98 protein-coding genes, 1 other RNA gene and 3 pseudogenes (1 of these 102 only partly in view) are annotated in these 113,684 nt (G+C 62.5%); 54 read left to right on the forward strand and 48 right to left on the reverse strand.

Features of this window, described 5'->3' with window-relative positions; genetic code table 11:
* Window positions 1-634: 634 nt before the first annotated feature.
* A complete protein-coding gene (locus AACY13_RS10900) occupies window positions 635-1,462 on the reverse strand; it encodes an NYN domain-containing protein (protein ID WP_339461417.1) in 828 nt (275 codons plus the stop codon).
* 269 nt (window positions 1,463-1,731) lie between these two features.
* On the opposite strand from AACY13_RS10900, the pseudogene AACY13_RS22705 reads away from it, so the two are divergent.
* Both AACY13_RS22705 and AACY13_RS22710 read left to right on the forward strand, forming a co-directional pair.
* Window positions 1,732-2,835, forward strand: a pseudogene (locus AACY13_RS22705) (HAMP domain-containing protein); the annotation flags it as partial.
* Between the two features lie 93 nt (window positions 2,836-2,928).
* A complete protein-coding gene (locus tag AACY13_RS22710) occupies window positions 2,929-3,699 on the forward strand; it encodes a methyl-accepting chemotaxis protein (protein ID WP_445262572.1) in 771 nt (256 codons plus the stop codon).
* 190 nt (window positions 3,700-3,889) lie between these two features.
* Here AACY13_RS22710 and AACY13_RS10910 read toward each other — a convergent pair whose 3' ends face one another.
* The gene (locus AACY13_RS10910) at window positions 3,890-4,288 is read right to left on the reverse strand and encodes a hypothetical protein (protein WP_339461419.1); all 399 of its coding nucleotides are present in this window, start codon (window positions 4,286-4,288) and stop codon (window positions 3,890-3,892) included.
* A 222-nt stretch (window positions 4,289-4,510) separates the two neighbouring features.
* On the opposite strand from AACY13_RS10910, the gene AACY13_RS10915 reads away from it, so the two are divergent.
* Window positions 4,511-4,927 carry a CBS domain-containing protein gene (locus tag AACY13_RS10915; RefSeq protein ID WP_339461421.1) on the forward strand — a complete coding sequence of 139 codons (417 nt, stop codon included), beginning with the start codon at window positions 4,511-4,513 and terminating at the stop codon, window positions 4,925-4,927.
* Between the two features lie 100 nt (window positions 4,928-5,027).
* Here AACY13_RS10915 and AACY13_RS10920 read toward each other — a convergent pair whose 3' ends face one another.
* A complete protein-coding gene (locus tag AACY13_RS10920) occupies window positions 5,028-5,609 on the reverse strand; it encodes a DUF1415 domain-containing protein (protein WP_339461422.1) in 582 nt (193 codons plus the stop codon).
* A gap of 101 nt (window positions 5,610-5,710) precedes the next feature.
* Window positions 5,711-6,439: an endonuclease gene (locus tag AACY13_RS10925; protein WP_339461423.1), complete on the reverse strand. Its 729-nt coding sequence runs from the start codon at window positions 6,437-6,439 to the stop codon at window positions 5,711-5,713.
* Window positions 6,440-6,653: 214 nt separating this feature from the next.
* Between AACY13_RS10925 and AACY13_RS10930 the strand changes: the two genes are divergently transcribed.
* Window positions 6,654-7,436, forward strand: coding sequence for a hypothetical protein (locus AACY13_RS10930; protein ID WP_339461424.1), 783 nt, complete (start codon window positions 6,654-6,656; stop codon window positions 7,434-7,436).
* Between the two features lie 194 nt (window positions 7,437-7,630).
* Here AACY13_RS10930 and AACY13_RS10935 read toward each other — a convergent pair whose 3' ends face one another.
* The 12 genes from AACY13_RS10935 to AACY13_RS10990 form a co-directional block, all read right to left on the reverse strand.
* The gene (locus tag AACY13_RS10935; RefSeq protein WP_339461425.1) at window positions 7,631-7,825 is read right to left on the reverse strand and encodes a hypothetical protein; all 195 of its coding nucleotides are present in this window, start codon (window positions 7,823-7,825) and stop codon (window positions 7,631-7,633) included.
* A 64-nt stretch (window positions 7,826-7,889) separates the two neighbouring features.
* Entirely contained in the window at window positions 7,890-8,612 is a 723-nt protein-coding gene (locus AACY13_RS10940; protein WP_339461426.1) for a substrate-binding periplasmic protein, read from the reverse strand.
* A gap of 561 nt (window positions 8,613-9,173) precedes the next feature.
* Window positions 9,174-9,515 (reverse strand): zinc ribbon domain-containing protein YjdM, encoded by a 342-nt coding sequence (locus tag AACY13_RS10945; protein ID WP_339461428.1) that lies wholly within the window; start codon window positions 9,513-9,515, stop codon window positions 9,174-9,176.
* A 160-nt stretch (window positions 9,516-9,675) separates the two neighbouring features.
* Window positions 9,676-10,011, reverse strand: a complete 336-nt coding sequence (locus tag AACY13_RS10950) for a hypothetical protein (RefSeq protein WP_339461430.1) — start codon at window positions 10,009-10,011, stop codon at window positions 9,676-9,678.
* 196 nt (window positions 10,012-10,207) lie between these two features.
* Entirely contained in the window at window positions 10,208-10,687 is a 480-nt protein-coding gene (locus tag AACY13_RS10955) for an LEA type 2 family protein (RefSeq protein ID WP_339461431.1), read from the reverse strand.
* A 282-nt stretch (window positions 10,688-10,969) separates the two neighbouring features.
* Window positions 10,970-11,764, reverse strand: a complete 795-nt coding sequence (locus AACY13_RS10960) for an outer membrane protein OmpK (RefSeq protein ID WP_339461433.1) — start codon at window positions 11,762-11,764, stop codon at window positions 10,970-10,972.
* Window positions 11,765-12,003: 239 nt separating this feature from the next.
* Window positions 12,004-12,951 carry a MurR/RpiR family transcriptional regulator gene (locus AACY13_RS10965; protein ID WP_339461435.1) on the reverse strand — a complete coding sequence of 316 codons (948 nt, stop codon included), beginning with the start codon at window positions 12,949-12,951 and terminating at the stop codon, window positions 12,004-12,006.
* A gap of 132 nt (window positions 12,952-13,083) precedes the next feature.
* The gene (locus AACY13_RS10970) at window positions 13,084-13,851 is read right to left on the reverse strand and encodes an ABC transporter ATP-binding protein (protein ID WP_339461436.1); all 768 of its coding nucleotides are present in this window, start codon (window positions 13,849-13,851) and stop codon (window positions 13,084-13,086) included.
* 20 nt (window positions 13,852-13,871) lie between these two features.
* Window positions 13,872-14,984, reverse strand: coding sequence for a succinylglutamate desuccinylase/aspartoacylase family protein (locus AACY13_RS10975; protein ID WP_339461437.1), 1,113 nt, complete (start codon window positions 14,982-14,984; stop codon window positions 13,872-13,874).
* A 9-nt stretch (window positions 14,985-14,993) separates the two neighbouring features.
* Window positions 14,994-15,689, reverse strand: coding sequence for an ABC transporter permease (locus tag AACY13_RS10980; RefSeq protein ID WP_339461439.1), 696 nt, complete (start codon window positions 15,687-15,689; stop codon window positions 14,994-14,996).
* A 15-nt stretch (window positions 15,690-15,704) separates the two neighbouring features.
* Window positions 15,705-16,394 carry an ABC transporter permease gene (locus AACY13_RS10985; RefSeq protein WP_339461440.1) on the reverse strand — a complete coding sequence of 230 codons (690 nt, stop codon included), beginning with the start codon at window positions 16,392-16,394 and terminating at the stop codon, window positions 15,705-15,707.
* 92 nt (window positions 16,395-16,486) lie between these two features.
* Window positions 16,487-17,263, reverse strand: coding sequence for an ABC transporter substrate-binding protein (locus AACY13_RS10990; RefSeq protein ID WP_339461442.1), 777 nt, complete (start codon window positions 17,261-17,263; stop codon window positions 16,487-16,489).
* A gap of 451 nt (window positions 17,264-17,714) precedes the next feature.
* Between AACY13_RS10990 and AACY13_RS10995 the strand changes: the two genes are divergently transcribed.
* The 5 genes from AACY13_RS10995 to AACY13_RS11015 all read left to right on the forward strand — a co-directional run bounded on the left by AACY13_RS10995 (window position 17,715) and on the right by AACY13_RS11015 (window position 23,513).
* Entirely contained in the window at window positions 17,715-19,481 is a 1,767-nt protein-coding gene (locus tag AACY13_RS10995) for a cyanophycinase (RefSeq protein WP_339461443.1), read from the forward strand.
* A gap of 72 nt (window positions 19,482-19,553) precedes the next feature.
* Window positions 19,554-19,877: a hypothetical protein gene (locus AACY13_RS11000; protein WP_339461444.1), complete on the forward strand. Its 324-nt coding sequence runs from the start codon at window positions 19,554-19,556 to the stop codon at window positions 19,875-19,877.
* A 78-nt stretch (window positions 19,878-19,955) separates the two neighbouring features.
* Window positions 19,956-21,236 carry an OprD family porin gene (locus tag AACY13_RS11005; protein WP_339461446.1) on the forward strand — a complete coding sequence of 427 codons (1,281 nt, stop codon included), beginning with the start codon at window positions 19,956-19,958 and terminating at the stop codon, window positions 21,234-21,236.
* Window positions 21,237-21,386: 150 nt separating this feature from the next.
* The gene (locus AACY13_RS11010) at window positions 21,387-22,148 is read left to right on the forward strand and encodes a transporter substrate-binding domain-containing protein (RefSeq protein ID WP_339461447.1); all 762 of its coding nucleotides are present in this window, start codon (window positions 21,387-21,389) and stop codon (window positions 22,146-22,148) included.
* Window positions 22,149-22,250: 102 nt separating this feature from the next.
* Window positions 22,251-23,513, forward strand: a complete 1,263-nt coding sequence (locus tag AACY13_RS11015; protein ID WP_339461449.1) for a cyanophycinase — start codon at window positions 22,251-22,253, stop codon at window positions 23,511-23,513.
* A 28-nt stretch (window positions 23,514-23,541) separates the two neighbouring features.
* Here the strand turns inward: AACY13_RS11015 and mapR are convergent, their stop codons facing one another.
* The 3 genes and pseudogenes from mapR to AACY13_RS11030 all read right to left on the reverse strand — a co-directional run.
* Window positions 23,542-24,951 (reverse strand): GntR family transcriptional regulator MpaR, encoded by a 1,410-nt coding sequence (gene mapR, locus AACY13_RS11020; protein ID WP_339461451.1) that lies wholly within the window; start codon window positions 24,949-24,951, stop codon window positions 23,542-23,544.
* A gap of 64 nt (window positions 24,952-25,015) precedes the next feature.
* The gene (gene ccoG, locus AACY13_RS11025) at window positions 25,016-26,431 is read right to left on the reverse strand and encodes a cytochrome c oxidase accessory protein CcoG (protein ID WP_339461452.1); all 1,416 of its coding nucleotides are present in this window, start codon (window positions 26,429-26,431) and stop codon (window positions 25,016-25,018) included.
* A 213-nt stretch (window positions 26,432-26,644) separates the two neighbouring features.
* Window positions 26,645-26,821, reverse strand: a pseudogene (locus AACY13_RS11030) (integrase); the annotation flags it as partial.
* Between the two features lie 336 nt (window positions 26,822-27,157).
* On the opposite strand from AACY13_RS11030, the gene AACY13_RS11035 reads away from it, so the two are divergent.
* From AACY13_RS11035 to AACY13_RS11065, 7 genes are all read left to right on the forward strand, one after another.
* The gene (locus AACY13_RS11035) at window positions 27,158-28,453 is read left to right on the forward strand and encodes an OmpP1/FadL family transporter (protein WP_339461453.1); all 1,296 of its coding nucleotides are present in this window, start codon (window positions 27,158-27,160) and stop codon (window positions 28,451-28,453) included.
* 69 nt (window positions 28,454-28,522) lie between these two features.
* On the forward strand, window positions 28,523-29,326 hold the full coding sequence (locus AACY13_RS11040) for a transporter (protein WP_339461454.1): 804 nt from the start codon (window positions 28,523-28,525) through the stop codon (window positions 29,324-29,326).
* 95 nt (window positions 29,327-29,421) lie between these two features.
* On the forward strand, window positions 29,422-30,081 hold the full coding sequence (locus AACY13_RS11045; RefSeq protein WP_339461456.1) for a DUF3313 domain-containing protein: 660 nt from the start codon (window positions 29,422-29,424) through the stop codon (window positions 30,079-30,081).
* Window positions 30,082-30,313: 232 nt separating this feature from the next.
* Complete coding sequence (locus AACY13_RS11050) at window positions 30,314-31,837, forward strand: DUF1254 domain-containing protein (protein ID WP_339461458.1); 1,524 nt, start codon at window positions 30,314-30,316, stop codon at window positions 31,835-31,837.
* Between the two features lie 94 nt (window positions 31,838-31,931).
* Window positions 31,932-33,395, forward strand: coding sequence for a DUF1254 domain-containing protein (locus tag AACY13_RS11055; RefSeq protein WP_339461460.1), 1,464 nt, complete (start codon window positions 31,932-31,934; stop codon window positions 33,393-33,395).
* A gap of 348 nt (window positions 33,396-33,743) precedes the next feature.
* Window positions 33,744-35,264, forward strand: coding sequence for a DUF1254 domain-containing protein (locus tag AACY13_RS11060; protein ID WP_339461462.1), 1,521 nt, complete (start codon window positions 33,744-33,746; stop codon window positions 35,262-35,264).
* 137 nt (window positions 35,265-35,401) lie between these two features.
* Complete coding sequence (locus tag AACY13_RS11065; protein WP_339461464.1) at window positions 35,402-36,424, forward strand: HAD family hydrolase; 1,023 nt, start codon at window positions 35,402-35,404, stop codon at window positions 36,422-36,424.
* Between the two features lie 352 nt (window positions 36,425-36,776).
* Here the strand turns inward: AACY13_RS11065 and AACY13_RS11070 are convergent, their stop codons facing one another.
* Both AACY13_RS11070 and AACY13_RS11075 read right to left on the reverse strand, forming a co-directional pair.
* Window positions 36,777-38,282, reverse strand: a complete 1,506-nt coding sequence (locus AACY13_RS11070; RefSeq protein ID WP_339461465.1) for a DUF1254 domain-containing protein — start codon at window positions 38,280-38,282, stop codon at window positions 36,777-36,779.
* Window positions 38,283-38,473: 191 nt separating this feature from the next.
* Window positions 38,474-38,791, reverse strand: a complete 318-nt coding sequence (locus AACY13_RS11075; protein ID WP_339461467.1) for a hypothetical protein — start codon at window positions 38,789-38,791, stop codon at window positions 38,474-38,476.
* Window position 38,792: 1 nt separating this feature from the next.
* On the opposite strand from AACY13_RS11075, the gene AACY13_RS11080 reads away from it, so the two are divergent.
* From AACY13_RS11080 to AACY13_RS11095, 4 genes are all read left to right on the forward strand, one after another.
* Window positions 38,793-39,476 carry a DUF1214 domain-containing protein gene (locus AACY13_RS11080; RefSeq protein WP_339461468.1) on the forward strand — a complete coding sequence of 228 codons (684 nt, stop codon included), beginning with the start codon at window positions 38,793-38,795 and terminating at the stop codon, window positions 39,474-39,476.
* A 503-nt stretch (window positions 39,477-39,979) separates the two neighbouring features.
* Window positions 39,980-40,477, forward strand: a complete 498-nt coding sequence (locus tag AACY13_RS11085) for a hypothetical protein (protein ID WP_339461470.1) — start codon at window positions 39,980-39,982, stop codon at window positions 40,475-40,477.
* A 109-nt stretch (window positions 40,478-40,586) separates the two neighbouring features.
* A complete protein-coding gene (locus AACY13_RS11090) occupies window positions 40,587-42,257 on the forward strand; it encodes a nitrite/sulfite reductase (RefSeq protein ID WP_339461472.1) in 1,671 nt (556 codons plus the stop codon).
* The gene (locus AACY13_RS11095) at window positions 42,254-42,778 is read left to right on the forward strand and encodes a DUF934 domain-containing protein (RefSeq protein ID WP_339461474.1); all 525 of its coding nucleotides are present in this window, start codon (window positions 42,254-42,256) and stop codon (window positions 42,776-42,778) included. Before AACY13_RS11090 ends, AACY13_RS11095 begins: the two co-directional genes overlap by 4 nt.
* 23 nt (window positions 42,779-42,801) lie before the next feature.
* Here AACY13_RS11095 and AACY13_RS11100 read toward each other — a convergent pair whose 3' ends face one another.
* The gene (locus tag AACY13_RS11100) at window positions 42,802-43,650 is read right to left on the reverse strand and encodes a nitrate- and nitrite sensing domain-containing protein (RefSeq protein ID WP_339461475.1); all 849 of its coding nucleotides are present in this window, start codon (window positions 43,648-43,650) and stop codon (window positions 42,802-42,804) included.
* 5 nt (window positions 43,651-43,655) lie between these two features.
* The gene (locus tag AACY13_RS11105) at window positions 43,656-44,930 is read right to left on the reverse strand and encodes a methyl-accepting chemotaxis protein (RefSeq protein ID WP_445262566.1); all 1,275 of its coding nucleotides are present in this window, start codon (window positions 44,928-44,930) and stop codon (window positions 43,656-43,658) included.
* Between the two features lie 210 nt (window positions 44,931-45,140).
* On the opposite strand from AACY13_RS11105, the gene AACY13_RS11110 reads away from it, so the two are divergent.
* Together AACY13_RS11110 and AACY13_RS11115 are read left to right on the forward strand one after the other, a co-directional pair.
* On the forward strand, window positions 45,141-45,698 hold the full coding sequence (locus tag AACY13_RS11110; RefSeq protein WP_445262567.1) for a Tll0287-like domain-containing protein: 558 nt from the start codon (window positions 45,141-45,143) through the stop codon (window positions 45,696-45,698).
* A complete protein-coding gene (locus tag AACY13_RS11115) occupies window positions 45,691-45,960 on the forward strand; it encodes a metal-sensing transcriptional repressor (RefSeq protein WP_339461479.1) in 270 nt (89 codons plus the stop codon). Before AACY13_RS11110 ends, AACY13_RS11115 begins: the two co-directional genes overlap by 8 nt.
* Before the next feature lie 185 nt (window positions 45,961-46,145).
* Here AACY13_RS11115 and AACY13_RS11120 read toward each other — a convergent pair whose 3' ends face one another.
* From AACY13_RS11120 to pobA, 4 genes are all read right to left on the reverse strand, one after another.
* Window positions 46,146-47,927, reverse strand: coding sequence for a SulP family inorganic anion transporter (locus AACY13_RS11120; protein WP_339461480.1), 1,782 nt, complete (start codon window positions 47,925-47,927; stop codon window positions 46,146-46,148).
* On the reverse strand, window positions 47,924-49,666 hold the full coding sequence (locus AACY13_RS11125) for a TIGR01244 family sulfur transferase (protein ID WP_339461482.1): 1,743 nt from the start codon (window positions 49,664-49,666) through the stop codon (window positions 47,924-47,926). Before AACY13_RS11125 ends, AACY13_RS11120 begins: the two co-directional genes overlap by 4 nt.
* 9 nt (window positions 49,667-49,675) lie before the next feature.
* Window positions 49,676-50,539: an MBL fold metallo-hydrolase gene (locus AACY13_RS11130; RefSeq protein WP_339461484.1), complete on the reverse strand. Its 864-nt coding sequence runs from the start codon at window positions 50,537-50,539 to the stop codon at window positions 49,676-49,678.
* A gap of 224 nt (window positions 50,540-50,763) precedes the next feature.
* Complete coding sequence (gene pobA / locus AACY13_RS11135; RefSeq protein WP_339461486.1) at window positions 50,764-51,948, reverse strand: 4-hydroxybenzoate 3-monooxygenase; 1,185 nt, start codon at window positions 51,946-51,948, stop codon at window positions 50,764-50,766.
* Window positions 51,949-52,067: 119 nt separating this feature from the next.
* On the opposite strand from pobA, the gene AACY13_RS11140 reads away from it, so the two are divergent.
* From AACY13_RS11140 to AACY13_RS11185, 10 genes are all read left to right on the forward strand, one after another.
* Complete coding sequence (locus tag AACY13_RS11140; protein ID WP_339461487.1) at window positions 52,068-52,937, forward strand: helix-turn-helix domain-containing protein; 870 nt, start codon at window positions 52,068-52,070, stop codon at window positions 52,935-52,937.
* Between the two features lie 13 nt (window positions 52,938-52,950).
* Window positions 52,951-53,883: a pca operon transcription factor PcaQ gene (gene pcaQ / locus AACY13_RS11145; RefSeq protein ID WP_339461489.1), complete on the forward strand. Its 933-nt coding sequence runs from the start codon at window positions 52,951-52,953 to the stop codon at window positions 53,881-53,883.
* Between the two features lie 250 nt (window positions 53,884-54,133).
* Complete coding sequence (gene pcaH / locus AACY13_RS11150) at window positions 54,134-54,853, forward strand: protocatechuate 3,4-dioxygenase subunit beta (RefSeq protein WP_339461491.1); 720 nt, start codon at window positions 54,134-54,136, stop codon at window positions 54,851-54,853.
* Between the two features lie 182 nt (window positions 54,854-55,035).
* Window positions 55,036-55,644 (forward strand): protocatechuate 3,4-dioxygenase subunit alpha, encoded by a 609-nt coding sequence (gene pcaG, locus AACY13_RS11155; protein ID WP_339461493.1) that lies wholly within the window; start codon window positions 55,036-55,038, stop codon window positions 55,642-55,644.
* 46 nt (window positions 55,645-55,690) lie between these two features.
* The gene (locus AACY13_RS11160) at window positions 55,691-57,043 is read left to right on the forward strand and encodes a 3-carboxy-cis,cis-muconate cycloisomerase (RefSeq protein WP_445262568.1); all 1,353 of its coding nucleotides are present in this window, start codon (window positions 55,691-55,693) and stop codon (window positions 57,041-57,043) included.
* Window positions 57,044-57,173: 130 nt separating this feature from the next.
* On the forward strand, window positions 57,174-57,569 hold the full coding sequence (pcaC, locus tag AACY13_RS11165; RefSeq protein ID WP_339461495.1) for a 4-carboxymuconolactone decarboxylase: 396 nt from the start codon (window positions 57,174-57,176) through the stop codon (window positions 57,567-57,569).
* A 508-nt stretch (window positions 57,570-58,077) separates the two neighbouring features.
* On the forward strand, window positions 58,078-58,908 hold the full coding sequence (locus tag AACY13_RS11170) for a p-hydroxycinnamoyl CoA hydratase/lyase (RefSeq protein ID WP_339461497.1): 831 nt from the start codon (window positions 58,078-58,080) through the stop codon (window positions 58,906-58,908).
* Window positions 58,909-59,084: 176 nt separating this feature from the next.
* The gene (locus AACY13_RS11175) at window positions 59,085-60,533 is read left to right on the forward strand and encodes an aldehyde dehydrogenase (protein ID WP_339461498.1); all 1,449 of its coding nucleotides are present in this window, start codon (window positions 59,085-59,087) and stop codon (window positions 60,531-60,533) included.
* A gap of 120 nt (window positions 60,534-60,653) precedes the next feature.
* A complete protein-coding gene (locus AACY13_RS11180; protein ID WP_339461500.1) occupies window positions 60,654-62,516 on the forward strand; it encodes a feruloyl-CoA synthase in 1,863 nt (620 codons plus the stop codon).
* 2 nt (window positions 62,517-62,518) lie between these two features.
* Window positions 62,519-63,763: a thiolase family protein gene (locus tag AACY13_RS11185; RefSeq protein WP_445262569.1), complete on the forward strand. Its 1,245-nt coding sequence runs from the start codon at window positions 62,519-62,521 to the stop codon at window positions 63,761-63,763.
* Window positions 63,764-63,966: 203 nt separating this feature from the next.
* Here AACY13_RS11185 and AACY13_RS11190 read toward each other — a convergent pair whose 3' ends face one another.
* Window positions 63,967-64,458, reverse strand: a complete 492-nt coding sequence (locus AACY13_RS11190; protein ID WP_339461501.1) for a MarR family winged helix-turn-helix transcriptional regulator — start codon at window positions 64,456-64,458, stop codon at window positions 63,967-63,969.
* 337 nt (window positions 64,459-64,795) lie between these two features.
* Between AACY13_RS11190 and AACY13_RS11195 the strand changes: the two genes are divergently transcribed.
* The 4 genes from AACY13_RS11195 to AACY13_RS11210 all read left to right on the forward strand — a co-directional run bounded on the left by AACY13_RS11195 (window position 64,796) and on the right by AACY13_RS11210 (window position 68,882).
* Entirely contained in the window at window positions 64,796-66,238 is a 1,443-nt protein-coding gene (locus AACY13_RS11195) for a coniferyl aldehyde dehydrogenase (protein ID WP_339461502.1), read from the forward strand.
* Window positions 66,239-66,257: 19 nt separating this feature from the next.
* Window positions 66,258-67,196 carry an alpha/beta hydrolase gene (locus AACY13_RS11200; RefSeq protein ID WP_339461503.1) on the forward strand — a complete coding sequence of 313 codons (939 nt, stop codon included), beginning with the start codon at window positions 66,258-66,260 and terminating at the stop codon, window positions 67,194-67,196.
* 231 nt (window positions 67,197-67,427) lie between these two features.
* Complete coding sequence (locus AACY13_RS11205; RefSeq protein ID WP_339461505.1) at window positions 67,428-68,087, forward strand: TetR/AcrR family transcriptional regulator; 660 nt, start codon at window positions 67,428-67,430, stop codon at window positions 68,085-68,087.
* A 54-nt stretch (window positions 68,088-68,141) separates the two neighbouring features.
* On the forward strand, window positions 68,142-68,882 hold the full coding sequence (locus tag AACY13_RS11210) for a GntR family transcriptional regulator (RefSeq protein ID WP_339461507.1): 741 nt from the start codon (window positions 68,142-68,144) through the stop codon (window positions 68,880-68,882).
* A gap of 218 nt (window positions 68,883-69,100) precedes the next feature.
* On the opposite strand, the gene AACY13_RS11215 is transcribed toward AACY13_RS11210, so the two are convergent.
* The 3 genes from AACY13_RS11215 to AACY13_RS11225 all read right to left on the reverse strand — a co-directional run bounded on the left by AACY13_RS11215 (window position 69,101) and on the right by AACY13_RS11225 (window position 73,244).
* The gene (locus AACY13_RS11215; protein ID WP_339461508.1) at window positions 69,101-70,054 is read right to left on the reverse strand and encodes a PDR/VanB family oxidoreductase; all 954 of its coding nucleotides are present in this window, start codon (window positions 70,052-70,054) and stop codon (window positions 69,101-69,103) included.
* On the reverse strand, window positions 70,051-71,133 hold the full coding sequence (locus AACY13_RS11220) for an aromatic ring-hydroxylating dioxygenase subunit alpha (RefSeq protein WP_339461509.1): 1,083 nt from the start codon (window positions 71,131-71,133) through the stop codon (window positions 70,051-70,053). The genes AACY13_RS11215 and AACY13_RS11220 overlap by 4 nt, the downstream gene beginning before the upstream one ends.
* A 272-nt stretch (window positions 71,134-71,405) precedes the next feature.
* A complete protein-coding gene (locus AACY13_RS11225; RefSeq protein ID WP_339461511.1) occupies window positions 71,406-73,244 on the reverse strand; it encodes a sigma-54-dependent Fis family transcriptional regulator in 1,839 nt (612 codons plus the stop codon).
* A gap of 280 nt (window positions 73,245-73,524) precedes the next feature.
* Between AACY13_RS11225 and AACY13_RS11230 the strand changes: the two genes are divergently transcribed.
* The 8 genes and pseudogenes from AACY13_RS11230 to AACY13_RS22720 all read left to right on the forward strand — a co-directional run bounded on the left by AACY13_RS11230 (window position 73,525) and on the right by AACY13_RS22720 (window position 83,938).
* Complete coding sequence (locus AACY13_RS11230; RefSeq protein ID WP_339461512.1) at window positions 73,525-74,292, forward strand: coniferyl-alcohol dehydrogenase; 768 nt, start codon at window positions 73,525-73,527, stop codon at window positions 74,290-74,292.
* A gap of 204 nt (window positions 74,293-74,496) precedes the next feature.
* On the forward strand, window positions 74,497-76,113 hold the full coding sequence (locus AACY13_RS11235) for a DUF1302 domain-containing protein (RefSeq protein WP_339461513.1): 1,617 nt from the start codon (window positions 74,497-74,499) through the stop codon (window positions 76,111-76,113).
* Between the two features lie 18 nt (window positions 76,114-76,131).
* Window positions 76,132-77,493: a DUF1329 domain-containing protein gene (locus tag AACY13_RS11240; protein ID WP_339461514.1), complete on the forward strand. Its 1,362-nt coding sequence runs from the start codon at window positions 76,132-76,134 to the stop codon at window positions 77,491-77,493.
* A 95-nt stretch (window positions 77,494-77,588) separates the two neighbouring features.
* The gene (locus tag AACY13_RS11245; RefSeq protein ID WP_339461515.1) at window positions 77,589-78,662 is read left to right on the forward strand and encodes a WD40/YVTN/BNR-like repeat-containing protein; all 1,074 of its coding nucleotides are present in this window, start codon (window positions 77,589-77,591) and stop codon (window positions 78,660-78,662) included.
* A gap of 69 nt (window positions 78,663-78,731) precedes the next feature.
* Complete coding sequence (locus tag AACY13_RS11250) at window positions 78,732-81,140, forward strand: efflux RND transporter permease subunit (protein ID WP_339461817.1); 2,409 nt, start codon at window positions 78,732-78,734, stop codon at window positions 81,138-81,140.
* Entirely contained in the window at window positions 81,141-81,878 is a 738-nt protein-coding gene (locus tag AACY13_RS11255) for a hypothetical protein (protein ID WP_339461516.1), read from the forward strand. It begins immediately after the preceding gene.
* Between the two features lie 992 nt (window positions 81,879-82,870).
* A pseudogene (locus AACY13_RS22715) lies at window positions 82,871-83,080 on the forward strand (HAMP domain-containing protein); the annotation flags it as partial.
* Entirely contained in the window at window positions 83,075-83,938 is an 864-nt protein-coding gene (locus AACY13_RS22720; RefSeq protein ID WP_445262573.1) for a methyl-accepting chemotaxis protein, read from the forward strand. The pseudogene AACY13_RS22715 and the gene AACY13_RS22720, both read left to right, overlap by 6 nt.
* 492 nt (window positions 83,939-84,430) lie before the next feature.
* On the opposite strand, the gene AACY13_RS11265 is transcribed toward AACY13_RS22720, so the two are convergent.
* On the reverse strand, window positions 84,431-85,585 hold the full coding sequence (locus AACY13_RS11265) for a Fic family protein (RefSeq protein WP_339461519.1): 1,155 nt from the start codon (window positions 85,583-85,585) through the stop codon (window positions 84,431-84,433).
* Between the two features lie 560 nt (window positions 85,586-86,145).
* Here AACY13_RS11265 and AACY13_RS11270 point away from each other — a divergent pair.
* On the forward strand, window positions 86,146-86,970 hold the full coding sequence (locus AACY13_RS11270) for a phage integrase (protein ID WP_445262574.1): 825 nt from the start codon (window positions 86,146-86,148) through the stop codon (window positions 86,968-86,970).
* Here AACY13_RS11270 and AACY13_RS11275 read toward each other — a convergent pair.
* Both AACY13_RS11275 and ssrA read right to left on the reverse strand, forming a co-directional pair.
* Window positions 86,935-87,795 (reverse strand): hypothetical protein, encoded by an 861-nt coding sequence (locus AACY13_RS11275; RefSeq protein WP_339461523.1) that lies wholly within the window; start codon window positions 87,793-87,795, stop codon window positions 86,935-86,937. The genes AACY13_RS11270 and AACY13_RS11275 overlap by 36 nt on opposite strands.
* Window positions 87,796-87,927: 132 nt before the next feature.
* Window positions 87,928-88,319: a transfer-messenger RNA gene (ssrA, locus tag AACY13_RS11280) on the reverse strand.
* A 146-nt stretch (window positions 88,320-88,465) separates the two neighbouring features.
* On the opposite strand from ssrA, the gene AACY13_RS11285 reads away from it, so the two are divergent.
* On the forward strand, window positions 88,466-91,381 hold the full coding sequence (locus AACY13_RS11285; protein WP_339461525.1) for a hybrid sensor histidine kinase/response regulator: 2,916 nt from the start codon (window positions 88,466-88,468) through the stop codon (window positions 91,379-91,381).
* A 63-nt stretch (window positions 91,382-91,444) separates the two neighbouring features.
* Here the strand turns inward: AACY13_RS11285 and AACY13_RS11290 are convergent, their stop codons facing one another.
* The 4 genes from AACY13_RS11290 to AACY13_RS11305 form a co-directional block, all read right to left on the reverse strand.
* Window positions 91,445-91,690 (reverse strand): hypothetical protein, encoded by a 246-nt coding sequence (locus tag AACY13_RS11290; protein WP_339461527.1) that lies wholly within the window; start codon window positions 91,688-91,690, stop codon window positions 91,445-91,447.
* A gap of 81 nt (window positions 91,691-91,771) precedes the next feature.
* Complete coding sequence (locus tag AACY13_RS11295) at window positions 91,772-94,579, reverse strand: FAD-binding and (Fe-S)-binding domain-containing protein (RefSeq protein WP_339461529.1); 2,808 nt, start codon at window positions 94,577-94,579, stop codon at window positions 91,772-91,774.
* 128 nt (window positions 94,580-94,707) lie between these two features.
* The gene (lldD, locus tag AACY13_RS11300; RefSeq protein ID WP_339461531.1) at window positions 94,708-95,853 is read right to left on the reverse strand and encodes an FMN-dependent L-lactate dehydrogenase LldD; all 1,146 of its coding nucleotides are present in this window, start codon (window positions 95,851-95,853) and stop codon (window positions 94,708-94,710) included.
* 79 nt (window positions 95,854-95,932) lie between these two features.
* Window positions 95,933-97,627, reverse strand: coding sequence for an L-lactate permease (locus AACY13_RS11305; protein WP_339461533.1), 1,695 nt, complete (start codon window positions 97,625-97,627; stop codon window positions 95,933-95,935).
* A 315-nt stretch (window positions 97,628-97,942) separates the two neighbouring features.
* On the opposite strand from AACY13_RS11305, the gene AACY13_RS11310 reads away from it, so the two are divergent.
* Window positions 97,943-98,719: an FCD domain-containing protein gene (locus AACY13_RS11310; protein WP_339461535.1), complete on the forward strand. Its 777-nt coding sequence runs from the start codon at window positions 97,943-97,945 to the stop codon at window positions 98,717-98,719.
* A 42-nt stretch (window positions 98,720-98,761) separates the two neighbouring features.
* Here AACY13_RS11310 and AACY13_RS11315 read toward each other — a convergent pair whose 3' ends face one another.
* Genes AACY13_RS11315 through AACY13_RS11345 form a run of 7 tightly spaced genes read right to left on the reverse strand, consistent with a single transcriptional unit; the run spans window position 98,762 to window position 105,206 of the window.
* The gene (locus AACY13_RS11315; protein WP_339461537.1) at window positions 98,762-100,228 is read right to left on the reverse strand and encodes an ATP-binding protein; all 1,467 of its coding nucleotides are present in this window, start codon (window positions 100,226-100,228) and stop codon (window positions 98,762-98,764) included.
* Window positions 100,228-100,887 (reverse strand): response regulator transcription factor, encoded by a 660-nt coding sequence (locus AACY13_RS11320; RefSeq protein ID WP_339461539.1) that lies wholly within the window; start codon window positions 100,885-100,887, stop codon window positions 100,228-100,230. Before AACY13_RS11320 ends, AACY13_RS11315 begins: the two co-directional genes overlap by 1 nt.
* A 44-nt stretch (window positions 100,888-100,931) precedes the next feature.
* The gene (locus AACY13_RS11325; protein WP_339461541.1) at window positions 100,932-101,582 is read right to left on the reverse strand and encodes a hypothetical protein; all 651 of its coding nucleotides are present in this window, start codon (window positions 101,580-101,582) and stop codon (window positions 100,932-100,934) included.
* 13 nt (window positions 101,583-101,595) lie between these two features.
* A complete protein-coding gene (locus AACY13_RS11330; protein ID WP_339461543.1) occupies window positions 101,596-102,387 on the reverse strand; it encodes an SDR family oxidoreductase in 792 nt (263 codons plus the stop codon).
* Window positions 102,384-103,049: a TenA family transcriptional regulator gene (locus tag AACY13_RS11335; RefSeq protein ID WP_339461544.1), complete on the reverse strand. Its 666-nt coding sequence runs from the start codon at window positions 103,047-103,049 to the stop codon at window positions 102,384-102,386. The genes AACY13_RS11330 and AACY13_RS11335 overlap by 4 nt, the downstream gene beginning before the upstream one ends.
* A complete protein-coding gene (locus AACY13_RS11340) occupies window positions 103,049-104,533 on the reverse strand; it encodes an AMP-binding protein (protein ID WP_339461545.1) in 1,485 nt (494 codons plus the stop codon). Before AACY13_RS11340 ends, AACY13_RS11335 begins: the two co-directional genes overlap by 1 nt.
* Window positions 104,517-105,206: a thermostable hemolysin gene (locus AACY13_RS11345; RefSeq protein WP_339461546.1), complete on the reverse strand. Its 690-nt coding sequence runs from the start codon at window positions 105,204-105,206 to the stop codon at window positions 104,517-104,519. Before AACY13_RS11345 ends, AACY13_RS11340 begins: the two co-directional genes overlap by 17 nt.
* Window positions 105,207-105,418: 212 nt before the next feature.
* Between AACY13_RS11345 and AACY13_RS11350 the strand changes: the two genes are divergently transcribed.
* The 3 genes from AACY13_RS11350 to AACY13_RS11360 all read left to right on the forward strand — a co-directional run bounded on the left by AACY13_RS11350 (window position 105,419) and on the right by AACY13_RS11360 (window position 106,945).
* Window positions 105,419-105,832 carry a hypothetical protein gene (locus AACY13_RS11350; protein ID WP_339461547.1) on the forward strand — a complete coding sequence of 138 codons (414 nt, stop codon included), beginning with the start codon at window positions 105,419-105,421 and terminating at the stop codon, window positions 105,830-105,832.
* A gap of 183 nt (window positions 105,833-106,015) precedes the next feature.
* Window positions 106,016-106,597, forward strand: coding sequence for a DJ-1/PfpI family protein (locus tag AACY13_RS11355; protein ID WP_339461548.1), 582 nt, complete (start codon window positions 106,016-106,018; stop codon window positions 106,595-106,597).
* A 45-nt stretch (window positions 106,598-106,642) separates the two neighbouring features.
* A complete protein-coding gene (locus AACY13_RS11360; protein WP_339461549.1) occupies window positions 106,643-106,945 on the forward strand; it encodes a ribbon-helix-helix domain-containing protein in 303 nt (100 codons plus the stop codon).
* A 3-nt stretch (window positions 106,946-106,948) separates the two neighbouring features.
* Here the strand turns inward: AACY13_RS11360 and AACY13_RS11365 are convergent, their stop codons facing one another.
* The gene (locus AACY13_RS11365) at window positions 106,949-107,962 is read right to left on the reverse strand and encodes a DUF4917 family protein (protein WP_339461551.1); all 1,014 of its coding nucleotides are present in this window, start codon (window positions 107,960-107,962) and stop codon (window positions 106,949-106,951) included.
* Window positions 107,963-107,994: 32 nt separating this feature from the next.
* Window positions 107,995-108,933: an EamA family transporter gene (locus tag AACY13_RS11370; RefSeq protein WP_339461553.1), complete on the reverse strand. Its 939-nt coding sequence runs from the start codon at window positions 108,931-108,933 to the stop codon at window positions 107,995-107,997.
* Window positions 108,934-109,015: 82 nt separating this feature from the next.
* Between AACY13_RS11370 and AACY13_RS11375 the strand changes: the two genes are divergently transcribed.
* The 3 genes from AACY13_RS11375 to AACY13_RS11385 all read left to right on the forward strand — a co-directional run bounded on the left by AACY13_RS11375 (window position 109,016) and on the right by AACY13_RS11385 (window position 110,562).
* On the forward strand, window positions 109,016-109,528 hold the full coding sequence (locus tag AACY13_RS11375; RefSeq protein WP_339461555.1) for a MarR family winged helix-turn-helix transcriptional regulator: 513 nt from the start codon (window positions 109,016-109,018) through the stop codon (window positions 109,526-109,528).
* Window positions 109,529-109,576: 48 nt separating this feature from the next.
* Entirely contained in the window at window positions 109,577-109,918 is a 342-nt protein-coding gene (locus tag AACY13_RS11380) for an FKBP-type peptidyl-prolyl cis-trans isomerase (protein WP_339461557.1), read from the forward strand.
* Between the two features lie 188 nt (window positions 109,919-110,106).
* A complete protein-coding gene (locus AACY13_RS11385; RefSeq protein WP_339461558.1) occupies window positions 110,107-110,562 on the forward strand; it encodes a GNAT family N-acetyltransferase in 456 nt (151 codons plus the stop codon).
* A gap of 219 nt (window positions 110,563-110,781) precedes the next feature.
* Here the strand turns inward: AACY13_RS11385 and AACY13_RS11390 are convergent, their stop codons facing one another.
* Window positions 110,782-112,305 (reverse strand): fumarate hydratase, encoded by a 1,524-nt coding sequence (locus AACY13_RS11390; RefSeq protein WP_339461559.1) that lies wholly within the window; start codon window positions 112,303-112,305, stop codon window positions 110,782-110,784.
* Between the two features lie 330 nt (window positions 112,306-112,635).
* Between AACY13_RS11390 and AACY13_RS11395 the strand changes: the two genes are divergently transcribed.
* Window positions 112,636-113,684 carry the 5' portion of a GGDEF domain-containing protein gene (locus tag AACY13_RS11395; protein WP_339461561.1) on the forward strand. The gene runs 79 nt beyond the window's last position, so the window shows 1,049 of its 1,128 coding nt (coding positions 1-1,049); the start codon lies at window positions 112,636-112,638; the stop codon falls past the right edge of the window.

The raw sequence follows: 113,684 nt of genomic DNA on the forward strand, positions 1-113,684 counted from the left end.
CGTGAGGTTGGGTGATGGGTATCGCGTTGCTCAACCCATCCTACGGGGTGTTGCTTGGCGGTTGGCGTGTACTCGCAGCTTGTGTGTTGGCCGGCTTAACGGTTCCGCCCTTACGGCGGCTCACTTTTGGCAGTCGCCCCAAAAGTAAGCAAAAGGTCTTGCCCCTTGCATCCGGGTCTCGCTGCGCTCGACTTCCCTCGTTCCATCATTGCTCCAGGGGCACGCCGCGAAGGGCCATCCCTGGCCCATCGCGGCTCTCGCGGCATCCATGCCGCTCAACCCCTTGCGCAACGATTCCACTCGGCCTCCTGATGGGGCGTTTGGCGTCGTCTGTGAGATTGGTATTTTTAGAAGCAAAGCAAACTGTAGGAGCGGGCTTGCCCGCGATGCTTTTGCTTTTGCTTTTTGCTTTTTCCGTCCACAAATCGCCTAGGCGACGCGGTCCCCGAACCCGTCAGGAGGCTGAAACGTAGCGCAGCGGAGTAACAGCCGCAGGCTGGTCCGAAGGGTGAGCGCAGCGAATAAAGTGGCTCGGCGTAAAGCCGAAACCAATAAGTCGGGACGATTAATCGGCGGCGGATTTACCGTGATAGTCATGCAGTCAGCTTCAATCCTGCCTGTGCATATAGACGGACTATTTGCTTGGCTTTCGATTTCGTACGGCAAGTGCCTGGCCACCTGTAGCGGTGGAGCCCAGTATTTGCAGTTCAAAACGGCCGCTTTGCGCTTTGATCAGATCACTCAGCTTTTTGAACCCATACATGCGTGAGTCAAAGTCCGAACGCAGCTTGCTGATATTGGTGCCCAGCGCGCCCAAATGGCACCAACCATCCTCGTCCGAACTGTCATCGATCACCTTGGCAATAAAGTCCACCGGCACTTTCTGCGGCTTGGCCTTGGCCGGTGCGGGCTGCGCGGCGGGTTTGCTTTCCGCTGTAGTTGCAGGTGCGGGTGTGCTGGCTGATGTACCGTTGCTGGGGCTTTCCGGCTCGCTGGGTTCGGCGTCGTCGCGCAGCAGTTCGGTGTAGATAAATTTGTCGCAGGCTTTCACAAACGGCTTGGGTGTTTTCTCTTCGCCAAAGCCGATCACTTCCAGGCCCTCTTCACGCAGGCGGGCGGCCAGGCGGGTGAAGTCGCTGTCGCTGGAGACCAGGCAGAAGCCATCGAAGCGCCGGGTATAGAGCAGGTCCATGGCGTCGATGATCAGGGTGCTGTCGGTGGCGTTTTTGCCGGTGGTGTAGGCGAACTGCTGCATGGGCTGAATCGAGTGTTCCAGCAGTACCTTCTTCCAGCCGCCCAGTTGTGGGCTGGTCCAGTCGCCGTAGATGCGTTTGACGCTGGCGACGCCGTACTTGGCAATTTCCTCGAACAGGCCTTCGACAATCGCGGCGGAGGCGTTGTCGGCGTCGATCAGCACGGCGAGGTGCTTCTGCTGCCGAGGTGCGCTGGATTTGGCGGCCATGTTTCTTCCTTGAGTAGGGTTGGCTCGACCTTACTGCGAATAGGTGGCGATGCGCCATAGATTGCGCAGTGGCTTTTGCTCTTGGTGTGTGTCCGCCGCTTGTGTTTTGCCCGGTCTAACGGTGACTCGCCGCAGGGCGGCACCATCAATTGGCCTCACCGCAGCAGCTGATGTCGTTGGCAGACCCATGCGGGCGCGGTGATTAGGCTTAACTATTCTCGACAAGCGCCGATAAGGCGTAATACGAAACTGCGAGAAGGCGACTTTCCATGAGTATCAAGTCCAAACTGCTGGTGAGCTTTCTGGTTGCTACCCTGATTCCGGTGCTGATTGTGGCGCTGCTGACGATTCGCAATGTCACGGAGCAGGCCAGGGAGAATTTCCAGGTCTCCAGCAGCCTGGATATGAAATTGGTGAACAGCAGTTTCGCCACCTTCTTTGATTCGGTGGGCTATACCGTTTCGGCCTTGGCGGAATATCCCGCCGTGAGGGATACCGAGAGTGGTGAGCTGACCACCTATTTTGGTGAGGCGCGCAAGCCTGGTCAGGTCGCCACCGCCAATGGTGGGCGCGAGAAGCAGATTTTCGATTACTTCTCCAGCATCGGGAATAACAACCCCACCTTCGGCTACGTCTATATGAGCGATACCGAGGGCGGCTATGTGGAGTGGCCGGGCACCGGTGATTACGGCGACTGGGACCCGCGCAAGCGCGAGTGGTACCCCATTGGTCGAGACGCCAATTTCACCCTGGCCCGCCGCGATGGTTATTACTGGGAGCCGGATGACGCGGTCTATGTGTCGGTACTCAAGGGCTTCAAGGACAACGCCGGGCAGTTTGCCGGGGTGGTGGCGGCGGATGTGTCGCTCAAAGCGCTGACCGATATGGCGCAGAAGGTGCGTTTCGGCGAAACCGGCTTTCTGATGCTGGTGGAGAGTAGCGGCACCCTGCTGGTGGATGGCCTGCAGCCGGGCAATAACTTCAAGAAGGTCAGCGAGCTGCCCGGCGAGCACTTTGCAACCATCGGTCAGACCCAGAATGGCCTGGTCGAGGTGGCGATCGACGGGGTGGCCTATATGGCCAATGTGTACACCTCGCCCGAGCTGGGCTGGAAGTTCGTTGGCTTCAAGCAGGCCGACGAGATCTATGCGAGCGCCCGCGAGCTGACCTGGATAACCCTGGTGGTCTGTGTGGTGTTGGTGCTGGTATTCGGCATCGCCGGGGTGATTATCGCCAACCGTATCGTCAATCCGATCAACCTGGTGAAGGAAGGGCTGCGCACCATCGCGCAAGGTGAGGGCGATCTGACCCGTCGCCTGCACCTGCTGGGCAAGGATGAAACCGGCGAGCTGGCCAAGTGGTTCAATCAGTTTATCGAGTCAACCCAGGGCATGATCAAGGTGATCAAGGAGAGCGCCATCAGCATGCATGGGGTGTCCAGCGACACCAACGAGCGCACCACGGCGATGTCGGCCACGCTGCAGCGGCAGTTGGGGGCGGTGGAGCAGATCGTTACGGCCGTGACCGAGATGTCTTCGGCTGCCAACGAAGTGGCCAAGACCTGCGTGCAGACCGCCGATGTGTCGGAGCAGGGGCTGTTGGCCACGCGCAACGGCAAAGAGGTGATTGCCCGCAGTACGTCCGGGGTCAACAAGCTGGGGGCCAGCATTCAGGACTCCAGCAAGGTGATTCAGGAGCTGGAGAAGGAAACGGTCAATATCAACAATATCCTCTCGACCATTCAGCAGATCGCCGAGCAGACCAACCTGCTGGCCCTCAACGCGGCCATCGAGGCGGCCCGCGCGGGCGAGCAGGGCCGTGGTTTTGCCGTGGTGGCCGATGAAGTGCGCAATCTGGCCAGGCGCACCCAGGATTCCACCGAGCAGATCAACAAGATCCTCAACCTGCTGGTCAGCCGCATCAAGGAAGTGACGGTGAGCATGGATCAAAGCCTGGTCGAGTCGGGCAAGGCCATCGTTCTTTCCGAAGAGGTCATGGCCGCTTTCGAGAGTATCGAAAGCAAGGTGCATATGATCCGCGACATGACCATGCAGATCGCCACTGCCACCGAAGAACAGCACCTGGTGACCGAGGAAATCAATCAGAACATCGTCGCCATCAACGACGGGGTGACGCAGATTTCTGCCCAGGCATCGGAAGTGGAAGGCTATGCCCGCGAGCAAAGCGATCTGAGCAGTGAGCTGAAACAGCTGGTGATACGTTTCCGTACGGAGTGAGGTGCGGACCGGGAAGCGTTGGGCCGGCGCACCGCCTAAGCCTGGAGCGAGTCGCCTGGTCAGCTATCGATAGGCCGGTGGGTTACTGCCCGGTTACAACTCCAAACCCAGAAAAATGCCGCTTGCCCTGTTAGAGGGAAGTGGCATTTTTATTTAGTGAACGGCATGGCCGCTGATCTGGGCCTGTCGTTTAGCGGCGGTTGCCATATTGGCCCTGCTGACCCTGCTGACCCTGCTGACCCTGGTAGCCGTTATGGCCGTTATGGCCGTAATGGCTGGCGTGGCGACGGTGCTGCTTGTGCCAGCGCTGGTGCTTGTGCGGCTTGCCCTTGTAGTAGGCCGGGGCCGGTTGGTAGTAGTAAACCGGGCGGGGCTGGTAATAGGCCACCCGTGGCTGATGGTAGACCGGTGGTGGCGCGTAATGGTGCACCTGCACCTGGCGGGTCTGGCTGGCGATAACGCCGCCGACTACGGCACCGATGACCACGCCGGCAATTGCGGCATCGCGGTTACCAGCGTGGGCGGGGGCTTGGGCGATCAGCGCGAGGCTGGCCACCAGGCCGGCGATAAGCGAAATAGATAAGCGCATGAGCGGAACTCCTCTTGGGCACCGGTTTGTCCGGTTAGTAAGTTCGACTGCGCCATGGCGCTGGCATTGCGTAAGCGAAGGTAAAGCCTGTGTAAACAGTTTGTGGTCATCGTGGAGGGATTTGGGCGGTTCTGCGGGAAATGGGTGTGGAACTTGCTAAGACTAGTGGGCCCGGACGCAGAGCCGGAGACCCATGACGCCATTTTTTGCGGAGCCCGTTTGATGATCACTGCCTCTATCGCCGATTGCATGAGCAAGGAATTCGCCCGTATTCACCCGCAGATGCCGGTGGTGCAAGCCGCCAATCTGCTGATCCGCCATGCCGCGCTGGGCGGGCCGGTGGTCGATGCCGATGGCCTGTTGCTGGGCTGGCTGTCCGAGCAGGATTGCCTGCGGGTGGCGGTACAGGTGGCCTACTACAACCAGCGCGTGGCCACGGTGCGCGACATCATGCGCAGCGATGTGCTCAGCGTGCGCGGCGATATGGACCCCATGGCCCTGGCTCAGCAGATGCTCGGCGACAAGCCCAAGAGCTACCCGGTGGTGGATGGTGCCGGCAAGGTGCTGGGGGTGATCAGCCGTCGCCATCTGCTACAGCAGCTGGACCGGGTGCTGGGTCAGCTGTCTGCTTCGGCCTAAACCCGGCTGCGCACCGCTGCGGTGCATGGGTGCGGCGAATAGCGGCGGCCTGCACCAAAATGCGCTGGCGGGCGCTTGTGCCCGCCTAGGCGGCGCGCCCTCAGCTGTCCTGGGCATCCTCGCGGCACTGCGCCTGCAGGGCGGCCCAGCCGTCTGCGCCGAGTGCTTCCAGGGTCTGGATATTGGCGTCGAAGATCGCCTCCGGCTCGGGAAAGGCGGCCACGGCGCGGTCGATGCTGGCTTCGCGAAGGATATGCAGGGTCGGGTAGGGCGAGCGGTTGGTGGCGTTGCCCATATCCGCAGGCGCGGTGTCGGCGAACTGGAACTGCGGGTGGAAGCTGGCCACCTGCAGGATGCCGCTGTAGCCGAGGTCGTCGAGGCTGTCGTCGACCACGGCGAGGAAGTCGTTGAAGTCGAGAAAGTCGCCAAGGGCTGCGGGGTGGATCAGCAGGGTGGTGTCGGTTTCCTGCGCCGGGCAGTTGGCCAGGTGGTGCAGTTCGTCGATCAGTGCGGCGAGCAGGACGGCGGGTTCGGCGCTGGCGCAGACCACATAGCGGACCTGCCCCTTGACCTGTACCGCCTTGGCGAACGGGCAGAGGTTCAGGCCGATCACGGCGCGCTCGACCCAGGCGCGGGTTTCGGCGATGGCGCGGGCGGCGCTCGGGGTGGCGGTGCTGGGCATAGGGCGAACGACTCGGGCTGGCTGGTGGGCGTCAAGTTTAGCGCCAATAGCGGCGCGCCGGGCTTTTGCGCTATTGCCGGGCGCGGCAACCCCCGAGGGGCTTAGCCGCTATTGCGTTGCGGGTTGCCGGCACGGCGCAGCGGGCTGCAGCGCGCCGGGTCGATGACCCCGATATAGGGATTGCCGTGACCCATCACGCAGCCGACCTTCTGGTTGCGCCAGCGCTCCCATTCGCTGACCGGGTACTGGCGGTTCCAGGCTTCGTAGGTGCGCCGGTCGAGCTTGGACAGGCGCAGCTGGTAGTGGTCGGCCATATACAGATAGATGCGCGCCGCGGCACCGCGTACCGGCTGCGGCGGCATGGCGGTTTTCGCCTTGAAGTTGACCACCATGGGGCAGGCCCCGTACTGCGTGGGTTTGTCGCCGAGCATGCCGAGGGCGTAGTTGGAGCGGTCGCCGTTGACCTCGCCGATGCTCGGCACCAGGTTGTGCAGGTCGGCTTCGGCGGCCTTGAACCTGGCGTCGGTGCGGGTGCAGTTCTTGCGCCCGCCGTTCTGCCAGCACTGGCGCTGATGGCCGATCACCCAGGCCGGTACCACATGCTCCCATTCCACCCGGGCGGCGCGCCGCTGCTGCTTGCGCACGTTGTAGCCGCAGCTGTCGAGGTCGACCTGGTTGCCTTGGTAGGCGCAGGCGCAATAGAAGGTGCTGGGTCGTTCGGCATACAGCCGCCAGGCGATTTTCTTGGCGGCGGCGAAGTTTTGTGGGGCGTCGGGGTAAACCGCTGGGGCGACCAGCAGCAGGCAGAGCAGGGCAAACAGGCGGGACATGAGCGACTCGGGGCAAAAAGCCGCGCATCATAACCGCAGCGACCCGCTGGCGGGAGGGCTTTCTGCCTGACAGCGCAATCTGCTGTGGTGCTTTAAGTTGCGCAGCTAGGTGCTTGATTGCGTTACGAGTCATAAAATTTTGTACAAAAAACGCACAGGACGGATTTTGTTGCTAGTTTTACCCCATCGGATCGCTGCAAATGGATTGCCACTGATGGGATTTGGTTACCGCTGGACACGGCCGCATGGCCCTCTGAACGCCTGGCTCGGGCTACCGCTGGGGCGCGCTTGGCGGGTCGTGGCGCTGGCGCTGCTGGGGTTCGGCCTGGCGGGGTGCGCCGCTCAGGATCATCAGTCGATTGTCGGCAACCGCAGCCCGATCAAGGCCAGCGAGCTGCTGCAGAGCAGCGCCGACCGCATGGCCACCCTGAGCATGCGCAACAACCTCAACAGCCTCTATCGGCTGATGGACAAACTCTACGCGCGCAACCCGCAGGAGTGGCGCAAGGGCGGGTTTGCCGACCTGCCGGCGGCCAAGCGTGCGGTGCATGTCGCGGTGGAGCAGAACCAGCCGCTGACGGAACTGGGCGGGCGCACCGATGTGGCGGCCCTGGGCTATGCGCTGAGTGGGCAGTATCAGGGCGACCGGGTCGCGGCCTTTATCTATTCCATGGCCAGCATGCTGATCACCGCCCACGGCGGGCGGACCCAGTACTACCTGACCGATTCGCTGGATGCGCAGTTTATCCACAACGCCGCGCGCAATATCGAGAAGGCCCAGTGGATGCTCGCCAACCGCCGCGACAGCCAGGGCCGGCCCTGGCTGCTGTCCAACGAGATCTCGGCCGAGGGCTATAACCTCAGCTACGCCGTGGAGTTCGGCAAGATGGTCGCGCGCCTGGATCTGCTGACCGATGTGCTGGATGAGCGTTACCGGCGGATCGGGGTCAACTACGCCCACGGCCTGCTGTTCCTCAACTTTCTGCCGGTGCAGTAGCGGGGCTTAGCAGGCTGTTGAAAAACTACCTGCGTTGGCAATCCTGCGTTAAAAACGGCCCGGGACGCGGCGTCTCAAAATGCTCATTTACAGCTCGTAAACTCGCGTGCGAGCCCAGTCCGTTTTTCGGCCGTTTTTGTGGGGCCGCCATCGGTATTGTCTTGCCTGTCTCGCCTACGTTTTTCAACGGCCTGTTAGTAGGTCTCTTCGAGGCGCTTGTTGTTGTACTGGTTGGCCTGCTCGATCTGTTGCTTGAGCTGCTCCATTTGCTGCTGCGCCTGTGCTGCCTTTTTCGCCTGCAGATCGGCGACGACCGCGGTTTCACCTGCGCCGCAGGCCCCGAGGGCTAGCGTGGCGGTGATTAGCAGCGGGTAGCGAAATTGGCGCATGTTGGGCTCCGGGCAGAGTGGCTGGGCGTGATCGCGCCCTAGAAGGGCTTATGGCGACGGCCGATTATTGCCAGCGCTGGTAGATCAGGTCCAGCTCGCCGTTCTGCCGCAGGCGCTCCAGGGCCGCGGCAAACTGCCCGGCGCGGACGCTGTCGCCCTTGGCGAAGGCCACATAGCGCGGCATTTCCACCAGCGCTTTGGGCAGGATGCGTACGTGCTGTTCGGCACGCTGCTCGCGGACGAAATACATCAGCTGCACCCGGTCGCCGATGATGATGTCGATGCGTCCGGCCAGCAGCATGGAAACCAGTTGCCGCGGGTTCTGTGCGCTGGTGTCGCGGGCCAGGACGGCTTTGTCGAAGTCTGCCTGGTAGGCATAGCCCCGGACCTGGCCAATCACGTAGGGCGACAGATCTTCCAGTTGCACCCAGTCATCGATGGCGGTTTTGCCGGTGGTCATAAAGACCGTGGAACCGGCACGCAGGGGGCCAACCAGTTCATATTTTTGCATGCGCTCCGGGGTACCGGCGAACTGGAAGGCCATGGTCGCCGTGCCGCGGTCGAGCATGCGCTTGACCCGCTCCCAGGGGTAGAGACGCAGTATGTAAGGCAGCCCGGCCTCGGCCAGCACCGCTTCCACCAGTTCGACATCCAGCCCGAGCGGGGTGTCGTTCTCGAGGGCGACATAGCTGTAAGGGGCGAACTGCTCGTCGCCGACCACCCGCCAGGGCTCGGCCTGCACGGCGGATGTGAGCAGCAGCAACAGACACAGGGCAACACTGGGCATGGTGGCCTCCTTCCGGCACTGCGCGATCCCGGGCGCAGTGCACTAATGATGCTAGCCAATGGTGGGGAAAATGCGGCGTCGTCGCGCGATTGCCTGGGCGTGGGGAAGACCCCGCGGCCACGCCGGTGCGCACGGCGCACCCTACCCAGCGCATGCAGTCCCGTTAGCTGTGCATGCAGCAGTTCCTTGTAGGCGCGGGCGGGGCGCGCAGTCCCATGCCCGCGAACCACGCGAGGCCAGACACTTTCGCGGTCATGGACCGCTCCTACAGATGGCACCGATTAGTCCCCTCGCCCCTCCGGGGAGAGGGTTGGGGAGAGGGGAGCATTCGCCGCGTGGCCGCGACTCTTGCGGGAGATCGCGATGCAACGGTTAGGGCTATGTCCCCGTTACCTGTTGCCTGCAGCAATTCCTACAGATGGCGCGGTTTGCTCCCTTCTCCCACCGGGGGAATCTGAGCCGCGCCACGCACCACAGACCTGGGGCATCGCCACAGTCAACGGCCGCACCGCCACAAAAAAGCCCCGGCTGCTGGGCCGGGGCTTGGTTGCAGCAGGCCTGTCAGACCTTGCGCACAAACTCGGACTTCAGCTTCATCGCGCCGATGCCGTCGATCTTGCAGTCGATATCGTGGTCGCCATCGCACAGGCGGATGCCCTTGACCTTGGTGCCGACCTTGACCACCAGCGAGGAGCCCTTGACCTTGAGGTCCTTGATCACGGTGATGGTGTCGCCGTCCTGCAGCACATTGCCGACCGAATCCTTGATCACCTTGGCATCGTCCGCGGCCTCCGCACTGGCGTTGGCCGACCACTCGTGGGCGCACTCCGGGCAGATCAGCAGCTCGCCGTCTGCATAGGTGTATTCGGAATTGCATTTGGGGCAGGCTGGCAACGTGCTCACGCGAGGTCCTCGGCTTGGGAATAATCAAAGCCGCATAGTGTATAGGGTTTTATCGGGTTTTTGGCGGCGCGGATGGTCGCAGACCCGCCATCCGTGGCTCTGCCGCTGAGGGCGGGCGGCCCGCTGCCGCCCGTTGGCCCGCGCGGTGAGGGCGGGGGGCCTACCAGCGGTAGTAGGCCCGGTCGTGGCGATGGTGCTTGCGGTAATGCCGGTGGTGCTTGTGATGACGCGGTTTGTAATAGCGGTGTTCGACCACCACCGGGTAGGGCTCGTAGTACGGGCGGGGCTCGTAATAGACGACCCGGGGTGGTGGCGGTGCCACCTCGACATAGACCGGCGGGGCATGTCGGCTGCTGGCGATCACGCCGCCGACCACGGCCCCGACTACGGCCCCGGTAATCAGCGCGTCGCTGCGCGAGCCATGGTCGGCTGCCGCCTGACCGGCAAAGGCCAGGCTGCCAACAAGCACCGCGATTAAGGGAATGCGGCCAATCATGAGTGAAAATCCTCCAGGGGGTCGGCACGCGCCGGTTAGAACTTTTGACCCTGTGTCCGGAAAAAATTCCACTGGAGATTGTGTAAAGCTTTTGTAAAGAGAATGGCCGGCCGACCAGCGGCGATATCCCTTCGCTGGATAGGGCCGGCCCCGTAGGGTGAGCCGTGCGCACCCTACGGGGCGGCTGCCGAAGCCGTTAGCGCGGTGCCGGCTCGGGCCAATTGAGGGTGCCGCTGTCGCTGAAGCGGCGGGTTCCCAGCAGGCCGCCGGCCAGTTTGCCGCGCAGTTCATAGGGCAGGCCCTTGGCCCCCTGATAGCCCGCCGCGCCCCAGGCCTGACGCATGGCCGAGTAGGCGGAAATGCTCACCGGAATGCTGATGACGGTCTCGCCAAAGCGCGGTACCTGGCCGCTCTGGTTGCTGACGCCGCTGGCCAGCGGCTGCTTGTTGATATCCAGCTGCACGGCCACGCCGTTGAAGTCGATGGGGGTTTCATTGGGGTTCTGCACCCGCAGCTTGAGGGCGAAGCGCACTTCCAGGCCCTGGCCGGGCAAGGGTTCCAGGCCGACCAGGTCGATATGCAGCGGGTCGCGCGGGGCCAGGGTGCTGCAGGCGCTGAGGCCGAGCAGCAGGGCCAGGCCCAGGGGGCGCAGGCACTTGATCAGGGTGTCGGGCATGCTCGGGTTTTCCGTTATGGAGGTCAGGACAGGATAGTAGACCCTGCGTGGCGGCTTTTGCTCACGGCAGCGCCGCCTGATCTGGCGTTACGGGCGGCCTGAGGCCGAGGAGCAGACGGCGATTGCCGCCCGCTGCAAGGGTTGCCCTTGCCGGTGGTGGCCGGGCCAAGCGGTGGCAGCAGGGGGGCGGTGGTGTGTCGAGTGCACGCTGGCAGAACGCCCTGAAGGGGGGGCTGGTGCTGTGCGCTCGGCCCGGGGTTGCCCGGGCCGAGTCGCGGCGAATCAGAAGTGCGCTTTTACCAGCAGGCTGGCGGTGTTCTGATCGGTCGAACCGACGAAGTTGTCGCTGACAAAACCGCCGTCCTGGATGCCGTACTTGTCCTTCCAGTAGTCGTATTCGATGCCGACATACAACTGCTTCTCGCCCCAGTTCATGGCCTTGCCCAGATCGTACTTGATCTGCGGGTTGAAGTGCAGGTTGGCGTGGTAGCTCTCGTCGTTGTCCACCACCCAATCCATGAAGCCGTCGATGACAATGTCGGACTTGCCCACCGGGATGGTGTAGCTCCACACCGGGGTGATCTGCCAGACGTTATCGCCGTCGCGCTTGCCATCCGTCGTCCGGTTGTAGAAGTTCAGCGAGAAATAGTCGAAGCCGGGGATCGCCAGATCGAAGCCCGGGCCAATCAGGTAGGACTCGACATCGTCTTCGCCGAACTCGTAGGTGGCGGCCAGCAGCACGTCCTTGATCGGGCCGAATTCCAGCTTGCTGTCGAACAGCTTGCCGAACGACAGGCGCGGCGAGAACTCGCCGTAGAAGGTGTGGCCGTCGCCCGCGCCATTGGTGGCGTCGGTGTTGTACTTGATGGTGTCGACGAAGAAGAACAGGTCGCCGATAGCCCAGCCGCTGGCGTGTTCGAAGGTGATGGTCTGCTGGATTTCCGGGTCGATCTTGAAATCCTGGCCATAGAGGTAGGTCAGGCTGTTGTTCTGCCAGTGCATCAGGTCGCCGGCGATAGCCTGGCCGCCCGCCAGCAAACCGCCGGCCAGGACCAGGGAGGAAAGGGTACGGTTCATCGAGTGGTGCTCCCCAAAGTGCTGAATTATGGTTTTAAACCTGTCTAAGTGGTCAGGCTGTCGGAGCTTGAGCAAGAACAAGGCCAAGTCCTGCTTCTGTCCACAACACCGCCACGCAGAGCGCTGCGGGCGCGCACTCTAGTGGTTTGCCGGGGAATGTAAATACGCTCATGCACTGATAACTGACCGAATGGACAGTTTCAGCCTTAAGTTGGTGCGCACTGCCCGAGTGCTGGCGGTCAGCTCTGCCGCGGCGTGGTGCCGGCGCGGCGTTTGATCGGCTTGCGCACCGGCTTGTCGCTGCCCGCTACATGCAGGTAGGACATCACGCTTTCGGTCAGTTTGGCGGCCAGTTGCACCGCTTCCTTGTTGCGCGCCATTACCCCAGCGACCAGGCCTTCGATCAAGGCCAGCACCGAGGTATTGGAGCTGATCAGTACCGGGTGATCAGCTGGGGCAAACAGCGCATGTTTGGCGATGGTGGTCAGCGGCGAGGCGGGCGAGTCGGTGATCGCCAGCACGGTCGCGCCGCGTTCGCTGGCAAAGCGCGACAGCTGCAGCGTATCGAGGGAGTAGCGCGGCAGGGAAATCGACAGCAGCACGTCTTGTTCGGTGATGGCGGCCAGGCGGTAGGCGGCGTTTTCGTTGCCGCCTTCCATGCTCACTGCCGTGGCATCGGCGCAGAACGGCACCAGGTTGGCCGCTGCCAGACCGGCCATATAGGCGCTGTTGCCGAAGCCGAGGATGTAGATCTTGCGCGCCTGGATCAGGCAGCTGACAAAGGCTTCGAAAGTGTCCGCGCTGTTATTGGCTCCGGCGGTGGCCAGGTTGCTGCTGGCGATCTGCACCTGCTCGTGCAGGCCGAAGGCACCGTCCGGGCGATGCGCCAGTTCATTGCGCAGTTTGTCTACCGGCGACACCATCTGTTGCAGGGTGCTCACCAGTTCGGCTTTCAGCCCGGTATAACCGCCCAGATCGACGGCTTTTGCCAGACGGTTGACGGCGGCCGCCGAGGTGGCGGTTTCCACCGCCATTTCCTCGATGGTCAGGGTCGCGGCTTTCAGCGGGTGGCGCAGGATAAAGTCGGCCACCTTGCGCAGCGACGGCTGCAAGTGCGGGGCGATTTCCGCCAGTTTGCGCATCACCGGGGCGGCGTAGACAGTTACGTTCTTGGCAGAAGTCGGCATGGATGGGCTTTCAGCACGTTGAAGGATTGGGCGTGCGCGCCGGGTCGGGCGGGCCTGGGTCGTTGCGGCTGAAGTGTATCCGAAGCCGACCGCGGCTGTGGCATTGCACGCGGTCGGCACTGCGGGTGCAGCTTATTTCAGGTTGCCGGCGAGAAACTGCTGCAAACGCTCGGATTTCGGCTGAGCCAGCACTTCGCGCGGGCAGCCGCTTTCTTCGACGCGGCCCTGATGAAGGAACAGCAACTGGTTGGACACCTCGCGGGCAAAGCCCATTTCGTGGGTGACCACCACCATGGTGCGGCCTTCCTGGGCGAGGTCCTGCATGACCTTGAGTACCTCGCCGACCAGTTCCGGGTCCAGCGCCGAGGTCGGCTCGTCGAACAGCATCACCTCAGGCTCCATGGCCAGGGCGCGGGCAATCGCCACACGCTGCTGCTCGCCGCCACTCATATGCGCCGGGTAGGCATCTTTACGATGAGCCACTCCGACCTTGTTCAGGTAGTGTTCGGCCTTTTCCAGAGCGTCCTTCTTGCTCATGCCCAGTACATGCACAGGCGCTTCAATGACGTTGTCCAGGGCGCTCATATGCGACCACAGGTTGAAGTGCTGGAAGACCATCGACAGGCGCGAACGCATGCGTTGCAGCTGTTTGGGGTCGCTGGCCTTGAGCGCGCCACTCGCCTTATGCGACTGCAACTTGAGTTCTTCGTTATTAAGCAGGATGCGCCCGCTGTGCGGTTGCTCCAGCAGGTTGATGCAACGCAGGAAGGTGCTCTTGCCCGAGCCGCTGGAGCCGATGATGCTGGTGACATCGCCAGCCTTGGCGGTCAGGGACACGCCCTTGAGCACTTCATGGGTGCCATAGCGTTTGTGCAGGTTGTCGATTTCCAAGGTGTACATGGCGGCGGATTCTCTTGTTGTTAGTCGGTAAGCAGGCGGCCCTGGCGAATCGGTTGCTGGCCGGCGACCTTGGCCAGCCACAGGCCAGGCTGGGCATAACGCAGACGTTCGCGGGCGTAGAGGATTCCTGAGGTGGTGGCGTGCACCACGGTGTGCTGATCGCTTAGCGGGTCGATCACCTCGAATAGCGTGTCACCGACTATTACCCGTGCGCCCAGCGGTTGCAGAAAACTCACCACGCCAGGGTGCGGCGCGTAGGCGTACTGCGCGCCGGCAAAGGGCGTGGCTTCGCAACAGGAGAAAGGCGCGGCGGGCCAGTCGCCGCTGATCAGCCCTTGGTCTGCGAGAAAGCCGAGAATGTCGTCGGCACTGTGCTGCGCCTGCGTGCGATCGGTGTCGGCCATGCCGCGCAGCTCGATGGTGGTCGCCATACAGGCCAGCGGAATGTTGGCATCCGAATAGCGCTCGGCCAGGCGCAGCCAGGGTACGGCGCAGGCTTCATCGAAGGAATTGCCGCCACTGTCCTCGGCCAGCAGTACCGCACCGGCATGCAGGCGCGCGGCCAGTGGTTTCAGGCTTGGCCAGTGCTGCGGTAAGGCGTAGAGCAGCATGATCGATTCGAAATCGCAGTGCAGGTCGAGTACCACATCGGCGTCGCAGGCTTGTCGCAGCAGCAGGCGGCGCAGGCCTTCCAGCTCCGATCTTGCGGCCGGCAGCTCGGCAATGGCTTGGCGCATCAGGCGGCGAATCAGCTTCACGTTGGCTTGCCCGTCATCACCCAGGCAGCCTTCAAGTTGCGGCACGATCAGCTCGGCCAGCGCGGGAAAGTCGCGGTTGAAGTTCTGCCCGCTGGCCAGATCGAAGCGGCCCTGGTGGGTGGCCTGAAACATCTGCCCGAGGCCAATCGGGTTGGCCACCGGCACCAGTTCGATCACCCCATTGAGCCGGCCTTGTTGTTCCAGTTCGAGTAGCCGCTGTTTGAGTTCCACCGCCACGCGCATACCCGGCAGCTCATCGGCATGCAACGAGGCCTGGATATAAGCTTTGCGCGGGCCGCTGCCAAAACGAAATACCGAGAGCCGGCGTTCTGTTCCCGCTGTGCTCCAGGGCAGCTGGTGCTGAATATGTTCCATGGGTTTCCCTTAGTTCTTGCGCGGGGCCAGGTGGGATAGCCAGCGGCCTTCGGCCAGCTTGAACAGGCGCACCAGGATAAAAGTCAGCACCAGGTAGAACAGCCCGGCGGTGATAAAGGCCTCGAATGGCATGTAGTAGCGCGAGCTGACGGTGCGCGCCGCGCCGGTGATATCGATCAGGGTGACGATCGACGCCAGCGAGGTGGTGTGCAGCATCATGATCACTTCATTGCTGTACTGCGGCAGCGCCCGGCGCAGCGCCGAGGGCAGCAGGATGCGGCGGTACAGGGTGAAGCGCGACATGCCCACGGCTCTAGCTGCTTCGATCTCGCCATGGGGTGTGGCCTTGAGGCTGCCCGCGAGAATTTCCGCCGAGTAGGCGCTGGTATTGATGGCAAATGCCAGGCAGGCGCAGAAGGTGGCGCTGGAGAAATACGGCCACAGCAGGCTCTCACGCACGGCCTCGAATTGCGCCAGGCCGTAATAGATAAGAAACAGCTGCACCAGCATCGGCGTGCCGCGGATTACATAGGTGTAGAGCCAGGCCGGGCCGTTGAGCCAGGGCGTGCGCGCGACGCGCAGCAGTGCCAATGGAATGGCCAGCGTCAGGCCCAGCGCGAGGGCGATAAACAGCAGTTTGAAGGTTACCAACACGCCGCCGCTATACAGCGGCAGGCTGTCGGCAATCACATGGAAATCAAGCACGGTAGAAAGTCTCGCTTAGAGTTCGGCCAGTCGGGTGCCCACGGAGTGGCGTTTCTCCAGCAGGCGCAGGGCCAGCAGGGACACCGTGGTGAGCAACAGGTACAGCGCGGCAACCGCGAGGAAAAAGGTGAACGGTTCGCGGGTGGCGTCGGCGGCGTTCTTGGCCTTGAACATCATGTCCTGCAAGCCCACCACGGAAATCAGCGCGGTGGCCTTGGTCAGCACCAGCCAGTTATTGGTAAAGCCGGGGATGGCGAAGCGGATCATCTGCGGCACCAGAATCCGCCAGAACACCTGCATGCCACTCATGCCGTAGGCCGCACCGGCTTCGGCCTGACCTTTGGCGATGGCCATAAAGGCACCGCGAAAGGTTTCCGAGAGGTAGGCACCGAAGATAAAGCCCATGGTGCAGACCCCCGCGATAAAGGGGTTGATGTCGATGTACTGGTGGTAACCGAACAGCGGTGCCGCGCGGTTCACCAGGTCCTGGCCGCCGTAGAAGATCAGCAGAATCAGTACCAGGTCAGGAATACCGCGAATAATCGTGGCGTAGCCTTCGCCGAGCAATGCCAGCCATTTCAGTGGGGACAGGCGAAACGCTGCACCAACAAGGCCTAGGGTAATCGCCAGGGTCATGGAAGTGAGGGCCAGACTGAGGGTCAGCCAAGCGCCCTCGAGAATGGTCGAGCCGTAGCCGTGGAGCATGGTGGAGGTCCTCACGCAGAGGCCGAATGGCCTGCGCTACAACGAGAAAAAGGTGCCTCGCAGTGGAGGCACCGATGACGCACGAAGGGTGCTTACTTGCCGTAGATATCGAACTCGAAGTACTTGGCTTGCACGTCTTGGTAGGTACCGTTGGCGCGGATGGCGTCAATGGCGGCGCTGAGGCGAGCGGCGTTTTCACTGTCGCCTTTACGCACTGCGATGCCGGCACCGTTACCGAAGTATTTCGGGTCGTTGAAGTCCGGGCCGACCAGGGCGAAACCCTTGCCGGCAGGGGTTTTAATAAAGCCTTCATCGATGTTGATGATGTCCGCCAGGGTGGCGTCCAGACGACCGGAAGCCAGGTCTAGGAAGGCTTCGTTCTGCGAGGCGTAGCGCACCACTTCAATGCCGGCGGCTTCGAATTGGTCAGAGGCGAAACGATCATAGGTGGAGGCGCGCTGTACACCGACCTTCTTGCCCTTGAGATCGACCAGCGGGTCCTTGATTTCGCTACCGGCCTTCATCGCCAGCTTGCCGGGGGTGTGGTAGTACTTTTTGCTGAAATCCACCGATTTCAAGCGGTCTTCGGTGATCGACATGGACGACAGCACGGCGTCGACCTTGCGCACTTTCAGCGATGGAATCAGGCCGTCGAATTCCTGTTCGACCCACTCACATTTGACCTTCATTTCCGCACACAGGGCGTTGCCGATGTCGTAGTCGAAGCCGCTGATCTTGCCGTCTGGGGTTTTGAAGGCGAAGGGTGGGTAGGCCGCCTCGATACCGATGCGCAGGTTGTCCTGGCCGGCGAAGCTGAAGGTGCTGGCGGCGCTGAGCGCCAGAGCGCCGAGAAGTGCGATCTTGTTCATCTTATTGACTCCTTGATGGGGCGGTTTGGGTGTGCGCTGATCGTCATGCCTGGGCCTGCGATCAGCAGGTACTGCCTGCAGCAATGGCTGCGCCAGATGGCGCGGCCTGGGAATTTAGTGTGGCATCGAGTGATATGTTTGTTTTCACAAATTTACTTAATAGAAATATTTGTGTCAAATGCGTTCTGTCGGATAAGTGGCTCAAACCGCTCTAGCACGGTTGATAGCTGCTGGTGAAGATTTTTTTACGTCGTTTGAACGGCTGGAGGTCGGCGCTAAAGGGTTGATTGAGTTTTTCTATTGGTATATAAAATTTCACAAATCGAAATTGTGAAAATTTAAATTCACAGCCGAAAAGCCAGGATTGGCGCGGTGTTCTACCTGCTGCAGGGAGGCGCTGACGGGGCCGGAACACCGGCTCGCACGAATTCTCATAACAAGAGCAATAAGAATGAAAAAGCAGCTGAACAAGCGCGTGGCGGTGGCCGCCCTGATCCTTTCCTGTGCAAGCTCTGCCGCCCTGGCTGAAGGCCATTTACTGGCTGTCGGCGGCATGCTGCGTGCGAGCAATGCGCCGGTGTACGCAAAGTTCATCGAACTGGCGGGCGGGCAGAGAGATGCGCGCATCGTGATCATGCCAACCGCCAGCGGCAGTCAGGGTTCGAGCAAGCGCTTTATGAGTGAGCTGGTGGCCCTGGGCATCCCGGCCGAGCGCATCAGCATCGTCGGTATCGACAAGAGTAACTACCAGGCCACCATGAATGACGCAGCGGTGGTCAAGCCACTGGGCGAGGCCAGCGCGGTGTGGTTTGTCGGTGGCGATCAGGCGCGTATCGCCCGCGCGCTGTTCAATGCCGATGGCAGCCCGTCGTTGCTGATGCAGGCAGTGCGCAAGGTGTATGACAAGGGCGGCGTGGTCGCCGGTACCAGCGCTGGTGCCAGCATCCTCGGCGCGCAAATGCCCACGGCTTATGGCGTGGTCATGGATACCCTGGATTTCGGCGTGGCCAGCAAGGCCGACCAGCGTGGCGCGGCGGTGCTCAAAGGCTCGGGCCTGTTCAGCGGCGGCATCATCGATCAGCACCTCGACCAGATTGAGGAAACCAGCACCGGCCGCGCCGCGCGCATGGCGGCTTACCTCGCCGGGCAACCGGTGAGTAAGGGTTTTGGCCTGGATACCAACACCGCCATGTGGGTAAACCCCGAAGGTCAGGTGCAGGTGCTTGGCGAGGGTTATCTGACCGTGATGGACGCCAGCCAGGCCGAGAAGACCTTCGGTGTCTACGGCACCCAGTTGAGCAATGTGCGCCTGGCCATGCTCGGTAACGGCGATCGCTATGACCTGGCTAGCGGCAAGGTGCAGCCTGCCGAAGGCAAAGCCGGCATTGAAGCCGGCAACGAATACCTGGTGGGCAACCAGCTGATCACCGATCTGTCCGCCGTTTCGGCAATTGGCCGGGCAGTGCTCTATGGCCTGGCGGACAACACTGCGATGCGTCAGGTCGGCCTGATGACTCGCTACAACCCGCTCACCGGCTACCACTACGGTTACCGCTTCGAGTTCAGTAAAACCGCTGACTTCAGTGCCCACAGCCAGTTCTACGATTCGCTGACCAACTACAGCGTCAGCGGTGTGCGCCTGGATATTCGCCCGGTCAACGCCAACCTCGGCGACCCGGCGAGCAGCGCGCCGCAAGATGCCGACACCGGCGCGGCGGGCGATGCGATTCGTGCCGTCAGCTTTCGTGGTCTGATGACCCTCAACGAGCAGAACGCCTTCGAGCCGCAACGGCCGATTACCCGCCTGGAGCTGGCCAACGCCCTGCAGATGACCCTGGCCGCCGAGCCCAAACTGGATGCGCTGCCCAAACTCACTGATATCGGTGCGGATGCCCCGATGCGCGATCAGCTCAATGCGGTGCTTTCCAATGGCTGGATGACCAGCGCTGATGCCTTTGCCGGCAGTCAGCCGGTCACTCGCAAGGAGTGGGCGCTGGCCTGCAAGGCGCTGGTGGAGCGTTATCAGGGCATCAGCCTGGCTAAAACCGCCGCGCTAAGCGACCTCGGTGGTGTTGATAAAGCCTTCGCCGAAGCTGCCAGCCTGGCGGTGGGCGAGGGCTGGTTGCAGGCTGATAAGGGCCGCTTCAAGCCGAATGCGCCGGTGACGCGAGCCGAAGTGGCGCAGACGCTGGCCAAGGTCAGTGGCTTGCTCAAGTGATGACCTAAGTCGCTCAGCGCCGCTTTGTCCACGGCGCTGATTCCCTAATCCGAATTCAAGCAAGAGCCCTGTATGCAAATCAGCAGGTTGGAATCGTTCGCCCTGGAAAAGCTGTTGCAGCCCCAGAGCAGTCACGCTTTAGCCGTCACGCAGCCTGCGCTGCGGGTGCTTGAGCGAGTGCAAACCGCAGCTGGCTTCTACTCGATTATCCAATTGCCGGCGAGCCTGCGGGCGCTTCAGGACAGTACCGAGCTGGAATGGCCGTTCAAGCTCAAACGGTTGAAAGCAAAAGGTTATTTCGTTTGCTGGGCTGAGTCTGAAACGACTCTGTGCCTGGAGGCTGTGATCAGCAAGGGCGTGTGCCCGCCCGAACTGTCGCTGGAGCAGTTTGCTTAGCGCCAGTGCTGCAAGGAATGCGTCGCTACCCGCGACGGATTTTCGAGATGTTCAATAAAAAAACCAATGGAGTAAGCCATGAAAGTCGTAAAACTGAGCCTGATCGCCCTGGCGGTCGCTGCCGGGGCGCAATTCGCCGTCGCCGGCGAGCAGCAGGATTCCAAGGGCTTTATCGAAGACAGCAGCCTGAAACTGCTGAACCGCAACCTCTATATGCAGCGCAACTTCGTCAACAGCCAGCGCAATACCCGTGAAGAGTGGGCGCATGGCATGCACCTGAACTACGCCTCCGGCTTTACCCAAGGCACCGTCGGCTTCGGTGTCGATGCTCATGCATACGGCGGCATCAAGCTTGATGGCGGGCGTGGCAGCGTGGGTAACGGCATCCTGCCGGTTGACGGTGATGGTCGCATCGAAGACAACACTGGTGAACTGGGCGGTGCGGTCAAGGCGCATATTTCCTCCACCGAGCTGAAGTTTGGTGAGCAGCGCCCAACGGCACCGGTTTTCGCTACTGCCGATTCACGTTTGCTGCCGGAAACCGCCACGGGCTTCCAGCTGTTCAGCAACGAAATCGACAACCTGTCGCTTGAGGCGGGCCACTTCACCGCGATCAACCGTCGCAACTCGAGCAATTCCGATGGCGAGCTGACCAGTGAATACGCCGAAGTCGAGGCGCGCAGCGTCGATTTCGTCGGCGGTACCTACAGCTTCACCGACAACCTCAGTGTGGCGCTCTACGCCAGCGAAGCCGAAGACATCTGGCGTCAGTACTTCACCAACGTCTACTACAGCATCCCGTTGTCCGACGAGCAGTCGCTGAACTTCGATCTGGTGGCGTACAAGACCGATGATCAGGGCGATGCCCTGGCAGGCGAGCTGGATACCCTGACCTACTCGCTGAAGACGGCCTACAGCTTCGGCGCGCACAAGCTCAGCCTGGCGTACCAGAAGGTCAATGGCGACGAGTTCTTCGACTACATCGGTGGCGACTCGATCTGGCTGGCCAACTCGGTGCAGTACTCCGACTTCAACGCCCCGAACGAGCGCTCCTTCCAGGCACGTTACGACCTCAATATGGCGACTTTCGGCGTGCCGGGCCTGAGCTTTATGGCGCGCTACATCAAAGGTGACCAGATCGATGGCACCAAGGCTGATCCTAATGGTGCCTTTGCTGGTTGGGCTGGCGACAACGAGAAGCACTGGGAGCGCGACCTTGAAGCCAAGTACGTGGTGCAGTCCGGTGCTGCTAAGGATCTGTCTCTGCGCTTGCGTCAGGCCACCCATCGCTCCACAGCTTTTGACAATGATCTGCAGGACGTACGCCTGATCATCGAGTACCCGCTGAGCCTGCTGTAACGGTGTTGTACCCAGCCCCCGATTGCATCCCGGGGGCTGTGAAACCTCGAGCCTTGAAGGTCTTTTCCATGCTCCTTTGACCTGGCGGCACCCGCGGGTGCCGTTTTTTTCCAGCGGCCTTATGCAGCGCTACCTAATGAGAGCAACAGCATGCGTATTGTTCTGCCTCTGATTCTTTACCTGCTGGCCTTTGGGCTGCAGGCGCAACCCTTGCGTATCGCCATGGAGGGCCAGTTTCCGCCCTTCGAGGAAGTCGATGCAGCGGGCCAATTGCGCGGCTTCAATGTCGATATCGCCCAGGCCCTGTGTCAGGCCATGGCGGCGGACTGTCAGTTGGTCCGCTTTGCCTGGGACGATCTGATTCCGGCGCTCGAGGAGCAGCGCGCGGACCTGATTCTGGCGTCCATGTCGATCACCGCGCAGCGCGCCGAGCGTGTGGATTTCACCGCCAAATACGCCCAGACCCCGGCGTTCTTCTTCGCCCGCAAGGGCCTGGTCAACGAAGTAATCGTCACCCCTCGGCGTATAGCCGGCAAACGCCTGGGCGTGCAGCGCGATACCACCTACGACCGTTTCCTTACCGACAAATACCAGCGGCATACCGAGGTGCTGCGCTTCGATTCCGCCGAGGTCATGTACCAGGCGCTCGGCGAGGGACGCGTCGAGCTGGTGCTGGATGACGCGGTGTCCGGCTATTTCGGCTTTCTCGACACGGACCAGGGCCAGGGTTTCGAGCAGGTCGGCAACAAGGTGGTCGCCCCCAAGCACTTTGGCAAAGGCCAGGGCATCGCCGTGCGCAAGGGTGACCAGGTTCTGCGGGAACGCCTGGATAGGGCGCTCAGCGTGATTCTCAGCAACGGCGTCTACAAGCGCATCGAGAAGCAGTACTTCAAGCAGTTCTCGGTTTACTAGCGAGGTGTTTCCCACTCAAGAAGCCAGGCGTTATCTGCAGCAGTTCCCGTTTTACAACACCCATAACAAGCGTGCGCCGAGCGCACATCGGAGAACTCGAAAATGATGGTTAGCAAAATCTTGCGTTGCACCCTGTTTCTACTCGCGCTGTTGCCCATGGCGGGCTACGGGGCCGGCCCGCTGGTACTGATCGGCGGGGCGATCAAGGATGACAATGCGGCGATCTACCAGCGCCTGATTCAACTGGCCGGTGGTAGCGGCCAGGCGCGTATTGGCGTGATCACCGCCGCTTCAATCCCGTCCAGCCAGGACCCCGATGCCGGCACCGCGAATGCGCGTAACGCCCAGGCCAACGGCGAGTTCTACGCCGAACTGCTGAAGACCTACGGTGCGGCCGATGCCCAGTGGATCCCCATCGACCTGGATAACATCAGCAATAACAGCAACCCGCAGGTGGTCGCGCAGATCAACGGCATGACCGGCTTCTTCTTCGGCGGTGGCGACCAGTCGCGTCTGACCCAGACCCTGCAAACCGCGACCCGTGCCGACAGTCCAGCATTGGCGGCCATTCGTGCGCGGCATAACGCCGGCGCGGTACTGGCGGGCACCAGTGCCGGCACCGCGATCATGGTGCAGGGGCCGATGATCACCGGTGGTGAAAGTTACGAAGCGCTGCGTTATGGCGTGTACACCTCGCCGGGCGGTGACGATCTGTCCTATGACATGCAGGGTGGTTTTGGCTTCTTCAATTACGGCTTGCTCGATACCCATTTCAGCGAGCGCGGCCGTCAGGGCCGGATCGTGCGCCTGGCCGACTACACCCAGGTGCCCTTTGCCTTCGGCGTGGATGAAAACACCGCCTTGCTGGTGCAGCACAACCCGACCCTGGGTCAGGTGGAAATGGAGGTGGTCGGTGAAAACGGCGTATTTATCTTCGACCTGCGTAACAAGGAACGCGGCACCGGCAGCAGCTATGCGCTCTACGATGTGCTGGGCAGCTACCTGACCGCCGGTGATCGCTACCGCCCGGTAACCGGCCAGTTTGTCATAGCCAGCGGCAAGACCAGCCTGCGTGGCCGTGAGCGTTACAGTTCGGCGCTGACCGCCACCACCGATATTTTCAGCAGCCCGAACAACAGCACCACGGCTGGCCGGCGCAAACCGCGCGAGTTCGTCAAGGTCAGTGCCGACCTGTTCGACAGCCGCGTGACCAGCACCCTGGGGCGCACCTATGAAAGCAACCCGCGCTTTCGCGTCGACCTGATCAAAAGCAGTCAGTTCGACAGCCACGGCTACCAGGGCGCTATCGGCGGCAAGAGCATGCTGTCCTATCTGCGTTTGCTGATGGATTTCCGGCCTAACTGAGCCGGCCTTTAACGCCGCAGGCTCAGGCTCAGAACGAGTCGATGATGCGCCCCAGCACGGCCATGGCCTGTTCGCTCTGGACGCTCCAGGGATGGCCGTAGTTCAAGCGCGCGCAATTGCCGAAGCGCCGGGTGGCGGAGAAGATCGGCCCCGGGGCCAGGCTGATGCCCTGGGCCAGGGCCAGCTGGAACAGCTGCAGCGAGTCGACCTGCTCGGGGAACTCGAACCAGAGAAAATAGCCACCGCTGGGCCGGGTCACCTTGGTGCTGGCGGGAAAGTGCCGCGCCGCCGAGGCGAGCATCGAGGCCTGCTGGGTTTCCAGGGCGTGGCGCAGCTTGCGCAGGTGGCGGTCATAACCGCCGTGTTGCAGGTAGTCGGCCAGGGCGGCCTGGGCCGGCACCGAAGGCGAGATGGTGGTCATCAGCTTGAGCCGGCTGATCTGCTCGGCATAGCGTCCGCCGGCCACCCAGCCAACCCGGTAGCCGGGGGCCAGGCATTTGGAAAACGAGCCGCAGTGCATCACCAGGCCGTCGCGGTCGAAGCTCTTCACCGGCTTGGGCGGCTGGCTACCGAAGTACAGTTCGGCGTACACGTCATCCTCGATCAGCGGCACCTGATGGCGGTGTAGCAGCTCGTACAGCTCGGCTTTCTTCGCCTCGCTCATGCTCGCGCCCAGGGGGTTCTGCAGGCTGCTCATAAACCAGCAGGCCTTGATCGGCAGGCTGGCCAGGCGCTCGCTCAGCACCTCCAGGTCGATGCCTTCGCGCGGGTTGACCGGGATTTCCACCGCCTTGAGCTTTAAGCGCTCCAGCACCTGCAGGGTGGCGTAGAAGGCGGGAGCCTCGATGGCCACCAGATCGCCCGGCTGGGTCACGCATTGCAGGCACAGGTTCAGCGCTTCCATGGCCCCGCTGGTGATCACCAGTTCCTCCAGCGCCAGCCTCACGCCGCTGACCATATAACGCAGGGCGATCTGCCGGCGCAGGTTGGGGTTGCCCTCGGTCATATCGGCGATCACCGCCTGCGGCTGCATATCGCGCAGGCTGTGCGCCATGGAGCGGGCCAGACGCGGCAGGGGAAACAGGTCGGGGCTGGGGAAGGCCGAGCCGAACGGCACGGTGTCCGGGTCCTTCAGCGAGGCGAGTACCGAGAACACCAGTTCGCTGACACCCACCTCGGTGGTCTGCGTCGGTTGCTGGCTGGTTTCCGGTTCGGCCAGCGAATGCCGCGCCAGCTCGCGGACGAAGTAGCCGGAGCGAGCGCGGGCCTGGACCAGGCCACGGTCTTCCAGCAGGTAATAAGCCTGGAACACCGTGGACGGGCTGACCCCATAGGTACGGCTGGCATGGCGTACCGACGGCACCTTCTCGCCGGGGGCGAGCATGCCGCTGCGGATCAGTTCGGCAATCTGGTCGGCGAATTTCTCGTAGCGTTTCATCGTATTCGTAGGGGCGCTCAGCAGATCAGCGCACTCTACGGGGAGTTGCCGCGCCATGCGACTGTCAGCGCCCGCGCGGGGCGATAAACACGCTTTGGCTGTGCGCGCGCTCATCCGCATCGGCCAGGTTGCTTAGCTCGAAACGCACCGGCCTGGCCGCGCCGGTAGCCTGCTCGACCAGCTGCACCAGGGTCACCGGCACATCGAGGATTTCCCCAGGGTTGAGCTGCAGCTGCGGTGGTGCATCCAGGCGCAGGCCGGGGCTGTCGACTAGCGTCAGGCCATAGCGCTGCGGCTGCTGGGTCTTGTTGATTACCTTGAGCAGGTAGGTGTTCTCGATCTGCCCCAGCTGATTTTCACGGTACATGCTGCGGTCCTTGGCCGAATCGATGGACAGCATCGAGCGCGCGCTCAAGGCCCAGACGAAGGCGGCGAGCATCAACACCAGCGCGATGCCATAGCCGACCAGTCTCGGGCGCAGCCAGTGGGTCTTGCCGCCTTGCAGCTCGCGCTCGGAGTGATAGCCGACCAGGCCTCTGGCGTAGCCCATCTTGTCCATGACCCCGTCGCAGGCGTCGATGCAGGCGGCGCAGCTGATGCAGTCGATCTGCAGGCCGTCGCGGATATCGATACCGGTCGGGCACACCTGCACGCACATCTGGCAGTCGATGCAGTCGCCCAGGCCCTCGGCCTTGTGGTCGCTGTCCTTCCTGCGCGGGCCACGGCCTTCGCCACGCTTGGCGTCGTAGGCTACCAGCAGGGTGTCATCGTCGAACATCGCACTCTGAAAGCGCGAGTAGGGGCACATATGCACGCAGACCTTCTCGCGTAGCCAGCCGGCGTTGAGGTAGGTGGCAGCCATAAAGAACAGCACCCACACCAGGGTTCCGCCCTCCAGTTGCAGGCGCAGCAGGTCGCTGGCCAGCGTGCGGATCGGCGTGAAGTAACCGATAAAGGTCAGCGCCGTCAGCAGACTGACCGCCAGCCAGATCCCATGCTTGGCACTGCGCCGCGCCAGCTTGTTCAGCGACCAGGGCGCGGCATCCAGCTTGACCCGCTGATTGCGTTCGCCCTCGGTGATTTTCTCCGCCCACATAAACACCCAGGTCCACACACTCTGCGGGCAGGTGTAGCCACACCACACGCGTCCGGCCACCACGGTGATGGTGAACAGGCCGAAGGCGGCGATGATCAACAGCGCCGAGAGCAGGGTGAAATCCTGCGGCCAGAAGGTCGCGCCGAAGATGTAATAGCGATGCTCGGCCAGGTTCCACAGCACCGCCTGGCGACCGTCCCAGTCCAGCCAGGCGGTGCCGAAGAAGATCAGAAACAGCAAGCCCGCACCGTACAGGCGCAGATTGCGAAAACGGCCGCTAAAACTGCGGGTGTGAATCGGTCCTCCAGCCTGGGATGGGGTCAGGCGGATAGGCTGGCGCGGGTCGATGGTCTCGATGATCTGCGCGGGAATACGTTCGCTCATTACGGGCCTCGTCGGGCTTTATCAGGCGAGGCGAATGATGCGAGCGCGGGTATTTGGATAACAGACTCAGGTTTTCAAATAAAAAGCGGATCAGATGATGGGGGATATCTGGCTTTAGTGTGTGGGGGGCGGCAATCGGCCAAAAGCGGTCTGTCTAGAAGGGGGCTTCTGGCCGGTTAGCGACGGTCTAATTTCGACCGTCGCTATACATGGTCAAGCCTCGGTCTGCTCCGCCATCTCCAAGGCGTCATCAACCCCGATCCCGAGGTATCGCACGGTGCTCTCCAGCTTCGTATGGCCTAGCAGTAATTGAACCGCACGTAGGTTCTTCGTCCAGCGATAGATCAGTGATGCCTTCGTACGTCTCATCGTGTGAGTGCCATAGGTGGCGATAATGTTCATGGCAAGTCCTCCACGTTTGGGAAGACAAGGATGGTTAGCCAGAGCAGTGGTCACAGCTATCGCCCAGTGGATACTAAAGCTAGTCCGCTTCAGTGATATTTAAAGCGTGAACTTCCAGTACATCGCTGCCCGGGCGCACAGGCTACCAGTGTTAGACAACTCGGTTAGAGGGGCGCAGGCGAAAATATCGTTTCGCTGTATCTATAGCGCGCTGTCAACGAGGCACGTATATTCCTTGTACTTATTGCTAGGCGAGACCATATCTTTGTCTAGCATAAAACGACAATGACTACGCCAAGTAGTGATTCGGAAAGGTACTCTGAAATGCACAAGTCATTCGTCCGCGGCGGTCAGCTCGGTATTCTCGTTGGAGCCTTGGCAAGTGCGCCGCTTATGGCCGGTGGCCTGTTCATGTACGAAGTGGCTAACGACAACGCGGGTCTGGCTAATGCCGGTGCGGCTGCACGGGCGCAGAACCCCGGCACGTTAGCCAGCAACGTGGCAGGTATGAGTTACCTGCCCGGTACCCAGATCGTCGGTGGCTTGCAGTTACTGCACAGCAACTTGGAGTTCACTCAGGACAGCAACAGCAATGTGCCCGGCAGAGACAGCGGTACTTTGATGGAGTGGGCACCGGGCGGCAGCTTGTTCGTCTCTCATGAGCTCGACGAAAACTGGCATGTAGGCTTTGCCAGTTATGGCGACTTTGGTTTGGCCATCGATTATGAAAACGACTGGTCGGGGCGTTACTTCACTCAAAATGATGCACTGCTGGGCCTGACCCTGCAGCCTAGTGTGGCTTATCGATTTAACGATCAATGGTCGTTGGGACTCGGTCTGCGTGCGATGTACGCCATGCTCGAGTCGCAGCTCGCCATTGATAACACCCCGCTCGATCTGCGTAACAACCCCGATGGCACGATGACGTATAAAAGCAACGACTGGGGTTTTGGCGCCAATCTTGGGGTGATCTACCAACCCTGGCAGGGCACACGAATCGGCTTGAATTACGCCAGTGAAATCGAGCTGGAATTCGAAGATGCGTTGTCACCAGAAGGGCTTAGCCCATTGATCAACAACGGGCTGCAAGCCGCCGGCATTATTGGTGCTGACACCACGCTCACCATGAATGTGCCGCAAACACTCACCCTTAGCCTTTATCACGCGCTAAATGAGCAGTGGGCCGTTTTGGCCAGCGCCAACTGGCAAGACTGGTCGCGATTTGGTCACGTCGGTGTGCAAATAGACAGCGGCAACCCGGTGTCGGCTACGGCCGATGCCAACTTCAAAGACACCTGGCATCTCTCCCTGGGTACCCAGTACCAGGCCAGCAAACAGCTACTGTGGAACCTGGGTGTGGGTTATGACAGCTCGCCAGTCAGCGATGAAGATCGCACCTTTACTATGCCGCTGGGCTCGACCTGGCGTTTCGGTACGGGCCTGACTTATGCACTGGACCCGCAGACCGATGTGAATCTGAGCTATGCCTTGGTGTGGATGGGCGACATGGAAATCGACCAACAGAAGCAATTACCCCGTAACGACCCCAAACGCGTCTCCGGCGAGATCGAAGACGCGTGGATACAGGCTGTAAGCGTCAACGCGACCTGGCGCTTCTGACATTCGTCCTCGGAGCGGCATTACACCTGCTAAAAAACAGCAGACTAACGGTTAAAAGGAATAGAAGTCATGAAATATACGGGACTTGTGGCGGCAAGCCTTTGTGTATGGGCCGGCACAGGTATGGCGGATGACACGGCTGACCTTGCGCAAAAAGCCCAAAACCCGATAGCCGCGCTCTACAGCCTGCCTATTCAGTTCAACTGGAACCAGCACATGGGGCCAACCAACGACGGCATCCAGGCAGTCACCAATATCCAGCCGGTGTTACCGTTTTCCATCAACGAAGACTGGAACTTGATCTCACGTACCATTTTGCCCGTGATTGATCAGCGCAGCCTGGCGCCGAATGGCCTGGCGGATAAGTCGGGGCTCGGTGACATAACCCAGAGTCTTTTTTTCTCGCCTAAAGCAAAAACCGAGAGCGGTTGGATCTGGGGCGCGGGTCCTGTCTTTCTGATGCCGACAGGCAGTGATGACCTATTGACCAACGACCAATGGGCCGCCGGCCCGACAGCCGTTGCGTTGAAACAAGCCAACGGGTGGACCTACGGAGCCTTGGCAAACCACCTGTGGTCACTTGAGGGTAGCCCGGCCGATGGCCGAGAAAAGATCAATGCCAGTTTCCTGCAGCCCTTCCTGTCGTACACCACCTCCACGTACACCACCTTTGGCATTAACACCGAATCCTCCTATGACTGGCAGGCCAAAGAATGGTCGGTGCCGGTCAACCTGACCGTCACCCAATTGCTCAAGCTGGGTGGTCAACCGTTGAGCATTCAATTGGGCCCACGTTACTGGCTCGACAGCACTGAAAACGGGGCCGACGGTTGGGGGTTCCGCGCAGCCATCACCTTGCTGTTCCCGCGTTAACGCAGTGCCGGCATGAGCGCAGGCAGCACCTGGTGCGGCCAATCATCGATTCACTCTTTTTAAAAACATCTGTTCAGCCACATGGAGCTTTATCAATGAAAGCAAAAACAATGATGTTAGGCGGTCTTTTGACGGCGGTTGTGGCGCTAAGCGGCTGTACCACCAAGACCGTCAGCCAATCTCAGTACTCGGGCTTTCTTTCCAGCTATGAGGGTTTGACCGCGACTAAAACGGCGAGTGGCAACAAAGTATTGCGCTGGGTAGACCCTGCGTTTGATGTGGCTAACTATGACAAGATCATCTTCCAACCGGTTCGCTTTTACCCCGAGCCGCAGCCGACTGATCGTCTCAGCCAGCAGACCTTGCAAGATCTTTTGGCATACACCAATAAACGCTTGTCCTCAGCCATGTTCAGCCGTTTGAAACCAGTAGGTTTCGGCGCTGGCCCCCGCACCTTGGAGTTTCGTGGTGCCATTACCGGCGTCAATGCCAGTACCGAAGGGCTCAAGCCATACGAAATCATTCCGGTTGCTTTGGTGTTTGCAGGTGCCATGACAGCTGCCGGTGAGCGTGATCAGAACACCGAGCTGTATTTAGAGGGCGAAATCATCGACTCCTCTACAGGCAAACCCGTTTTGCGCGTAGTGCGTAAGGGCTTTGGTAAAACCCTGAGCAACGACAAGCAGACGATAACTGCAGATGATTTGAAGTCGGTGATCGACGGCCTAACCCAAGACGTACTGACATTTAAGTGAGCGTCAGCCCTGTCGCCAGCCCGGTGAGCTTTATCAGGCTAGCGAAGGGGTATCAAACAGTGATTAACCGCCCCTAGGGATGACCCGAAATAGTCACCTAGTTCTGGCTGACTATCATCCCGAAGGCATATGTAACGCTTATTTGTTCTGGCGGTGTCACTAAAAAATCCGGTTTGCAGGGTTCAATGCATGCTGAGCAGTCAGCCGGAGCTATTGATTAAAGGAACAGATCATGAAGATTAAGATGAAAACCATGCCCGTATTGGCTACTGCGTTTACCTGTGCGCTGGCAGCAGGTATGGCAGCGGCGCAAGACGTGCCGAAGATGAAAATGACCACGCCGATCCCAGCGGAAATCACCACGCCCGATACCGTGGAGTCGCGCATTGGCACACTCACGTTCAATGACGGTTTCCCGAGCGACGAGACGGTGCAGAAGGTTTATGACAACCTCGCCTTCCAGCGTGGCGTGAGCGTCTTCCTCAGTGCGACCGGAGGCAGCTCGACCGAGGGCCTTCGCCAGGGCCTGGCCAGCATCGGCGTGGACAACAACCAGACCGTGGCGCTCTTCGAAGACCTGATGGATTCCAAGTCGCTCTTCCTCACCCCCAATACCGAAAGCATCTACAGCGTAATGTGGGTGGACGTGAAGGATGGTCCGGTCGTGTTGGAGACGCCGCCAGACGTGCTCGGCCTCATCGACGACCACTGGTTCCATTACGTGGCAGATTTCGGTCGGGTCGGGCCCGACAAGGGTCAGGGCGGTAAATTCCTGCTGGTGCCGCCCGGCTACAAGGGCGACATACCGGAAGGCTATTTCGTCTACCACACCAAGACTTACGGTCACCTGGTGTTCTGGCGCGGCTTCATCAAGGACGGCAGTACGGCCTCGGCCGTGGCAGCGACCAAGAAACACGCCAAGATCTATAGCCTGAAGGACGCGGCCAACCCGCCGCCGATGAAGTTTATCAATGCTTCCGGCAAGCACTTCAACACCATCGGTGCCGGTACCTTTAAGTTCTACGAGGACATCAACAACATCGTCCAGTACGAGCCCAATGAAGCCTTCAATCCGGCCATCTTGGGTCAGCTTGCCGCGCTGGGCATCGAGAAGGGCAAGGAATTCAACCCCGATGAGCGGATGAAAAAGATCCTCACTGAAGCGGCGGCGGTCGGCGATGCCACTGCGCGCGCGTTGGTGTTCAAGTATCCCGAAGACATCGCGTACTACCCCGGCAGCGCCTGGGTCCAGGGTTTCGTAGGCGATAATTACAAATTCCAGTCCCAGCCAGGCGTGGACAATACCGATGCCCTGGTCCACATGCTCTTTTACGCCACCGGCGTTACCCCGGCGATGTCGTTGAAAATTCTCGGCAAAGGCTCGCAGTACGCGCTTGCTTTCGTTGATTCCGACGGCAAGCCTATGGATGGCAGCAAGACCTACAAGATCCACCTGCCGCCGAACGTTCCGGCCAAGGATTTCTGGTCGTTTGTGGTTTACGACAACCAGACCCGCTCCATGCTGCAGACCGACCAGCAGTATCCGAGCATCAGCAGCGAAAAGAAGGGGATCGTGACGAACCCCGACGGCTCGGTTGATATCTGGTTCGGCCCGACCGCGCCCAAGGGCCACGAGGCCAACTGGGTGCAGACCGTTCCCGGCAAGGGCTGGAGCACGGCTCTGCGGCTTTACGGGCCAGAAGAAGCATGGTTTGACAAGACCTGGCGTCCGAGCGAAATCGAATTAGTGGAATGACGCGACTCCGGTGAATGAACGATGCGGGCCGTCTCACATGAGTCGGTTCGCATCTGCAACTGGAGGCCTGATGCGGTAAGGCTTTTTTGAAAGGATGCGAAACATGAGAAACACAGGACGTTTTTTTGGGTCAGTAGCCCTTGCAGTGGTCGCCTCTCTGGCTGGAGGCAAGCATGAGCAGGCGATAGCGGCGGACGCTCAAGTTAGCAACGTCACACCCACCGAGCTGCGGGCCATCGCCGAAGAAGGTTACATCTATGGCCTACCGCTGGTGATGAACTACGCGATCATGAATGAATACGCGGTCGATCCGAACTCAAGCCAGTTCAAAGCGCCGTTCAACCAAATCAAAAACCTAGCGCGGGTGTTCACCTACAAGGACACCGCAGTTGTTACCGCCAACAGTGATACACCCTATTCTTTCCTGTGGCTGGATCTGCGTGCCGAGCCCATTGTGATCTCGGTGCCGGCGGTGTCTGAGGACCGTTACTACTCGGTGATGCTGGCCGACGGCCACACCTACAACTACGGCTACATTGGCAGTCGTGCCACCGGCAACAAAGCCGGCAATTACATGATCGTCGGACCCGATTGGACAGGTGAAAAGCCAGCGGGTATCGACAAGGTCTTCCAGTCACTCACCCCGTTCAGCCTCGCAGCATTCCGTACCCAGTTGATTGACCCTGCGGACATGCCCAATGTGGAGAAGATCCAGGCCCAGTACAAAGCTGAGCCACTGTCGGCATTCTTGGGCCAACCGGTACCGGTTGCGGCGGCGGATCCCGGTTTCCTCCCGGCGACCACGGCCGGAATCAAGGCGAATTTCTGGACCTATCTCGGCGCTGCGCTTGAATACGTTCCCGAAGCGGATGAGGACAAGGACATCCGTAAAAAGCTGGCCTCGATCGATATCGCTCCCGGCAAGAAATTCGACATCCAGAGCCTGTCACCCGAACTCCAGCAAGCGATGGTCGAGGCGATGAAAGCTGGAGACAAGAAGGTCGACACCTATCTGGCCTCCGGCATGACCGACGCCAATGGCTGGCAGCTTGGCTCGTTGCCAGGTGATCGAGACCATTACAACGGCGACTGGGTGATGCGTGCCGCCACCGCTAAGGCGGGCATCTACGGCAACGATGCTGCCGAGGCCGTTTATCCATTGGGCCGTCTGGATGTCAACGGCAACACCATCGATACCAGTAAGCACAATTACACGCTCACCTTCGCCGCGGGGCAAATGCCACCCGTGAACGCGTTCTGGTCGGTGACCATGTATTACGGCAAGTCCCAATTGATGGTCGAAAACCCGATCAACCGCTATCTGGTCAATACGGCGATGGCCTCGCAGATGAAGAAGAATGCCGACGGATCGCTGACGATCTATATCCAGAAGGATTCGCCAGGTAAGGACAAGGAAGCAAATTGGTTGCCGGCACCGAATGACACCGCTTACTTGGTCATGCGCCTGTACTGGCCGAAGCCGGCCACCGAAGCGCTGTCGGTCCTTCCGGTTGGAAAAGGCACGTGGACGCCGCCGGGTATCGTGGTGGCTAAATAAGCATGCCGCGTCACAGCCCATTTTTCACCCAGAGGAAAATGTAATGAATCAATCGACTCTTCGGAGCGCAATTGCATCCATTTCACATTTTCCACGCTGCCCATGACAGTCATGGCGCGAAACGCCATCGTCGTCAACTTGGACAATTTCATTGATGGCGACTGAGTATTCCCGGTGCCACCGACAAAAAGAAACCCGTAAGCCGGAACGCGAGATCGTACTGGCTGAATAAACCAGCCAGTACTACCGACTCAATCGCATGAACGCAGGGTATTTAGGGGTGGTCGATCTGCGACCACTTTATTTTCCTAATCAACCCTGCTTGATGGCGCACCTAAGGAGCACCTCGTGAAACAGAATTTCTATCCATTCAATGCCCTTGCCTTGGCAACCATGCTGGCCTTGCCGGGTATCCAGGTCGCACAGGCCCAAGTATCTCCTGACACCCTGAAATCGATTTCCATCCCCGACAAGGTCGATACATCAATCGGCAAGCTGGAGTTCTTCGACGGCGTGCCGGCCAACGCCGCGACCGTCGAAAACGTCTATGACAATCTCGACCGGATGCGCGGGACCGACGTGTTTTTGGACAATCTGGGCGCCGTGTCGATGTACAGCGTGCGCAAGGGCTTGGACGGTGCCGGTGCCCAGGGTGCCAACAAGGTCGCTGTTTTCGAAGGGCTGATGGATTCGCAGACCCTGGTGGTCACGGCCAACACCTCGACGCTCTACGCCTATACCTACACCGACCTGGCCAAAGACGGCCCGACTGTGATCGAAATACCACCCGGCATGCTCGGCTTCCTCAATGATGCCTGGCAGCGCTTCGCCGGCAACATGGGCGTCACCGGGCCGGACAAGGGCAAGGGTGGTAAATACCTAGTGTTGCCACCGGGATATGCAGGTGAAGTGCCCGACGGGTATTTCTTACTCAAGCCTTCGACCAACCGCAACTTTCTGTTCCTGCGCGGCTCGATCAAAGATGGGCTGGAGCCGGCGGTCAAGAACATCACGTCAGGTCTGAAAGTCTATCCGCTAAAAGAAGCCAACAAGCCGGCACCGACCGAATTTGTAAACGTCTCCATGAAGGCTTTCAACACCATCCTTCCCAGCGATTTCAGCTATTTCGAGTACCTTAGCGACATCGTCCAGCAGGAACCGATCGACGCTATCAGCCCTGATGTACGTGGTGAGCTGGCTGCCATCGGCATCGTCAAGGGCCAGCCGTTCAAGCCCGACGCGCGCATGAAGAAGCTGCTGACCGAAGCCGCCACGCTCGGTGCGGCCACGGCACGGGTCATCACCTACCATCCCCGCATCGCCGGTGTGAATATCTACCCGGACGACCCCAAGAGCATCTGGTCTACGGCGTTTGCCAACAAGAACACCAGTTTTGAGGCCGACGGCACCATGAACCTGGATGCTCGTGCGCTTTACTACTTCAATGCCGGTGGCGTAACCCCGGCAATGGCCACCACCCATGCGGGCGCGGGCTCTGACTATGCACTGGCGGTCGTGGATGCCAACAAACAGCCGTTTGACGGCAGCAAAACCTACAAATTGCACCTCCCGCCGAATGTGCCGGTGAATGACTTCTGGGCCGTCACCATCTATGACACCCAGACACGCTCGCAACTGCAGACCAGTCAGCGATTCCCGACTGTCGGCAGCCAGTCTGAGGGCATCAAGAAGAATGCTGACGGCTCCTACGATCTCTATTTCGCGCCGAAAGCGCCGGCGGGAAAAGAGGGTAATTGGTTGGCGACAGTGCCGGGCAAAAGTTGGTTCGTGATCCTACGCATGTACGGACCGCTGGAGCCGTGGATCAACAAGACCTGGCGGCCGGGCGAGATCGAGGCGGTCGAGTAACCGTATTAGATCGTTGACCAAGCGGGCCGCCTTCCTTTAGAGAGCAGCCCGTTTTTGACCTGTATCAAGCTATCTCGATAAATGTCCCGAGGGTTGACCCAATGATGTGGGTCTACCCCGGCTGATGGAGACCACACATGCTCGAAATGATCCCAAGTATCCGTCGCGGCATGGCCGCAACTGCAGTTGCCGGCCTGTTGGCATTGGCGACCGTATTGCCGGCCGTTGCTGCGACCCATAGCGAGCCGCTGGCGTCCTGGAACGACGGCGCGACGAAGCAGGCGATAACTTCCTTCGTGGAAAAGGTGACTGACCCCGCAAGCAAGGATTTCGTCAGCCCGGAAAATCGCATCGCGGTATTCGACAATGACGGGACGCTCTGGGTTGAGCAGCCTATGTACACCCAGGTAGCTTTCTCGCTCGATCGGGTGAAAGCGCTGGCACCAGAGCACCCGGAATGGCTTAAGAACCCTGCGCTCAAGGCCGCGATCGAGGGCGACACGAAGACGCTATTGGCGTCAGGTTACGACGGCCTTCTCGAACTGATGGCAGTGACTCACGCTGGCATGACACCCGCCGAGTTCGAGATCATCGTGACGCAATGGATCGCAGAGGCCGAACACCCTCGCTTCAAACGCAAATATACCGATCTTGCCTATCAGCCCATGCTCGAATTGCTCGACTACATGCGGGCCAACGGCTTCAGCACCTATCTGGTGTCAGGCGGCGGCGTTGAGTTTATGCGCCCATGGACGCAGCAGGTCTATGGTATTGCGCCGCCCAACGTCGTTGGCTCAAACCTCAAGACCAAGTTCGAGATAATCGACGGCAAGCCGAGTCTGTTGCGCCTGCCGGAACTGGGGTTTATCAACGACGAGGGCGGAAAGCCGGTGGGGATCAATCTCCATATCGGCCAGCGTCCGATCGCCGCGTTCGGAAATTCCGACGGCGACCTGCAGATGCTGCAATGGACGACGGCGGGCGATGGTCCACGGCTGGGCGCGATCGTTCACCATACCGACGAAGCGCGTGAATATGCCTACGATCGCCAGTCATCGATCGGCGCTCTCGACAAGGCGCTCAATGCGGCTCCCGCCAATGGCTGGGTCGTCATCGACATGAAGAAGGATTGGAAGACTGTCTTTTCACCCGTGAAGTAGCAGGCGAGGACGATCGTCCCACCTTGGGCTCATGATGCTGCGTAGCAATTAGCCTGAGCATCTTCACGGAGGGAAATGCTTCGCAGCCTACGCGATCTCGGCAGATCTGTAGGGTGGACAACGTTTACTTGTCCACCCGCCTCTGCGACAGGCAGCATCTGGTCGAAAGTAACCTGACGTGACTGGATGCTTTTGGCCGACTCCTGCCTGTCATGACCGGCAGAAGTCAGCCAGAAGCGGCCGCTTGCCGGGCGCTTTAAAAGCTCCCCATAAAACACTTCCCTATAAAAACTGGCTCGCTGATCACAGCGAGCCAGCTAATTTCTGACCAGAGCAAGCAAATTGTGCCGGGTCACTCCACCAGTTCGACTTCCCCTGGCCGCCAGGTCTTATCAATCCACGCCTGCTCCGGGCCGTACATGCGCAGCAATATCAACCAGCTCTTGCCGGGGATCGTCTGTAGCCAGTTGCCCTCTTTACCCTTGGGTGGCTTGGGCGCGAAGTAGATATCGTAGGAGCCGTCGGCATTCTTCTGCATGCCCTCCGTCTGGCTGCCGAGGGTGGGAAACTGCTCATCGGTCTGCAGCTGCGAGCGGGTCTGGGTGTCGTAGATGGTCACTGCCCAGAAATCCTTGACCGGCACATTAGGCGGCAGGGTCAGGCGGTAGGTTTTGGAGCCATCCAGCGCGCGCTTTTCAGAGTCGGTACTGAGAAGGCCGTAGTCGGAGCCAACGCCGGGGCGGGTGAGCGCCATTGCCGGGGTGACACCGATGGCGTTGTAATGGAACAGGGTCGCGGCGTCTATATCGTAGGCGCCGTCGTAGGTAAATGTGGTGTTCTTGTCCGCATAACCCATCAGCCAGCCGCTGTCCTCGCCGTAGATGTAGTTGCCCGGGTTACGGGGGTAGAAGGTGATGGCGCGGGCGGTGGCGTTGCCGATGGCGACGGCTTCGGTGAGCAGTTTCTTCATGCGCGCGTCTGGCTCGAACGGCTTGTCCTTGATGATGCCGACTGAAGCGAAAAGGCCGCGGGTCTCCGGTTCCAGAGATTCGATGGGTTCGTACTGGACCACAGCATTCAGCTGTTCAAAGAAGGTGAAATCATTGGCGGGAATGAAATTTGCCACCTTGCCGGATGCGTTGATAAATTCGGTCGCGGGCGGATTGCCGGCCTTGGCCAGTGGGTAGACCTTGAGGTTTTTTTCGATATTCTCGACTGCTGCTTCCATACCCTTGGCGATGGAGCCGCGCAGAAATACCCAGTTGCGGTAGGTGGGGGCTTTCACTACGAAGTAGCCGTCAGGCACGTCGCCTTTGTAGCCCGGCGGGAGCACAAGGTATTTACCACCCTTGCCTTTATCCTGCCCGGCGGCACCGAAGTTACCGATAAATTTGAACCAGGCGCTGTCGAGCATGCCGAGCATGCCCGGCGGCAATTCGATTACGGTGGGACCGTCTGTCTTCAGATCCAAAGTGGTGAGCGCATAGAGCGTCGACGTATTACCCGTCAGTAACAATGTTTTCGAATCCATCATCTGTTTAAAGATCTGGATTTTGTTGGGCCTGTCGGCGCCTATCGCCTTTGGACCTTCGTACAGGGCATAGGCGGAGGCGGCCGGGTAACCGGCGAGAAAAGTCTGCACGCCGCGCATGCTATCCAGGTTGTCGTACAGAGTTTGTACTGTCTGCTGTGAGGGCACGCCGTCGAAGAACTCGAGGTTACCGATGGAAGTCTCCACCTTGTCCGGCGTGGTGATCGACTGCGGAATTTCTGTGGTCATTTTTAACTTGGGAGGCTCGGCCACTGCCGGTACGGCGACTGCGGCAAGTAAAACTGAGCAGAGTATTGCAGATTTCATGGGGTCGTCCTTGTGTGCATGGAGTTGTCCTAGCGCGGAGTATTCTGATGGTTTGAGAACACTGTTCTCGTGGAAACTGCCACAGGCAGAAGTAGTAACGCGTGTTCAAGGATGAATCAGTAAAGTGCAGGTCGTCTAGGTTTTTTCGGACAACAATCGCTCTTCGCTAGGAGACAGTTTTTGTTTCCGGCCTAAGCCGCCTTCGCGGCCAGGTACTCCTTCTTCCTTCGCTCCATCGTCCTGCGTTTGATCTTCGATCGCTCGGTGAGCACTTCGTACCGCCTTCCGAAGTAGACATCCGCGGGCGTGACGTTTCCGAGCGCTTCGTGGTAGCGCTCGTTGTTGTTGTAGCCAACAAAGTTCCGAAGAGCCGCCTCCAACTTCCAAGGGAAGGTGCAGGCGCTGTCCGCATTCCTGGGTACAACACCACCTCCCGCTGCGCCGGTCGTGGATTTCATCAAGCCACCGAGCAAGGAGGAGCAGAGGACTTCTCTGGAGTTCTTCAACATCATGAACTTCGTGCTGGGCTACAGCCCGACGGTGCCGAGCGAAGCGGCCCTGAGGGAACGCTTCGCCAAGATCGGTATTGAGGGTGGCAAGACCTTCGACCCCTCCAAGTTGTCGCCTGAAATGAAGTCCGCCATTGAGCAGGGTCGCGCTGATGCCCTGAAGGCTCATGACGCTGGCATGAAAGAATTCGCCGCAGGGAAGATTACCGCCGCTGATCTCTTTGGAAGCCGCGAATTTTTAAAAGACAACTACTTGTACCGCTGGCTCGGAACACTTGGAATCTACGGCAACGCCAAAGAAGAAGCCATGTACCCAGCCTATCGCGTTGACAGCGAAGGAGAGGCACTTAACGGAGCCAATCGCTACACGATGCATTTCGCTAAAGGCGAGTACCCGCCGGTCAAGGCCTTCTGGTCGCTGAGATGTATAAGCTGCCGCAGAGTCTGCTGGTGGCCAATCCGATCAACCGCTACCTCATCACTCCCCCATGCTGCCGAACAGAAGAAAGATGCAGATGGCGGACTCACGATCTACATCCAGAACGAATCGCCCGGTAAGGACAAGGAATCGAACTGGCTGCCCGCACCGAAGGGACCGTTTGCCGCCTATATGCGCCTTTACTGGCCGGCAGAAGCCGCCCTCAATGGCAGCTGGAAGGAACCCGACCTCCTCAAGGTGCAATAAGGCAAAGCACAGCATTGCACGATCGGAGGTCTCGACAAGGCGCTCAATGCGGCGCCCGCCAATGACTGGGTCGTCATCGACATGAAGAAGGATTGGAAGACTGTCTTTCCACCCGTGAAGTAGCAGGCGAGGACGGTCGTACCGTTATAGGCGGACAAGATGGTGCCGTGGCCGCACTGCGGCTTCAAGGATGCCAAACTTACGAGGAGCACTTGCCAGCGAGCATTCCGGTCAGTGATTGCCGGCGTTCGTTGCCTACGATAATCAGACTCCTTCCATGCGAAAAGCCGACTAACGCTTTCCGAGCATCGGTAAGGAAAAGAAGTGAGTTGCACCTAATCGCCTAGAAACTAAGGGCAGCTATCGGCCACTGTGGGTCGAAAACGGACGTTTATAGCAGGATAATCCCCTCCGCCCGCCAAACCCGGCCAGGAGTGAATACACTATGCGCCCGATTACCCTGGGCCATAGATATGGCTGCATCGCACAAGGAACTCGCCTCCATGGCCTCCGCAGATAAACAGCAAAAACGCGCCCAGCGGGCCAAAGCCAAGGCCAAGCAGAACCGTTCGGGCAAGGCCAAGGCCAATGTCGTCCATCCGCTGCTGGCCAATCCGCTGATCAACGAGCCGTTCGATGATGTCGAAATCGACCTGAGCACCTTCGACTTCAAGGACATCGAAGAGAACGGTTTCGACCCGGCGCACTTCGATGATCTGTTCCAGGCGATGAAAGTCGGCGAGGGCATCAGCCTGCTGGCGATGTGCCTGGTGTTCCTGCAATACCCGGTGCTGGAGCTGGTGGTCGCCGAGGAGGCGGAGGACGCGGCCACCGACTTTATGATGGGCCTGCTGATCACCTACCGCGGGATCTTCCACGATGAAGACGAAGACAGGGCAGTGGAGTGGATCGGCGGCGACGCCTTTCAGCATGCCTACAACGAAGCGTCGCTGATTCTGCAGAAAAAGAACGCTCGCGGCACCCCAGGCACTCGCGTTTAGCCACGCGCCGAGCAGGCCATCTGCTCCGTATTTTTCCGCCGGATCTGCAGCTGTTTCGCTATCGGGGCCACGCGCATAGTGTGGCCGTCGATAACAGCTGAGGCCGCCGATGTACCAATACGATGAATACGACCGCGCCCTGGTGCGCGAGCGCGTGGCGCAGTTTCGCGATCAGATCGAGCGGCGACTCAGTGGTGAGCTGAGCGAGGAAGAGTTTCTGCCGCTGCGTCTGCAGAACGGTCTGTACCTGCAAAAGCATGCCTATATGCTGCGTGTGGCGATCCCCTACGGCACCCTGTCCGCGCGGCAACTGCGCACCCTGGCGGGCATCGCCAGAGATTACGACCGCGACTACGGGCACTTCACGACCCGGCAGAATATCCAGTTCAACTGGATCGCGCTGGAGCAGGTCGGCGACATTCTCGAGCGCCTGGCCGAGGTTGAGATGCATGCGATCCAGACCTCCGGCAACTGCGTACGCAATATCACCACCGAGGCCTTTGCCGGGGTCGCCGCCGACGAGTTGCTCGACCCGCGACCATTGGCGGAGATCCTCCGTCAGTGGTCGACGGTCAACCCGGAATTCCTCTACCTGCCGCGCAAGTTCAAGATCGCCCTGTGCGCGGCGCAGGAAGACCGTGCGGCGGTGATGATGCACGACATCGGTCTGTACCTGTACCGCGACGCGGCTGGCGAGTTGCTGCTACGGGTGATGGTCGGCGGTGGCCTGGGGCGCACCCCGATCCTCAGCCAGCAGATCCGCGAGGGCCTGCCCTGGCAGCACCTGCTGTCCTACGTCGAAGCTGTGCTGCGGGTCTACAACCGCCACGGCAGGCGCGACAACAAGTACAAGGCGCGGATCAAGATCCTGGTCAAGGCCCTGGGCATCGAGGCCTTCGCCCGGGAAGTCGAGGCCGAGTGGCAACAGATCAAGGGCGGCCCGGCGGAGCTGACCGCGGCCGAGTATCGGCGGGTGGCGGCGGCCTTCGTCGCGCCGCCCTACGCCAGCCTGGATGACGCCGACCTGGCCTACGGCAGCGCCCTGGCCCGCGACCCGGGCTTCGCCCGCTGGGTCTCGCGCAATGTGCGCCCGCACCGGGTGGCGGGCTACGCCTCGGTGGTGCTGTCGACCAAGCCGGCCACCGATTCGCCGCCCGGGGATGTGACCTCGGCGCAGATGCACGCCATCGCCGACCTGGCCGAGGACTACGGCTTCGGCGAGATCCGCATCGCCCACGAACAGAATGTGGTGCTGCCGGATGTGCCCAAGGCTGACCTGCATGGCCTCTACCAGCGCGCCCTGGGCCATGGCCTGGGTACCGCCAATATCGGCCTGCTGACCGACATGATCGTCTGCCCAGGCGGCGATTACTGCGCCCTGGCCAATGCCAAGTCGATCCCCATCGCCCAGTCGATCCAGCAGCGTTTCGCCGACCAGGACGCCCTGCACAGGCTCGGCGAAGTGAGCCTGAATATCTCCGGTTGCATCAACGCCTGCGGCCATCACCATATTGGCAATATCGGCATCCTCGGCGTGGATAAGAATGGCAGCGAGTGGTATCAGGTGACCATCGGCGGGGCCCAGGGCAAGGCCAGCGCTCTGGGCAAGGTGATTGGGCCTTCGTTCAGCGCGGCGCAGATTCCCGAGGTGATCGAAGGCCTGGTCAAGACCTTCAGCGACTACCGCGAGGTCGACGAACGCTTTGTCGATACCGTGCAGCGCATCGGCCTCGAACCCTTCAAGGAACAGGTCTATCGCAAGACCCAGGTGCCGGCATGAATAACCTGATTCGCTTGAGCGCCGGCCAGGCCCGGGTGGTGGCGGATGATCCCTGGCAGTGGCTGCGCGAGCCGGACCAGGCGCGGCCCGCCGGCCCGTTGATCCTGCCGCTGGCGGCCTGGCTGGCGCGCCAGGATCAGGCGACGCTCGCGGGCCGGCGCTTCAGCCTGGACGGCCTGTGCCTGGCCCCGGACGACGAGGTCGAAAGCATTGCCGCCTACCTGCCGGTGCTGCCGCTGATCGCCATCGAGTTCCCCAGCTTCCGCGATGGCCGCGGTTACAGCCAGGCCTACCTGCTGCGTACCCGGCTGGGCTGGACCGGCGAATTGCGCGCGCTCGGCGATGTATTGCGCGACCAGCTCAGCCATATGCGCCAGTGCGGCTTCGATGCCTACGCCGTGCGCGAGGACAAATCCGCCGAAGACGCGCTCAAGGGCCTGGCCGGTATGAGCGTGCTCTACGGCCGCTCGGCCATCGAGCCGCGGCCGCTGTTCCGCCGCCGTGGCGGCGCTGGAGATTAGCGGCGGGTAGGTCTGGCCGTTATCTAACGCCCGCTCTGCAACTGCTGCAGCGCTCCATCGACCAGGGCCAGCAGCTCGTCGATGGCCTGGGTGGCGCGCTGGAAGTAGGCCTTGGCGGCTATCGCCGGCTGTTCCCGGCCGAGCAGTTCCTGTTCGATGCAGTTCACGAAGTCTTCCACCACCTGTTCGCAGCGGCGTAGGTGGAAGGCATTGGCCTGCGGGTGCCGGACCGCGTGCTGCTGCAGGGTGTCGAAGGCGCTGCCGGCCTGCAGTTGGATCTTCTGCTGGAGAAAGCGCAGGCGCACCCGCTGTTCGGCACTGCTTTGCCCCGCCGCGGCGATGCCGGTGCCGAGGGCGCGGGCCTGGCCGGCCCATTCCGCCGCCTGCAGCACATCGCGCCAGATGCACGGCAGGTAACTCAGCTCGGCGCGGCCGTTGCTCAGGTCGATTTCGCTGGCCACATCCTCCATCAGGAAGATGCTGTTGCGGATGATCAGGTGGTGCTGCGCCAGGTTGTTGGCCGGGTCGCTGCTGCGGCCGTCGCGCATCCGCGACCAGTGATCGATCAGGCCGCTCCAGGCATCTTTATGGGTGCTGGTGAGGGCCTGGGCGGTGCCGATATGGCGGTCCAGTTCCTGGCGGGTGGTGGCCAGGTCCTGGCTCAGGCTCTGGTCGCCGCAGAGCACGCCATTGCTCAGGCCGCGGTGGCGCTGCAGGCCGGCAATCAGGGCGCGCAGCAGGCTTAGCTGGCGGATGTTCAACTGCCTGTGCTGCAGTTTCTGCAGGCGCATGCGCCGATGCAGGGCGTAGCACAGCAGGCCGAGCAGCAGCAGGGTGGCGACGCTGGCCAGTAACGTGGTGAGTTCAGGCATGTTGCTTACCCCGTCAGATGAGCCAGATGGTGGGCGATGGTGCGCGCCTGATCGGCCGCCTGCAGGTTGTCGGCATTGCCCTGGCGCACGCGGTCGGCCAGCTCGGCGATTTCCGCCACGGCCTTGCCTTGCTGCTCGGTGCTGACCGCCACCTGTTCGACCTGCTCGGTGAGGTGGCGGGTGCGCTGCTGCACCTGAGCGAGCAGCTCGCGCACCCTGGCCGAGCTGTCTGCGCTGCGGTGGGCCAGCTCGGCGAGACTGGAGACCTGCACCGTGGCGCTGTGGATATGCTGCTGGACGGATTCGATATTGCGGCTGATTTCGGCCGCCGACTCCTGGCTGTGCAGGGCCAGGCGGCGCACCTCGTCGGCCACCACGGCGAAGCCGCGGCCGCTTTCCCCGGCGCGCGCGGCCTCGATGGCGGCATTCAGGGCGAGCAGGTTGGTCTGCGTGGCGATGCCGCGGATGGTGCCGGACATCTCATTGATGGTGTGCGAGTTGTTGTGCAATTGCAGGATCAGCTCGTTGGTGGCTATGGCCTGCTGCGCCATCTCGGACACCTGCTGCACCAAACTGGTGAGCTGCTCGATGCTGTCGGCCAGCTGCCCGCTGGCCAGTACGCTGGTCTGCCGCGACTCATCTGCCAGCACCGCCACCTGGACAATGCTGACATTCAGCTGCTCGACCGCCGCGGCGGCGACGGTGGCCGACTCGCTCTGCCCCTCGGCATTGCGGGTCACCAGGGCGGCGCTCTGCTCGAGCTCGTGGGAGGAGTGGGAGATTTCATCCAGACGCTGCTGCAACAGCTGCTGCTGGCGCTGGGCCTGATGCAGCCACTGTTGCAGGCTGCGGCCGATAGGCTGCAGCAACAGCCATTGCGCGCCGCCGAAGGGTTGCTGCGCGCCTTGCGGCGTGGCGCTTGCGCAATACTGCTGGAGGCGCTCGAGCTCCTGCGCCAGCGACCACAGCGAAGCAATGGCCAGATAGGCCAGCAGGGCCCAGAGCGGAGCGCTGGGCAGCTGGGGCAGCAGGCCCATCGACACGAAGCCGGCCAGCGCCACCAGCAATTGCAGGCGGATCATGCCGCTCATGCCCAGTTCGCGCAGGAGCAGAAGCCCGGGGTAGGTTAGCCACTTCATGGGTGCGGTACTCCAGTCACCAAAAAAAACGCCTGAAGCCCTGCGCGCTTTCCGCAGCGGGTTCAGGCGCCATTGCCTTGCAGGAACGAATCCTGTCGATCTGATGAGTCGATGCAGAGTGATAGGCAAGAGTGATGCCATGCAGGCCGGTGGGTGCTGGTGCTACGGCAATGCAGAGGGCCGCGAGTGGCGTTGCGCCGGCTGGCCGATTACCGGCTCTTTCGGCGCTGGTGCTGCTGACCCTCCCCCCCGAGCTATGGATCGGCCGCGCGCTTTTATCCTTGCGCCAGCCTTAGGCAACTGTGGCAGTATACCCCCGTGGGTATACTTCAATGGGCAATGGGAGGATGTATGCGCTTCACTGCAGCAGTGCTTTTGGCTTCGCTGAACATGGCGGCTTATGCCGACAGTTATCAGGCCCTGACTGCCGAGGGTGCCGCGCTGATTCCGGCCTTTCAGCAGCAGCTATTGGGCACCGTCAAAGCGGCGATGCAGGCCGGTGGGCCCGCCAAGGCCGTGGAGGCCTGTCGGTTGTCGGCCCCGCAGATTGCTGCCGAGCACAGCAAAAGCCCATGGACTGTCGGGCGCACCGCATTGAAAGTGCGCAACCCGGCGAACGCCCCCGATGCCTGGGAGCGGCGTGTGCTGGAGCTGTTTGCCGAGCGCGCAGAGGCGGGCGAAGCGCTTGCCGATCTGGTACAAGCGGAAACGGTCGATGGCGAATTCCGCATGATGAAGGCCATTGCCACCGGTGAGCCTTGCCTGGCCTGTCACGGCAAACACATAGAGCCGGCGCTGGCTGCGGTGATTGATGTAGGCTACCCGCAAGACGAGGCCCGCGGCTTTGCCCTGGGCGAGCTGCGCGGTGCCTTCACATTGCGCCGTACTGTAGAAGTTGGAAATGATTGAATCAGAACAGCTGAAACACCGAGATTCCCTACTCAAGCGTCTGGCCCGTGTCGAGGGCCAGGTGCGCGGCATCCAGGCCATGATCAAGCGCGGCGATCAATGCGAGGCCATTGCCCAGCAGTTCAGCGCCGCGCGCAAGGCGCTGGATAAGGCCTATCAGGAAATGCTCATCTGCCTGGCCGAGGAAGCAATCCTCAGCCCGGAGCAGAGCAATCAGGAAAAGCTCGCCCAGGTGCGGGCCATCTTTACCAAGTACAGCTGATTGCCAGGGGCCTGCTGCCGTTCGATCATGACGAAACGGCGGCAGGCACTAGCAGGCCGTTTAAAAAGCGCTATCCCCGTACTCTGCTGCGTTCAGGCACCCGGCACCTAAATCTAGAGGCTGACTCCGTAGGGTGCACCTGGGCACCGATGTCCCAGCGCAACAATGTTCAGGGACATGGCCTTTTATAAGATTTTCCCTTCGCTGTGAGGCTGAGCATCGGCGCGCTGACGGTCGTGCTCCAGGGGTTGCTGGGCGGCTTGCGGGGCCAGGGTTTGCAGGGCCTGGAACTGGCTGATAAACACCTGCCCGCCAAAGTCGTCGAGAAAGCTTGAGCGGCGCAGCTGGTCCATCACCGGGCCCTTGACCTCGGACAGGTGCAACTGCACGCCGGCGGTGCGCAGGCGCTCGACTATGGCCTCCAGCGAGTCCAGGGCGCTGGCGTCGATCAGGTTGACCCCCGAACACATCAACACCAGATGGCGGACCAATGGCCGGTTGGCGATCAGCTCGCCGATGCGGTCTTCCAGGTAGCGCGCATTGGGGAAGTACAGGCTCTCGTCGACCCGCAGTGACAGCACGCTGGGCGACTCGATCACGGCGAAGCGCTCGACATTGCGGAAATGCTCGCTGCCCGGCACCTGGCCGACCACGGCCATATGCGGCTGGCTGGTGCGCCAGAGAAACAGCAGCAGCGACAGGCCGACACCAAGCAGGATGCCGGCCTCCACGCCGATCAGCAGCACGCCGAGGATGGTTGCCAGCTGCGCCGCGCCGTCCTGCCGCGAGTAGCGCCAGGTGCGGCGTAAGGAACCGAGATCGACCAGGCTGAGCACCGCGACGATGATGGTGGCGGCCAGCACCGCCTGGGGCAGGTTGTGCAGCAAGGGGGTCAGCAGCATCACGCTCAGCGCGATACCGGCGGCGGTGAACACCCCGGCCATGGGCGTCTGCGCGCCGGCATCATGGTTGACCACCGAACGGGCGAAGCCGCCTGTAACCGGGAAGCCACCGCTGAATGCCGAGCTGAGGTTGGCCGCGCCGAGGCCGAGCAGTTCGTTGTCGGGTTCGATGCGCTGGCGGCGTTTGGCGGCCAGGGTCTGGCCTACGGAGATCGATTCGACGAAGCCCACCAGGCTGATCAGCAGTGCCGCCGGCAGCAGTTGCAGGGCCAGACCAAGGTCCAGGGTGGGCAGGGTCAGGCCCGGCAGCCCCTGGGGAATGGCTCCGACCACTTTGACCCCGGCCTGATCCAGCTGCAGCAGCGACACCGCGACGATGGCGACCACTATGGCCAGCACCGGGCCGGCCTTGGCCAGGTTGCCGGCCATGGGCGCGGACAGCCCCAGGCGCTGCAGCAACGGCTTGAGGCGGCCACGCGCCCACCACAGCCAGGCCAGGCTAAGCAGGCCGATCAGCAGGGTCTGCCAATGCATCATCGGCAGGCTCTGCCAGAGCTGTGGCAGGATCTGCCGCAGGCTCTCACCGGAGGCTGATACCCCCAGCAGGTGCTTGAGCTGACCGACTGCGATCAAAATCCCCGAGGCGCTGATAAAACCGGACACCACCGGGTGGCTGAGAAAGTTGGCGAGAAAGCCCAGGCGCAACAGCGCCATGGCGGCGAGCAGCAGGCCCGACAACAGGGCCAGCAACATGGCAGCGCCGATATATTCGGCGCTGCCGGCGGGGAATAGCGGTGCCAGGGCGGCCGCGGTCATCAGCGATACCACCGCCACCGGGCCGACCGCCAGGGTACGGCTGGAGCCGAACAGGGCATAGGCCAGCAGCGGCAAGATGCTCGCATACAGACCGGTGACCGGCGGCAGGCCGGCGAGCATGGCGTAGGCCAGGCTCTGCGGTATCAGCATCAGGGTCACGATCAGCGCCGCCAGACCATCCTGGGTAGCGCTCGCGCGGTCGTAGCGTCGCCCCCAGTCCAGGCACGGCAGCCAGCGGCTCAGTTTCATTTGCCCGGTTCCTTGCCGAAGTCGCAGGCGGCCGGTGCGTCTACCGGCAACGGCTCATGGGGTAGGCGCTTGGGCCCCGCCAGCCACTCATGGCCACGCAGCATCAGGTCGAAGTAGATGCTGGGCATCGCCTTCACCTTCAGCTCCCAGGCCAGGCGGCGCGGCATGGCGGGGTCGAGGGGGAAGGTCGGCAGCAGCTTGCCGCCGTAGCCGAACTCGGCCAGCACCACCTTGCCGCGCTCCACCGTCAGGGGGCAGGAGCCATAGCCGTCGTACAGGGCTCGCGGCCCCTTGCCGGCAAGCACCGCAATAACGTTCTCCGCGACCACCGGGGCCTGCTTGCGCACGGCGGCGGCGGTCTTGGCGTTGGGCGCGGCGCAGACGTCGCCGAGGCTGAAGATATTGCCGAAGCGCGGGTGGCGCAGGGTTTCGTGGTCGGCTTCGACCCAGCCGTCGGCATTGGCCAACGGGCTCTGGCGGATAAACTCCGGCGCGCGCTGGGCGGGTACGGCATGCAGAAAGTCGAAGGATTTTTCGATGGTCTGGCTATTGCCCGCGGCATCGACCTGCTTGAACCAGGCCTTGTGGGCCGGGCCGTCGACCGCGCTCAGGGTGGTGTTGAAGTCGAGTTGTACGCCATAGCGTTCGACATACTTCATCAGCGGCGGGACGAAGGTCGGCACGCCGAACAGCACCGCCCCGGCCGAGCAGAATTCCACGTCGATGTCTTTCAGCACGCCTTCTTCGCGCCACCAGTCGCAGGACAGGTACATGGCCTTCTGCGGCGCACCGGCGCATTTGATCGGCATCGGCGGCTGGGTGAACAGCGCGCGGCCCTGGCGCAGGTTCTGCACCAGTTGCCAGGTATAGGGGGCCAGCTCGAACTGGTAGTTGGAGGTGACGCCGTTCTTGCCCAGGGTTTCCCTGAGCCCTTCGACCGCATCCCAGTGCAGGCTCAGGCCGGGGCAGACGATCAGGGCGCGATAACCCACCCGGGTACCGTCTTCGAGCACCACGCGCTGTTGCTCGGCTTCGAAACCGGCCACCGCGGCGCGAATCCATTGCGCGCCACGGGGGATGCAGTGCGCCATCGGCCGTTCGGTGCGGGCGCGGTCGAAGATGCCGGCGCCGACCAGGGTCCAGCCCGGTTGGTAGTAGTGCTGTTCGCGCGGCTCGACCACGGCGATGCGCAGGTGCGGATCGCGGCGCAACAGGCTGGCGGTTACCGCACAGCCGGCGGCACCGCCACCGACCACCAGCACGTCGTAGCGTTGGGTCGGTGTGGTGGCGGCCTGGGGCATCGATACCGGGGCTTTCTGCCAGCGTTGCTCCAGACGCTGGGCCAGGCCACTAAGGTCATAGCCGTTGGCCTTTGCGGTGGCGAGAAGGGTCAGCGGGTCCAGGTGATGGGCCTCGCTCAGCGCCCAGAGGCTAGTGGAGCGGGTGCCGGTGCGGCAGAACGCCAATACCGGACCGCGTACCTGGGCGAGCAGCTCGGCGAACGCAGCCACATCACCCTCGCCGATCTGGCCTGAAACCACGGGCAGGTAGTGGTACTCGAGACCGCTGGCTTGCGCCGCCGCCTGCATCTCGGCCGCAGTGGGTTGGCCTTCGCCCTCGCCATCCGGCCGGTTGTTGATCACGCTGCGAAAGCCGGCGGCGGCCAGGGTGCCCATGTCCGCCGGTTGCAATTGCGCGGCCACGGCGAGGAAGGGCGTCAGGCGTTTCAGCGATTGCATGGCGTCACCTCAGAGCAGGTCCAGGGGGATTTTCAGGTAGCGGGTGCCGTTGTCCTCGGCCGGCGGCAGTTGCCCGGCGCGCATATTCACCTGCACCGACGGCAGGATCAGGGTCGGCATGCCCAGGGTGGCGTCGCGGGCGCTGCGCATGGCGACGAAGTCCGCCTCGTCGATGCCCTCATGCACGTGCACATTGTGTGCCCGCTCCTCGGCGACCGTGGTCTGGTTGCGAAAGTCATCGCGGCCCGGTGCCTTGTAGTCATGGCACATAAACATACGTGTCGCATCCGGGAGCTCGAACAGCTTGCGGATCGAGCGGAACAGCGTATGGGCATCGCCGCCGGGGAAGTCGCAGCGCGCCGTGCCGTAGTCGGGCATAAACAGGGTGTCGCCGACGAAGGCGGCGTCGCCGATCAGGTAGGTCATGCACGCCGGGGTATGGCCGGGGGTGTGGATGGCCTGGGCTTCGATGGCACCGATCTGGAAGCTGTCGCCATCCTTGAACAGCCGATCAAACTGGCGGCCATCGGTGGCGAACTCGGTGCCGGCGTTGAACAGCTTGCCGAAGGTGTCCTGCACGATGCGGATGTGCTCGCCGATCGCCAAGCGGCCGCCCAGCTCGCGTTTGAGGTAGGGCGCTGCCGACAGGTGATCGGCGTGCACATGGGTTTCCAGCAGCCAGTCCACCTGCAGCTGGTGGTCTTTCACGTACTGGATCAGGCGATCGGCGCTGTTGTGCGAGGTGCGCCCGGAGGCGGGGTCGTAGTCCAGCACCGAGTCGATGATGGCGCAGTGTTTGCTGCCGGGGTCGGTGACCACATAGCTGTAGGTGTAGGTGGCGGGATCAAAGAATGCTTCGACCTTGGGTTGCATGACTGTGCTCCTCTCCTATACCCCTTGGGGTATTTATTTAAGGAAGAGCGTAACTATTTTTCGGTTCTATGCATAGATTAAAAAGGAATATGCCTGGCCGGCATTGTGCCGGGTCGCCATATGCTTTTCCAAGTAGTTGAAAATAAGGCCTTTGTTGGCTGGTTCGAGACTGGCCATGGCGTATTTGATGGGGGCGGCAACCCGTCGCCGGGGCCGCAACCCCTTTACTCGATGGCTTCGTAGGGCAGCCCGACGTAGTTCTCGGCAATGCTCTTGCGCCCCGCCTCGGAGCCGACGAAGTAGTCCAGTTCGGTCTGCTGCATGCGCTGGCTGAAGGCGTCGGTGCCGGGGAATCTGTGCAGCATCGAGGTCATCCACCAGGAGAAGCGTTCGGCCTTCCAGATGCGCTTCAGGCACACCGCCGAGTAGCGTTCCAGTAGGTCACTGCGGCCTTCGCGATAGACCTTGAGCAGGATGCGGTACAGGGTGTTGACGTCGCTGGCCGCCAGATTGAGGCCCTTGGCACCGGTGGGCGGGACTATATGCGCGGCGTCGCCGACCAGGAACAGCTGGCCATACTGCATGGGTTCGACCACATAGCTGCGCAGCGGCGCGATGCTTTTCTCAATCGACGGGCCGGTGATCAGGCGTGCGGCGGTCTCGGCCGGCAGGCGGCTTTTTAGCTCAATCCAGAAGCGCTCGTCGGACCAGTCCTCGACCCGCTCCTCGCTGCCCACCTGCACGTAATAACGGGTGCGGGTCGGCGAACGCATGCTGCACAGGGCGAAGCCGCGCTCGTGGCTGGCGTAGATCAGTTCCTCGTTGACCGGCGGGGTGTCGGCCAGCACGCCGAGCCAGCCGAACGGGTAGACCCGCTCGAATTCCTTGAGCACGCCTGCCGGGATCGACTGGCGCGAGACGCCGTGGAAACCGTCGCAGCCGGCGATCAGGTCGCAATCCAGGCGCAGGCTTTCGCCGTTATGGCTGAAGCTGACGTGGGGCTGCTCGCCCTTGAGTTCGTGCAGCTGGGCATCCGTCACGTTGTACAGGGTGACGCCGCCGCAGGCCTTACGCGCTTCCATCAGGTCGCGGGTGACTTCGGTCTGGCCGTAGATCATCACCGTCTTGCCGCCGGTCAGTGCGTGCAGGTCGATGCGTTCGCGGCGGCCGTCGAAGGCCAGCTCGAAGCCGTCATGCACCAGCCCTTCTTGGTCCATGCGCTGGCTCACGCCGGCCTCGCGCAGCAGGTCGACCATGCCCTGTTCGAGCACCCCGGCGCGGATGCGCCCGAGCACATAATCGGGGCTCTGGCGTTCGATGATGATGTTGTCGATACCGGCCTTGAGCAACAGCTGGCCGAGCAGCAGGCCGGACGGGCCGGCCCCGATAATGGCGACTTGGGTCTTCATTGTTATTGTCCTTGGGTGGCGCAGGGTTTTGATGGCTCTCCTGTATTTTTGGTGGATGGCGTCGGGCTTTGAAGGCACTATCCGATTATCTTTCTGGATTTTTCGAGTATTGCTGCGTGATGAATAAGTCTCCCAACACGGCGGTGCCGGTGTTCAAACTGTACGGCGAGACGACGGCCTGGCCGACGCCGGACCTGATTCATTGCGAGTCGATTCCCGAGCGCAGCCGCCTGCACGACTGGGAGATCAAGCCCCATCGGCATGGCGATCTGGTGCAGTTGCTGTACGTGCAGGGCGGCAGCGCCGAGCTGGAAGTGGAGGGCGTGGTCACCTGCGTGCAGCAGCCTTCGCTGCAGGTGGTGCCGGCGCTCAGCGTGCACGGTTTTCGTTTTTCCCAGGATGTTCAGGGCCATGTGCTGAGCCTGGCCCTGCCGCTGGTGGAACAGCTCGGTACGGTGCTCGACAGCCCGCCGCTGGCGCTTGCCGCCTGCTACTCGGTGGGCGAGCAGAAACGCTATCTGGACACCTTGTTCGATTCCATCGCCGAGGAATACAGCACCCAGCAACCGGGGCGCGAACTGATGCTGCAGTCGCTGATCAGCGCCTTGCTGGTGTGGCTCGGTCGTCGCTCGCAGGCCCTGGCCTATGCCGAGGCGCAGGGCCAGGAGCGTGGACGCGAACATTTGCAGCGCTTTACCCGCCTGCTGGAAAGTCACTTTCGCGAGCACCGGCCGATCGAACGCTACGCCCTCGAACTGGGCATCAGCGCCGCGCACCTGAATGCCCTGTGCCGACGCCTGGCCGGGCAGTCGGCGCTGCAGCTGATCAATCAGCGTCTGCTGCTGGAAGCCAAGCGTTGCCTGGTGTACACCGCCATGACCATCAATCAGGTGTCGGACAGCCTGGGTTTTTCCGAGCCGGCGTATTTTTCCCGTTTCTTCAAGCGCGGCAGCGGGCTGTCGCCCAAAGCCTTCCGCCTGCAGCGTTGAAGCAGAGAGCCCCATGAATATCGACAACCGCATCAAGTTTCGCCACCTGCTGTGCTTTCTCGAAGTGGCGCGCCAGGGCAGCCTGGCGCGTGCCGCCGAGGTGTTGGCGATCAGCCAGCCGGCGGTGTCGAAGACCCTCAAGGAACTGGAGGAGGTGCTCGCTACCAGCCTGTTCGACCGCAGCAAGCGGGGTGTCGTGCCGACTGCGGCCGGGCTGGCCTTTCTACGCTACGCCGGGCCCAGTGTGCAGGCTCTGCGCGAAGGCGTGCGCAGCCTGCGCAGCGGCGAACATGAGGCCGGGGTGGTGCGCCTGGGCGTGCTGTCGACGGTGGAAAGTTCGCTACTGCCCGAGGTGGTGCGGCGGCTGCACGAGCAGCACGCGGCCCTGGTGATCAGTGTGGTCACCGGGCCCAGCGCCCACCTGCTCGACCAGTTGCGGGTCGGTGCGCTGGACCTGGTGGTCGGACGCATGACCGACAGTCCGCAGATCGACGGGCTGACCTTCGAGCACCTGTACAGCGAGTCGATGATTCTGGTGGTGCGTCCCGGTCACGCCCTGCTGCAGGCCGATCTGCGTGACCGTTCGCGCCTGGGCGAGTATCCGGTGGTGCTGCCGCTGGTCGGCACCACCATTCGCCGCTATGCCGACAGTCTCTACGTGCAGTGCGGCATCGTCATGCCGCAGCAGCGCCTGGAAACCCTCTCGGTGGCCCTCAGCCGGCGTTACGTGCAGTCCAGCGATGCGGTGTGGGTCGCGCCGCAGGATGCCGTGCGTCAGGACCTGGCGCGCGGCGAGCTGCTGGAACTGGATATCGGCCTGCGCGAACCCGGCGGCTCGGTGGGCATTTGCAGCAACCCTACGGCGGCGTTGTCGCTGGCGGCGCAGTGGTGCTGCGAGGCCTTGCGTGAGGCGGCGGCGGACTACCGCGACGGACTCGATCCATAATCAATTGGTTATGGATGGCGGCGATCTTTTCAATTTTCAGCCGTATGACGCTGGTTGAGACTGGGTGCCAAGCCTGAGAGCCTGTTCAAAGGCTGCTGCGCGTCGGCCATGCTGCGTTGAAATCGTACTCAGAATGCTCATTTACAGCTCGTAAACTGCGCTTCTTCATCCGATTTCGCCTTGCCTGGCTCTAGCTCGCGATCCTTTGAACAGGCTCTGCACCTGCTCATTTCAACAAGAGGAGATCGATATGTCCGGCGCGCAGCACAGCCGCTTCGCCATTCGCGACCGCAACTGGCACCCCAAGGCCTTCACCCCCGACTACAAGACCTCCATTGCCCGTTCGCCACGCCAGGCGCTGGTGAGCATCCCGCAGTCGATCTCGGAAACCAGCGGGCCGGATTTTTCCCACCTGAAAATGGGCCAGTACGACAACGATCTGCTGCTCAACTTCAACAACGGCGGCTTGCCGGTGGGCGAGCGCATCCTGGTCGGCGGCCGGGTCATGGATCAGTACGGCAAGCCGATCCCGCACACCCTGGTGGAAATGTGGCAGGCCAACGCCGGTGGCCGCTACCGCCATAAGAACGACCGCTATCTGGCCCCCCTCGACCCCAACTTCGGCGGCGTCGGCCGCGTCCTGACCGATTGCGAGGGGCGCTACAGCTTCCGCACCGTCAAGCCCGGCCCGTACCCCTGGCGCAACGGCCCGAACGACTGGCGGCCAGCGCATATCCACGTCTCCATCAGTGGCCCGTCGATTGCCACCCGCCTGATCACCCAGTTGTATTTCGAAGGCGACCCGCTGATCCCCATGTGCCCGATCGTCAAATCGATTGCCAACCCGGATGCGGTACAGAGCCTGATTGCCAGGCTCGACATGAGCGCGGCCAATCCCATGGATTGCCTGGCCTATCGCTTCGACATCGTGCTGCGCGGTGAGCGCCAGACCCACTTCGAAAATCGCTGAGAACCTGTCCACGACCTGCTGCGCGTCGGCCATACCGCGTTAAAGCTGGCCTCGGGCTGCTCATTTACAGCTCGTAAACTCCGCACCCTCGGCCAACTTGACCAGCCGGAGGCTGTTACTAACGTAGCGCTTTGTCTGGCTCTAGCTCGCGTGATCGTGAACAGGTTCCAAGGAGAATTGTTATGCCTATCGAACTGCTGCCGGAAACCCCTTCGCAGACTGCCGGCCCCTATGTGCATATCGGCCTGGCCCTGGCCGCCGCCGGCAACCCGAGCCGCGACCAGGAAATCTGCAACCAGATGGCCAAGCCTGGCGCGCCGGGCGAGCACATCACCCTGATCGGCCAGGTCTACGACGGCAACGGCCACCTAGTGCGCGACTCCTTTCTGGAGTTGTGGCAGGCCGACCATGAGGGCTGCTATGACAGCGCCTTCGACCTGGAAAAGCCCTTCAACGGCTTCGCCCGCACCGCCACCACCTTCGATGCCGGTAGCGAGTGGAGCGTGCAGACGATCAAGCCGGGGGTGGTGAACAACGCCGCCGGGGTGCCCATGGCACCGCACGTCAATGTCAGCCTGTTTGCCCGGGGGATCAATATCCACCTGCAGACCCGTCTGTATTTCGATGACGAGGCCGAGGCCAACGCCCAGGATCCGGTGCTTAACCTGATCGAACAGCCGCAGCGCCGCGAAACCCTGATCGCCAAACGTTGCGAGCTGGAGGGTAAAACCGCCTATCGTTTCGATATCCGCATTCAGGGCGAAGGCGAGACGGTGTTCTTCGATTTCTAGCGGGCCGTTGAAAACCTAGGCAGGTATCAGTGAGGAAAAAGCGCTCTTGAGCAATCAACTGTTCGACCGTTACTTCATCAGCGCCGCCATGGGGGTGGTGTTTTCCGACAGCGGGCGGGTGCAGGGCATGCTCGATTTCGAGGCGGCCCTGGCCCGTGCCGAAGCCAGGGTCGGCCTGATTCCGCAGAGTGCGGTGGGCCCGATCGAGGCGGCCTGTCGCGCCGAGCGCTATGACTTTGCCGAATTGGCCGAGGCCATCGCCCTGGCCGGCAACTCGGCGATTCCGCTGGTCAAGGCGCTGGGTCGGCAGATCGCGGCGGCTGACCCAGAGGCCGAGCGCTATGTCCATCTCGGCGCTACCAGCCAGGATGCGATGGACACCGGCCTGGTGCTGCAGCTGCGCCAGGCCTGCGCGCTGCTCGACGCCGACCTGGCGCAGCTGGCCGAGGCCCTGGCGCTGCAGGCCGAGCGTCATGTCGACAGCGTGCTGGCCGGGCGCACTTGGCTGCAGCACGCCACCCCGGTGACCCTGGGCATGAAGCTGGCCGGCAGCCTGGGGGCCATCACGCGGCATCGCCAGCGCCTGGCCGAACTCAAGCCGCGCCTGCTGGTGCTGCAGTTCGGCGGCGCGGCCGGCACCCTGGCGGCGCTGGGCGAACAGGGTTGGGCGGTGTCCGAGGCGCTGGCCGAGGAGCTGCAACTGGCCTTGCCCGATCAGCCCTGGCACACCCAGCGCGACCGTTTAGTTGAATTCGCCAGCCTGCTCGGCCTGATCGCCGGCAGCCTGGGCAAGCTCGGCCGTGACCTGAGCCTGCTGATGCAGACCAATGTGGCGGAAGTCTTCGAACCCGCAGCAGCGGGCAAGGGCGGTTCCTCGACCATGCCGCACAAGCGCAACCCGGTCGGCGCGGCGGTGCTGATCGCCGCCGCCACCCGCGCGCCGGGGCTGGTCTCCACCCTGTTCGCCGCCATGCCCCAGGAGCATGAGCGCAGCCTGGGCCTGTGGCATGCCGAGTGGCAGACCCTGCCGGAGCTGTGCGGCCTGGTTTCCGGGGCGCTGCAGCAGGCGCTGCTCGCGGTGCCCGACCTGGAGGTGGATGCCACGCGAATGCGCAGCAACCTCGACATGACCCGCGGCCTGCTGCTGGCCGAGGCGGTGAGCATCGCCCTGGCCCAGCGCATCGGCCGCGACACGGCCCATCATCTGATCGAGCAGTGCTGCCGCCAGGCCATCGCCGAACAGCGGCATCTGCGCGAGGTGCTGGGCGAGCAGGCCGAGGTCTGCGCGCAGCTGAGCGCCGCCGAACTGGATCGCCTGCTCGACCCCGGCCATTACCTGGGCCAGGCGCAGCGCTGGGTGGCCCGCGCCGTGGCCGAGCACCGTGCTTTGAATAGTTAAAGGTCACCTGTCCGCCAGGAGTGGATAGCCTGTTAACCGCGATTACTCTGGTGCGCGCAGCGCACCCTACTCGGGCGGCGATTCGTCCGTAGGGTGCGCCACGCGCACCACCTCTTACCCGGAGCTGGAAATGGACGAGAAACAACGTTATCAAGCCGGCATGCAGGTGCGCCGCGCGGTACTGGGCGATGCCCATGTCGAGCGCAGCCTGCAGCACATCACGCCGTTCAACGAAGAGTTCCAGGACATGATCACCCGCCACGCCTGGGGCGATATCTGGACTCGCCCGGGCCTGCCGCGGCACACCCGCAGCCTGATCACCATCGCCATGCTGATCGGCATGAACCGCGAAGGCGAACTCAGGCTGCACCTGCGCGCGGCAAAGAACAACGGCGTGACCCGCGACGAAATCAAGGAGGTGCTGATGCACAGCGCCATCTACTGCGGCATCCCGGCGGCCAACGCCAGCTTCCACCTGGCCGAAGAGGTCTGGGACGAGCTGGGTGTGGAGTCTCTGCAGGACTGATAGCCACTGTCGAATAGCTTCCCCCTCGAACCGCCGGCAGCCTCAGGGTTGTTTCGGCGGTTTTTCTTTTGGCTCTGTCTGAGTTGGCTGTTGTCGGCATGCTCAGTCCTTGTAGGAGCGGGCTTGCCCGCGAATCGTGGCTCAATAGAAAAACATCGCGGGCATGGGTTAGGCACCCCCACCGCTCCAGCAGGGTTCGCAGCACCCGCAAGCACTGCTGGCAACGGATCGCTGGAACCTTGGATCGCCAGCAAGCTGGCTCCTACGAGCGCAAGGCGTCTTTCCGCCCCAGCCTGCGGTCAGAAAATAAGGTTATGTTTGTTAATGTAATTTTTAGCGTTTCGCGCACGCTTACCATCTACCTTGGGTTTATAGGCTGTAAGCTGGGCTTGTAGCGATGTTGATCATTTCGTATGTGGATGAATTCGAAAATATAGTTAATTGACATAACTATATTTGCGGAGTAATTTTGTCTCCAGGCGCTAACAGCCAAGACAAGAGGTGAGAGATGAGCAGCTACGAAAACCGTTGGAAAACCGTCAAGGTCGAGATCGAAGAAGGCATCGGTTGGGTCATCCTCAACCGCCCGGAAAAACGCAATGCCATGAGCCCGACCCTGAACCGCGAAATGGTCGAGGTGCTGGAGACCCTGGAGCAGGATGCAGACGTCGGCGTGCTGGTGCTGACCGGCGCCGGCGAAGCCTGGACCGCGGGCATGGACCTCAAGGAATACTTCCGCGAAATCGACGCCGGCCCGGAAATTCTCCAGGAGAAGATCCGTCGCGAGGCCTCGCAATGGCAGTGGAAGCTGCTGCGCATGTACACCAAGCCGACCATCGCCATGGTCAACGGCTGGTGCTTCGGTGGTGGTTTCAGCCCGCTGGTGGCCTGCGATCTGGCGATCTGCGCCGACGAGGCGACCTTCGGCCTGTCGGAGATCAACTGGGGCATCCCGCCGGGCAACCTGGTGAGCAAGGCCATGGCCGATACCGTCGGTCACCGTCAGTCGCTGTACTACATCATGACCGGCAAGACCTTTGACGGGCAGAAAGCCGCGCAGATGGGCCTGGTCAACGAGAGCGTGCCGCTGGCCCAGCTGCGTGAAACCACCATCGAACTGGCGCGCAACCTGCTGGAGAAAAACCCGGTGGTCATGCGTGCGGCGAAGATCGGCTTCAAGCGTTGCCGCGAACTGACCTGGGAGCAGAACGAGGACTACCTCTACGCCAAGCTCGACCAGTCGCGCCTGCTCGACACCGAAGGCGGCCGCGAGCAGGGCATGAAGCAGTTTCTCGATGAGAAGAGCATCAAGCCGGGTTTGCAGGCCTACAAGCGCTAATGCGCCTACTGCGACCGGCTCCAGGCGCCCGCTGCTGACGTTGCGCTACACAAAAGACGGGGTCATTTAGCTGACTAAACTCCCCCATCTTTTGCATCGCGCGCCTTGCCGCGAACGCCTGGAGACGCTCTCGCTACGGCGATTGATTTGAACAAGAACAACAAGAGGAATTCCCCATGTTCGAGGTGTCTTTGCTGATTGGCGGTCAGTCGCGAGCGGCTGCCGATGGTCGCGTGTTCGAGCGCCGCAATCCGGTGACCGGCGAAGTGGTGTCGCGGGTCGCTGCCGCCACCCTGGAAGATGCCGATGCCGCTGTAGCGGCGGCGCAGGCGGCATTTCCCGCCTGGGCCGCGCTGGCACCCAACGAGCGCCGTGCGCGTCTGCTCAAGGCTGCCGAGATGCTCGAAGACCGTGCGCCGGAATTCCTCGCGGTGGCCGGCGAGACCGGGGCGATGGCCAACTGGTACGGCTTTAACGTGCACCTGGCCGCCAGCATGCTGCGCGAGGCGGCGGCGATGACCACGCAGATCTATGGCGAGGTGGTTCCCTCCGATGTGCCCGGCAGCTTTGCCATGGCCCTGCGTCAGCCCTGCGGCGTGGTGCTCGGCATCGCGCCCTGGAACGCGCCGGTGATTCTCGGCACCCGGGCGCTGGCCATGCCGCTGGCCTGCGGCAATACCCTGGTGCTCAAGGCGTCCGAACTGAGCCCGGCGGCGCACCGCCTGATCGGTCAGGTGCTGCAGGACGCCGGCCTCGGGGATGGCGTGGTCAATGTGATCACCAACGCGCCGGAAGACGCGCCGGCCATCGTCGCCCGGCTGATCGCCAACCCGGCGGTACGCCGGGTCAACTTCACCGGCTCCACCCATGTCGGGCGGATCATTGGCGAGCTGTCGGCGCGCCACCTGAAACCGGCGCTGCTGGAGCTGGGCGGCAAAGCCCCCTTGCTGGTGCTGGACGATGCCGACCTGGACGCGGCGGTGGAGGCCGCGGCCTTCGGTGCCTACTTCAACCAGGGGCAGATCTGCATGTCTACCGAACGGCTGGTGGTCGATGCCAGGGTAGCCGATGCCTTCGTCGACAAGCTGGCGAGCAAGGCCGCGAGTCTGCATGCCGGCAATCCGAGTGACAGCCTGTCGGTGCTCGGCTCGCTGATCGATGCCTCGGCCGGCCAGCGGATCAAGGCGCTGGTCGACGATGCGCTGGCCAAGGGCGCGCGCCTGGTCACCGGCGGGCAGCTGTCCGGCAGCATCATGCAGGCAACCCTGCTCGATGGCGTCACCGCGGACATGCGCCTGTACCACGAGGAATCCTTCGGTCCGGTGGCGGTGGTGCTGCGCGGTGAGGGGGACGAGGAGCTGCTGCGCCTGGCCAACGACTCCGAGTTCGGCCTGTCGGCGGCGATCTTCAGTCGCGATGTGTCGCGCGCCCTGGTGCTGGCGCAGCGGGTCGAGTCGGGCATCTGCCATATCAACGGCCCGACCGTACACGACGAGGCGCAGATGCCTTTCGGCGGGGTCAAGGCCAGCGGTTACGGCAGCTTCGGCAGCAAGGCCTCGATCGACTTCTTCACCCAGTTGCGCTGGGTGACCATTCAGAACGGGCCGCGCCATTACCCGATATGAACCTGCTAAGGATCTGCCGCGCAGATCCTTAGCAGAAAGCAGCACTATTAGAACAATCGGCTCGGACCCGGTCGCCTGGCGGCCGGAAGTTCGAGAGCGCTTTGCGGAGGAGTTTCACAGGTGAATAGCCAATCTAGCGGTGGAGTCGAACCCGTCTACCGGCCGGTATCGATCGGCCAGTCGGCGGTGCAGCTGCGCCAAGACGGGCAGGCGCTGTATATGCAGGCGCTGGAGCCACTGCAGGCGTATCCGCAGCGCCTGCTCGATCGCCTGCTACGCTGGGCCGACGAGCGTCCGCAGCAGACCTTTCTCGCCCGTCGCGGCGCCGATGGCCAGTGGCAGCGCATCAGTTATGCCGAGATGCTCGGGCGCGTGCGTAGCATCGCCCAGGGTCTGCTCGGCTTCGACCTGTCGGTCGAGCGGCCGCTGTTGATTCTCTCCGGCAACGATCTGGAACATCTGCAGGTGGCTTGCGCCGCCCTGTATCTCGGTGTGCCCTATTGTCCGGTGTCGCCGGCCTATTCGCTGGTGGCCCAGGACTACACCAAGCTGGAACACATTTGCATGCTGTTGCAGCCCGGGCTGGTGTTCGCCGCCGATGGTCAGGCCTTCGCCCGCGCCATCGAGACGGTGCTGCCGGCCGCCACGCCCTTGCTGCTGACCGCGGGCGAAGTGGCGGGGCGCGAGTGCCACTCGTTCGCCAGCCTGCTCGGCGTCGAGGCCTGCAATGAGGCGGATGCGGCCTTTGCCGCGACCGGCCCCGACAGCATCGCCAAGTTCCTTTTTACCAGCGGCTCGACCAAGCTGCCCAAGGCGGTGATCACCACCCAGCGCATGCTCTGCGCCAACCAGCAGATGCTCCTGCAGACCTTTCCGGTGTTCGGCGAAGCGCCGCCGGTGCTGGTCGACTGGTTGCCGTGGAACCACACCTTCGGCGGCAGCCATAACGTCGGTATCGTCCTGTACAACGGCGGCACCCTGTATATCGACGACGGCAAGCCGACCCCGCAGCATTTCGCCGAGACCCTGCGCAACCTGCGCGAGATTTCGCCGACCGCCTACCTCACCGTGCCCAAGGGCTGGGAAGAGCTGGTCGCCGCGCTGGAAGTGGATGCCGAGCTGCGCGATATGTTCTTTGCCCAGATCAAGCTGTTCTTCTTCGCCGGTGCCGGGCTGTCGCAGGCGGTCTGGGATCGTCTCGACGCGGTGGCCGAGGCACACTGCGGCGAGCGTATCCGCATGATGGCGGGGATCGGCATGACCGAGACCTCGCCGTCCTGCACTTTCACCACCGGGCCCTTGGCCATGGCCGGTTATGTCGGACTGCCGGCACCGGGTTGCGAGGTCAAGCTGGTCCCGGTGGACGGCAAGCTCGAAGGGCGCTTTCGCGGCCCCCATGTGATGCCGGGCTACTGGCGTTCGCCCGAACAGAGCGCCGCGGTCTTCGACGAAGAGGGCTTCTACTGCTCCGGCGATGCGCTGAAACTGGCCGACCCCGAGCACCCGGAATGGGGCCTGATGTTCGATGGCCGTATCGCCGAGGACTTCAAGCTCAACACCGGGGTGTTCGTCAGCGTCGGCCCGTTGCGCACCCGGGTGATCATGGCCGGCGCGCCCTATATCCAGGACGTGGTGGTCACCGCGCCGAACCGCGAATGCATCGGCCTGCTGGTATTCCCACAGTTGCCGGCCTGTCGCGAACTGGCCGGTTTGGCCCCCGATGCCAGCGCCGAGCAGGTGCTGGCCGCGCCGCGGGTACGGGCCTGGCTCGGCGAGCTGCTCGAACACCTCAATGTGCATGCCACCGGCAGCGCCTCGCGCCTGGCCTGGGCCTGTCTGATGAGCGAGCCGCCGTCGCTGGACAAGGGCGAGGTCACCGACAAGGGCTCGCTCAACCAGCGGGTGATCCTCAGTTGCCGCGCCGAGCGAATCGAAGCCCTGTATCAGGGTGCAGACCCGCAACGTGTGACGGCGGAGCGCTGAATATGGGCGACGGCCTCTATTCGTCGTTCGACGACGTAGCGATTATCGAGGCCGTGCGTACGCCCTGGTGCGATTACGGTGGTGCCCTGGGCCTGGTTTCGCCTACCGACCTGGGGATCAAGGTCGGCCGCGAAGTGCTGCGCCGCGCGTCCATCGAGCCGGCGGCTGTGGATTCGGTGCTGGCCGGCTGCGTGGCCCAGGCGAGTTTCGATGCCTATATGCTGCCGCGGCATATCGGCCTGTACAGCGGCGTGCCGCAGGCGGTGCCGGCCCTGGGTGTGCAGCGCATCTGTGGCACTGGTTTCGAATTGTTGCGCCAGGCCGGCGAGCAGATATCTGCCGGGTGCGCCGAAATGGCCTTATGCGTCGCTGCCGAGTCGATGTCGCGCAACCCGATTGCTGCCTATACCCACCGCGGCGGGTTCAGGCTCGGCGCCGGGGTGGAGTTCAAGGATTTCCTCTGGGAGGCGTTGTTCGATCCTGCCGCCGGCGTCGACATGATCGGCACCGCGGAGAATCTGGCGCGGCGTTATGGCATCAGCCGCGAGGAGGCCGACGCCTATGCCTTGCGCAGTTTCGAGGCGGCGCTGGCGGCGCAGAACGAGGGCGTCTTCGCTGGCGAGATCGTCAGTGTGCACAGCGAATCCTTCGACCTGGAGGGTTATCAGTCGCGCGGTATCGCCTTGCCCCGTGGCGTCGACTCGCTCGAGCGGGACAGCCATCCGCGCTCGACCAGCCTGGCGGCGTTAGCGCGCCTGCGAGCGATCCACGCCGGCGGCGTGCAGACCGCCGGCAACAGTTGCGCGGTGGTCGATGGTGCGGCTGCGGCATTGCTCGGATCGGCGGACATGCTTGGTGACCGCACGCCATTGGCGCGGCTGCTGGCGACTGCAGTGGTCGGCGTGGCGCCGGAATTGATGGGCATCGGCCCAGCGCCGGCGATCCGCCTGCTGCTGGCGCGCAGTGGCCTGCGTCTGGACGACATCGCCCGTTTCGAGATCAACGAAGCCCAGGCCGCCCAGGTGCTTGCGGTGCAGCGTGAATTGCAGCTCGATCCGCAGCGCCTCAACCAGCAAGGCGGCTCCATCGCCCTCGGCCATCCGCTCGCCGCTACCGGCTTGCGCCTGACCCTGAGCCTGGCCCGGCAACTGCACACGGCCAACCAACGCTACGGCATCGCCGCCGCCTGCATTGGTGGCGGCCAGGGTATGGCGGTGCTGATCGAAAATCCGGGGTTCGAAAGGTAGTGCCGTAGCCCGGGTTGAGCGCAGCGATACCCAGGAAGCGATTTTGCGGCCGCAACCGCTGCCCCGGATTGCATCCGGGCTACACGAGCGGGGTAGGGTGGATCGGGGCGCGTAGCTGACGCCTTTTTCATCCACCATTGCGGCCATTGCCGGTGTCGCTATTGGTGGATGGAAAGAGCGCCATCCACCCTACGACCCGGCACTTAGTCCGTGGCGGTACTGTCCTGCCGATAGATCTTGTGCAGCAGCTGCAGCAGTTGTTGCCGTTCCTCTTCGCTAAGCGCGGCGGTGGCTTCGCGGTCGCTGGCGGCGGCGATTTCCTTGAGTTGCTTGAGCAGGGTTTCCCCGGCCTTGCTAAGGAAGATGCCGTAGGAGCGTTTGTCCGGCTTGCAGCGTACGCGCACGGCGAGGCCGAGCTTTTCCAGTTTGTTCAGCAGGGTCACCACCTGCGGCGGCTCGATGGCGAGAATGCCCGCCAGGTCGGTCTGCATCAGGCCGGGGCTGGCTTCGATGATCAGCAGGGCGGAGAACTGGGCGGGACGCAGGTCGAAAGGGTTGAGCTGCTCGACCAGACTCTGCGCGACCTTCAATTGCGCGCGGCGCAAGGCATAGCCGATCAACTGGCTGAGTAGGGTGTCGCTCGGCTCCGCGGCCGGGCCGTTCGCTTCTGTGGCGGGGGTGTTCTTCTTGGCCATTGGCTTGAACCAGGTGCTCGCTAAAGGTTGCCGGAATGGGTGATTGGTTAATAACCATAATTAGTTTCGCACCAATAGCCAGGTTTTGGCCAGTTGCTTAAACCGCCCGCGGCGTTTCTGGGCAAACCCCGGGCAGGCTTGACGCTGCCCATGAGTATTCATGGGCCTCTTGTATGTAGGGGTAGAGGCTTTAGTCAGAAATTGAAAAAATAAGGAAACCCAATAGTTTCCTTTGTCGTTTTTTTTGCCATACTCCAGGCAGCGAGTCGGCAGAGGTGCCGGCTTGTCCAGCACTTAGTGCTGGCTAATAACAATTCAACCAGCAGGAAACTACGCCATGAGCATTCTTGGTCACCAGGCTGCGCCGGTCAGCGCCGAACAACTCGCTGCGGCCCTCGCCGCCATGAAACAGGCCCATCTGGCCGAGGGCCCGGCCAGCCTGGAGCTGCGCCGCGACCGTCTCGAACGGGCCATCGCGCTGTTGCTGGAAAACCGTGAAGCCATAGTCGCGGCTGTGTCCGCCGACTTCGGCAACCGCAGCCGCGAACAGACCCTGCTGTCCGATATCGCCGGCTCGGTGGCCAGCCTCAAGCACTGCCGCGAGCACCTGGCCGAGTGGATGCAGTCCGACGCCCACCCGGCGCCGTTCCCCGGTTGCGAGGCGCGGGTCGACTACCAGCCGCTGGGCGTGGTCGGGGTGATCAGCCCCTGGAATTTCCCCATAGTGCTGGCCTTCGGCCCGCTGGCGAGCATTTTTGCCGCCGGTAACCGCGCCATGCTCAAGCCCTCGGAGCTGACGCCGCGCACCTCGGCGCTGCTCGCCGAGCTGATCGCCCGCTATTTCGATGCCAACGAACTGAGCACCGTACTGGGCAGCGCCGAGGTTGGCGCGCTGTTCAGTGCCCAGCCGTTCGATCACCTGATCTTTACCGGTAGCACCGCGGTCGGGCGGCACATCATGCGCGCCGCCGCGGACAATCTGGTGCCGGTGACCCTGGAGCTGGGCGGCAAGTCGCCGGTGCTGGTTGCGCGCAGTGCCGACCTGGCCACCGTGGTGCAGCGGGTGATGACGGTAAAGACCTTCAATGCCGGGCAGATCTGCCTGGCCCCGGACTATCTGCTGCTGCCGGAGGAGTCGTTGAGCGCTTTTGTCGACGAGGCCGTGCGCTTCGTCAGCGATATGTACCCGACCCTGCAGAGCAATCCCGACTACACCTCGATCATCAACCCGCGCCACTTCGACCGTCTGCGCAGCTACCTCGCCGACGCCCAGGCCAAGGGCGCGCGTCTGCTCGAGATCAACCCGGCGCAGGAAGACCTGAGCGACCGCGAGACCCGCAAAATCGCCCCGACCCTGGTGCTCGATACCTGCGATGAGATGCAGGTATTGCGCGAGGAAATCTTCGGTCCGCTGCTGCCGATCAAGACCTACCGCGATTTCAGCGCGGCGATCGACCATGTAAACGCTCAGCCGCGAGCGCTGGCGGCCTACTATTTCGGCGAGGATGCCGACGAGCGCCGGCAGGTGCTGGAGCGGACCACCTCGGGCGCGCTGGTGATCAACGATTGCATGAGCCACGTGCTGTTCGAGCAATTGCCGTTCGGCGGCGTCGGCCATTCAGGCATGGGTGCCTACCATGGCGTCTATGGCTTTCGTACCTTCAGCCACGCCAAGGCGGTGGTGGTGCAGAGCCCGATTGGCGAGTCCAATCTGGCGATGCGCGCGCCTTACGGCGAGATGATCCATGGGTTGCTCGATCAACTGTTGAGCGCCCACTGAGCCGCTAAGGAGTCTGACCATGAAGTTGATGCAAGCTCTCAAGGCCAAGCTGCTGCGCGCCTTCGCCAAGCGCATGAAAGGCAAGTTCGTCTACGCCGCGGCGCAGTTTCCGCTGCTCACGGTCGCAGAGGAATACATCCCGACCGCCTGGGGACCGGCGCGGGCGCTGTTCTACTGGCCCAACGTGCAGTCCACGCAGCCTCTGCCGGTGTATCTGAATCTGCATGGCGGCGGCTTCGTCGCCGGGGTGCCGGAACATGACGACAGTTATTGCCGGCGTCTGGCGCATAACCTCGGCTGTCTGGTGGTTAATCTGGATTATGTGCTGGCACCGGAGCATCCGTTTCCCGCTGGCTTGCGCCAGAGCTTTGCGGTGCTCGAATGGTTGGCCGAACAGGCCGCTACGCTGGGCATCGATCCGCAGCGCATGGCCGTGGGCGGGCACAGTGCTGGCGGCAACCTGGCCACCGGTGTGGCCAATCTGGCGCGCGGGCATCAGCGGCTGCGGGTGGTGCATCAGCTGATCGACTATGCGGTGCTGGATCTTACTCAGGATCCTGCGCTGAAGGTCTCCAGCCTCGACAAACCCTTGCTCGGTGCCGGCCTGGTGCGCTTCTTCAATAGCTGCTACCTCAGCGATTCGGCTCAGGCCCGCGACCCGCTGGTCTCGCCGTTGCTGGCGACCGTCGGCGAATTGCAGGGCATGCCGGCGACAACCCTGATCACCGCCGAGCACGACATCCTGCGCGGCGAAGGCGAGGCCTACGCAGAGAAACTGCGCCAAGCCGGCGTGCCGGTAAATGAACGGATGTTCGCCGGCTGCGACCATATGTTCACCCACCTGGGGCCGGACGATTCGGCGGAGCAGGCCTGGCAGTTGATCGAGGATGGGTTGCGCGAGGCGTTTGGGGAGGCGGCTAAGGAGGTAGGTGTCAATCCTGTCAACGCGCTCGCCTAACGGTGTAGGAGCCAGCTTGCTGGCGATCAACCACTCCACAAGCGCCAACGATCTTCTAGGGCACCTGGGTTGCGGGATCGTCGGGATGCCGAACCACAGCAAGGACTAGGCGTCCCCCTGGATCCTACATATTGGATATCGCCCCGATCCGGCGCAGGCGTTTGCCGGCATGCCGCGTTAAGCTAGGCACCGCCCAAGGATCCCGTGCCATGCCGATCAGCAGAAACCCTTATGTCTGAAACCACTCCCCAGCCCGCCAGGCGCGGCCGCCCGCCGCTGCGCAGCCGCGAAGAACAGATGAGCCGGCTACTGGATGCCGCCGCTGCCGAACTCGGCAGCGGTAATCTCGCCAACGTCACCATGGACGCCATCGCGCGTTCGGCCGGTATCTCGAAGAAGACCCTCTATCAACTGGTTTCCAGCAAGGAAGAGCTGGTCTCGCAACTGGTGGCCCGCGACCTGTCCACCCTCGAGCTGCTGCTGGAAAGCGGTATCGACTGCACCGAGGACCTGCTTAGCGAGCTGCGCATGTACCTCTACCTGTGGGCACGCCTGACCCTCTCGCCGTTGGCCCTGGGCATCTATCTGATGGCCGCGCAGGGCCGCGAGAATGCGCCGGGTATCGCGCGGATCTGGTACCAGGAGGGTGCCGAGCGCTGCCACGACCTGCTGCGTGGCTGGTTGGGCAAGGCCGCGGGCAAAGGGCTATTGGCGCACGCGGATGTCGAGCCGGCGGTCGAGCTGATCAGCGCGCTGCTGATCTCCCAGCCGATCACACTGTTCACCCTGGGTGTGCAGCAGAGCTGGTCCGACGAGCAGATCGGCGAGCGGGTCGAGGTGGCCATGGGCATGTTCGGCCGCTGTTTTATGTCTCGCGCTGCGGCGTCTTGATCGCGCTTTGGCTGCGTTATGATGATGCGCATTGCCGACGGGCTGGGGACTGTTATGAGTAAGCCGGGTCAGCGCGTTCTGATCGCGCTGCGCAAGATGATCGCCTCTGGTGAATTGGCGGCGGGCGAGCGCATCGCCGAGATTCCCACCGCCGAATTGCTCGAGGTGTCGCGTACGCCGGTGCGCATCGCTTTTCGCACCCTGGAGCAGGAAGGTCTGCTGGTCAAATGCGCCGGCCGTGGGTATACGGTGCGCGCGGTCAGCCCGGCCGATATCGCCGGGGCGGTGGAGGTGCGCGGAGTGCTCGAGGGCCTGGCCGCGCGCCAGGCGGCGGAGCGCGGCATCGACGCCGAAGTGCACCAGGCCCTGCAGCAATGCCTGGAGCAGGGCGACCGGCTGTTCGCCAAGGGCCATGTGCTGGAGGAGGACCTGGAGGCCTACCACGACCTCAATATGCGCTTCCATCAGCTGATCCTCGCGGCCAGCGGCAACCCGGCTATCGCCGCGGCCCTGGCGCGCAACGACCACCTGCCGTTCGCCTCGGTCAGCTCGCTGGCGGTCGACCTGCACGACATGGTCCGCGAATACCGCCGCTTCAATTTCGCCCATATGCAGCATCACGCGGTATTCGACGCGTTGGTCAACGGCCAGGGCGCGCGGGCCGAAGCGATTATGCGCGAACACGCCAACGCGACCCTGCGCTACGCGGAGATCTTCGGCCCAACACCGGTCGCCAGCGAAGGGCTTAAGGTGATTCACAAGGGCGCGGCGGATGAGGACCGTAGCCTGGATTAGCGCCAGCGCCATCCGGGGAGCGTTGGCCTGCACAGGTTTTCCCCGGATTGCATCCGGGCTAAAAAAGCGGGCTCGCCGCGGTTGAATGGTTTTGTAGGATTGGCTGGGCGGTACTCCGCCTTGGCCGCGAAAATCTAACAGGCGACACAATTGTTTGTTGCGCGGCCAATATCTATCGCGGCCAAGGCCGCTCCTACGGGCGTGGGCCGGGCTACGAGTTACAGATCCAACACCAATAACGGACTTTTAGCCCGCGAGCAGCAGGGGGTGAACTGGTCGTTGAGTGCCTGTTCGGCTTCGGTGAGGAACAGGTCGCGGTGTTCCGGCTCGCCGGCCAATACGCGGGTCAGGCAGGTACCGCAGATGCCTTGCTCGCAGGACAGCTGGATCTCGATACCGCTGGCTTCCAGTGCTGCGGCGACGCTCTGGTCAGCGGGGACCTGGATGATCTGGCCGCTGCTGTTGATCTGTACGGCGAAGCTGCCGTCGTTGTCGTGGCTGACTGGCGCGGCGGTGAAGTATTCGCGGTGCGCGCGTTGGTCATCCCAGTCCTGGGTCTTGGCCGTGTCGAGCACGTGCTCCATAAAGCCGCCCGGGCCGCAGACATACAGGTGCGTGCCTGGATCGGGGTTGGCGAGCAGGGCGGCGGCGTCCAGGCGCTGGGCGGCCGGGCCGTCGTCGAAATGCAGCTGCACGCGCTCGGCGAAGGGGGCGGCTTGTAGGCGTTCGACAAAGGCCGCGCGATCGGCCGAGCGGGCGCAGTAGTGCAGTTCGAACTCGGCTCCTAGCTGGTGCAGGCGTTCGGCCATGCACAGGATTGGGGTGATGCCGATACCGCCGGCGAACAGCAGGCTGTGTTGGGCATTCTCGCGCAATGGAAAGAGGTTGCGCGGCTCGCTGATCGACAGCCTTTGACCCACTTGTATCTGCTCGTGCATGGCCTGGGAGCCGCCGCGGGAGGCGGGGTCCTTGAGCACGCCGATCAGGTAGCTATGGGTTTCCCAGGGCGGGTTGCATAGCGAGTATTGGCGGATCAGGCCGCCGGGCAGATGCACGTCGATATGGGCACCGGCGGTGAATGCCGGCAGCGGCGCGCCGTCGGCGCGGGCCAGTTCGAAGCTGCAGATATCCTCGGCCTGGTTGTTGCGGGCGGTGACTATGACTTCGATCACGGGGCGCGCCTCGCGCTAGCGCTGCTGGCGATCAGCTCGGCCGGTTCGGTCGGCACAGACTCTTTGGCGATCAGGCGTTCGAGGATGCGCCGCGACTGCACGCCGCCGGCGTCGATATTCAGCTTGAGCAGTTGGCGCTCTGGATGAGCCAGCAGGTTGGCCTGCTGCTGCTCGAGCATCTGCAGGTCTTCGCTGAAAATCTTGCCCTGGCCTTCGCGGATGCTGTCGGTGAGTGCCTGGTCTTCGGGGTTGAAGCTGCGCGCCATGCCCCAGAAGTACCAGATCGAGGTCTCGGTTTCCGGGGTGATGAAGTCGACCACGATGCTCGCCGCCTTGTCGCCTGGCGCGGCCTGATAGCCGCCCTTGCCGGCGTGAGCCACGCCGACCTCGATCAACACATGGCTCGGCGGGGTAAAGCGGCAGATCTGCCAACGATCTACTGGCACGTCATCGGCCAGGCCATTGCCGCGCAGGGCCATGCGCCAGAACGGCGGGGCCATGATGTTCTGCATATGCCGGCTGGTGACCACGCTGTCGCCCTCGACCCTGGTCGCCGGCGTGACCTCGTCGATTTCCTTCTGGCCGATGCTGGAGGCGTGCACATAGGTCTCGTGGGTCAGGTCCATCAGGTTGTCGATCATCAGGCGGTAGTCGCACTCGATGTGGAATAGGCCGCCGCCATAGGCCCAGTCTGGGTTGTCGGCCCATTCCAGGTGATGGATCAGCGCCGGGTCGGCCTGCGCAGCGTCACCCGGCCAGACCCAGATAAAGCCGTAGCGCTCCTCCACCGGATAGCTGCGGATGCACGGGAAGCCGCGCACGCGCTGACCCGGCATGGCCTGGGTCTTGCCGTCGGCACCCATGGTCAGGCCGTGATAACCGCAGATCAGCTGGCCGTCCTCGACGAAGCCCAGGGACAGCGGTGCGCCACGGTGCGGGCAGAAGTCCTCGACCGCCGCGACCTTGCCTTGCGGGCCACGATAGAAGGCGATCTTCTCCCCGCAGATCTGCCGGCCCAGGGGGTTCGCGGCGATCTCATCCGGGGTGCAGGCTACATACCAGGTGTTTCTCGGGAACATGGAGGCTCTCCTGTGGGTGGGCCTTGTTTGTTTTTATTGGATCCAATAATTCCCGTGGTGCGGCTGGATGTCAAAGTGATAATCGGCTTGCTGGTGTGTTTGTGGTCGATTATCGACCATTTGTAGGGGGCGTGGATGGTTTAAGCGCTGTGTGGCGTATCGAGCAGCTACTCAAATGCTGCTCCAATACTAAATTGGATCCAGTAGGTGGTGATGGCTGCACTCTGCTCTTATGTAGTGTGGCGAAGCGTTCTGCTTTAGCCGCGAGGCCGTTACTCGCTCGTCGGCCGCCGCGACAGCCGATAGGACAGTTGTGCGCGGGTCAGGCCCAGGCGACGGGCGGCTTCGGAGACGTTGCCTTTCACCTCGCTCAGGCAGTGGTCGATCATCGCGTCTTCGACTTCCTGCAATGACAGCCGGCTTAGATCCTTGTCGCCGAACAGATCCTGGAGTGCTTGGTTGTCTGCGCTCGCCGGCTCGCTGGTCGCGCCGGTGCTGGGCTGGTCATGCGGTGCCGCGGCCAGCTGGCCGCGCACGCCGATGGAGAACATCGGCTGGGCCAGGCGTTCGCCGCTGGTGAACAGGTGTGACAGGTCGATGGCCCCGCCGTCCGGGGCGCTGATCACGCCGCGCTCCACCAGGTTCTGCAGCTCGCGGATATTGCCGGGGAAGTCGTAGGCCAGCAGGGTGTCGGCGGTGCGCGGGGTGAAGCCGCTGAGCTGGCGGCCATGGCGCTGGGTGAAACGATGGAGGAAGTGGGTCATCAGCAGCGGGATGTCCTCCTTGCGTTCGCGCAGCGGCGGCAGGTGGATCGGGAATACGTTGAGGCGGAAGAACAGGTCCTCGCGGAACTCACCGCGTTGGGCGGCGGCGCGCAGATCGACGTTGGTCGCGGCGACCACCCGCACGTCGACCTTCAAGGTGCGGCTGCCGCCGACCCGTTCGACCTCGCCTTCCTGCAGGGCGCGCAGCAGCTTGCCCTGGGCCACCAGGCTGAGGGTGGCGATCTCGTCGAGAAACAGGGTGCCGCCATCGGCGCGCTCGAAACGCCCGGCGCGCGACTGGGTGGCCCCGGTGAAGGCCCCGCGCTCGACGCCGAACAGCTCCGACTCCATCAGATTTTCCGGGATGGCGGCGCAGTTGATGGCGACGAAGGGTTCCTCGCTGCGCGGGCTGATGCGGTGCAGCATGCGCGCGAACATCTCCTTGCCGACTCCGGACTCGCCGGTGAACAACACGGTCGCCTGGGTCGGCGCGACCCGTCGCAGCATATGGCAGGCGGCATTGAAGGACGAGGAGATGCCGACCATATCGCTGTCCTGTTGCGTCGGCGAATCGGCTTGCAGGTTGCTCGGCAGGGCACCCTTGTCGCCGCCTTTGCCGCTGGTCTTGCTCGCGGCCGCGCTGCCGCCGCCGCTGCCGACGAAGGATTCGGCGTTGAGGTCGGCCAAGTCCTGCTCGGCGTCGTCCCATTCCTCGGCAGGCTTGCCGATCAGCCGGCAGATATTGGAGCCGGTCGAGCGGCACTCGACCTCACGGTAGAGGATCAAGCGCCCGACCATGGCCGAGGTGTAGCCGGTGGCGTAGCCGGTCTGCATCCAGCAGGCCGGCTCGGTGCCGATGCCGTACTGGGCGATGTGTTCGTCGTCCTCGCTGGAGTGGTGCCAGAGGAACTCGCCATAGTAAGTGCCCAGGTTCATGTCGAATTCGAAGTGCACCGGCTCGACCTTCACCGCGCCTTCCAGCGAATGGATGATCGGCCCGGCGGCGAACACGGCCAGGGTGTCGGCCTCGGGGAAGCGTTCCCGGATCAGTGCGGCATCGCGCGCGCCGCAGTGGTAGCCAGTGCGCAACATGATGCCGCGCGCGCGCGCCAGGCCCATGCTTTCGATCAGCTCGCGGCGCAGCGCACCGAGGCCGCTGCTGTGCATCAGCAACATGCGCGCGCCGTTGAGCCAGATGCGCCCGTCGCCGGGGCTGAACAGCAGGGCTTCGGTCAGATCCTGCAGGGTCGGCGCGGCACCGGGCGGCAACTGCTCGCTGGCACCGCGGGCAGGGGATTTCCGCGTACCGCGGGAGAGTTCGGCCAGGGAGATCAACTTATCCGCCATCGTGAAACCCTTAATAGGATTAATCATATTCCGCATAGTGCAGGATGATTTTGCTGAAATCATCACTTTTTCGCGTGACTCTGATCTTGCTGCGTCCGCTGGTTTTCCTGCGATTTACCGCAAATGTGCGAGCTAGAGGGGTTTCTGCTCGATGGTCAGTACATGGCATATCGATTGCTAGAACTAGTTACCGACTTTAACTAATTCGGCAATAACAACATGGCTTGGCTGCCGCCGCCCTTGCGCCAGCGGCACAAGCAGACTGAATCGGGAAACCCGCATGAAGCTGACCAATAAGACGATAGTCGTGACCGGGGTTTCCTCGGGCATCGGCGCCGAAACTGCCCGAACCCTGCGTGCCCATGGTGCCACCGTGATAGGTATGGACCGCAACGAACCCAGCCTGACTCTGGATGGCTTTGTCCAGGCCGACCTGAGCCACCCCTCCGCCATCGATGCCGCCGTACAGCAGCTGCCGGCGCAGGTCGATGGCCTGTGCAATATCGCCGGTGTGCCTGGCACCGCCGATCCGCAGCTGGTGGCGCGGGTTAACTACCTGGGCCTGCGTCATTTGAGCGAGGCGCTGCTGCCGCGCATCCGTGCGGGCGGGGCGATCGTCAACGTGTCCTCGGTGCTCGGTGCCGAATGGCCAAAGCGTCTGGAGCTGCACCGCGCCCTGGGCCTGGTCGGCGGTTTCGCCGCGGGCGAAGCCTGGCTGCGCGACAACTTGGTGCCAGACCAGACCTGCTACCAGTACTTCAAGGAAGCGCTGATCGTCTGGACCCAGATCCAGGCGCAGCCCTGGTTTATGCGCACCTCGGTGCGGATGAACTGTGTGGCCCCCGGCCCGGTGTTCACCCCCATCCTCAACGAGTTCGTGACCATGCTCGGTGCCGAGCGGGCCCAGGCCGACGCCCACCGCATGAAGCGCCCGGCCTATGCCGACGAGATCGCCCCGGTGATCGCCTTTCTCTGTGCCGACGAGTCGCGCTGGATCAACGGCGTGAACATCGCGGTGGATGGCGGCCTGGCCTCGACCTATCTCTGATTCAAATCATTGGGTGGGTTCGCTATGCCGGTGCTGCTGTATCGGCAACGGGCCTGGAATTCAACGGCGGCTGAACCTCGGGAGAGCGAACAAGGCGTTGTAGCCGGAGCAAGTCCACAGCATATGAGCTGAATCAAGCCATCGAACCCCGCCAGGCCGTTTGGTCGACGGGCGAAATTGATAATAAGAACAATGAGGCAATCCATGAAAAAGACTAGAGCTATTGCCGTTTTCACGCGTGCCGCACTGGCCACCGCCATCTGCGCGACACTGCCACTGTCGAGTGCCAGTGCCATGCAATTCGACCTGGGCGATTCCGAGTGGCGGGCGCGCTGGGACAACACTCTCAAATACAGCATGGCCTACCGCCTGCAAGGGCAGGACAGCGCCATCACCGACTCGCCGACCGCCGGCGGGCTCTATCCGAATATCCAGAGCCAGGGCGACAACAACTTCGACCGCGGCCTGGTATCCAATCGTCTGGATGTGTTCTCCGAGTTCGACCTGAGCACGCAGAACTATGGTCTGCGTGTCAGTGGCGCGGCCTGGTACGACGATATCTACAACCAGGATACCGACAGCGATCTGCAGAAGGATTTCCTCAGCGAGACGCGCAAGCTGCACGGCCGCGACGCCGAGATTCTCGATGCCTTCGTGTTCGTCCGCGGCGGCATCGGCGAGTCGAGCCAGGGCACCCTGCGCCTCGGCCGGCATAGCCTGATCTACGGCGAAAGCCTGTTCTACGGCGGCAACGGCATCGCCAACGCCCAGGGCCCGATCGATGTGGTCAAGCTGCTCAGCGTGCCGGGTACCCAGTTCAAGGAGATCCTGCGCCCGGTCAATCAAGTCTCCGGGCAGCTGCAGATCAACCCACAGCTGTCGGTCGGTGCCTACTACCAGTTCGAGTGGGAGCGCTCCAACCTGCCGGGTGGCGGCAGCTACCTGAGCGATGTCGATGCCATCGGCGAAGGCTCCGGTTCCCTGTTCACGGTGTTCGGCAGTGAAACCCGGCATGGCAAGGACATCGAAGCCAAGGACTCGGGGCAGGGCGGCATGCAGTTGCGCTACAAGCCGGAAGATAGCGAGGTGGAGCTCGGTTTCTATGCCGCCCAATATCACGACAAGGCACCCAGCGGCCTGTACCTGGATGTGCCGTCCCTGGCCAGCTACCGCCAGGTGTTCGCCGAAGACATCAAGACCCTCGGTGCCAGCTTCTCCACTGCCTATGGGCCGTTCAACTTCGCCGGCGAGGCCTCGCTGCGCTGGGATGCGCCGCTGGTCAGCAACCTGCAGGTGGTGGCACCCGGCATGGCCGCGGGCAACGGCGACGATGCGCTCTACGCCAAGGGCAAGACCGCGCACATCAACCTCTCGACCATCTACCTGCTGTCGCCCAGCGACCTCTGGGATGGCGGTTCGGTGATCGCCGAGCTGGCCTGGAACCGCACCCTCAGCGTGACCGACAACCGCGCGGCGCTGGATTCCAACACCACCCGCGATGCCACGGCGCTGCGCATATTGGCCGAGCCGGCCTACTTCCAGGTGGCCGACGGCCTCGACCTGAGTGTGCCGGTGGGTCTGGGCGTGGTGCTCGACGGGCGTTCCTCGGCGGTGAGCAAGTCCGGTTTCGGCAATAGCCACGCCGGCGACTGGAGCATCGGGCTCAAGGCCACCTACCTGCAGCGTTGGGACTTCGGCGTCAACTACGTGAATTTCTTCGGCAAGAAGGGCGCGGGTCTGCGTGAGGACGGCGACTTCAGCTATGCGCAGTCGCTGGCTGACCGTGACTTCGTCTCCGTCTACGTGAAAACCACATTCTAATAAGAGGTTTTATCTGCCATGCAAAGCAAATCTTCCTTGCGTATTTCGGCGTTGGCCATCGCCTTGTTGAGTACTGGCCTGGTGCAGGCCGCGGTCTCCCCGGACCAGGCCGCGCGTCTCAATAGCGACCTGATGCCGCTGGGCGGCGAGCGCGCCGGCAATGCCGACGGCAGTATCCCGGCATGGACCGGTGGCTACACCCAGGCCCCGGCCGGTTACCAGAGCGGCGACAAACGCGCCGACCCGTTCGCCGCCGACAAGCCGCTGTTCTCGGTCAGCGCGAGCAACATGGCGCAGTACGCCGAGCAGTTGGCCGAGGGCACTAAGGCGCTGCTGCAGAAGTACCCGGACTACCGCCTGGACGTCTACCCGACCCATCGCAGTGCCGCGGCACCACAGTGGGTGTACGACAACACCCTGCAGAACGCCACCCGCGCCAGCCTCGAGGAAGCCACCGAGAAGGTCAGCGACGCCTACGGCGGGATTCCCTTCCCGCTGCCGCAGAACGGTGCCGAGGTGCTGTGGAACTACCGCCTGTCCTGGCAGGGTTCCGACACCTTCTACGTGCCCTTCGACACCTGGCTGATGACCGCCGGCGGCAAGAAGCTGCAGGCCACCCGCGCACGCTTCTGGTACCAGCACCCCTACTACTTCAAGGAGGGCAGCCTGGAGACCTATGGCGGCAAGCACCTGATCGGCAAACTGGCCACCGAGCAGCCATCGTCGAAGGCCGGCGAAGGCCTGATGACCCACTGGGACATGGACCCGGGCAAGCGTGCCGCCTGGCAGTACCTGGTCGGCCAGCGCCGGGTGCGCCGCGCGCCGAATATCGCCTACGACACCCCGGACTTCGTCACCTCTGGCGTCGGCTTCTTCGACGAGGCGTTCATGATCTTCGGCCCGACCGACCGTCACGACCTCAAGCTGGTCGGCAAGAAGGAACTGCTGGTGCCCTACAACAACAACCGCGCCGCCGCGGCGAGCAGCGACGAGCTGGTTAAGCCGGGCTTCCTCAATCCCGATCTGGTGCGCTGGGAGAAGCACCGCGTCTGGGTGGTCGAGGCCACGCTCAAGGCCGGCAAACGCCATGTGGTACCCAAGCGCACCTACTACGTCGACGAGGACTCCTGGCAGGTGCTGCTGCTCGACGGTTACGACGCGCAAGGCAAACTGGGCCGGCATAACTACTCGCTGACCCTGCTCGCCCCGGAAATGCCGGTGCTGACCGCCAACGTCATGTGGGGCAGCTACAACCTGGAGACCGGTGCCTACTTCCTCAACGCCGCGGCCAACGACCTCAAGGTGCAGTACCAGGCCTATCCACGTCCGTCGCCGTCGTTCTTCACCCCCGACGCCATGGCCAGCGACAGCATGCGCTGATTGACCGGCCGAGGGTTTGCTCCGCGCGCTTATGCCCAGGTGTCAGCGCGTGGGGTGGCCCTCTGGATAATTCTTCTGCAGTGGTTGGAGTGCATATGAGCGGCAATTTTTCATTCACCCGGGCATTGCCCCTGTTGTTCACGGCACTGCTGCTGCCCGGCTGGGCGGCGGCCAGTACGCAGATACCCTTGCTCGACCAGCCGGCGCTGCACAGCGCCAAGGCCCAGAGTGTGGTGTTGCTGGCGCTGAGCCGCGCCGGCGAACGCCTGGTGGCGGTCGGCGAACGCGGCATCATTCTGCTCTCCGACGACTCCGGGGCGAGTTGGCGTCAGGCCCAGGTGCCGGCCAGCGTCAGCCTCACATCGGTGCAATTCGTCGATGCCGAACAGGGCTGGGCGGTGGGCCATCTCGGCGTGGTTCTGCACAGCGCGGATGGCGGCGAGACCTGGAGCAAACAACTGGATGGCGTGCAGGCGGCGCAGCTGGCGTTGGCCTCGGCCCAGCAGGGCGACGATGCCAAGTTGCTCAAGGCCGCCGAATGGCTGGTCGCCGATGGCCCGGACAAACCCTTTCTCGACCTGTATTTCAGCGACCGTCGGCACGGCTACATCGTCGGTGCCTACGGTTTGATGCTGCGCACCACGGATGGCGGTGCCAGTTGGCAGGCGTGGATGGGCCAGGTGGAAAATCCTGAAGGCCTCAACCTGTATGGCATTCGCGCCCAGGGCGATCAGCTGTTTATCGTTGGCGAGCGCGGCTTGCTGCTGCGTTCCAGTGATGGCGGGCAATCCTTTCAGGCGCTGGCCTCGCCCTACGAGGGCAGTTTCTTCGGCCTGTTGGCCAGCCGCAGTGGCGGCCTGCTGGCCTATGGCTTGCGCGGCAACGCCTGGTGGTCGAGTGACCGCGGCGACAGCTGGCAGCAGTTGCACACCGGCGTGGAGTCGGCGCTGGCAGCCGGCCTTGAGCTGAACGACGGCCGCCTGTTGTTGGCCAGCCAGAGCGGCGAATTGCTGCTCAGCGGCGATGGCGGCAGGCACTTCGAACACCGCCGCACCCATGAGGGCGCGACTGTCGCCGCCGTTGCACAGGCGGCCGATGGCAGCCTGACCAGCGTCGGTCTGGGCGGCTTGTCCGCCCGTCAAGATATCCAGGCCGTGGCCCGTCCCTGAACGGCCACGTCAGCGGCCCCGCGTAGGTAGTAGGAGTCAAATGTGAAATACGAAAAACCGTCGGGCGCAATGCACAGCGTGATCGAGCGCCTGCAAGACTTCGACCGCGCATCGGGCAACCGGGTGGAACGGCTGATCTTCAACCACCGGCCCTGGGTGATCCTGCTGTGCCTGCTGGCCACACTGGTGCTTGGCTGGCAGGCCGCGCGCATCGGCATCAATGCCAGCTATGAAAAGACCATCCCCAGCAAGCACCCCTTCGTGGTCAATTTCCTTGCCGAACGCAGCGAGCTGAGCGGGCTGGGCAACGCCCTGCGCATCGCCGTGACGGTGGAGCAGGGCGATATCTTCAGCGCCGACTACCTCGACACTCTGGCCAAGCTCAACGACGAGATCTACCTGCTGCCGGGCGTCGACAAGCCCTATATGAAGTCGCTGTGGACGCCGACCACGCGCTGGACCGCGGTGACCGAGGAGGGCCTGGACGGCGGTACGGTGATTCCGGGCAGCTACGACGGTACGCCGGCCAGCCTCGACGAGGTGCGCACCAACGTCGCCCGTTCCGGCGAGATCGGCCAACTGGTGGCGGCCAACTTCAAGTCCAGCGTGATCTACGTGCCGCTGCTGGAGATCAATCCGGAGACCGGCAAGGCGTTGGATGCCGGCGAGTTCTCGCGGCGTCTGGAGGCCTTGCGCGACAAGTACCAGAGTGAGCAGGTGCGCATCCACATCACCGGCTTCACCAAGCTGATCGGTGACCTGGTCGAAGGGCTGCTGCAGGTCGCCTTGTTCTTTGTCGCCGCGGTGGCGGTGACCATCGCCGTCTTGTTCTGGTACACCCGCTGCGTGCGCAGCACCTTCGCCGTGGTGCTCTGCTCGCTGGTCGGGGTGCTCTGGCAGGTCGGCCTGCTCGCGGCCATGGGCTACGAGCTGGACCCTTACTCGATTCTGGTGCCGTTTCTGGTGTTCGCCATCGGCATGAGCCACGGCTCGCAGAAGATGAACGGCATCATGCAGGACATCGGCCGCGGCATGCTGCCCTGGGTCGCCGCCCGGCTGACCTTCCGCCGCCTGTTCGTCGCCGGCCTGACCGCGCTGATCAGCGATGCGGTGGGTTTCGCCGTGCTGATGGTGATCGAAATCCAGGTGATCCAGGATCTGGCGATCACCGCCAGTATCGGCGTCGCCGTATTGATCCTGACCAACCTGGTGCTGCTGCCGGTACTGCTCAGCTACAGCGGCGTCAGCGCCAGGGCGGCGCAGCGCAGCTTGCAGGCCGAACAGGCCGATAACGCCGGGCTGGCGCGGCATCCGCTGTGGCGTCTGCTCGATCGTTTCACCACCCGCCGCTGGGCCGTCGCCGCCGTACTGCTCGGCCTGCTGCTGGCGCTGCTCGGCAAGGGCATTGGCAGCCAGTTGCAGATCGGCGACCTCGATCCCGGTGCGCCGGAGCTGCGCGCCGATTCGCGCTACAACCGCGACGTGCAGTTTATGAACGACAACTACGCCGCCAGCTCGGACATCTTCGTGGTGATGATCCGCACCCCCGAGGACCAGTGCACCCGCTACGCCACCCTGTCGGCGGTGGACCAACTGGCCTGGCGGCTGGAGCAACTGCCGGGGGTGGAGTCGACCAACTCCATGGCGGCGCTGAGCAAGATCGCCACCGCCGGCTACAACGAAGGCAACTTCAAGTGGTACGAGCTGGTGCCCAACGACGGTGCCCTCGGCGCGGTACAGACCCGCGCGCCGCGCGAGCTGTTCAACCAGGGCTGCTCGCTGCTGTCGCTGTACGTCTACCTGGCCGACCACAAGGCTGAAACCCTCAATCGGGTGGTGGCCACCAGCGAAGCCTTTATCGCCGAGCAACAGCTGCCGGAGGTGAAGTTTATGCTCGCCGCCGGCAGCGCCGGGATCGAGGCGGCGACCAATATCGTGGTCGAGCAGGCCATGCAGGACATGCTCTATTGGGTCTATGGCGCGGTGATCCTGCTGTGCTGGGTGACCTTCCGCAGCTGGCGTGCGGTACTGGCGGCGATCCTGCCGCTGGTGCTCACCTCGATCCTCGCCGAGGCGCTGATGGTCGGCCTGGGCATGGGCGTCAAGGTCGCCACCCTGCCGGTGATCGCCCTCGGCGTGGGCATCGGCATCGATTACGCGCTCTATGTGCTGAGCGTGATCATGGCGCGCATGCGTGCCGGCGATTCGCTGTCCGAGGCCTATTACCGCGCGCTGCTGTTCACCGGCAAGGTGGTGCTGCTGACCGGCATCACCCTGGCGATCGCCGTGGCCACCTGGGTGTTCTCGCCGATCAAGTTCCAGGCCGACATGGGCATCCTGCTGGCCTTTATGTTCCTGATGAACATGCTCGGCGCGCTGATCCTGCTGCCGGCCCTGGCCTACTTCCTGCTGCCGCAGAAAGTCTTCGGTGCCAGCTCCGAAACGCCCGCTGCCGTGCAGCCGGGCGGGGCGAGCTGAATGCGCGCCCTGCAGGGTGGCTGCCTGAGCCTGTGGTTGCTGGCCTCCTCGACGCTCTGGGCCGCCGCGCCGGCGCAGCAGTACCAGCAGCTGCGTAGCCAGGCGACCCTGCTGGCGGTCAACGCGCTGCTCTACTTCGACGCCGACCCGCGCGCGCAGCCGGATGTGCGCCATCTATCGACGTTGCGCGAAGCGCAGCAGCGCCTGGATGCCCTGGCGCTGCAACTCGACCTGCCGGCGGACATGGGCGATTCGCTGGCCAGCCTGAATGCCTGCTTGAACGATTTGCAGGCCTTGCGTCGTGACGAGGCCCCGCGTTACCCGCAGTTACTGATCGGCTTGCTCGACACCCGGGTGCAACTGGACCGGCAGAGCGGCGCGGCCTATCAGCAGATGCAGGCCGATCTGACACCCGTGGTGCGCTTGCTCAACAGGCAGAGTCTCGATATCGCCAGTCTGTTGCTGCATGCCCAGGCACGCAGTGCGCGGGTACTCGGCGACCATTCGCTGGCCTATTCCGAGGTCGAGTTCGCCGCGCGTGACCAAGCCATTGAAGAGGGTTTTGCGCAGCTGATAGCACTGCTGCCGGAGCAGGCCGACAGGCTGCACAAGCAGCGCCTGGCCTACCGCTTCGTGCGCCAGCGTCTGCTCGACCGCGATCCGGGGCGGGTGACCGGCAGCCTGGAGCGCTACCTGGCGGGCATAGTCGTGGCGCTCGATGAAATAGCGGCGCGCTAGCGACCTGACCGCCACAGATTGAATGGGTAGGGTGCGCTGTGCGCACCAGGAGTCCAGTACCGCCGCCAGAACGCAACACTTCAGATATAAGGATAAGAGCAATGCTGAAGCCAATCGCCAGGCTGCTCGCCGATTGTTCGGTGGGGCAGAAGCTGTTGCTCGGTTTTGGCCTGGTGTCCGTGCTCGCGGTCGTTGCCATTGCCCAGGGCCTATATGCAACGGCCAGCCTGCTCGAACAGGGCCGTCAGGTCAGCGCCATGGTGGCGATCAATAACTTGACCTTGCAGATGCGCAATGCCGAGAAGCGCTATGCGCTAGATCCAGCCGCCGCGGCCATGCAGGAGGTCGAGGAGCTGGGGCGCGCACTCGAAACCCAGTTGCGGACTCTGCAGGCGCAAGCCGCGGACGATGGTTTGCCGATGCTGGTCGCCATGCAGCAATCGATCGGCGGCTATCAGGCGCTGTTCGCTCAGTTCGTCGGCCAACAGCGCCTGGCGACAGAGGCGCTGCGGCATATGCAGGAGCAGGCCGAGCAGGCCCGCCTGCAGTTCGAAATGGTCGAGCTGGATATGTACGATCAGGTGCGCGGCGTCTTGAACAGTGGCCAGGTGCAGGAGGGCGATCCGCTGAGCCTGGCCGAACAGGCCTCGGCGCTGCAGCGCAAATTGCTGATCACCCGCAATAGCGAGTTCCTCTATGTGCAGGCGGGGCAGTCGGCCGACCTCGAACGCTGGCGCGAGTCAACCGATGAAATGAGCAACGCCCTGGAGTTGCTCCAGGGGCGGGTGGATGAGAACTCCGAGGAGTCCCTGGCCGCCGCATTGGCGGCCCTGGTCGAGTATCGCCAGGCGTTTCAGCGCTACCGCGATAGCCAGATATTGAGCCGGCAGACGGCGCAGCAGATGGATGCACAGGCGCAAGCTGTACTGCACCAGGTCGAACAGGCCGCCGCCGAGCGCCAGGTACAGATGGACGAGCGCGGTCGCTCGGTCATGCTGCTACAGGCCGTGGGGGCCTTGGTTATCGTCACCTTGGCGCTGTTGGCCTCGTTGACCATTCGCAATCTGATCGTTGCCCCTTTGCGTGAAACCCTGCGAGTCGCTCGACGTATTGCCCAGGGCGACCTGAGCCTGGAGATGCCCGGTGTGTTTCTGCGCCGGGGTGAGTTAGGGCAATTGATGGCGGCGATGGCCGAGATGATCGCTAACCTGCGGCGGTTGGTGAGCCGTATCGGTGAGAGCGTTGCCGGTCTTGGGCATTCGACGGTGACTCTAGGCGGGCTCAGCGAGCAAAGTAACAGTGGCGCGCAGCGCCAGCGGGTCGAGACGGAGCTAGTGGCCACTGCCATGCAGCAGATGGCCGCCACGGTTCAGCAAGTTGCACAGAATACCGAACAGGCTTCGCAATCTGCGGCTGAGGCTGATCGGCAAGCTCGCAGTAGTGATCGGATCGTGCAGCAGACTCGCGAGCATATTTATCGTCTGGCCGAGGATATGCAGCTTTCCGAGCAGGCCGTGCAGTCTCTGCAGCAGCAGGTGCTGCGCATCGGCACTGTGGTCGACGTGATCAAGTCGGTGGCCGAGCAGACCAACCTGCTGGCGCTTAATGCCGCGATTGAAGCCGCCAGGGCCGGCGAGCAGGGGCGCGGTTTCGCCGTGGTCGCCGACGAGGTGCGCTCCCTGGCCAAGCGCACCCAGGTGTCGACAGGTGAGATCGAAGTCCTGATCGCGGGCCTGCAGAGCCTTTCACTGCGTAGCGTTGCGCAGATCCAGGAGTGTGCGCGCAGCATGCAGTCCACCGTCGGGCTGTCCGATCAGGTGGGATCGGCTCTGCGCGGCATAACCGGGGCGGTGTCGGTAATCGAACAGATGAACCAGCAGATAGCGGCGAGTGCCGAGCAACAAAGCATTGTCGCCGAAGAGGTCAGCCGCAATGTCATGCATCTGCGTGATGAAGCGGAGCGCTTTGCCGGTGCCAACCAGCAAATGGTCGTGGCCAGTGACGAACTGGCTGGCCTGGAGCGGGAACTGCTGGCGGCTGTCGCGCAGTTCCGCGCCTGATTGGCGAGGCGACTTTCAGATCAGGTCGCGCGGTAATAATTGCATCTGCTACTTGGGGGATGTTCAAGGTGGTTTCGGTATTCCAAAAAACATCTTCGGATGGTTTGGAATGCCATTTGGAATGCCAAAAGCTGTGTCTGCTACTGGATGCTCGTGGACACTGATGGCGCTGAAAGCCTCGTATTTACTGGATTTCAGGCACAAAAAAAGACGTCCGTGGACGTCTTTAGAGCCGGGGTCACCTTATCTCGGTGATCAACTTGATGATATTAAAGGGGTTATTCAGTTCTAAAAATTAACGGGATACATGAGGGGATACATTTCCCTGGCTGCTGGGGCGTTTTCTGCTACTTCCGCAGGTGCTGAGCCCCCTGCATTTCCATGGATACCAGCTTGGGGTAACCAACTGGAAAATAATAACGAATTCGAGCATCTGAACCGCCGTCGTGTTTTTCGTATAGGTAAGCGGTCCAGACTCAGCACCATCGATGATCAAGGTTTTTCCAGAGGCTCAGGTATGAAACCTTGCTCCCTGAGGGACTTGATCACTCCCCGAATTAGATAGTTGTTTGAAAACCCGATCGTGTATTGCCTCGCCCCTGCGTTGAGCGGCAGGAGCATCCCTTGATCCACTAGCTTTTTGATCAGGTACGTCCGTTGATTGCTCGACTGCTGAGGTAGTACGGCTGCTACATCTGCAGACTTCACGACCTTCAATTTTATTGCGGCCGACAGCACTGTCTCTTCCGTCTCCGTGATCCACTCTCGTTCCCGTGCGAAAGCCACAGCAGGGACGAGTATGCATTTGGTCAGGTAGGCATAGTCTGTGAGGCGATCGACCTTCTCCAGCTCATCACGAATGCCTTCCAGCACGTATGTGCACCACTCCTCCAGCCCTTCCTTTGTTCCTTTGTCGGCAGTGGCAAGCATTGCGTAATAGCGCTCACGATCGTTGCAGAACACAGCCGTAGGGTTCAGCACGCGGCCGCCTGTACTGACATTGAAACCATATTTCATCAGGAGCGCATAGGTGAGCAGCCTGACCACGCGGCCATTGCCATTACCGAATGGATGTATCCATCCAAATCTATGGTGAGCCAGCGCTACCTTCATGAGGTCATATTTCGGGGAGTCTTCGCGATTCACGAAATCGACAAGTTCTTGCATATAAGCCTGAACCTGGATGAAGTCGGGCGGCAGGTGATCAGATTGGGATATTCGGACACCTCCACTGCGATAAGCACCGGGGTTTTTATCGCCTTCACGCACCAGGTCGTCCACGGTCATCGCGTGTAGCTCTCGAATCGTCTGCTCGGTCAGCACAGCGCCCTGCGTCATGACCTGTTCAATGTAATCCATCGCCTTTTCAATATTGGCAACCTCGCGCAGCTGGTCCGTGTCTTGAGCCTTACCTTCTACCTTGCTGTCTATGTAGTCCGCTAATGTAGTGTGGTTGCCTTCTATGCGGGCAGAACCAAGGCTTTCCAGTGCATGGAAAAGCGATTTGAGTTGGTAGAACACCTGCGGCGGCGTATCGCCTTCAAGCCTTAGGCGGCGCAGATGCTCCAGCTCGCTCAGTACATCAACAAGGCCCGAGTCAAAGGATGGATTGAGAAGCTCAAGGTCGTGATGGGTAAACGTAGGCATATAGAAAATTATCTCAAGCTGGCCGACAACCTATCTGGAAAAATACCAGGCTAGCCGGCGTGGTTAGCGGCATGCGCTCAGCATACGCCAAAAATTATCTAGAATTTAGCCTTAAGCTAAGTGAAAGGTGGGGAATAATTAAATGGGATATTTCGGTAGCTAGCGGGGTGAATCGCACCAGCATTTCGCCGTAACCCTCCCTGTAACCTCCGCTCGAAACAGTCCATTTCCCTGTTAACCAGCTTGTTAACCTCTGCTTGGTAACCAACTGTGTAACCCACTACCCATCACTGCGTGATGGTGGGCCATCGTGCCGCTGGACTGCAGCGTCGCGTTGCTCCTAAAACCCGCGCCCCCTTTGGGCGCCACCCGGCCCAGGGATCGCCCTGGACGCTCGGGGGCTGGGGATAAGAGCCTTCCCCATCCCCTCGGTTAGCTTGCGATCTAAGTAAGGAGTCAAGGGGTTGCTGCGCCACGATCCTCACCCGTTCCTGCGGGCTTCGCTGCGCAGGCTGCGACTTCCGGTCGTGCCCTTGACTCTCAGGTGAACGAGAGATGACCTGCACGGCCACATGCTCAAGGATGGCCTGCGTCGAAAGACTAGGCTCGATGCTATCTGCGTTCGCCTGTGTAACCCGGTCGCTGCCAAGCTCGATGCTTCGGTTTACGCCCATGATCGGCGCGTTCGCTCTGAAAACGGCACCAGTCCGAAGACCCTCAACAATGAGTTGGGCTACCTGCGTGCGGTGTTCAATGAGCTTCGCGGCCTAGGTCAGATCGACTATGCCAATCCACTGGAGCTGGTGAAGCCATTTCGCATTGATGAGCGGGAATTGTCCTGGCTCACAGATGATCAGATAACCATTCTGCTGGACGCCATTCGCAAGCATTCGGACAACCCGCATGTTGAACCGATCACCCTGCTTTGCCTGGCAACTGGTGCGCGTTGGTCTGAGGCAGAAGGGCTAATCCCGGCCCGGTTGCGTAATGGCTCTGTGACCTACAGCAAGACCAAATCCAGCCGCGTCCGCACGGTGCCAATTGATCCGGCCCTGGAGACGCTGATCAGAGAACACTGGAAACGTCATGGGCCGTTCACCGGTTCAATCAGCTCCTTTCGTCGCGCCCTGGTTCGATCAGGAATCCAGCTACCGAAAGGGCAGGCCAGCCATGCGCTACGCCATACCTTCGCCAGTCACTTCATCCAGAAGGGCGGCAACATTCTCACCCTGCAAAAGATCCTGGGTCACTCCAGCCTGGCTATGACCATGCGCTACTCGCACCTGGCCCCGGAGCATTTGGCCGAGGCGGTGAGGTTAAGCCCGTTGGCAGGTCTAGACCTGGCCTATTCAGCGGGCAATCGGATTGCGAAGACGCTCGGTTAGCTGCGCTTGAAGGCCAGCCAAACCCTCCCCGTTATTCAGATAGGGAAGGTATCTGATGTGGCGGAGGTCGAATGGAATGTCCTCACCGCTCTGTGTAATGAGGATGACCTCTTTTCCGAGAGAATGGGCAATCCCTATCTCGTAGAAAACATTGGGGTTCCGACCGGTGCAGTCGCAGACCACGAAGGCAGAGCGGTCGATTAGGCTTATTACATCTTGAATGACAGCGTGGTTCTCCCAGATACCATCCACTCTGTCACACCGCATTCCAACTGCTTCGGCAGCCCTACGAATCGCGTCATAAACACCGTTGAATGGTGGGCTGAACGGCATCATCGCAGAAACCTGGGACGAGTCTAATACGTGGGGTTCAGGTAGCTTGAACGCTGATGGTGCGTGCCTTCCCGGCCTATGGCTGGTCAATAGAATTCTATAAAGGTCAACGTTCTTGACTGCCCAATGGGTTTGATCTAGTTCATCTAGGCCACGATTTCTCAGGGATATATCCAGCTGTGGTGCCATTGCAATTAGCTGGTCCTGCGGAATCGCGGGAATGTCGGAATCAAATGCATATTCGATGTGGATATCCCTGCCTCGGGCTACGGCACCGAAAATCCTTCCAACACGAGCAAACTGGGGATGCCGAGGATGGTTTGTTTCCTCAGCAAACAGAGTTGGTAGCTTTATCAGCTCATCTAGGTCTAGAACAGTTGCCGAGCCGAACATCAGAGCAATCGCCTCATCCGTCCAGCGAAGCATCCTATCGGCCGACATGCTTCCATGGCGCCCTTCCCATCCGCCTGCCCTTACTAGCAGATTGAACATCCAGTGCCCCTTCTCTTGCGCTTCGCCATTGTCCATTTTAGACGTGTGACACTTTTAGGACACACGCAATCCCCAGAAAGCAAAAACCCCTGAAAATCTCTAGGATAATCAGGGGTTTAGGGTGTTTCTATTTGGTGGAGCCGGGGGGATTTGAACCCCCGTCCGCCAGTGTTCCGCTTTCGGTACTACATGCTTAGCCGTGTCTATTGAGTTAATCCGCAGCCGCCCGACGGGCAGGGTGCTTTGGACGAGTTGTGTAAGTTTTAGCCGCTTCGTCCACAACGTACTACGCGGCGATCCTGTTCTGCATGACAATCACTTCAGGTTTACAGGCATCCCCTAGTGATCGCTGGAGCCGAAGCTACCAGAAGGTACTAGTCGCGCCGCTTACGCAGCGAGAGCGTAGCCCTCGTAGTTTTCGTCATTGGCAACTATAAAAGTTGCAACAGTGGATTTACGACTTCTGTTACCAAGTCGGCATGCACCTAGAGTTTCACTACCGGCGTCGAATCCTAATCGGCCCCAAAACCTGTACAGCTGTAGCTAAGACGCGAGTGTACGCCAAAGGTTCCCTAGCGTCGACCCGGCAATGGCCAAGCGACGCTGGGCGCTTTGGCCAGCTATGATTAGCACTTTGGCTGTCTGCCCGTCTTCTGGATGAGACCTTCATATGCCGCGCGCATCGCGTTACCCCCTGCGTCAGTGGATCTGGCGTGCCTTTGTGCAGAGTGCTCTGATCCCGCTGGTGCTGGTCGAGTCGGTATTGATCGCCGTGTACCTGCTAAGCAATGCGGCGATTCGCGATGCGCAGATCGATCATCTGCAGCAGAGCGCGCTGGGGGACCTGGCCACGGCGGTGGCCCGCGAAGGCCAGGTAATCGATAGCCGTTTGCGCGCGGTCGAAGCCCAGGTGCAGATTTTTCGCGATGCGGCGGTGCATGCCTTGCACAACGATGCCTATCGGCCCGATGCGCTGGAACGGTCGCGCCACGCGATGACCGACAGTGGGGTGTTTTACAGCCGTAGTGACGACGGTCGCGCGGCCTCTTTCTATGCCAATAGCACGCCGCTGGCTGAGCAGGATCATGCCAAGGCGTTGCGCCTGTCGCAGCTCGATCCGCTGATGCGTTCGCTGCAGGCGGCCAACCCGCTGGTAGCGGCGTCCTACTTCAACAGTTGGGACAGTTACAACCGCATCTACCCGTTCTTTATGACCCCCGAGCAGTATCCCCATGACATGGTGATACCGGATTACAACTTCTATTACCTGGCGGATGCCAAGCACAACCCCGAGCGCAAGGTGGCCTGGACCGACGTCTATCTCGATCCCGCCGGCCAGGGCTGGATGATGTCGGCGGTGGCACCGGTGTATCGCGGCGACTTTCTCGAGGGGGTGGTGGGGCTGGATATCACCGTCGGGCAGATGCTCGGCGAGATCGGTGAACTGGATGTGCCGTGGCAGGGCTACGCCGTGCTGGTCAGCCATGAGCACAACATCATGGCGTTGCCGCAGGCTGGAGAGGCCGATTTCGGCCTGCGCGAGTTGACCGAATATTCCTATGCCGAGGCGGTGCGCCGCGAAGTGCTCAAACCAGAGGACTTCAATCTGGGGACTCGGGCGGAAATGCAGCCCTTGTTGCAGGCCATGCGTGAAGGCCAGGGCTCTGTGCAGGAAGTCATGCTGGGCGGGCGCAAGCAGCTGATTGCCTGGAGCGAAATTCCGCAGACCAACTGGCGTCTGCTGTTGGTGGTGGACGAGGAGAATATCTTCAGCGAGACCAATCGCCTGGCGCAGCGCTATCTGCATATCGGTTACTTGCTGATCGCCGGCCTGCTGTTGTTCTATCTATTGTTCTTTGCCTGGATGTGGCTGCGCTCGCGGCGTCTGAACGAGCAGCTGGTACAGCCGATCGATGGCATCGTCGGCATGATGCGCCAGTTGGGCCAGGGTAATTATCAGCCCAGCGCGCCGCCCAGCCAGATCTCCGAGTTGAGCAGCATGGCCGAGGCGGTGCAGCATACCGGCGAACAGTTGCAGGCCAGTGAAGACGAGCGCCGCGAGGCGCAGCGAATTCTCCAGCTGGTGCTGGAAAGCACCACCGAAAGCCTCTGGGAGGTGGATGCCGCGAGCATGACCATCAAGCTCAGCGAGCATTTTCTCCGGCGCTTCGGCCTGGCCCATGAGCGCATGGGCTTCAGCGAGTTCAATCAGCGCGTGCACCCCAACGATCTGGAGCGCATTCGCCACCTGCGCCAGCTGTTCGCCAGTAGCGGCGAGGATCACTTCGAGGCCGAATACCGCTACGCCGATGCCCAGGGCGAGTACGCCTGGCTGCTCAGTCGCGGCAAGGTGCTGGAGCGCGATGCTGAGGGTAATGCGTTGCAGATTGCCGGTACCCACGTCGACATTACCCGGCTCAAGCAGGTACAGGATGACCTGCGCCGTGCCAGCCTGGATGCCCAGGCCGCCAGCCAGGCCAAGAGTCGCTTCCTTTCCAGTATGAGTCATGAGCTGCGCACGCCGCTTAATGCGATTTACGGTTTTGGTCAGTTGATCGAGATGGAGGTGCAGGACAAGCCGGAGGCCCAGCAGGAGGCGGATTACGCGCACGAGATCGTCAATGCCAGTCGTCACCTGACCTCGCTGGTCGACGATATCCTCGATCTGTCGAGCATCGAAAGCCGCCGTCAGCAGCTCAACCTGCAGCCGGTGGAAGTCTGTGCGCTGTTGCGCGGTTGTGCCGAACTGGTCCAGCCGGAGGCGCAGCAGCGCCAGTTGCAGCTGCAGGTCCTGGCCGAAGCCGATGCGGGGCTCTATGTGCAGGCCGATGTGCGCCGTGTGCGCCAGGTGCTGCTTAACCTGCTGTCCAATGCGATCAAGTACAACAGGCCCCAGGGCCTGGTCAGTCTGGGTTACGAGGTGCGCTCGAACTGTGTACGGCTCTGGGTCGAAGACAATGGCGCAGGCCTGAGTGCCGAGCAGCAAGCCAACCTGTTTCAGCCTTTCCAGCGTCTGGGGCGAGAGAATTCGAGTATTCCCGGCACCGGTATCGGCCTGGTGCTGTGCCGCGAGCTGGCCAGCCTGATGGGCGGCGAGATGGGCTTCAGCAGTGCGCCGGGCAAGGGCAGCCGTTTCTGGATTGACCTGCCCAGCGCAGCCGCACCGGGCGTGCAGAGCGACTCCAGCGTCGAAGTCGCTGCCCCGGCACCGCGGCAGCTGGCTGAGGTGTTGTGCGTCGAAGATCACCCGGCTTGCCTGAAAGTTCTGCAGGAAGCGCTGCGCGAGTTCGCCGACGTGCGCGGTGCGGGTTCGGTGCAGCGGGCCCTGGCCGAACTGGAGGTCTGCACGCCGACCCTGTTACTACTGGATCTGGACCTGCCCGACGGCGATGGCCTGCTGGTGCTGGATGCCATGCGGCGCAACCCACGCCTGCAGGCCGTGCCCGTGCTGGTGATCAGTGCCGCCGCCGATGAGGCGGTGTTTGCCGAGGCGCGCAGGCGTGGTGCGCAAGCCTGCCTGGCCAAGCCGATCGACTTGGGCCAGGTTCGTCGCTTGGCCCTGAGCCTGCTGGCACACGGTCTGTAAACGCCCTGGCAGGCTTTGCCGCCGGAGTATGGCGGCAAGGCTCGCGTCAGGTTGTCGAGGGGGTTACTCGCTGGCCTTGAGCAGTTGCAGGGCTTCGCCCAGTACCTTGACCGACTGACTGTGGTCGCCGGCCTTGTGCAGGGTTTCGCCCTCAGCGCGCAGTTGCTGCACTTGGGCGAGCACCGCGGCATCGGCTGGCGGGTTGGATTTCAGCATTTCATCGATCTTGGCCATATCGGCCGGGCAATGCATGGCCCAGAGCGAGGTGCTGAGCAAGGCGGTGGCGAGAAAAGCGGCAAAACGACCCATGGTGAGGCTCCAGATGATGGGGTGAGGCTTTCAGTATAGAAAGCGCTCGACCCGAAGTCTGGCCGTTGGTCTGCCTGAGGTTCAGGCCTTGGCGCTGCTGACCCGATCCAGCAGGTAGACCAGCCCGTGGTAGTCGATGCCGCCATGCTGGCTGAGGCCGATCTCGCAGGTGCGGCTGGTGCTGATGCCTTCCTCGCAGTACTGCACTGCGGCTTTCAGGCTGCGCAGGGCGTGGCTGTTCAGCTCTGGGGTGGTAAAGCCCTTGTCGCCGGCGAAGCCGCAGCAGTGGATGCCTTCGGGGATCACCACCTCGCTGGTGCAGCGGCGGACGATATCGATCAGCCCCTGAGCCTCGCCCAGATGCTGGGTGCTGCAGGTGACATGCACCGCCACCGGTTTGTCCTGCGGGGTGATCTGCAGCCGGTCGAGCAGCTGCTCGCGGATAAACTTCACCGGGTCGTGCAGTTTCAGCCGGCTGTCCAGACCGTCCTGCATCAGCCGCAGGGTACAAGGGCTGGTGTCGCAGTAGATCGGGTCGAGGCCGCCACGGCTGGCCTTGAGCAGGGCATCGATCAACTCCTGCTTCTTGCGTTCGGCCTGCTCGCTGTAGCCCTTGGAAGCAAAGGGCTGGCCGCAGCATAGGTTGTCCAGGTCAGCCGGGAACACCACCTGAAAGCCGCCTTTCTCCAGCAGGCCGCGGGTCTTGTCGAGCAGTGGCATCTGCTCGCTATCGCCGGCCGCCGAACCCATGGCGCGGGATACGCAGGCCGCCAGGTAGACCACCCGCGGTCGTGCATCGGCGTTGCTGACCGGTAACTGCAGACGCTGCACGGGCTGTGGCATGGCCGGGGTCCACTGCGGCAGCCGGCCCTGGCTGGCCTTGCTCAGCGCCGCCGAAGTACGGCTAAGCAGCGGTGCGCCCAGCAGCATGCGCGCGCCGTTGGCCACATGCAGCATCACCCGCGCGCCCTGCATGGCACGGCGGAAGTTATTCGCCAGCCAGTCGGCGCTGCGCTGATTGTTGGCGTCGCGGGCGCGCAGCTGGCGCACCAGATCGCCGGTGTTGATGCCCACCGGGCAGCGCTGGGCACACAACCCGGTGGCCGCGCAGGTGTCGATGCCCTGGTACTGATAGGCCGCTTCCAGCTCGCGGGTGTCGATGCCGGCGCGCCGCTTGGCCTGGATATCGCGCCAGATCACGATGCGCTGGCGTGGACTGAGAGTCAGGCCCTTGGATGGGCAGACCGGCTCGCAGAAGCCGCACTCGATGCACTTGTCGACGATCGCGTCGGCGGCCGGCAGCGGCTTGAGGTTCTTCAAGTGGATGTCGCGATCCTCGGAAAGAATCACGTCCGGGTTGAGGATGCCCTGGGGGTCGAGCAGACGCTTGATCTGCCACATCAACTGGTAGGCATCCGCGCCCCATTCCAGCTCGACGAAGGGGGCCATATTGCGCCCGGTGCCGTGTTCGGCTTTAAGCGAGCCGCCAAACTCCACGGCCACCAGCTGCGCCACCTCGTCCATAAAGGCCGAGTAGCGGGCGATCTGCTCGGGCGTTTCGAAGGCCTGGGTAAATACAAAGTGCAGGTTGCCTTCCAGGGCATGGCCGAAAATGATCGCCTCGTCGTAGCCGTGCTTGTCGAACAGCGCGAGTAGACGGTTGACGCCCTCGGCCAGTTGTTCGATGGGGAAGGTCACGTCCTCGATGATCACCGTGGTGCCGGTCTGGCGCACCGCGCCGACGGCGGGGAAAGTGTCCTTGCGGATCTTCCACAGCAGGTTGTAGACGGCCGGGTCTTCGCTGAAGTCCACCTGCTTTTCCAGGGGGAAGTCGGCGATGGACGCCGTGATCAGTTGCAGTTGCTCATGCAGCAGGCTCTGGCTGGCGGCGCGGGATTCGATCAGCAGGGCGCAGGCGCTATCGGACAGGCCCTTGACCCAGTCCGGCATGCCGGACTTGTCCTGCACCGAGCGCAGGCTGCGGCGGTCCAGCAGCTCCACGGCGGACACCGGCTGCTGCTTGAGCAGGGTGACCGCGCGGCAGCAGCTCTCCACATCGGGGAACACCAGCAGGGCGCTGGCCTTGTGCGGGTGGTCGGGCACGGTGTTGTAGGTCACCGCGCTGATAAAACCCAGGGTGCCTTCGGAGCCGACCAGCAGGTGGCTGAGGATATCGATGGGTTGGTCATAGTCGACCAGGGCGTTGAGTGACAGCCCTGTGGTGTTCTTTAGTCGGTATTTGTGGCGAATCTTCGCCGCCAGCGCGCTATTGGCGCGGGTCTGTTTGCCCAGTTCGCTCAGTTGCGCCAGCAGCTCGGCGTGGCTGCTCTGGAAGGCCTTGACGCTAAGCGGATCTTCGCTGTCCAGCACGCTGCCGTCTGCCAGCACCAGGCGGATGCCGGCCAGGGTATGGTAGCTGTTCTGCGCGGTGCCGCAGCACATGCCGCTGGCGTTATTGGCGACGATGCCGCCGATCTTGCAGGCATTGATCGACGCAGGATCGGGGCCGATCTTGCGCTGGAAGGGCGCGAGCACGGCATTGGCTGCCGCGCCGATCACCCCGGGTTGCAGGCGGATCTGGCTGCCCTGGCCACGGATTTCCCGGCCGTTCCAGTTATCCCCCAGCACGATCAGCACCGAGTCGCTGATGGCCTGGCCGGACAGGCTGGTGCCGGCGGCGCGAAAGGTCACGGGTACGCGGTGCATGCCGGCCAGCTTGAGCAGGTCGACCACTTCCAGCTCCGCCTCGACGCGCACCACCAGCTTGGGGATCAGCCGGTAGAAGCTGGCATCGGTGCCGAAGGCCAGGGTCGACAGCGGGTCGTCGAAGCGCCGCTCGGCAGGGATCAGGCGGTGGACGGCGGTGAGAAAGGCGCTGGGCAGGCTCATGCAGGCTCCGGAGGTCTGGGGTTCTGTGTCTGTAGGAGCCAGCTTGCTGGCGATCAGCGGCTGCAACAGCATCGCCAGCAAGGACTAGGCGTCCCCCTTGCTCCTACAAAAGCGGGGCAGTGGCCTGCTTAGCGGCCGAGTTCACGTACCAGCGAATCGGCATTGATTTCGCTGATCGATTTGGCCCCGGTCAGCACCATGGCCACGCGCATTTCCTTGTCGATCAGGTCCAGCAGGTTGCTCACCCCCGCACCACCGGCGGCGGCCAGGGCGTAGATAAAGGCGCGGCCGAGCATCACCGTGTCCGCACCGAGGGCGATCATGCGCACCACGTCCAGACCGGTGCGGATGCCGGAGTCGGCGAGAATCGCCAGCTGGCCTTTGACCGCATCGGCAATCGCCGGCAGGGCGCGGGCGCTCGACATTACGCCATCGAGCTGGCGGCCGCCGTGGTTGGAGACGACGATACCGTCGGCACCGAAGCTCACCGCGTCCCTGGCATCCTGGGGGTCGAGGATGCCCTTGATGACCATTGGGCCGTCCCAGAATTCACGAATCCATTCCAGATCCTTCCAGCTGATCGAGGGGTCGAAATTGTTGCCCAGCCAGCCGATATAGTCGGCCAGGCCCGTGGGGTTGCCACGGTAGGCGGAGATATTGCCCAGATCGTGGGGCTTGCCCATCAGGCCGACATCCCAGGCCCAGCTCGGGTGGGTCATGGCTTGCAGCATGCGCCGCAGCGGCGCGTTCGGGCCGCTCATGCCGGAGTGGGCATCGCGGTAGCGCGCGCCCGGCACCGGCATATCGACGGTAAATACCAGGGTGGTCACGCCGGCGGCCTTGGCCCGTTCCAGGGCGTTTTTCATAAAGCCGCGGTCTTTCAGGACATAGAGCTGAAACCACATCGGCCGGTCGATGGCCGGCGCGACTTCTTCGATCGGGCACACCGAAACGGTGGACAGGGTAAAGGGGATGCCCTTGGCGGCAGCGGCCTTGGCGGCCTGCACTTCACCGCGGCGGGCGTACATGCCGGTCAGGCCAACCGGGGCCAGGGCCACCGGCATGCTCAGGGTTTCACCCAACAGACGGGTTTCCAGGCTCAGTTCCGACATATTGCGCAGCACCCGCTGGCGCAGGGCGATATCGGCCAGGTCGGTGACGTTGCGCTTGAGCGTGTGCTCGGCATAGGCCCCGCCGTCGATGTAATGAAACAGGAACGGCGGCAGCCGGCGTTGGGCGGCGGCGCGGTAGTCGGTGGAGGCAGAAATGATCATGGAGTCACCCAAACAGGAAAAAGGGTTTGCAGCGAAACGCCAATGCGCGCCGGTCTGGCGGCGCGCATTGTGGCGTGTATCAGCTCGCCATCAACGGGTCGCTGACGCCCAGCACATAGACGGCAAACAGCGCGATCAGGCCGGTAAACAGCACGTAGTACAGGGTAGGCCAGATCGTCTTGCGCAGGATGCTGCCTTCGCGACCGAGCAGGCCAACCGTGGCCGAGGCGGCCACCACGTTATGGATCGCGACCATATTGCCGGCGGCGGCACCGATGGCCTGTACCGCGACGATCAGCGCACTGGAGATGCCCAGGCTGCTGGCCACGCCGAACTGGAACTGGCTGAACATCATATTGCTGACGGTGTTGGAGCCGGCGATAAAGGCCCCCAGGGCTCCGACGCTTGGGGCCAGCAGCGGATAGATGCTGCCCACGCTATCGGCCACCCAGCGCGCCATCAGGATCGGCATGCTCGACAGCTCGGCGGCGTTGACCCCGGAGTTGATCAGGATGCGCACCATGGGCACGGTGAACAGCAGAACGAAGCCGGCGCTCAGCAGCACGCCCGAGGATTCCTTGACCGCCGAACCGAGGTCGCGCAGCTTCATGCCGTGGAAGAAGAAGGTGGCGATGACCACGGTCACCAGAATCCCGCCCGGCAGGTACAGCGGCTGGAAGTTGGCGCTGATACCGGTTTCGCCGAGCAGGTCGGGGAAGTTCAGCATCACGCCTTTGAGCGCGGCGCTCACCTCGGGAAACACCCGGCTGATCACCAGCAGCAGGCCGACCAGCATATAGGGCAGCCAGGCGCGCAGGGCGCTCATCGGCTTGGCGGTGAGCTGGTCGAGTTTCATCTCGATGGTGCCCAGCCATTCGCTCGGCCACTTGTCCGCCGGGGCGAAATCCCAGGTGGTTTTCGGCAGCAGAAAGCCCATGCGCGCGGCACTGGTGACAATCGCCAGACCGATCAGGCCGCCGGCCAGGGAGGGGAATTCCGGGCCGAGGAATACGCCGGTCAGGGCGTAGGGAATGGTAAAGGACAGGCCGGCGAACAGGGCGAACGGCAGCACGGCAAAACCGGCTTTCCAGCTTTTCTCTGCACCGAAGAAACGGGTCAGCATCAGCACCATCACCAGCGGCATCACGGTGCCGACAATGGCGTGGATGATCGCCACTTCGCTGGTGATCAGCTGCAGGAACTGGGCCCAGGACGAACCCTGCTCGACCAGTTGCGCGCCGATGGTGGCCGAGTCCAGGCCGGTATTGACCCCGACGATAATCGGCGTACCCACCGCGCCGAAGGACACCGGCGTGCTCTGCACCAGCATGCCCATCAATACGGCGGCCATGGCCGGGAAACCGATGGCCACCAGCAGCGGTGCGGCGATGGCAGCGGGGGTGCCGAAGCCGGAAGCGCCCTCGATAAAGCAGCCGAACAGCCAGGCGATGATGATCGCCTGAATGCGCCGGTCCGGGCTGATGGTGGCGAAACCCGCGCGGATCGCGGTAATGCCGCCGGAGTGCTTGAGGGTGTTGAGCAGCAGGATCGCGCCGAAGATGATCCACAGCAGGCCCAGGGTGATCAGCAGGCCCTGCACGGTGGAGGCCAGCACGCGGTTGAAGCTCATGTCCCAGGCAAACAGACCGACGCAGGCGGTGACCAGGTACACCAGCGGCATGGCGTGCTTGGCCGGCCAGCGCAGGCCTACCAGCAGAATGGCCGCCAGCAGGATGGGCGAGAAAGCGAGTAACGCAAGAAAACCAGTCGACATGGTGATCTCTCCTTAACGCTGCGCGGCGCGCATAAGTGGATGCGGATGCAGCGGTACGGCGGGTAGTCGGGAATTGGCCGGCATGGGAGAGACCTCTTGGTTTTCTTGGAATTGTTTTTACCGAAGTAAATTGGTAATACCAATTTACAAGGTGGCGTGCTCAGGGTAAAAGTGCAGATGCGCGGCTGTCAATCATCTGAGCTGCTACTTTGGTCGAACAACTGCGCCTTGTATGGCTTGGGGCGGCGCTATAGGCTTGCGTAAAGGCCTCTGGAAAGGCTGTAGATAGGTGGTAAAACCAGTGGAGTGTGGGTTATGGAAGTAGGCCATGTGCGCCAGCGCCGTTTGTCGGACGATATCGTCAGCCAGCTGGAGACCATGATTCTCGAGGGGACGCTCAGGGCCGGTGAGCGCCTGCCGGCCGAGCGGGTGTTGGCCGAGCAGTTCGGCGTGTCGCGGCCGTCCCTGCGTGAGGCGATCCAGAAGCTGGCGGCCAGGGGCCTGCTGGTCAGCCGTCAGGGCGGCGGCAACTATGTCGCCGACTCACTCGGCTCGACCTTTAGCGATCCGCTGCTGCACCTGCTGGAAAACAATCCGGACGCCCAGCGCGATTTGCTCGAATTTCGCCATACCCTGGAAGGCTCCTGCGCCTTCTATGCCGCCCAGCGCGCCACCGAACTGGATCGCCAGGGCCTGGCGGACGCCTTCGCCGCGCTGCAGGACTGCTACAGCCGCAGCGGCAAGGTCACCCGCGCCGAAGAGGGGGCCGCCGATGCCAACTTCCATCTGGCCATCGCCGAGGCCAGCCACAACGCCGTGCTGCTGCACACCATTCGCGGCCTGTTCGACCTGCTCAAGCGCAACGTGGTGACCAATATCGGCGGCATGTACGCCCAGCGTGACGAGACCCGCGACATGCTGATCGAACAGCACCGCACCCTCTACCAGGCGATTATCGACGGCCGTGCCGAAGACGCCCGGGCGCTGTCCAATCGGCATATCGACTATGTGCAGGAAGTGCTGGCCGAAGTGCAGCAACAGGCGCGCCGCGAAGAGCGGGCGCAGCGCCGGGGTATCAACGCACCGCGCTAAACAGCTCCGCAAGGTATGTTGTAGGAGCCGTCTTGCTGGCGATCAGGCCCGGTTTCTCGGCAGGCGCACGCAGACGTCGAGGCCGCCCAGGGGCGATTCGCCCAGCTCAATAGTGCCGCGGTGCAGTTCCACCACCCGCCGCACGATGGACAGGCCCAGCCCTGCACCCTGGCCGTCGCCAAGCCGATAGAAACGCTCGAAGAGTCTTTCCCGCTGCGCCTCGCTCACGCCCGGGCCGCTGTCCTGCACGCGCAGCACGATGGCATCCGCCTGGGCCTCCAGCAGCACCTGAATGCGTCCACCGTCCGGGGTGTACTGCACGGCATTGCCGACCAGGTTCTGCAGCAGGGTGCCCAGGCTCGGGCCATCGGCCAGCAGTTGATAATCCGCCGCCTCATCGGCTTCCAGGCTGAGCTCCTGGTGGCGCTTCAGGGCCAGTGGCGTCAGCTCGGCCAGGTCGTTGCGCAGGTAGTCGAGCAGGTTTATTTCGCGCATCGCCAGTTGCACCACGTCGGGGTCCAGGCGCGCCAGGGTCAGCAGCTGGGCGACCACTCGGGTGGCGCGGTCCACGCCCACGCCAAGTTGGCGCAGGGCTTCGCGGCGGTCTTCTGGGTCGGGGGCTTCCAGGGCGTTCTGGGCGTGGATGCGCAGCACCGCCAGCGGTGTGCGCAGCTCGTGGGCGGCGTCGGCGATAAAGCGTTTTTCCTGATCGAGCAGCTGGTTGACCTGCAGCAGCAGGCGGTTGATCGCTGCGCCCATGGGCTCCAGCTCATGGGGGAGCGGGCCGAACATCAGCGGCGCAAGGTTGTCCGGTGCGCGCGCCTTGATCGACTCGGCCATGCGCTGCAGTGGGCGCAGGCCCCAGCCAATCGCCAGCCACACCAGCAAGGCCAGCAGCGGTAGGCCCACCAGATCGGGCAGCAGGCTGCGCAGGGTGATCTTGTCCACCAGCTCGCCGCGCACGTCTTCGCGCTCGGCCACCAGAATCAGGTGTTGGTTCTGCCGATCACGCAGGATAAACAGTCGCCACTGATGGCCGTCCAGCGCCACCCGGTGATAGCCGCTGAGCTGTTCGGCCAGGTTTGCCAGCGTTGCATCGACCTTCTGCGGCGGCGCGGCTCCGGCGTTGGGTTGGCGCTCGGCGACCAGTTGCGGCAACAAACCGGGTGGGGCGCTGGCCGATTGCAGGAGCATTTGACCGCGTTCGTCGAGCACCTGGAAAGCCAGCTTGCCCTCGTAGGCATGGCCAGTGCTCAGGGCTCTATCCTGGGGGTTATGGCGGGCCTGCAGGGCCAGGTCGAGGGCACTTTGCAGGGCCTGGCGTTGCGCCGCCGGCATGTCGCGGCCGAGCATGCCCTGGAGCAGGCGGGCGGATTGCGCCAGCTGGGCATCGAAGAGCTCTTCGATCTCATGTTGGGCATCGCGGTAGCTCTTGTAGGAAATCGCGCTCATCGACAGGCTGAGCAAGCTGAGTACCAGCAGCAGGGTGCGTGCACGGATCGAGCGCATCAGACTTTATCCACCAGGTAGCCGACGCCGCGCACGGTGCGGATCAGCTCGGCAAAGAACTTCTTGCGCAGGTGGTGCACATGCACCTCCAGGGCGTTGCTCTCGGGCTCCTCATCCCAGCCGTAAAGCGCCTGCTGTAGCTTGTCGCGGGTCATTACCCGGCCCGGCTGGGCCAGCAGCTCATGCAGCAGGAGAAACTCCTTGCGCGGCAAATTGACCGCCTGGCCCTGATAACTGACGGACTGACTGACTGGATCCAGGCTGATGCCGCGGTATTCCAGCGCCGGTTGCGGGCGGTTGAAACTGCGCCGCAGCAGGGCACGCAGGCGCGCCTTGAGTTCGGCGACGTCGAAGGGTTTGACCAGGTAATCGTCGGCTCCGGCATCCAGGCCGGCGATGCGGTCGCTGGTGGAGTCGCGGGCGGTCAGTACCAGTACCGGCACCGGGTTGGCGGCGGCGCGCAGGTGCTTGAGCACCTGCAGGCCGTCCATGCGCGGCAGGCCGAGGTCGAGGATCGCAAGCTCGAAACTCTCGCTGGTCAGGGCATGCAGGGCACTGTTGCCATCCTCCACCCAGTCGACGGTGTAACCCTCGGGCTTGAGGGCGGTGCGAATACCTTCACCCAGGGCTTTGTCGTCTTCGACCAGCAGAATGCGCATGCAGAGATTCCCGGTTTTTCCTATTCAAGCTCGCACCGGCGAGACTACTCCAATTCTGCGGTGACCTTGGCCAGCAACGCTTGAATTTCCTCTTTACGGCCGGCGTCGGCGGACAGACGATTGGGCCGCGCTGGCGCTTGCAGAGCCTTTTCCAAGGCGGCCTTGGCCTCTTCGAAGCGTTTGGCGCGGGCCAGGTAATCGCCATAGAAGTAGTTGGGGTCGATGCCGCCGGGGTTGATCGCCAGCGCCTGTTTGAGCATGGCCTCGGCCTTGTCGTCATCGCCAAAGCCCAGCGGCCAGCCGGGCACCTGGTAGTAGAGGCTGCCGAGGCTGGTGTAGGCCGAGCCGGACAGCGCTTGCGGGTCCAGGGCCAGGCCCTGTTCCAGGCTGGCTTTGGCCTGCTTGACCAGGCCGAGGGCACCCAGGCCGCCCTTGGCCCCGGCGTAGGTGCTGAGGATGATGCCGTGCCAGATCTGCAACTCGGCGGCGTTCGGCTCGGCGGCAACGGCTTTTTGTGCCTGCTGGCTAAGGCTGGCGAAGGCCTTTTCGCGTTGCTCCTTGGGCAGTTGGTAATTGATCTCGGCCCAGCGTTCTTGCAGCTTTTGCAGTTGCGCCTGGCCCTGTTCGCTGAGGGCGAAGCTGGGCAGGCTGGCAAGGCAGAGCAGGGCGCAGGCGGCGTTACGGATAAGGTTCATGCGGGTGGTCCTCTTAGGGTTTGCTGCGGGCAAAGCGCTGGATAATCGGCAGTTGTTTGCGCAGGGCCTGGTCAACCAGGCGCGGCAGCAGGCTGTTGAGGCGCACGAAGAGTTTCTCCGGCCAGCCCAGGTAGCGTTCCTCCTCTTCGCGGCGGATGGCGGCCAGCAACTGCCGGGCCACGCTGTGCGGGTCGTCCATGGCCACGTTCAGCGCGTCATTCATCGCCACCACGCTGGCGGCGTTCATGCTGGTGCGTGTAGCGCGCGGGGCGAAGTAGAGGACCTTCACCTGGGTGTCGGCCAGCTCGCGGCGCAGCGCTTCGGAGAACCCGCGCAGGGCGAACTTGCTGGCGCAGTAGGCGCTGAAACCCGGGTAGCCGATGGAGCCGAAGGTCGAGCCGAGGTTGACCAGCAGCGCGCGCTTTTGCTGACGCAGCAGCGGCAGCAGGCGATGGGTCAGTTGCAGGGTGGCGGTGACGTTGAGTTCGATCAGTTCGCCGATGGCACTTTCGTCATGCTGTTCCAGCAGGCCGAAGTGATTGACCCCGGCGGCATTGATCAGGGTATTGATGCCGCCGAAGCGTTGCGCCGCGGCGAGTACCGCCTCGCGGCCACTGCGTTGGCGGATATCGGCCGCCACCACGGCGACTTTGCCGGGGTGCGCCTGGGCCAGCGCCTGCAAGGCCTCGGTTTGGCGGCCAACCAGTAGCAGCTGTGCGCCTTCGGCCAGCAAGGCTTTGAGCAGCGCCTGGCCGATGCCGCCGCTGGCACCGGTGATCACGGCGCGGCATTCAGACAGTTTCATTGCGGCTCCTGGGTGCTAAGCGGCAGGCTGCGGAATATATCGCCGTACAGGCGGTAGACCACCTTGGCGGTGTGCACCACGGCGGTTTTGTCGTCGTCGTTGTCCAGGCGGTTCATCAGGCCCTTGAGCAGCTCGATATGTTCCAGGTCGAGGCTGCCGTGGGAACTCAGGTAACTGAAGGCCTGGTTCGGCAGTTGCAACTTGTCCTGAATCACCCCGGCCACCTGGGTGGCCAGGGCAATGCTGGTGCCTTCCAGCACGTTGACCATGCCGAAGAAGCTCACCGGGTTGTGCCGGGCGATGCGGTCGTAGACGTAGCTGACCATCAATTCGGTCGACATATGCGGCAGGCCGTTGCGCACAGCTTCCTTGTCCGCACCGCAGGCGGCAATGTCGTTGAGGACCCACTCCTGGTGGCCTTTTTCCTCGTCGATGTACTCGGCAATGGCGTCGCGCAGCCATTCCAGGCGCTCCGGCAGGCGCGAGCCGCAGGCCATCAGCAAGGGCACGGTGTGTTTGACGTGGTGATAGGCCTCGGTGAGAAAGGCGATGTAGCTGTTGAGGCTGACGGTGCCGGCCATGGCCTGGGCAATGATCGGCGCACTGAGCAGGTAATGGCGTTCAGCGCTGGTTTGTTCGAGCAGGGACTCGTAAAAGCTCATCAGGCATCTCCGTAGCAGGATTCACTGGCCATCAGTTGCGCGATGGCACTTTGGTAGTGGTTGAGCAGGGCGTTACGGCGCAGGCGACCATTGCTGGTGGCCAGCTCGTTGCTGCTGCTGAAGGGCTGTGCGGCGCGCAGCCAGTGGTGCACGCGGGCGTAGTCGGGCAGGGCTTGGTTGGCGGCGGCGACGGCAGCGGCCAGTTGTTCATCGCTGGTGTTGGGGAGGCGCGGCACCAGCACCGCGACATTGCCCGGCAGGGCTTCGCCATGCAGCCAGGCCTGGGCAATCGGCAGTTGCTGCACCAGCTCGGCCTCGACCCATTCCGGATTGACGTTGCGACCGTAGGCGGTGATGAACTGGTGTTTCTTGCGCCCGTGCAGAACAAGGAATTTGCCGTCGAAATGCCCCAGATCGCCCGTGCCCAGCCATTCCTCGGTGGTGGACGGCTCGCCCAGATAGTCCAATAGGCGCGGACCTTTGACCTCTACCTCCCCATCCGCCCCCAGGCGTACCTGCAGGTGCGGCAGGGGCTGGCCGACGGTGCCGATTCGGCGGTTTTCCGGAGTATTCAGGCACACCACCGAGGCGCATTCCGACAGACCATAGCCCTCGAATACCGGTAGCCCGAGAACATCGGCGCGTTGCAGCAATTGGCTGGCCACACGGCCACCGCCAACGGCGATAAAGCGCAGACTGTTCGGCACTGGCAGGCCGCGTTCGGCCGCGCTGACCAACGCCAGCAGCAACTGCGGCAGCAGAATCAGGCTATTGGGTTGCACCTGGGCCAGTGCACCGAGAAAACGCGGCAGGTCGAACTGGCTGGCACCTAGCAGGCCAATCTGCGCCATCGGCATCAGCTCGATCTGCGCGCCGGCCAGCAGCGGGGCATAAACCCCGGCGATATTCTCCAGCAGGGTGGCCAGCGGCAGCACGCACAGATGGCGCTCGACCCGGCAGCTGGCGCTGGCCTGAACCAGGCTCTGCGCCACCGCCAGTTGTGTGGCGATATCCAGGCACACGCCCTTGGGCTGGCCGGTGGTGCCTGAGGTGTAGGTGATCTTGCAGGTGCCGACGGGTAATTCGCTGACCACCGCTCGCGGCCGTTGCAGCACACCGGCTTCGCTGGCTGCTGCGCTCGCACTGAAACCCAGCGCGCTGTACAGCGTATTTTCCGGGCCGATCAGGCAGTCGATGCCGGCGCTGTCCAGCACATGGGCCTGCTGGCTGCTGGAAAAGAACCCCGGTACGGGCACGCAGACCAGCCCGGCATGCAGAGTGGCCAGGTCCCAGAGCACCCAATCGATACCGTTATCCAGGGCCAGGGCGACACGCCGCGCACCAAGCTGCTGCAGTTGCGTGCCGCGTTGTTCGACCTCGTTCAACAACTGGGCGTAGCTCAGCTGTCGCTCGCCTTCGCGCAAGGCAATGGCGTCGCCATGGGCAGTCAGGCGGTTGAAGAGTGATTCAGCGGCAGGCCACATCAGGCATGTCCTCCAGTGCGTAGAAAGCTTGGTGGGCCAGGCGCGGATACGCACCCAGCTGCAGCAGGCGCTGATGCCCGGCGTAGATATCGCCGGCCATCACCTGGGGCTGGTTGTCGTAGTAGGTGCCCCAATCCGCCTGTTCATCACCCATGCAGTCAAGGCTGGCCGGGCCAAGGGGCAGAGGCGTCAGGCCCAGGCGCTGAAAGCTGTTGAGCAAGGCCAGGGTGCCGGTGAAGCACACCCAGCGGTAACCCAGCGCCACCAGCAGGTCGGTCAGTGCGACGATCAGCAGGCGCGCTGCGCCAGGGCTGCCGGCGGCCAGGTTGCCGACCTCCACCAACTGCGTACGCTGCGGCGCATTGGCTACCTGCTGCGCAGCAATCACCTGTTCGGCCGGTTGCGCCAGGTAGCGCTCAAGAAACAGCGGGCCACTGACAGCGCTGCGCAAACCCACCGCGCCGAGCAGTTGCCCGGCGCTGTCTTCCAGGCTGAGCAGGCAGGGCATGAAATGGCGGATACGCGCCTGATGCTGAGCAGCGAAGCGCTCACCGATAAAGGCTTCAATCCCCGTACGGCGCGGGCTGGTGGCGTTGGCCAGATAGAGGCTGAGCGGCTGCTCGCGGCCGATCTGTGCAAGTGCAGTGTCGTGATACACCCAAGGCAGCTCCATGACAGGAACCTCATCTGAGAACTTGGGTGCGAGTCTCTGCTGTCAGGCTTAACGCTAAATTAAGTCGCAAAATATTCTGCTCGGTGCGGCCGCGCGCATTTCATTGCTTGCGCTGCAACCGCAACAGCCCATAGCCTGCAAAGCCGTGCCGACAGACAGACTGCCGGCTGGATTTGCCCTGACCTTAAACGCCAAAACGCTCGGAGATAGCTATGCCCCCTATGGATACTGAGCAACAACTGGCGGCCCGTCTGGCCATCCTGGAAAACCCTGAAGCGCAGGACTGCACGGTCTATCGCGCCGATGAGCAGGACCCGGAAGCCGAGGAAGTGGATCTGGGCGATGCCAAGGTGCTGTTCTGCGGCCCGTTCGAGGCCCCGGCCGATTGGGATGCGGCGGAGCGCGAAGACTATTTCGGCGAAAGCGCGCCCGAGCTGTTTATCAATGCGCGTATCGAATGCGAAGCCAAGCCGGGCTCCACGGACCATTTCACCGTGGACATCGGTGATTACGTGGCCGCCCAGCCCGGCCTGGGTGAAGTCGTGATGTTCTATGTGCACGACTACCTGGAAGACGACAGCGGTTGCACCTATGTACTGCTGCGTGATGAAGAGGTGCTGGAATAGGAGCCCGCCGTTGTAGGGTGCGCCGCGCGCACCAGGAGCCCGCAGCCTGTATCGGTGCGCACGGCGCACCCTACCCATTGCGACCGTTTATCTGTCGCTTGCCCTGTAGTACCGGGTTATTACCCGTCTCAGGCTGATCTGAACAACACTCTGTGCTTCTCAACTCAGAAAGGGAGCAGGCACATGGCCGCGAAGAAGATCCTGATGCTGGTCGGCGACTACGTCGAAGACTACGAAGTGATGGTGCCGTTTCAGGCACTGCTGATGGTCGGTCACCAGGTGCATGCGGTGTGTCCGGACAAGACCGCCGGGCAGAGTGTGCGCACCGCCATCCACGATTTCGAAGGCGAGCAGACCTATAGCGAGAAGCCCGGGCACAACTTCGCCCTCAACTTCGACTTCGCTCAGGTCAAGGCCGAAGATTACGACGCCCTGCTGATTCCCGGTGGCCGCGCCCCCGAGTATCTGCGTCTGAACGCTGAGGTGCTGGCGCTGGTGCAGGCCTTCGACAAGGCCGGCAAGCCGATTGCGGCGGTCTGCCACGGTGCGCAGTTGCTGGCCGCCGCAGGCGTGCTAAAGGGGCGTGAATGCAGCGCCTACCCGGCCTGCGGCCCGGAAGTAACCCTGGCGGGTGGGCGCTATATGGATATCGCCGTGGATCAGGCCCATGTCCAGGGCAATCTGGTTACCGCCCCGGCCTGGCCGGCGCATCCCAACTGGCTGGCGGCATTCCTCGGCCTGCTGGGGACGCAGATCAGTCTATAAATTCCTGGGGCGAGCAAGGCCCCAGCGTTCAGGGAGGTGACCGCCATGTGCGAGCTGTATGTCAAAGCCGATCCGATTCTCTATGAATCCCGTGCCCGCTCGCTGCGCATTCGTGGCGTGGTCACCACCCTGCGCCTGGAGAACCAGTTCTGGGACATCCTGCGCGAGATCGCCGAAGCCGATGGCATGACCACCAATCAGCTGATCGCCAAGCTGTATGACGAGGTCATGGACTACCGTGGCGAGGTGGTGAACTTCGCGTCTTTTCTGCGCGTCAGCTGCACCCGCTACCTCAGCCAGCGCCGTGCGCCGGCCGAGTTAAGCCGGGTACGGGCGATTCAGTCCTGAGCGCTACTGTGCTGTAGCTGCGCTGCGCAACTCGGGATCACCCAGCGGGTGGCTCAGGGCATCGTAGAAGCGCAGCGCCACCTGCTGCTCGGCGAACAGGCTGGCGTAGTGCTGCTTCTGCTGCGCGATAAACGCCGGGTTGTGCGGGTAGATCGAGATGGCCAGGGTCTTCAGCCCGGCCTGCTGCAAGGCCTGGAGCAAATGCTGATCCTGCGCCGCCAGGCTGTGGCCGAAGATGCACAGCCTGTCCTTGGGCTGCGCCAGCTGGCTGTAGCAGAACGACAGGTAGTCGGAGTTGCGGATGGCCTTGAGCTTGTCCGCGCTGCTGCCTTCGTTGACGAACAGCGGGATATCGCCCAGCTGGTTGATGGCGAAACTGGCCAGCAGGGTGCTTTCCGATGAGTTGAGCATGCGCGTGCTGCCGTCGATGTTCTTCACCAGGTGCATGCCGCCGTGCAGGTAGAGCATGCGCGTGGCGTTGCCCTGGCGCTGGCAGTCGCCGGGGGCGAAGGTCGAGTCCGCGCCGCGGAACAGGTCTTCAAACGCCTCGGGGGCCTGCATGATGGCCCAGTAGTTGAGCAGGTCGTAATTGCCGGAGTAGACCGTCTGGTACTGGCTGAGCGCGCTGTTGATGCGGGCCAGGCTGGCGGCCTGCATCTGGCTCCAGGGAATATGCACCGCGCGCACGGCGTGGATCAGCGCTTCCTTGATGGCGAAGTAGCGATGGCGCGGCGACGACGAGTTGATGGTCAGCGCGGCATTGACCCGGATGCTGCTCTTCAGGGCGCTGAGCACCTGTTCGAAGTTGCTGGTATCCAGGGCGCGGAACACGCTGAGCTCGGTCGCGCTAAGCGGGCGATTGCGCGTGGTCTGGGCCTCGTCGAACAGCGAGAAGTAGGCGAACTTGCGCCATACCGCCAGGCTCGCGCCATTGCCGATCAGCAGCTCGGGAAAACCGATGCTGCTGTTCAGGGTGCTCCAGTCTTCCAGTTCGCCAGTAAATGCCGGGATTTGCATAATCGCTAGTTGTCGCCCTTTGCCGTGGTTGCTCAGGGCGCGACTTTAGCATGGGGCGCGGCGGCTGCCGGCTTGGTTGGTGCGGCTGCGGTGCTTTTCGCCTGGGCTGACGCCGCGGCCCATTGCACCGCCAGGATGCTGCCCAGTACCGCAAGCAACCCCAGCAGCGCCACGCCGGTGATGCTCTGCCCGAGCAATGCCCAGCCCAGCAGCACCGCCACCAGCGGGCTAAGCAACGACAGGGAAGACACCGCTACCGGTGCCAGGCGGGCGATGCCGCGAAACCACAGCACATAGGCCAGCAGCGCGCCGAACAGCGACAGGTAGGTATAACCCAGCCACTGCAGCGGGCTTAGCTGAGGCAGCGGCGGGTCGATCAGCCAGGCCACCGGCAGCAGAAATACCCCGCCAATCAGCAACTGCCAGCCGGTAAAGGCCAGCAGCGGCACGGTCGGCCGCCAGCGCCGCGTCAGGTAGGTGCCGCTGGCCATGCAGGCGGTGCCGACAAAGGCGGCGGCAATGCCGATCGGGTCCCAGCTGGCTCCCGGTGCCAACAGCAGGGCGGCCATGCCGGCGATACCGACCACACTGGCGGCGACCGCCAGTGACGCCGGCCGCTGGCGATCCATCGACCACACCAACCCCATCACCAGCAGCGGTTGAATGGCCCCGACCACCGCCGCCAACCCGCCCGGCAAGCGGTAGGCGGCGACAAACAGCAGCGCCTGAAAGAAGCCGATATTCAGCGCTGCCAGCACCAGCAAACGCGGCCACTCGCTGCGCCGGGGCAGGTAGCGGCTGTACAGCACCAACAGCAGGCCGGCGGGCAGGGCGCGCAGCAGTGCGGCGGTAAAGGGCCGGTCCGGCGGCAGGATCTCGGTGGTGACGATATAGGTCGAACCCCAGATGGCCGGTGCCAGGGCGGTGATCAACACATCCAGCCAGGTGCTAGGCGAAGGTGAGCGGTCCATGCACTTGTCTCGCATTCAAGATAAAATGCGAGGCTAATAGCAGCTTGTCTTGGATTCAAGATAAATTTCCCGGGGTACACCAATGACAGTCCAGCGACAGATGGATGCGGTCGATGCAATTCTTCAGCAGTGGCACCGCGAGCGGCCTGATCTGGATGTCAGCCCGATGGGGGTGATCGGCCGTCTTGGGCGCTGCGCGGCGCTGCTGCGGCGTGAGCTGGACAAGCTGTTCGGCAGCTTTGGCCTGACGTCCTGGGAGTTCGATGTGCTGGCTACCTTGCGCCGTTCCGGCGAGCCCTTTCGTCTGGCTCCGACTACCCTATTCTCGACCCTGATGGTCACCTCCGGCACCATGACCCGGCAGTTGCAGCAACTTGAAGCCTCTGGACTGGTCAGTCGTATAGCCAACCCCAGCGACGCGCGCAGCATGCTGGTGCAGCTGACCCCGGCCGGGCTGGAGTTGATCGACCGCGCGGTAACCGCGCATGTCGCCAATGAGGCGCGGCTGCTGGCTCCGATTGCCGCCACCGAGCTGGCGCAGCTGGAGGCGCGGTTGTCCGAGCTGCTGGCGGTGCTGGAACCGGCTAGCGAGTAATATTCAACAACCCGTCGCAGGTCGGTGGGGGACAAGAAGAGGTGAGTGATGAGCAACGAATTGGTGATCGAAGATATTCAACTGGGTGACGGCAAGGAAGTGGTCAAGGGTGCCCTGATCACCACCCAGTACAACGGCTTTCTGGAGAACGGCGTCAAGTTCGACTCCTCCTACGATCGCGGCAAGCCCTTCCAGTGCGTGATCGGTAGCGGCCGGGTGATCAAGGGCTGGGATATCGGCATGATGGGCATGCGCGTCGGCGGCAAGCGCAAGCTCTTCGTCCCCGCGCACCTGGGTTATGGCGACCGCGAGTTCGGGGCCCATATCAAGCCCAACTCCAACCTGATCTTCGAAATCGAGCTGCTGGAAGTGCTGACCAGGGATGAGTAGCTGCAGTTAGTGCATTGGCTGGTTTTGGGCGCGAGTCGAGTGATGGCTATAGCTGCGCTCAACCCATCCTACGGGCTGGAAGAGGTGAAGGGCGCGGCCAATAGTGGTCGTTTTTAAGGTGCCTTGCGTCATAGCCGATCAAGCTGCATCCCGTTACGATCAGGCGACCACTCGGAGGGATGCAGCCAATGGATTGCCTGATTCGAATCGCAACAAACGGCGACGCCGCTGCCATAAGCCAGGTCGTTGTTCGCTCCCTACGTGAGTCCAATGCCCAGGACTACTCGCCAGAAATAATCGATCAGGTGGAGCAAAGTTTTTCCCCCACGGCGATCCTTCACTTGCTGATCCAGCGTCAGGTATTCGTGGCGACAATCGATGATCATGTTGTTGCAACGGCTAGCCTTGATCGGGACATTGCTCGAAGCGTGTTCGTCGATCCGGCTTCTCAAGGGGCCGGTATAGGAAGACAGCTGATGGCGATGATCCAGTCAATTGCCGTCAACAAGGGCGTCAAACTATTGCGCGTTCCGTCTTCAATCACTGCGGAAGGCTTTTACTCTGCGCTGGGCTTTAAAAAATTTAGAGACGAGTTTCACGGAGCTGAGCGCACGATCATCATGGAAAAGAGCCTGGATCAATAGCGTCTCTCTGCGGATTCACATCTAGCCAGGTAGCCTGGGTGCTCATCGGTGGAAAACGCTTCGCGACTTTCCACAGGTGGGGGCCACCGTTTGCTTGTCCACCCACTTCTGCGCTGGCCCCGATGGGGCGAGTCCGCCACTTACCACCCCGCAGCTTTCCCCTGAGCAGAAACACCAAACCCGGCACTAGGCCGGGTTTGGTGTTTAACGCAGTGCGACTTACTTGATCTCGACCGCCAGGCTGTCGTGGATCTTCTTGCTCCAGATCGCCGGGCCCGTGATATGCACCGACTCGCCCTTGGTGTCGACGGCCACGGTGACCGGCATGTCCTTCACGTCGAACTCGTAGATGGCTTCCATGCCCAGTTCGGCGAAGGCCACCACGCGCGACTTCTTGATCGCCTGGGCGACCAGGTAGGCGGCACCGCCGACGGCCATCAGGTACACGGCCTTGTTGTCCTTGATCGCTTCGATGGCGATCGGACCGCGCTCGGACTTGCCGATCATGCCGAGTAGACCGGTGCTTTCGAGGATCTGCCGGGTGAACTTGTCCATCCGCGTGGCGGTGGTCGGGCCGGCAGGGCCGACCACTTCTTCGCGCACCGGATCGACCGGGCCGACGTAATAGATAAAGCGGCCCTTGAGGTCCACTGGCAGCTGTTCACCCTTGTTGAGCATATCGACCATGCGCTTGTGCGCAGCATCCCGGCCGGTGAGCATCTTGCCGTTGAGCAGCACGGTTTCGCCCGGTTTCCAGCTCTGCACGTCTTCCGGGGTCAGGGTGTCGAGGTCGACGCGGCGCGCGCTCGGGCCGGCTTCCCAGACGATTTCCGGGTAGGCGGACAGGTCCGGCGCTTCCAGCTCGGCCGGGCCGCTGCCGTCGAGCACGAAGTGGGCGTGACGGGTGGCGGCGCAGTTGGGGATCATGCACACCGGCAGGGAGGCGGCGTGGGTCGGGTAGTCCATGATCTTGACATCGAGCACGGTGGTCAGGCCGCCCAGGCCCTGGGCACCGATGCCCAGCTGGTTCACTTTTTCGAACAGTTCGAGGCGCATTTCCTCGATCTTGTTCTGCGGGCCACGGGCTTTCAGCTCATGGATGTCGATGGATTCCATCAGCACTTCCTTGGCCATTACCGCGGCTTTCTCGGCGGTGCCGCCGATGCCGATGCCGAGCATGCCCGGCGGGCACCAGCCTGCGCCCATTTCCGGGACGGTCTTGAGTACCCAGTCGACGATGGAATCGGACGGGTTGAGCATGGCCATCTTCGATTTGTTCTCGGAACCGCCGCCTTTGGCCGCGACGTCCACTTCCACCTTGTCGCCAGGGACGATGGAGTAGTGGATCACTGCCGGGGTGTTGTCCTTGGTGTTCTTACGGGCACCGGCTGGGTCGGCGAGGATCGAGGCGCGCAGGACGTTTTCCGGCAGGTTATAAGCGCGGCGCACGCCTTCGTTGATCATGTCGTCGACGCTCATGGTCGCGCCATCCCAGCGTACGTCCATGCCGACGCGGATAAATACGGTGACGATGCCGGTGTCCTGGCAGATCGGCCGGTGACCGGTGGCGCACATGCGCGAGTTGATCAGGATCTGCGCCATGGAGTCGCGTGCGGCGGGGGACTCTTCGCGCAGGTAGGCCTCATGCATGGCCTGGATAAAGTCCACGGGATGGTAATAGGAGATGAACTGCAGGGCGTCGGCGACGCTCTGGATCAGGTCGTCTTGCTTGATCACGGTCATGCTTGGCGCTCCTTTTTGTAGGGGTAGGAGTAGGGCAGGGGCTACGAGGGGCGCTGGGTCATGGCCCGGCGCAGGCTTTCACGGTGCTCTCGAGGTAAACCACCGCGAGCTTAAAAAAGGCGCGGCAGTATAACGCGCGTCAACCGGTGCGGACAGTCGCCAGGCCCCGACCTTGGTCGCTGATCGCCCACTGGCACGCTGCGCCGGGCCAGAAACGACGGGCCCTGGAGGCTCTACGTCGGCTCGTCGCAACCTTGTGTCAATAGAGCCTAGGCATTCCCTGGACGCGGGGGTAGAGTGGCGGCTAGATGCCAGTATGGGACGGAGCCCGTGAGCCTAAACAGCCAAAGGGTCACTCAGCGAACGTTGCAACATCTGCTGCTGAAGCGTTTCGGCATGGCGGCGGCGAGCTACGCCCTGACTGCGCTGTTGTGCGCGGTGGCCTTTGTCAACGGGCTGTTCCAGGCGTCCCTGGGCAGCACCCTGCTGGTGCTGGTGCTGGCCGTGGTCAGCCAGCTGGTGTTTCTCGGCCTGTTCCTTGGCCGGCAGAACCTGCGGTTTGCCGACCCCAGCCTGACCGAGCCCCAGGTCCTCGTCGCGCTGGCCTGGCTGACCCTGCTGCTGGGGCTGTTCAGCGATGGACGCGGCAGCATGCTGGTGATCTATATGCTGATTCTGCTGTTCGGCGTATTCCAGCTGCCGCCCAGGGTGTTCGCCCGTTGCGCGCTGTTCGCCTTCTTCGGCTTTGCCGGCCTGAATCTCTATGAGGCCTTCACCTATCAACTGGCCGACCCGCGGGTGGCGATTCTCCAGGCGAGCGTGCTGGCCGCCGTGCTGTTCTGGCTGAGCCTGTTTGCCAGCTACGCCCAGGCCATGCGCCAGCGTATGCGCCAGCGGCGTTTTGCCCTGCAGGCGCATCAGGACACCCTGCGCGGCATGATGCGTCAGCTGGAAGAACTGGCTGCCACCGACGAGCTGACCGGCCTGTGCAACCGCCGGCATTTTCTGCGCCTGGCCGGGCACGAGCTGCAGGGGCTGAGCCGCGACCGCCAGCATGGTCTGGCCCTGCTCGACCTGGATCACTTCAAGCGGATCAACGATGTGCACGGCCATGCCGCCGGTGACCGGGTGCTGCAGACCTTTGCCGCGGTGGCGCGGGCCTGCCTGCGCGAGGGTGACGTGATCGCCCGCTATGGCGGCGAAGAATTCGTGCTGCTGTTGCCCAATACCGAGGCCGACCAGTTCACCGCCTGTTGCGAACGTTTGCGTGAAGCCTTCAGCCATGCCGAGCCGTTAGGGGTTAAGGTAGTCAGCCTGAGTGTTTCCATAGGTATGACCTTGCTGAACCAACACGATGATCTCGAAGAGGCGCTGCAGCG

This window comes from Pseudomonas sp. EA_105y_Pfl2_R69 (genome assembly GCF_963970915.1).
Lineage (GTDB): Bacteria > Pseudomonadota > Gammaproteobacteria > Pseudomonadales > Pseudomonadaceae > Aquipseudomonas.

Excerpts from the sequence above, each read along its gene's own strand:
- AACY13_RS11380 (WP_339461557.1), top strand. The coding sequence starts at position 109,577 with ATGAGCAACGAATTGGTGATCGAAGATATTCAACTGGGTGACGGCAAG.
- AACY13_RS10915 (WP_339461421.1), top strand. The coding sequence starts at position 4,511 with ATGATCACTGCCTCTATCGCCGATTGCATGAGCAAGGAATTCGCCCGT.
- AACY13_RS10925 (WP_339461423.1), bottom strand. The coding sequence starts at position 6,439 with ATGTCCCGCCTGTTTGCCCTGCTCTGCCTGCTGCTGGTCGCCCCAGCG.
- AACY13_RS11250 (WP_339461817.1), top strand. The coding sequence starts at position 78,732 with ATGCACAGCGTGATCGAGCGCCTGCAAGACTTCGACCGCGCATCGGGC.
- AACY13_RS11035 (WP_339461453.1), top strand. The coding sequence starts at position 27,158 with ATGCACAAGTCATTCGTCCGCGGCGGTCAGCTCGGTATTCTCGTTGGA.
- AACY13_RS11310 (WP_339461535.1), top strand. The coding sequence starts at position 97,943 with ATGGAAGTAGGCCATGTGCGCCAGCGCCGTTTGTCGGACGATATCGTC.
- AACY13_RS11350 (WP_339461547.1), top strand. The coding sequence starts at position 105,419 with ATGCCCCCTATGGATACTGAGCAACAACTGGCGGCCCGTCTGGCCATC.
- AACY13_RS10940 (WP_339461426.1), bottom strand. The coding sequence starts at position 8,612 with ATGCCCAGTGTTGCCCTGTGTCTGTTGCTGCTGCTCACATCCGCCGTG.
- AACY13_RS11170 (WP_339461497.1), top strand. The coding sequence starts at position 58,078 with ATGAGCAGCTACGAAAACCGTTGGAAAACCGTCAAGGTCGAGATCGAA.
- AACY13_RS10985 (WP_339461440.1), bottom strand. The coding sequence starts at position 16,394 with ATGCTCCACGGCTACGGCTCGACCATTCTCGAGGGCGCTTGGCTGACC.
- lldD (WP_339461531.1), bottom strand. The coding sequence starts at position 95,853 with ATGATCATTTCTGCCTCCACCGACTACCGCGCCGCCGCCCAACGCCGG.
- AACY13_RS11090 (WP_339461472.1), top strand. The coding sequence starts at position 40,587 with ATGTACCAATACGATGAATACGACCGCGCCCTGGTGCGCGAGCGCGTG.
- AACY13_RS11210 (WP_339461507.1), top strand. The coding sequence starts at position 68,142 with ATGAGTAAGCCGGGTCAGCGCGTTCTGATCGCGCTGCGCAAGATGATC.
- AACY13_RS11365 (WP_339461551.1), bottom strand. The coding sequence starts at position 107,962 with ATGCAAATCCCGGCATTTACTGGCGAACTGGAAGACTGGAGCACCCTG.
- AACY13_RS11295 (WP_339461529.1), bottom strand. The coding sequence starts at position 94,579 with ATGAGCCTGCCCAGCGCCTTTCTCACCGCCGTCCACCGCCTGATCCCT.
- AACY13_RS11340 (WP_339461545.1), bottom strand. The coding sequence starts at position 104,533 with ATGTGGCCTGCCGCTGAATCACTCTTCAACCGCCTGACTGCCCATGGC.
- AACY13_RS11320 (WP_339461539.1), bottom strand. The coding sequence starts at position 100,887 with ATGCGCATTCTGCTGGTCGAAGACGACAAAGCCCTGGGTGAAGGTATT.
- AACY13_RS11190 (WP_339461501.1), bottom strand. The coding sequence starts at position 64,458 with ATGGCCAAGAAGAACACCCCCGCCACAGAAGCGAACGGCCCGGCCGCG.
- AACY13_RS11240 (WP_339461514.1), top strand. The coding sequence starts at position 76,132 with ATGCAAAGCAAATCTTCCTTGCGTATTTCGGCGTTGGCCATCGCCTTG.
- AACY13_RS10935 (WP_339461425.1), bottom strand. The coding sequence starts at position 7,825 with ATGCGCCAATTTCGCTACCCGCTGCTAATCACCGCCACGCTAGCCCTC.
- AACY13_RS10910 (WP_339461419.1), bottom strand. The coding sequence starts at position 4,288 with ATGCGCTTATCTATTTCGCTTATCGCCGGCCTGGTGGCCAGCCTCGCG.
- AACY13_RS11095 (WP_339461474.1), top strand. The coding sequence starts at position 42,254 with ATGAATAACCTGATTCGCTTGAGCGCCGGCCAGGCCCGGGTGGTGGCG.
- AACY13_RS11255 (WP_339461516.1), top strand. The coding sequence starts at position 81,141 with ATGCGCGCCCTGCAGGGTGGCTGCCTGAGCCTGTGGTTGCTGGCCTCC.
- pcaG (WP_339461493.1), top strand. The coding sequence starts at position 55,036 with ATGCCTATCGAACTGCTGCCGGAAACCCCTTCGCAGACTGCCGGCCCC.
- AACY13_RS11265 (WP_339461519.1), bottom strand. The coding sequence starts at position 85,585 with ATGCCTACGTTTACCCATCACGACCTTGAGCTTCTCAATCCATCCTTT.
- AACY13_RS11080 (WP_339461468.1), top strand. The coding sequence starts at position 38,793 with ATGAACTTCGTGCTGGGCTACAGCCCGACGGTGCCGAGCGAAGCGGCC.
- AACY13_RS11075 (WP_339461467.1), bottom strand. The coding sequence starts at position 38,791 with ATGTTGAAGAACTCCAGAGAAGTCCTCTGCTCCTCCTTGCTCGGTGGC.
- pcaC (WP_339461495.1), top strand. The coding sequence starts at position 57,174 with ATGGACGAGAAACAACGTTATCAAGCCGGCATGCAGGTGCGCCGCGCG.
- AACY13_RS11140 (WP_339461487.1), top strand. The coding sequence starts at position 52,068 with ATGAATAAGTCTCCCAACACGGCGGTGCCGGTGTTCAAACTGTACGGC.
- AACY13_RS10970 (WP_339461436.1), bottom strand. The coding sequence starts at position 13,851 with ATGTACACCTTGGAAATCGACAACCTGCACAAACGCTATGGCACCCAT.
- AACY13_RS11230 (WP_339461512.1), top strand. The coding sequence starts at position 73,525 with ATGAAGCTGACCAATAAGACGATAGTCGTGACCGGGGTTTCCTCGGGC.
- AACY13_RS11345 (WP_339461546.1), bottom strand. The coding sequence starts at position 105,206 with ATGGAGCTGCCTTGGGTGTATCACGACACTGCACTTGCACAGATCGGC.
- AACY13_RS11115 (WP_339461479.1), top strand. The coding sequence starts at position 45,691 with ATGATTGAATCAGAACAGCTGAAACACCGAGATTCCCTACTCAAGCGT.
- AACY13_RS11285 (WP_339461525.1), top strand. The coding sequence starts at position 88,466 with ATGCCGCGCGCATCGCGTTACCCCCTGCGTCAGTGGATCTGGCGTGCC.
- AACY13_RS11375 (WP_339461555.1), top strand. The coding sequence starts at position 109,016 with ATGACAGTCCAGCGACAGATGGATGCGGTCGATGCAATTCTTCAGCAG.
- AACY13_RS11205 (WP_339461505.1), top strand. The coding sequence starts at position 67,428 with ATGTCTGAAACCACTCCCCAGCCCGCCAGGCGCGGCCGCCCGCCGCTG.
- AACY13_RS11325 (WP_339461541.1), bottom strand. The coding sequence starts at position 101,582 with ATGAACCTTATCCGTAACGCCGCCTGCGCCCTGCTCTGCCTTGCCAGC.
- AACY13_RS11105 (WP_445262566.1), bottom strand. The coding sequence starts at position 44,930 with ATGGCATCACTCTTGCCTATCACTCTGCATCGACTCATCAGATCGACA.
- AACY13_RS11315 (WP_339461537.1), bottom strand. The coding sequence starts at position 100,228 with ATGCGCTCGATCCGTGCACGCACCCTGCTGCTGGTACTCAGCTTGCTC.
- pobA (WP_339461486.1), bottom strand. The coding sequence starts at position 51,948 with ATGAAGACCCAAGTCGCCATTATCGGGGCCGGCCCGTCCGGCCTGCTG.
- AACY13_RS11175 (WP_339461498.1), top strand. The coding sequence starts at position 59,085 with ATGTTCGAGGTGTCTTTGCTGATTGGCGGTCAGTCGCGAGCGGCTGCC.
- AACY13_RS11235 (WP_339461513.1), top strand. The coding sequence starts at position 74,497 with ATGAAAAAGACTAGAGCTATTGCCGTTTTCACGCGTGCCGCACTGGCC.
- AACY13_RS11185 (WP_445262569.1), top strand. The coding sequence starts at position 62,519 with ATGGGCGACGGCCTCTATTCGTCGTTCGACGACGTAGCGATTATCGAG.
- AACY13_RS11290 (WP_339461527.1), bottom strand. The coding sequence starts at position 91,690 with ATGGGTCGTTTTGCCGCTTTTCTCGCCACCGCCTTGCTCAGCACCTCG.
- AACY13_RS22710 (WP_445262572.1), top strand. The coding sequence starts at position 2,929 with ATGTCGGCCACGCTGCAGCGGCAGTTGGGGGCGGTGGAGCAGATCGTT.
- AACY13_RS11125 (WP_339461482.1), bottom strand. The coding sequence starts at position 49,666 with ATGCAATCGCTGAAACGCCTGACGCCCTTCCTCGCCGTGGCCGCGCAA.
- AACY13_RS11275 (WP_339461523.1), bottom strand. The coding sequence starts at position 87,795 with ATGTTCAATCTGCTAGTAAGGGCAGGCGGATGGGAAGGGCGCCATGGA.
- AACY13_RS11010 (WP_339461447.1), top strand. The coding sequence starts at position 21,387 with ATGCGTATTGTTCTGCCTCTGATTCTTTACCTGCTGGCCTTTGGGCTG.
- AACY13_RS11385 (WP_339461558.1), top strand. The coding sequence starts at position 110,107 with ATGGATTGCCTGATTCGAATCGCAACAAACGGCGACGCCGCTGCCATA.
- AACY13_RS11200 (WP_339461503.1), top strand. The coding sequence starts at position 66,258 with ATGAAGTTGATGCAAGCTCTCAAGGCCAAGCTGCTGCGCGCCTTCGCC.
- AACY13_RS11085 (WP_339461470.1), top strand. The coding sequence starts at position 39,980 with ATGGCCTCCGCAGATAAACAGCAAAAACGCGCCCAGCGGGCCAAAGCC.
- AACY13_RS11100 (WP_339461475.1), bottom strand. The coding sequence starts at position 43,650 with ATGCCTGAACTCACCACGTTACTGGCCAGCGTCGCCACCCTGCTGCTG.
- AACY13_RS11220 (WP_339461509.1), bottom strand. The coding sequence starts at position 71,133 with ATGTTCCCGAGAAACACCTGGTATGTAGCCTGCACCCCGGATGAGATC.
- AACY13_RS22720 (WP_445262573.1), top strand. The coding sequence starts at position 83,075 with ATGATCGCTAACCTGCGGCGGTTGGTGAGCCGTATCGGTGAGAGCGTT.
- AACY13_RS10975 (WP_339461437.1), bottom strand. The coding sequence starts at position 14,984 with ATGGAACATATTCAGCACCAGCTGCCCTGGAGCACAGCGGGAACAGAA.
- AACY13_RS11195 (WP_339461502.1), top strand. The coding sequence starts at position 64,796 with ATGAGCATTCTTGGTCACCAGGCTGCGCCGGTCAGCGCCGAACAACTC.
- AACY13_RS11355 (WP_339461548.1), top strand. The coding sequence starts at position 106,016 with ATGGCCGCGAAGAAGATCCTGATGCTGGTCGGCGACTACGTCGAAGAC.
- AACY13_RS11050 (WP_339461458.1), top strand. The coding sequence starts at position 30,314 with ATGAAGATTAAGATGAAAACCATGCCCGTATTGGCTACTGCGTTTACC.
- AACY13_RS10990 (WP_339461442.1), bottom strand. The coding sequence starts at position 17,263 with ATGAACAAGATCGCACTTCTCGGCGCTCTGGCGCTCAGCGCCGCCAGC.
- AACY13_RS11000 (WP_339461444.1), top strand. The coding sequence starts at position 19,554 with ATGCAAATCAGCAGGTTGGAATCGTTCGCCCTGGAAAAGCTGTTGCAG.
- AACY13_RS11335 (WP_339461544.1), bottom strand. The coding sequence starts at position 103,049 with ATGAGCTTTTACGAGTCCCTGCTCGAACAAACCAGCGCTGAACGCCAT.
- AACY13_RS11015 (WP_339461449.1), top strand. The coding sequence starts at position 22,251 with ATGATGGTTAGCAAAATCTTGCGTTGCACCCTGTTTCTACTCGCGCTG.
- AACY13_RS10950 (WP_339461430.1), bottom strand. The coding sequence starts at position 10,011 with ATGATTGGCCGCATTCCCTTAATCGCGGTGCTTGTTGGCAGCCTGGCC.
- AACY13_RS11120 (WP_339461480.1), bottom strand. The coding sequence starts at position 47,927 with ATGAAACTGAGCCGCTGGCTGCCGTGCCTGGACTGGGGGCGACGCTAC.
- pcaH (WP_339461491.1), top strand. The coding sequence starts at position 54,134 with ATGTCCGGCGCGCAGCACAGCCGCTTCGCCATTCGCGACCGCAACTGG.
- AACY13_RS11330 (WP_339461543.1), bottom strand. The coding sequence starts at position 102,387 with ATGAAACTGTCTGAATGCCGCGCCGTGATCACCGGTGCCAGCGGCGGC.
- AACY13_RS10955 (WP_339461431.1), bottom strand. The coding sequence starts at position 10,687 with ATGCCCGACACCCTGATCAAGTGCCTGCGCCCCCTGGGCCTGGCCCTG.
- AACY13_RS11245 (WP_339461515.1), top strand. The coding sequence starts at position 77,589 with ATGAGCGGCAATTTTTCATTCACCCGGGCATTGCCCCTGTTGTTCACG.
- AACY13_RS11005 (WP_339461446.1), top strand. The coding sequence starts at position 19,956 with ATGAAAGTCGTAAAACTGAGCCTGATCGCCCTGGCGGTCGCTGCCGGG.
- AACY13_RS11045 (WP_339461456.1), top strand. The coding sequence starts at position 29,422 with ATGAAAGCAAAAACAATGATGTTAGGCGGTCTTTTGACGGCGGTTGTG.
- AACY13_RS10995 (WP_339461443.1), top strand. The coding sequence starts at position 17,715 with ATGAAAAAGCAGCTGAACAAGCGCGTGGCGGTGGCCGCCCTGATCCTT.
- ccoG (WP_339461452.1), bottom strand. The coding sequence starts at position 26,431 with ATGAGCGAACGTATTCCCGCGCAGATCATCGAGACCATCGACCCGCGC.
- AACY13_RS11070 (WP_339461465.1), bottom strand. The coding sequence starts at position 38,282 with ATGAAATCTGCAATACTCTGCTCAGTTTTACTTGCCGCAGTCGCCGTA.
- AACY13_RS11225 (WP_339461511.1), bottom strand. The coding sequence starts at position 73,244 with ATGGCGGATAAGTTGATCTCCCTGGCCGAACTCTCCCGCGGTACGCGG.
- AACY13_RS10920 (WP_339461422.1), bottom strand. The coding sequence starts at position 5,609 with ATGCCCAGCACCGCCACCCCGAGCGCCGCCCGCGCCATCGCCGAAACC.
- AACY13_RS10960 (WP_339461433.1), bottom strand. The coding sequence starts at position 11,764 with ATGAACCGTACCCTTTCCTCCCTGGTCCTGGCCGGCGGTTTGCTGGCG.
- AACY13_RS11130 (WP_339461484.1), bottom strand. The coding sequence starts at position 50,539 with ATGCAACCCAAGGTCGAAGCATTCTTTGATCCCGCCACCTACACCTAC.
- mapR (WP_339461451.1), bottom strand. The coding sequence starts at position 24,951 with ATGAAACGCTACGAGAAATTCGCCGACCAGATTGCCGAACTGATCCGC.
- AACY13_RS11390 (WP_339461559.1), bottom strand. The coding sequence starts at position 112,305 with ATGACCGTGATCAAGCAAGACGACCTGATCCAGAGCGTCGCCGACGCC.
- AACY13_RS11055 (WP_339461460.1), top strand. The coding sequence starts at position 31,932 with ATGCGAAACATGAGAAACACAGGACGTTTTTTTGGGTCAGTAGCCCTT.
- AACY13_RS10930 (WP_339461424.1), top strand. The coding sequence starts at position 6,654 with ATGGGATTTGGTTACCGCTGGACACGGCCGCATGGCCCTCTGAACGCC.
- AACY13_RS11065 (WP_339461464.1), top strand. The coding sequence starts at position 35,402 with ATGCTCGAAATGATCCCAAGTATCCGTCGCGGCATGGCCGCAACTGCA.
- pcaQ (WP_339461489.1), top strand. The coding sequence starts at position 52,951 with ATGAATATCGACAACCGCATCAAGTTTCGCCACCTGCTGTGCTTTCTC.
- AACY13_RS10900 (WP_339461417.1), bottom strand. The coding sequence starts at position 1,462 with ATGGCCGCCAAATCCAGCGCACCTCGGCAGCAGAAGCACCTCGCCGTG.
- AACY13_RS10965 (WP_339461435.1), bottom strand. The coding sequence starts at position 12,951 with ATGCCGACTTCTGCCAAGAACGTAACTGTCTACGCCGCCCCGGTGATG.
- AACY13_RS11370 (WP_339461553.1), bottom strand. The coding sequence starts at position 108,933 with ATGGACCGCTCACCTTCGCCTAGCACCTGGCTGGATGTGTTGATCACC.
- AACY13_RS11040 (WP_339461454.1), top strand. The coding sequence starts at position 28,523 with ATGAAATATACGGGACTTGTGGCGGCAAGCCTTTGTGTATGGGCCGGC.
- AACY13_RS11305 (WP_339461533.1), bottom strand. The coding sequence starts at position 97,627 with ATGTCGACTGGTTTTCTTGCGTTACTCGCTTTCTCGCCCATCCTGCTG.
- AACY13_RS11110 (WP_445262567.1), top strand. The coding sequence starts at position 45,141 with ATGCGCTTCACTGCAGCAGTGCTTTTGGCTTCGCTGAACATGGCGGCT.
- AACY13_RS11360 (WP_339461549.1), top strand. The coding sequence starts at position 106,643 with ATGTGCGAGCTGTATGTCAAAGCCGATCCGATTCTCTATGAATCCCGT.